We start from the raw sequence: 112,387 nt of genomic DNA, 5'->3' as shown, positions 1-112,387 counted from the left end.
CTGTCGAACCATGCGGAATCGACCATTGCGAACTGCCGCACGAAGGGCATGACGGCGGCATCGGCCGAGCTGGCCCGCGCGCCGAAAAGCTGGCCGGAGCCGGAAAGCCTTGCCTCCAGCTGCAACAGGAACTGCGCACCCGATTCGCGCGCACCGGCGCCTGAATCGTCGAACCTGGCGGGGTACTTGTAGCGGTCGAGCTGGGGCTTGAAGCTGTTGTCGCACGCAACCACCAGTGTGAGCATGTCGTCGAGCGTGCCCGCATCGGGCTCAAGCCAGCGCTCGGGGTCGCTCCGGCGCAGGGCCCACAGCATGATGTCGAGACTCTGCTCCAGCACCGCGCCTTCGGGCAGCACCAGCACGGGCACGGTGCCCTTGGGCGATGCGGCCAGCATCTCGGCAGGCTTGTTCTTCAAAACGACTTCGCGCAGTTCGCATGGTTCGCCGCTTGCGGCCAGCGCGAGGCGGGCGCGCATTGCGTAAGGGCAACGGCGAAAGCTGTAGAGGAGGGGAAGGCTCGTGGACTGCATCGAACCCGGGAGTCTATGCCGGCCTGCCGTGCTGAGCGGGGCAATGCGCGCAGCCGCCCCGCAGTGTTCAGCCCCTGCATTCTCCGCAGGTGCCGTGCAGCGTCAGCGCGGTGCGGCGCGTGTCGATGCCTTGCTTGCGCAGCTCGCGGCCCAGCCGGCTCATCACCTTGGGCAGCTCCGGGTCGGAAGGCAGGGCCAGCACCTTGTGGCACTGGTCGCATTCGAAGATGTTGCCCGAAGCGGCTTCCACGTGGCGCGAAAAGCGGTTGATGCGGTCCGCGCCCACGCGGCGGTCGCACAGGCCGGCTTCAACCAGCCGGTCGAGCACGCGGTAGATGGTGACGCGGTCGGGCGGCGCCCCGGTGGCAGTGGTGTAGGCGGCAACCACGTCGTCGTGCGTCAGGGGCTGCGAGGCGTGTTCAAGCAACTCCAGCACGGTTTGCGCAGCGCGGGTCACGCGCAGGCCGGTGCTGCGCAGCAGGGCTTCGCTGCCTGATGCCGCAGCGGCGGGGGAGGGCTTCGTCGGGTGTGGGCTCATGGGTTTGGCGTGGAACCGCCATTGTGTTGCATTCCGTGCGACCGCGCCCCGGACGGCCCGAATGCGCTAAGGTCTGGTTTTTGGCGTTTCTGAATACCTTCTACCGACCATGTCCCGCTCCCCGATCGAAATCGAAACCGCCCCCCATCCCACCGCCACGGTGATCGTGATGCACGGCCTTGGCGCCGATGGAAACGACTTCGTGCCGATTGCCAACGAACTCGACCTGTCGAGCGTGGGCCCCGTGCGCTTCGTTTTCCCGAACGCACCAGTCATTCCGGTGACCATCAACGGTGGCTACCAGATGCCCGCCTGGTACGACATTGCGGTGGCCGACTTGGCCGCGCGCGAAGACGAGGCGGGCCTTCGCCGCTCGCAGGCCGCCATCGAAGCGCTCATTGCCAACGAGAAGGCCCGCGGCATCGAGGCCGAGCGCATCGTGGTGGCCGGTTTCTCCCAAGGCTGCGCCATGGCGCTGATGACAGGCTTGCGGCATACGGAGCGGCTGGCGGGCATCGTCGGCCTCTCGGGCTACTTGCCCATTGCGGCAACCACTGCGGCGGAACGCCATGCGTCCAATCACCAGACCCCGGTTTTCCTGGCGCATGGCCGGCAAGACCCGGTGGTGCCGTTCGACAGGGCGCTGATGTCGCGCGACGCGCTCACCGCGCTGGGCTACACCGTGGAGTGGCATGAATACACGATGGCGCATTCGGTCTGCATGGACGAAATTGCCGACCTGAACCGGTTTCTCCTGCGCGTGCTCGCGGCTTAGCGGGGCGGCTCGCGCGTGCTCCAGTCTTGTGATCCGGCCAATCTGAAAGCGCAAGCACCATGGACTTTGCTACCAAAACAATAGCGGCGGCCAGCATAGCGGAAGCGCTGATTCCCTGCACGAGCAGTGCCCGCGCGGGCGTGCTACCTTCCAGCCCCTCAGAAGATCGACGGGTATAAGAATATGAGCAGCAGATTGCAGGAGAGGTTGGGTGCGCTCTCAACCGCAAGGTTGAAGGGGATGCGGCGCGGCATCGAGAAAGAAAGCCTGCGCGCCCTGCCGGACGGCAAACTCGCGCTCACGCCCCATCCCATCGCCCTCGGGTCGGCGCTCACCCATCCGCACATCACCACCGACTTCAGCGAATCTCAGCTCGAACTCATCACGGGCGTGCATGCCAATGTGGAGTCGGCGTTGGACGAGCTGACGCGTGTGCACCAGTTCACCTACCGCGTGCTCGATTCGCTCGGCGATGAGCGCCTGTGGGTGTCGAGCATGCCTTGCGGCCTGCCGACCGACGAGACCATTCCCATCGGGCGCTACGGTTCCTCCAACGTGGGGCGCGCCAAGAGCGTGTACCGCATGGGCCTGAGCCACCGCTACGGACGGCGCATGCAGACCATTTCGGGCATTCACTACAACTGGTCGCTGCCCGATGTGTCCAGCGAACAGTATTTCGCGCTCATTCGCAATTTCCGGCGACACGCCTTCCTGCTGCTGTACCTGTTCGGCGCTTCGCCGGCGCTGTGCTCGAGCTTTGTCGCGGGCCGCCCGCACGAGCTGCAGCCGCTGGGCGACGGCAGCATGTTCATGCCGTACGGCACCTCGCTGCGCATGGGGCGCCTGGGCTACCAGAGCGACGCGCAGGCCTCGCTGGCTGTGAGCTACAACAGCCTCGAAGGCTACGGCGCGTCGCTGCAGGACGCACTCACGCGGCCCTGGCCGGCGTACGAAGCCATCGGCATCCGCAACCTGGGCGGCGACTACAACCAGCTTGCCACCAGCCTGCTGCAGATCGAGAACGAGTTCTACGGCACCATCCGACCCAAGCGCGTCATCAACCCCGGCGAGCGGCCGCTGCATGCGCTGCGCGAACGGGGCGTCGAATATGTCGAGGTGCGGCTGATGGACCTGGACCCCTTCGAGCCGGTGGGCATCAATGCGCAGACCATGCGCTTCATCGACGTTTTCCTGCTGCAGTGCCTGCTGAGCGACAGTCCGGCCGACACCCCGCAGGAAATTGCCGAACTGGCGCACAACCAGCACCTCACCGCCGCGCGCGGACGTGAACCGGGCCTGCACCTGCTGCGCGGTGGGCGCGAGGTGGCGCTGGCCGACTGGGGCATCGAACTGGTGGAGCAATGCCTGCCCATTGCCACGGCGCTCGATGCCGCGAACGGCGGCACGCAGCATGTCGATGCCGTGCAAGCGGCGCTTTCCGCGCTGCAGAACCCCGACAGCCTGCCTTCGGCGCGGGTTCTGGCGGCAGTGGAGCAACGCCACGGCAACTCGTTCATCGGCTTCATTCGCGCCCAGTCCGAAGAGACCCGCACCGCTCTCCTGGCACTGCCGTTCCCGCCCGAGGAGCAGTCCGGGTTCGAGCGCATGACGGAGGAATCGATCCAGGAGCAAAAGCGCATCGAGGCTGCCGACACCATGCCCTTCGAGATCTACCGCGAGCAGTATGTGTCGCCGGCACGCCTGGGGCTCGGCCGCGGGCGGATGGCCGTTGCGGCCTGACCCGGCTCGCTGTCCTACGCGTCTCACCAAGGGGCAGCCCGCCTGACGACAGCTGCGGGCGCCCATGGCCTACAGGCATTGGCCTGCATGACTCACCGCCGGCACCGCCGCCGCGGAGACCATGGGTGGCATGCACCCCGCAAGCTACAGATTCGCGTTCCGGCCCGTGGCTCGGCCGGAGATTCCGGCATGACCTTCAAGGCCTATCTTGTCGAGGACAGCGCCCTCATCCGTGAAAACCTCGTCGGCTTCCTGCACGACGTGGCCGACGCGGACGTGGTGGCCTGCGCCAGCACCGAGGAAGAGGCGGTGCGCTGGCTGCGCCAGCATCGCAACGACTGGGACCTGACCATCGTCGATCTTTTCCTGGAGCGCGGCAACGGCCTGGGCGTGGTCAGGGCCTGCCGCGACCGTCTGGCCAGCCAGAAAGTCGTGGTGCTGAGCAACTACGCCACTTCCGACATGCGGCAGCGCTCCGCGCAACTGGGCGCCGATGCCTTCTTCGACAAGTCGGCCGAGCTCGACCAGCTGGTGGCCTACTGCGAAAAGCTGCGTCACGCGCGTGACTGAGCTCACGCGCGGGCGCTCGCGCCAGCGTGCTTTTCTGGGGTAAAACGCCACGCGGCCGCCGCTGCGGCCCATCGGCACACATCCATTCCCCACGGAAAACAAAGCAAAGAGAGCAAGAGATGACTCAAAGCACCATCGACTTCAAGGGCCGAATAGCCATCGTGACCGGCGCGGGCGGCGGGCTGGGCAGGCAACATGCGCTGGCCTTGGCGGCTCGCGGGGCCAAGGTGGTGGTCAACGACCTGGGCGGCGCGGCCGACGGTTCCGGCGGTTCGGTGAGCGCCGCGCAAGCGGTGGTCGACGAGATCAAGGCGGCCGGCGGCGAGGCCATGGCCAACGGCGCCTCGGTGACGGATTTCGACGCGGTACAGGCCATGGTGCAGCAGGCGGTCGATGCCTGGGGCCGCGTCGACATCCTGGTGAACAACGCAGGCATCTTGCGCGACAAGAGCTTTGCCAAGATGGACCTTGCCGATTTCAAGCTGGTGGTCGACGTGCACCTGATGGGCGCGGTGAACTGCACCAAGGCCGTCTGGGCGCTCATGAACGAGCAGAAATACGGCCGCATCGTGATGACCACTTCGTCTTCCGGGCTCTACGGCAACTTCGGCCAGAGCAACTACGGCGCCGCCAAGCTTGCGCTGGTGGGCCTCATGCAGACGCTGAGCATCGAAGGCGCGAAGAACGACATCCGCGTCAATTGCCTCGCGCCCACGGCCGCCACGCGGATGACCGAAGGCCTCATGCCGCAGGAAGTGCTCGATGCCCTCAAGCCCGAGGCGGTGGTGCCCGCCATGCTGGTGCTGGCCTCCACGGACGCGCCCAACCGCACCATTCTTTGCGCTGGCGCAGGCACCTTCGAGGCCGCGCACATCACTCTTACGCAGGGCGCCTGGCTGGGCATCGGCGCGGACGCGCCCGAGCAACTTGCCGCGCGGCTTGCCGAAGTGACCTCGCGCGAGGGAGAAGTCGTGCCACAGAGCGGTTCTGCCCAAGGCACCAACGAAGTGGGCAAGGCCATGGCCAACGCGAGCAAGGGTTGACGCGTGGCCCGTTCATGGTGCTTGACCTAGAGTGCACTCGAGCATTTCCAATGAATCCACCGGGGCTTCCGGTTCATTCATTCCAAGAGGAAATGCAGCCATGAACACGACGACAGACAACAAGGCGCTGGTGCAGCGCATTCACGCGGAGCTTGACGAGGGCAACGGCCAGCTCTTCATCGACAGCCTGGCCGACGACGCCAGCTGGACACTGGAGGGCACCACGCCATGGTCGCGCACCTACGCGGGCAAGGCGGCGATTCGCGAAGAGCTGATCAAGCCGCTGTTCGCGCAGTTTGCGGGGCCCTACCGGAGCAAGACCGAACGCATCATTGCAGAAGACGACCGCGTGGTGGTGCTGTTCCGCGGCGACGTGCCCACCAAGGCCGGCAAGCGCTACAACAACAGCTATTGCTACGTGTATCGACTCGAAGGAGGCAAGGTGAAGGAACTGACCGAGTACTTCGACACCGCACTGGTGCAGGACGCGCTCCAGGCGCCGTCCGCCACCGCCGCCCATGCCGGCTGAAAGCGGCCCGCCTTTTCACATCGGCGAGCTCGCCACGCGCACCGGCCGCACGGTGCACGCCATTCGATGGTACGAGGCCCAGGGCCTCGTGCCTGGCGTTGCGCGCGATGAAGGCGGCCGGCGCCTCTATGGCGAGCTGCACGTGGGCTGGCTCGACCTGATGGACCGGCTGCGCCGCACCGGCATGAGCATTGCCGAGATGCGGGAATACACCGCGCTTGCGCTGCAGGGCAAGACCACGCTGCCCCAGCGGCGCGACCTGCTGGCCGCGCACCGTGCCCGCGTGACCGAAACCATTGCCGAATGGAAGCGCGCCCTGTCGCTGGTCGACCGCAAGATCGACTTCTACGACGAGTGGATGCAGACGGGACACCGCCCGCCGTTGATTCCGGTAGAAACGCCCGGCACCAAGCCACCCGCGCACAAACCCCGCAAGCCGCGGTAGCTGCAATCTGCGCTTGCCGGGCTACTCCGCGATAAAGCCCGCGTCCTTGCGGATCGAGTCGCGGTCGCGGTGGTTGTTCAGGCGGCCCAGCGTGTTGTCGAGCAGGCGCTTGAGCTTCTCGGCCGCGCCCCTGAAGGCTTCGTCCAGGGTGTTGGCGTATTGCGTGACGGCCAGCGGCTGGTGGTGCGCAAGGCGTGCTTCCATCACGCAGCACTTGTTGCCGGCACCGGCCTTGTCATGGTTTTCGTCGCTCAGATGCACTTCGACGCGCGTGACATCTTCGACAAAGCGGTTCAGCTGCTGCTTGATCTCCGTATCGGCCCAGCGCTCCAGCGCGTCCTTGTTGTTGACACCGTTGCTCGTGTTGACCTGAATCTGCATGCCATGTTCCTGCTGATGGATGAACGAAGCCCTACTGTGCGCCTTAAACAGGCCGGGTGCGCGTAGGCGTGTTCCCCACCTTGGGGCAGGCATGGGATCAACTCTGGATATAGGTCGTGAGCTGCGCGATGGTCACTTCGTGGTCGGCAATGATGTCGTCCATCAGGTCCTGGATGGAGATCATTCCCACCACCTTGTCGCCGTCGACCACCGGCAGGTGTCGAAACTTGCGCTGGCTCATGAGCGCCATGCAGGCGCGCGTGCGGGTTTGCGGAGTGACGGTCATCACGTCGGGCGTCATGATCTCGGAGACCTTCATTTCCTTCGAGTTCTTGCCCTGCAGCGCCACCTTGCGGGTGTAGTCGCGCTCGGAGAGAAAGCCCACCAGTTTTTCGCCGTCCATCACCATGAGCGCGCCCACTTCAAAATGCGCCAGCGTGGCCAGCGCGTCGAACACGGTGGTGTCCGGCGAGGTGCGCCAAGCCGCGGAGTCGTGGCGCTTGAGCAGTTCGGAGACGGGTTTCATCGCGGTAACTCCATCAAAAGTTTCAATTCGACCGACGCGCCGTTGCGCCGCGTTCAGCCAAATGATAGGGGCGGAACAGGCCCCCGCGATGCAAAACATCTAATGGATTGCACGTGTCTCGCCGACACGTGCGCCAACGCAAACTAAGGTGTTGGTGCCAGCACGCGGCTGAGCGCCACCGGGTCGCCCAGCACGGACTTGACCAGGCCCTTCTCGTCGAAGTTGACCTGGTACTCCGACCAGCTGTCGCGCCAATAGCGCCAGGTGGGCGCATCGAGGCTGGGGTTTTCGCCGGCCACCGGATAGCCGACGGCCATCAGCACCTGCTCGCGCGTCATGCCGGGCATGACCTTCACGGCCAGAATGGCGTCGCGGACAGCGGGCGGAAAACCCGCCATCTTCTGCTTCGGGTCTTCGGCCACTACATAGCGCTTGGCAAAGTCGATCAGCGTGATGTTGCGGCTGTAGTCGTTCTTGATGCGCTGGGGCTTGCCGGCCAGGTCGAGGTTGAACCAGCGAAAGTCGTAGGCCGTGATGCGGGCCGGCGTACCCACGGCCACGATGCTCGTGCCTTGCTCGTCGTAGTTGATGTCGCTGATGGAGTTGCCATAGGTGCGCATGTTGCAGCACAGGTAGCCGCTGATCAGCGGGCCTTGCGGCGGTGAGGGACGCTGGGCATGGGCGACGGTTGCGGAACCGGCGGTGGCTGCCAGCAGTGCGGCAGCGGCAAGGCGCTTGAACATGGATTTCCCTCGAATGATTATTTGAAAGCGGCTGCAAGTGCAGCGCGCGGATTCTAGGGGCGCGGTGCGGCGCGGCGCAGGCAAAATGGGCACACGCAGCTATCGAAAGCGTAGCGCCGTGATCTGCCGCACATTCCCGGTCCACAATGCGCACCCGGCCCCAGGGCCGCCCCTTCCAGTAAGAGCGAAAGAAAGAGCATCCATCGATGGCGATCCAGTGGTTCCCCGGGCACATGTACACGACCCAGAAGGCCATCACCGAGCGGGTGAAGGACATCGACGTGGTCATCGAGCTGCTCGACGCGCGGCTGCCGGGCTCCAGCGCCAACCCGATGCTGGCCGAACTCACCGCCGGCCGGCCTTCGCTGAAGGTGCTCAACAAGCAGGACCTGGCCGACCCCGCGCGCACCGCGCTCTGGCTCGCGCACTACAACGGGCTGCCGGCCACGCGCGCCATTGCGCTCGATGCAAGCCAGACCACGCCGGCGCAGGCCATCGTGCGTGCCTGCCACGAGCTTTCGCCCAACCGCGGCGGCATGGCCAAGCCGATGCGCGTGCTGATCTGCGGCATTCCCAACGTGGGCAAGTCGACCCTCATCAACACGCTCACCGGCAGCCGCAAGGCCAAGACCGGCGACGAGGCCGGCATTACCAAGCTGGAGCAGCGCATCACGCTGGCCGACGACTTCTACCTGTGGGACACGCCCGGCATGCTGTGGCCGCGCATCGTGGTGCCCAAGAGCGGCTACAACCTGGCCGCCAGCGGGGCCGTGGGGCGCAATGCGTTCGACGAGGAAGAAGTGGCGCTGGAGCTGCTCAACTACCTGAAGGCGAACTATGCCGAGGGCATTGCCGCGCGCTTCAAGCTGGCCGAGCACGACGCCGCCGCCATTGCCGCCATGAAGGACGAAGAGGTGCTCGACGCCATCGGCCGCAAGCGCGGCGCTTTGTTGGGCAAGGGCCGCGTCAACCTGCAAAAGGCCGCGGAAATCGTCATGCACGAGTTTCGCGCCGGCAACCTGGGGCGCATCACGCTCGAGACGCCTGAAGAGTTCTTGCAATGGCTGGCCGAGGGCCAGCGCATCGATGCGGAACGTGCGGCCAAGAAAGCGGCACGCGGCAAGAAGCGCAAGCCGGGCGCCGAGCCTCCGGAAGGCCAGGCGCCCGAGCCGCACTGAACAGGCCGCGCTCAGCGCATCTGCAGGCGCGCGTCCTTCGGGTAGCTGATGGTGTAGTCGGCCGCCGCGCGCGCGGTCTTGCCGGCCTCCAGGTCGAAGCTCCACATTGCGAGGCCGGGCTGCTTGTTCCAGGCCAGCTCGCCCGGCTGCGGCGAGAACTGCGCGGCCACGCGCACCTGCTCGTCGACGGAAACCGGCGCCGCCTCGAGCACCTGCACCGCAACGGGCGTGCGGTGGCGGTTTTCGACCACATAGGCGCGCTGCACCTTGCGCTCGGCGCGCGAACCGACAAAGCCGCCCGTGCCTTGGCTGTCCTGTTCGGGCTCAGCCTGCACGCGCACGAGTTGGTCGCGGCCGAAGGACAGGGTGAGCTTTGCATCGCTGGGCGCGTTCCAGCGCCCATTGCCGACGAAGTTGCCGTCGCGATAAAGCTGCAGCGGGCCGGCCGGCCACACACCTGCAGGCTGCGGAAGTTCTGCGACCAGGAAGGCACTCGGGTCCACGCGCGGGCTGGTGCGCGCGGCAAGCTTTGCCGTGTCTTCGTGCTGGCCCAGCGCCAGCGTGACACGCTGGCCGTTGGAGGGGACGTCGATGCTTTGCGGCACGGCAAATTCGGTGGCAAAGCTGTTGTCGAATATGGCCACGTCGAAAAGCGGCTCCGCAGCTTCAGCCATTGCGCGCTTCCGGTCGAGCGATGCAGCGGGTGCCGGCGCTGCCATCATGGCAACGGCCGGGCTTGCGGGTGCACGCTGCGGCGGCTCGATGCCGATGCGCCACGCAGCTGGCGTGCGGCCGGCGGTTTCGCGGCGCGGCTGGCCGGTGGAAAGCACCAGCTTCACGCCTCGCCAGTCTTCGCCCGTGGCCTGGGCCACCAGCGCCTGCCGCTCGATGCGCACCTTGCGGGTGGTGGTGTCGAGCAGCGCGCGGTAGGTGGGCGTCCAGCCCGGGCCGTTGACCTGGTAGCTGAGCTTCACGTCGGTATCGGCACTGGCGGCCAGCGTAACGGTGACAGCCACCACTTGCCCGCCATCGCCCTGCGAGCGCTTGCGTTCGGCAAGCAGCGGGTTGAGCTGCCGGTCGATGTCGGTCTGCTTGCGCTGGATCTGGTGCTGCTTCAGCAGCGACTCCTGGCCGCTTCTGCGCATGGCCTCGGTCATTGCGGCAAGGTTGCGCGCATCCATGGGGGCACGGGCGCCTTGCGCCGGCTCGCCGCTGCCCGAGAGGCCCTTGAGATAGCCGGTGACCAGGCCGAGTGCATCGCTCTCGGCCTGCAGCGCGGCCTTCTGGTCCTCCAGGTCGCGAATGCGGCCGTCGAGCGCGCTGGTCGCGCAGCGCGCCGAGAGTTCGCGCGCCTCGCTGAGCACCGAGGTTTCGCCCAGGCGAACCGAAGCACCGGCCGACACCTGCAAGCTCTGCACGTCGAGCCCGGCGGGCAGGCAGGCAAAGGTGACCGACCGGCTGCCGGCCGCGACCCGCGCCACGCGCTCCACGGTCGCGCTGCCCGGGTAGACCTTGACTTGCGTGATGCGCGATGCGTCCGCGCCGCCGGCCGCGGTTGCCACGGCCTGCGCATACGCGCCGGTGCCGAGAACCAGCCAAGCTGCGGCAATGACGGTGGCGCGCAGGTCGGCACGGAAGAAGAAGGAGGAAGAAGAAGAGATTGCTTTCATCGGAGCCTCGGTAGTGGATCGTTCCTCCACTCATACGGCGGGGCTCGCAGACCGGGGTTAAGGCCGGTTGAAAAATTGCTGTCGCCAAGGCAACTGCCCAAACGCTTCGGGTCACCGGGGCGACGGTGCGGTGCGGAGCCGCTTCGTAGAGTGGCCGCTCCACCCCTTTCTTTTCCGAAAGACCGCCATGCTCGACACCATCCAGGCCATCAACAAGACCGCAGCCTTCAATCGCTGGGCCGGCTTCGAAGTCACCCGTGCTGCCGCCGGCGAAGCCGAGCTGCGCATGGAATGGCGCGAGGAGGACATGGGCCAGTACGCCGGGTTCTTGCACGCGGGGCTCATCGGCGCAATGCTCGACACGGCCTGCGGCTTTGCAGCCGCCACGGTGGCGGGGCGGGTGCTGGCGTCGCACTTTTCGGTGAACTGCCTCTCGCCCGCGCTGGGCCGGGCCTTCATTGCGCGCGGCAAGGTCGTGAAGGCCGGGCGCAAGCAGGTGTTTGCCACCGCCGAGCTCTACGGCCAGGGCGAGGGCGACAGCCTCAAGCTCGTGGCGACGGGGAGCGCCATTCTTGTTCCGGTGGAAGAGGCTGCGCCGCCAAAGTGATTTCTGTCTTGCCGCGGGTGCGCCGTGGCTTCAACCCGAACAGCGGACGCACCCAGTCGAGGCGGCGAATCACCCCGTCGGTGAGCACCCAGCAGCCGGCGATGGTCAGCGCCACCAGCAGCATCGGTTCCAGCACAGGCCCCAGGGCAAGAGGTGCAAGCAGCCCAATGCCCGCGATGATCAGCGTCTGGTGCAGCACGTACCACGGGTACACGGACTCGTTGGCCCAACGGAGCCAAGGCCAGGGCCTGTTCAGGTAGCGGTGGCCGTGCCCGAGGATGGTGGCAACCGCCAGCCAAAGGTAGAGCGTGCGCAGCGTGTCCATCAGCTCGCCCGAAGGCGGCCCCTTCATGCCGATGCGCAGCACGATGAAAGCGCCGATTGCCGCTGCAGCCAGCGCGAGTGAGAAGCGGCGCAAACGCGCCAGCTCGCGCCACACCGCGGTGTCCGCGCCCATCCAGTAGCCGTACAGAAACACCGTGAAGAAGACGCTGTGCAGGTAAAAGTCGCGAACCAGGTTGTGCGTCGGCGGAAAGTGCCGGGCCAGCAGCATCGTCCACACCAGCAATGGAAGCGCCGGCAGAAACAGCAGCTTCCAGCCCCGTAGCCCGTTGAAGCTGCGGCGCATCCATTGGCCCCCGCGCGAGCGCCACAGCGGCAGCGTGAGCGCGATGAGCGCCGTGTAGGCGAACAGGTACGGCAGGTACCAGAGGTGGTTCCAGGTAATGCCGAATTCCGCGCCGGCGAATGCCTGCTTGGGCCATGGGGCGCTCATCGACAGGTAGCGCAGCAGGAATGCGCCGAAGCCCGGTGCCACCAGCCCATTGGCCACGCCCTCGGCATAGGCCTGGTAAGGCACGACCACCGCCATGCCGAACGTCAGCGGCAGCATCAACCGGGCACCGCGGCTGCGCAGCAGACTCCAGGTGCCCTGGTTGCGGGTCAGGAAACCCAGCGACACGCCCGAGATGAGAAACACCAGGTCCATGCGCCAGAGGTTGAGTACGCGCATCGGCCACTGCAGCCATTCGGCCGCGTGCGGGCTCTTCAGGTGCCAGGGCCAGTCGGCCACGTAGTACATCGCCACGTGGTACAGGATGACCAGCAAAAAGGCCAAGGCGCGCAGCGCATCGATGTCGTGCCGTCGATCGGGCGGGGCGGAGGATGCAGCCATCGAAATTCCTCGAACAATGCAAGAGAGAAGCCGCGATGGTCGTGTCCAGCCGCCGCCTGCGGGTTGCCGAAGGGACGGATCGCCCCCTCTTTGTGACGAGCGGTGGCTGCCAGGGACGAAAAGCGCCCCTCCTGGCGTGCGGATCGCGAGAATCCCGGGCATGGGAGATTCCCGAAAGAACCTGTACGAGCGCTATGAGCCTATCCGCCGCCGGGTGGAAGTCGGCTTCTGGCTCGTCTTCATGGCGCTGCAGGCGGTGTTCAACACCACCGTGGCGCTGATCGATGCGCGCGATCGCGCGGTGCCGCGCGCACCCTGGGAAATCGTGACCTGGGAAGTGTCCAGCCACCTTGTGTTGCTGGCGCTGGTGCCGGCGGTGGTTGCCGTGCAGCGCCGGCTGTCGCCGCTGGTGCGCACTCATTTGCCGCGCTTTGTGGCCTGCCACCTGGCCGCCAGCGTCGTATTCAGCCTGGTGCATGTGGCCGCGATGTTCGCGCTGCGGGCGGTGGTCTATTCGGCCATGGGCGAGCGCTACGACTTCGCAGGCTGGACGGGGCGCTGGGGCTACGAATACCTGAAGGACGTTCGCGCCTACCTGTCGATGGTGTTCGGCATCTGGGTCTACGGCGTCTTCATGCTGCGGCTGCAGGGCGAGGCGCGTGTGCTCGACGCGCCCGAGGCAGCGCCCGCCGAACCCGATGCCCCCCGAGCGGAACCGTCCGCCCCGCCCGCCCGGCCCGAGCGCTTTCTGGTGCGCAAGCTGCGGCGCGAATTCCTGATTGCCGCCGGCGACATCGAGTGGCTGCAGGCCCAAGGCAACTACGTCGGCCTGCACGTCAACGGCCACGACTACCTGCTGCGCGCCACGCTCACCGACTTCTTGACCCAACTAGATCCCGCCAGCTTCGTGCGCGTGCACCGCAGCCATGCGGTCAACTTGGGGCGCATCAAGGAAATAGAGCCGCTGGACGGCGGCGACGCCCGGCTGCACATGCACGACGGCAGCACGGTGCCATGCAGCCGCCGCTACCGCGATGCACTGCGCGTGGGCACGAGTTGAAAAGGCAGTCCCCGGCTCGTGGTGTCCCGTTCCGGTGCGGTCTTTGCACTGAGAAGGCTCATTGACCTCCAGTTCGCACCATCAAAGAGCTTGCAGGCACCATTTTTGCTTCCTTGCGGCGCTGCCCCGGGCGATTCGGGTGCAATGCACCAATTCAAACCAAAAACTGCAAGAAGCTCCAATGGACGCACTCAAACAGGGCGCAGACGCGCTGTTCATCCTTCTCGGCGCCATCATGGTGTTTGCCATGCATGCCGGTTTCGCCTTTCTGGAACTGGGGACCGTGCGCAAGAAGAACCAGGTCAATGCACTGGTCAAGATCCTGGTCGACTTTTCGGTCTCGACCATCGTGTACTTCCTGGTGGGCTATGGCGTGGCCTACGGCACGCATTTCTTCGTGGGCGCGACCGAGCTTGCGGCCAAGAGCGGCTACGAACTGGTGAAGTTCTTCTTTCTGCTGACCTTTGCAGCGGCCATTCCGGCCATCATTTCGGGCGGCATTGCCGAGCGCGCCAAGTTCTGGCCCCAGCTCATTGCCACGGCCGTCATCGTCGGCCTTGTCTATCCGCTGTACGAGGGCATCGCGTGGAACAAGGCCTTCGGCATCCAGGGCTGGATTGCCTCGGCCACCGGCCACGAGTTTCATGACTTTGCCGGATCGGTGGTGGTGCACGCGGTAGGCGGCTGGCTGGCCTTACCGGCCGTGCTGCTGCTGGGCGCGCGCCGCAACCGCTACCGGGGCGACGGCTCGCTGAGCGCGCATCCGCCGTCGAACATTCCTTTTCTGGCGCTGGGCGCGTGGATCCTCTGTGCGGGCTGGTTCGGCTTCAACGTGATGAGCGCCCAGACCATCGACAAGATCTCGGGGTTGGTGGCCGTCAACTCGCTCATGGCCATGGTGGGCGGCACGCTGGTGGCGCTGGCCATGGGCAAGAACGACCCCGGCTTTGTGTACAACGGCCCGCTCGCCGGGCTGGTGGCCGTGTGCGCCGGTTCCGACCTGATGCACCCGCTGGGCGCGCTGGTGGTGGGCGGTGTGGCCGGCGCCATCTTCGTTTCGATGTTCACGCTCACGCAGAACAAATGGAAGATCGACGACGTGCTCGGCGTATGGCCGCTGCACGGCCTCTGCGGCACCTGGGGCGGCATCGCAGCCGGCATCTTCGGCGCGCAGGCACTGGGCGGTATTGGCGGCGTGAACGTGTGGGCACAGCTCATCGGCACCCTGATGGGCGTGGCGTGGGCCGCGCTTGCGGGGGCGGCGGTTTATGGCGCGCTCAAGGCCGCGATGGGGCTGCGGCTCACGCAGGAAGAGGAATACGACGGCGCGGACCTGTCGATTCACCACATTTCGGCTACGCCGGAGCGTGAGGTGAATTGGTAATGGGACCGGGCTGAAGCGCATTTTCGTTGAATACGCTTCAAATATGAAGCGTATTTCCCTAGAATGCGCTTCATGTGGATCTGGCAAGCCCAAAAATGGCCGCACTTCAACGTCGATGCGCGAGCCCTGCAGCCTGCGCTGTCGGCCGCGCGCCTGGCCCAGGGGCGCATGCTGGGCGTGGCGGGCAACCTTCAACTCGTCGACCTGAGCGAGCTCCAACTCGGCGAGTGGACGCAAGAAGCCATTTCTACCGCCCAGATCGAAGGCGAAACACTTCAAGTCAATTCGGTGCGTGCCTCGGCGGCGCGGCGGCTTGGCCTTGCGCCGGCCGACCGCGTGCCAAGGGATGCGCGCACGGAAGCCACGCTCGACATTGTTGAAGCAGCCGTTGCGCGTTGGGATGAGCCACTTTCAGAAGGGCGGCTTCTCGATTGGCACGCGGCGCTTTTCCCGAACGGACGAAGCGGCATCACACGCATCGTGATGGGTGGCTACCGTGTCCACGAAGACCCCATGCAGATCGTCACTCCCCGCATCGGCAAGCCGGACACGGTGCACTATGAAGCGCCTCCTTCACGCGATGTGCCGGCTCAGATGAAGGCGTTGCTCGAATGGTTCGAGGGCGGCCGGGAGCGGGCAGAAATGGACGGCATCGTGCGCAGCGCCATCGCGCATCTTTGGTTCGAAACCATTCACCCATTCGAAGACGGTAATGGCCGGATCGGCCGCGCTCTGAGCGACTTGGCGCTGGCGCAGGATCTGCGCAGCAACCAGCGTCTCTTCAGCATGTCTCAGCAGCTATGGCTCGACCGCGCGGGTTACTACAACCAATTGCAGGCCGCCAGTGCTCAAGAGAGCATGGATGTCACGCCGTGGGTGCGCTGGTTTGTCGGCTGTGTTGAAAAGGCGTGCCTCTCAACGCTGGCCCAGATACAGGCCGCGGGCGCCAAGGCTGGCTTCTGGGCACTTCTGGATGCTGCGCATCCGCAACTCACGCCGAGCCAGCGCAAGGTGTTGAACAAGCTCTATGACGCCGGGCCCGACGGATTTCTTGGTGGCATGAGCACGGAGAAATATGTGGCTATCGCAGGTGTGTCGCGCGCCACTGCCTATCGGGAGCTGACCGAAATGGTGGCATCGGGCTTGCTCGAAAGAACAGGGCAGGGCAAAGCAACCCGGTACGCACTTGTTCGCCCGATGTAGCTGGGCTAGCACAGGAGCAAAAAAGCGCCGCCTGTAGCAAACTCGCCCGACCCCTCCGCTTGAATATTCACACAGCCAATGACCCAAACGCCCCCCGCCCTCGAAGTCCTCCCCCGCGACATCTCCGCGTACCGAAAGGGCAACATCGGCATCGATTACGTACACCGCTTCGAATCGGGCAAGCCCGGGCCGCACGTGCTGATCAATGCGCTCACGCACGGCAACGAAATCTGCGGCATGACCGCCGCCACGCATCTGCTCGACACCAACGTGCGCCCGAAAATCGGCACGCTGACCGTGAGCTTTGCCAACGTGGATGCGTACGAGTCGTTCAACGAGGCGCTGCCCTTCGACAGCCGGCAACTGGTGCACAACCTCAACCGCATCTGGTCGCCCGAATGGCTCGACGGCACCGAAGACAGCCCCGAACTGCGCCGCGCCCGCGTGCTGCGCCCGGTGGTGAGCGCGGCCGACCACATTCTGGACATTCACTCCACCAGCCAGCCCGTCGTACCGTTCTGGGTGTATCCCGCCTACGACCGCAACGCCGAGGCGGCGCTGGCCATCGGCCGCCCTTCGGTGCACCTGGTCATGCCCGACGGTCTTGGCTCGGGCACGCCGCTGATCCAGCATGGCCGCCATGGACTGCCCGAAGGCAAGGGCGTTGCGCTGGTGGCCGAATGCGGCCAGCACTTCCTGCACTCCGCCTCAGAACTGGCCACCGCCATTTCGCTCGACTTTCTGGCGCACTTCGGCCTCATCGACAAAGACCCGGCTGTGCCCGCGCCCGGGCCGCAACGCCGCTTCGAGCTGCTTCAGACGCACATCATCAAGTCGGAAGAGTTTGCATTCGTGCGCCCGCTGATCGGCTTCGAGACCTTTGCCAAGGGCGAGCTGATTGCCACCAACGGCCCGGACGAGATTCGCGCGCCGTGCGACGACTGCACGATCTTCATGCCCGCGCAACGCGTGATCGTCGGGCGCGAGGCGGTTTATTTGACGAAGCCGATTTGAGATCGGCTACGCGACGGACGTTTTCGACTTCGGAATGGTTCTGCCGCGGCACTTGGGGAAGTTGGCGCAGCCCCAGAAACTGCCATCGTTCTTGGTCGACGGTTTTTCGACCATCTTGGTGCCGCAGCTTGCGCAAGTAGGCCGCCAATATTCGCCTTCGTAGGCCACGGCAAGCAATGCAGCTTGCTGCTCGGGCGTGCGCTGGGCGATCAATTCGAGCAGGGCGGCGCCATCTTGCGCATGGATGCCGTTCGCCTTGGCAAACGCCCTGGCGTCGGCAGAGAAAACCCCGCTCGTGACGTAAGTGCCGCTCTTCAGCTGATGTGAGGCCATTACGCCAAAGAATTCCCGCATCTCTTTTACCCCCACCACTTTGCCTTGCCAGTGCTTGCATTGAACGATGCGCGGCACGTCGCTGTGTTTGGACTGGAGCCAGATGTCGACGCCGCCGTCGGCACCGTGCGATTGGCTGCGTGTGGTGAAGCCGGCCTGCGCATAGAGCGCTTCGCACAGGGCCTCGAAGCGGCGCCATTCGATGGCTGCGAGTACGGCCGGGCTCCAGCGCTGCGCGTGCTGCGGCGCGGGTTCTGCGGGAGAGTGGCTTGGCTGGGGAGGCGTTGGCGCAAATACAGGCTCGCGTTTCGCGGCGCCAGAAGGTGGTGGTGTGGGCTGCGTCACCTTGGCAATAGTTGGCTGTTGTGCAGCGCGCTTCACCTCAGGGAGCGCCGCCTTGCGTGCGACGAAGTAATGCAGTGCCAGCAGCACCGCTCCGAGCGCCAGCGCTGCCCAGCCGGCCGGTCGAAGTGCGGGGCCGATGGTCCCGATGATCGAGCCCTGCATGAAGCTCGGTCCCACCAGCAGCAGGACGCCGACGATGATCACCGTCCATCCCTTGCCGGCCAGTTCTTTTCGTGCGCGCTCCCGGCGTCGCTCGGCTCTTGTTTGCTTGGCCATTGCCCACCCCTGCTTTTGTGTGGCGCGAGTTTATGAGGAGAGCGGAATTCAGGCCTCAGGGTGAGTACTCAAGCCGCAATGAATAGCGCCGGATCCACCATTGCCCGGTTCAGCATCACAGACCAGTGCAGATGCGGCCCCGTGACGCGACCGGTGGCACCCACGGCCGCAAGCTGCTCGCCGGTCTTCAGCACATCGCCCACCTTCACGTCGACGCGGCTCAGGTGGCAATACATCGTCAGCAGGCCGCCGCCGTGGTCGAGCCACACGGTGCCGCCATTGAAAAAGTAGTCGCCCGTATCGATCACCCGGCCCGGCAGCGGTGCCAGCACAGGCGTGCCGGTGCCGGCCGCGATGTCCATGCCACTGTGCGGATTGCGCGACTGGCCGTTGAACACGCGGCGCAGGCCGAACGAACTGGAGCGGCGGCCCGGCACGGGGACGCGCATCTGTAGCGAGGCGTCGGGCCGCAGATCGGTGAGGGTGGCCATCACTGTGGCAAGGTGCGCGCGTTCGCGCTCGTAGCGCGCCTCGTCTTCGGGCGAGAGGTCGACGGTGCGCGGCGGCACTGTCAGGCGCTGCTCGCGATACTGCTTGGGCTCCACGGTGTAGGCAATCTGCTTTTCAGCGCCGCTTTCGGGGCGCACAACAATGCTTGCGTCGCCTGGCGTGGCCGCAAGCGGAATGCCCACGAGCGCCGTCCGTTCGATGGCGTCGCCCAGCACAAGCAGCGGCACGTCGCCTGAAAAGGCGGTCGGCCGTTTGGCATTCGGGCCAAGCGACAGCCGCGCGACGCCGCCCGGCACCTGGGACGCGTGCGGCCACACCTCGGGGCGCTTGTGCTTGGGCTTTGCAGGGGGCGCAGCTGTGGCGTGCGTGGCAGGCAGCGCCAGCAGGCCCAGCGTGCCGAGCAATGCGTGGCGCCGATTCAAGAAATGGAGTTGGTTGCTGTGCATACGGAATCGAATAGATGAAATGTGTGCTGCGGCGCTAACCGAGCCAGGTGCCGGGCGCCAATCCGTCCAGCGTGTGCGGCCCGATGGAAGCGCGAATCAGGCGCAGGGTGGGCAGGCCCACTGCGGCGGTCATGCGCCGCACCTGCCGGTTGCGGCCTTCGCTGATCGCCAGCTCCAGCCATGCAGTGGGAATGCTCTTGCGTTCGCGGATGGGCGGTTGCCGCTCCCACACATCGGGCGGGGGATCGAGCAGGCGCGCACGGGCCGGACGCGTGAGGCCGTCGTTGAGTTGCACGCCTTGGCGCAACGCGGCAAGCGCCTCTTCAGTGGGCACGCCTTCCACTTGCACCCAATAGGTCTTCTCCATCTTGAAGCGCGGATCGGCGATGCGCGCCTGAAGCTGGCCGTCATCGGTGAGAAGCAGCAGGCCTTCGCTGTCGGCATCGAGGCGTCCGGCGACATAGACGCCCGGAACATCGATGAAGTCTTTCAGCCCGCGCCAGCGACCCTCTGGCGTGAACTGGCTGAGCACGCCGTAGGGCTTGTTAAAGCGAATAAGCACAGCCGGAGAACTTAAGCGTGACTGTTTGGCGTGAGCATATTTGCAGCACGCAAGGCTGCACCACAAACGCGAAATCGCGCCGAGAAGAAGGCAAGAACGATGCGGAAGTCCGCATGAACTTCTAATGGAGCGTTACGCAACAATGCCGCGCAAGCCGTCTCGGAACTTGCGAAAGCTGGGTGATTCATTTTGCTCGATATTCATCAGCGGCCCTATGTGATCTGCCCACGAGTGTTTGACTTGTCCCGGAAGCGGCCATCCGGCCTTTTTGATCGATGCTGAACCGCCAGGGTGCACAGCATCGGCAAGCAATTCCCAAGTGCCGCATACGCTGTCTTGCTGATACCGATCGAGGATTTCTTTTTTAGCCTTCGGGTAGGCTGTCAGCAAAGCGTGCCGGTCTCCAAGGAGCCAAGCTTCCATTTCTTCAACGGCCAGTCGAAACAAGACGTTGGGTGTAGGCTGACACTGGTGAAGGAGGGCCTCCAGTTCGTCGAGAAAAGCCTTGCAGTCGCGGCGATCACTGTCAAGTACCACTACCACTGCATCATAGCCGGGTGTTTTTCCGTAGCCAGTGAGCAATCGCGGCAATTGATTCAGTAAGGCTCGCTTAGCGGGGTCACCTTTGGCCGTTAACCCGGGGGGCAAACGACCAATGCCCTTATACGAATGCACTCGCCACGTGTGATGTGTGTCGTGATTTCCAATCAAAGAAGGAAGCAGCATCTCAATCAATTTAGCACCCGAGCTGTCTTCCACCAGCACTTCAATGTGCATGGCTTACCTCGCGTCCAAATAGTCGCTGTACCAAAGACCGCCGAGTGGTAGGCCTTCGTCCACGAGGTTCTGCACTAGCGCTAGATCAGATACACGACGGATAGTCGAAAAGCCGTCTGGACCCTTCTCAAGAATCCAGACCTCTTTGGGAGAGAGTGCGTCTACAAAATAGGGCTGATGCGTCGTCACGAAGATCTGCGGCGCATTTTTCTTCCCAGTCGCGTGGCTGCGCAGTTCGCTTGCTAACGAGTCGAGAAGACGGTGATACAGACCGTTTTCAGGCTCCTCGATACAGATGAAGGGCGGCGGTTCCGGATCTTCCATTAACAAAAGGTAAGCAAAAATCTTCAGCGTTCCGTCCGACATCTGTCCCGCATAGAACGGATCGGAAAAAGCTCCGTCGTTGAACTGCAATAAAACACGCTTGTCTTCGGTGACGATGGTCTTGATGCTCTGAATTCCAGGGATTTTGCTAGCAATACGCTCGAGGATCGATTTAAAACGGTCCTTGTGTTCGCGTTCCATGTGCTGCACCACGTTACCGATGTTGTCGCCGTGGATGTTGAGGTGCCGCTGTGCGCCCGCGGAGGGGATAGAGCGCGCCGCATCTGGATGGAAGTACGACAAATACCAACCCTTGAGGAAATCCCGAAAGCGCTTGATACGTGGGTGCTCTTTCAAAGTGCCAAGAGTGGCAATGCCAAGCTGTCTAAGATCAGTTAATTCGACCTCCTCCTGAGCGCGGTCTTCCTCACCGCTAGTCGTTTCTACGGCCTCCTCACCCGCCCATACCTTGCCCTTACCGTGGTCCAACCGAAGAAATGGGTAAGGCCTTCCATGTTTTGCCCCTTTGCGACGTTGCTTCAAAACTTCTGATTGCACGTACGGCCGACCGCTGCCGTCTAAATTAATGGCAAGCTCGTAGGAGATGGGGCGCTCTCCCTTGGCTTCGCGGTAGTAAATTTCGAACTGAATCGGCTCCAGAGTTCCCAGCGATCGCATTCGCTCGAAACCACCACGCTGCTTGTCGTCGCAGGCAGTCTCCACATCCGTCGAAAGGCAATCGGCAACAAAACCGAAGGCATCAAACAATGTGCTTTTTCCAACTCCGTTTTTGCCGATCACGACGGTAAATGGAGTTAAGGGGTCTCCTTGCTGCTGCGTAGACAACCTGCCGAGCGTCACGTCATGCAAGGCGCGGTAGTTTCGAACTCGAAACCCTTCGATTAGAGCCATATCTTCGTCCTCTTATTCGGTTTGTAGGAGCGGCCAGCTTGCGATGCTGAGCTGATGTTTCGTGAATTTGAAAACCCGAAAAAGTCGCATGCTTAGAAGAAACAACTGACTGGTCGCGGGCGAATTTGTTGCGACTCTCGTTGAAGTTTCATCAAGATCGAATACGGCTCATTGAGCCGTATGCAGCGCGACTAGATTCTTATTTGCTCCAACCATCCCTCATCCCGGCGGCCCGATTGAACACGAGAACGCCTGATGCACCCGCCTTCGCATCGAGCACGAAGTACCCGTGCCGCTCGAACTGAAATGCCGCGCCGTCTTCAGCCTTGGCCAATGACGGCTCGACGAACGCAGAGCAGGTTTCAAGGCTGGCCTTGTTCAGTTCGTCCATCAGCTCGCCGCTGCCCGGGTTGGCTGCCGCAAACAGCCGCTCATACAAGCGCACTTCGGCCTGCACCGCATCCGCCGCAGCCACCCAGGTGATGTTGCCCTTCACCTTGATGGCGTCGGCGCCGGGCGTGCCGCTCTTGGTGTCGGGCACCAGCGTGGCTTGCACTTCAATGAGCTTGCCGCTCGCGTCCTTGGTGCCGCCGGTGCATTCGATGACGTGGCCGTATTTGAGCCGCACCTTGTTGCCGGGGAACAGGCGGAAGAAGCCCTTGGGCTGCACTTCCTCGTAGTCGGTGCGCTCGATCCACACCTCGCGGCCCAGCTTGAACTCGCGCTTGCCCATTTCGGGGTGGTGCGGGTGCACGGGGGCGGAGCAGTCGTCCAGGAAGTCGTCGCCGCCCATGAGTTCGCCCCAGTTGGTAATAACCAGCTTCACAGGGTCGAGCACGGCCATGGCGCGCGGCGCGATAGGGTCGAGGGTGTCGCGCAGCGCCGCTTCCAGGCTGGCGTAGTCGATCCAGCCGCCGGACTTGGTGGTGCCGCTGCGTTCGCAGAACAGCCGCAGCGCCTCGGGCGTGTAGCCGCGGCGGCGCAGGCCCGCCAGGGTAGGCATGCGGGGGTCGTCCCAGCCGTCGACGTGCTTTTCTTCGACCAGTTGGCGCAGCTTGCGCTTGCTGGTGAGCACGTGGGTGACGTTGAGGCGCGCAAATTCATACTGGCGCGGATGCGGGCTGGCGATGAGGCCGCCTTCGGCAAGGCGGTCGAGCAGCCAGTCGTAGAAGGGGCGCTGGTCTTCGAACTCCAAGGTGCAGATGGAGTGGGTGATCTGCTCCAGCGCGTCTTCGATCGGGTGCGCAAAGGTGTACATCGGGTAGATGCACCATTTATCGCCGGTGTTGTGATGCGTTGCGCGCCGTATGCGGTACAGCGCGGGGTCGCGCATGTTGATGTTGGGGCTTGCCATGTCGATTTTGGCGCGCAGGACGGCGGCGCCGTCGGGCAACTGGCCGTCTCGCATGGCGCGGAAGCGGGCAAGGTTTTCTTCAAGGCTGCGGCTGCGGAAGGGGCTGTCGGTGCCGGGCGTGTTGAAGTCGCCGCGGTTGGCGCGAATTTCTTCTGCGCTTTGTTCGTCCACATAGGCCAGGCCGGCACCAATCAGGTATTCGGCGGCGCGGTACATGAAGTCGAAGTAGTCGCTCGCAAAATACTCGTGGGGCTGCAGGGTGCCGGGGGCGCTGGGGCGGTCTGCCAGGTAGGTTTCGTAGCCGAGCCACTTCACCGCATCGCGGATCGAATCGACGTATTCCTGCTCTTCCTTCTCGGGATTGGTGTCGTCGAAGCGCAGGTGGCACACGCCCCCGTATTCCTTGGCCAGCTCGAAATTGAGCCAGATGCTCTTGGCATGGCCGATGTGCAGGTAACCATTGGGCTCGGGCGGAAAACGCATGCGAACCTTGGCCGGATCGGCCATGCCCTGGGCATGATGGGCAGCATCGCCGGGCGAGCCACCCCACTTGCGGCCAGAATAGGCACCCTGCGCAAGGTCGTTTTCGATCACGTGGCGCAAGAAATTACTCGGTGCAGCGGCCGTTTTCGCGCTGTCTTTGTGGGTCGGGGAGGTCATTGCGGCATTCTAGAGTGCACCCCTTGCCAGTTACGTTTGGCAACGTTCTTCACATTACGGCGGGCAACCGCTTTGCATTTGGCGCGTTCAATACCTACATGGGCGGAAACGCCCCAACCAGGAGTTCAAAGATCATGAGCCTCACACGTTCAACCTTCTTCAAATGGGCCGCCGCGGGTGTCGTGGCAGCCGGCGCCTTGTTTGCGGCCACTTCGGCCAGTGCCCGCGGTGACGTGAGCTGGTCGGTGGGCGTGGGCCTTCCGGGCGTGTCCGTGGGCGTTGGCGCTCCGGCCTACTACCCGGCCCCGGTCTACGCCGCTCCGGCACCGGTGTACTACGCACCGCCGCCCCCGGTGTACTACCGTCCGCCGCCGCCGGTGTATTACCGCCCGGCCCCGGTGTACTACGCTCCCCCGGCGTATTACGCGCCGCGTGGCTACTACCGCGGCTATGGCCACGGCCATCGCCACTGGCGCTAAGCGGTAGCGCCTTCAAGGCGCGATTCGCCAAAAGTCAAAAAAAGCCGGCTCCCTGAAAGGGCCGGCTTTTTTATGCGCGCTTGACTATCGATTTCACATCGCACGAAAGAGGTGGCCGTAAAGGCGGCTGACGGGAATTTTCTCGGGCCGGCCTTTCAGGTCTAGGTGCAGCTTGCCGGCCTCGTCGCGGTGCACCGCTTCGATGGCCGCGCTGCGCACCACCACCGCGCGGTGTACCTGCCAGAAGATCTCGGGGTCGAGCTGCGTCAGCAGTTGCTTGAGCGGCGTGCGAATCAGGTACTCATGCGTAGCGGTCAGCACACGGATGTATTTGTCGGCCGCCTCGAAGTACAGCACCTGATCGATCGGAACCATGCGCACGGTGGCGCCGCCGGCTTCGCTGGCGGCAATCATCTTCAGCGGCGCGGTAGCGGCCTGCGCTGCCGATCCGCCATTGGCGGCACCCGCACCTGCGCCGGCCGCATTCAGCAGCTGGCGCCATTGCGCAAGGGTTCTTTCCAGTGCCTCGTCTGCCGCGGCCGGCTTTGCATGCTGCGGCTGAGAGGCCAACGCCTGCTGGAGCCGCAGCACGGTCTTGCGCAGGCGCTCGGGTTGCACGGGCTTGAGCACGTAGTCGATTGCCTGGGTCTCGAACGCGCGGGCGGCGTATTCGTCGTAGGCGGTCACAAAGACGAGCTGCGGCATGGGCGCTTCGTCGGTGGGCCAACGGTCGGCCAGTTCGGCCGCGGCACCCAGGCCGTCCAGGCCGGGCATGCGAATGTCGAAGAAAAGCACCTGCGGCAGCAGCTGCAGCGCCTCGCGCACGGCGCTGTGGCCGTCGCCCACGATGGCAGCCACCTGCAGTTCGGGCCACGCCGCGGCCAGTTCGGCCTTGAGGGCCTGAGCAAGCAGGGGCTCGTCTTCGGCGATGAGTGCGGTCGGGTTCATGCGTGTGGTGGCAACGGAAGGCTGAGTGTGGCGCAGGTGCCGCCCGCGGGCGCGGCGGCCAGGCTCATGCGGCCCTGGTCGCCATACACCGTGGCAAGCCGTTCGCGAACCTGTTCGAGCCCGAAGCCGCTGCCTCCGGATTGCGCGGGCTGGGTTGCACCGAGGCCGACGCCGGTGTCGCTCACTTCAATGACCAGCCGGCCTGCGTCCTGCCTTGCGCGCACTGCTATCTTGCCGCCCTCGACCTTGGGCTCCAGCCCGTGGCGAATGCTGTTTTCAACCAGTGGCTGCAACAACAACGGCGGCACCGGTGTGTCGCGCAAGTCGGCGGGCAGGTCTAGCGTGTAGTGCAGGCGCTCGCCCATGCGAACGGACATCAGCTCGAGGTAGTCGGCAAGCCGTTCGAATTCGGCCGACAGCGGATGCGAGAGCGCGCGCGAGCCGCTGAGCGTCATGCGCAGGTAGTTGTTCAGGCGGTCGAGCATGGCCACTGCGCGGGGCGGATCGATGGTGATCAGCACGCGCAGGTTGGCCAGCGTGTTGAACAGCATATGCGGTTCGAGTTGCGCCTCCAGCAGCTTGAGCCGCGCCTCGGTGGCGTTGCGCTGCGCCTGCTCGATCTGGCTGCGCATGTACTTGCTGCGCCCCAGGCTGTAGAAAAAGAAGCACATGCAGATGGTGGCCGTCACCGTGATGATGATGGTGGTGGCGAGCCTGCGCTCCTCGAAGCTGCTGAAGTTGAGCAAGGGCTGGTGGGTCCATGCGTCGCCGATCGCATTGCCCCCGAAAAAGCCGGCCAGCACACCGGCCGCAACCAGCAGATAGCCCCAGGGGCCGGTTGGCCAGAGAATTTCGCGGTGTCCGCTGATCAGCAGCCGGCCCACATCGATGAAGAGCCAGCTGATCAACCCGATCGACAGCGAATACACCATCTGCGCGCCCCAGTCCCCGTGCTGTGTGATGGCCAGCGCCGCCGCGATGAAGCAGCAGAAGGCCACCGTGATCAGCCCATGCCTGAGCATGCTGCGGATGTTCTCCGCGCGAAAACGGGGGAGCGCGCCAACACTCATCCGCGCTCTCCGGCGCGCAGGGCTTGCCGTTCGCGTTCTACCAGCCGGTCATAAAAACCGCCGCCGGGCGCAATGAACCAGATCACGGCGCCATGGATCAGCAGGCCCAGGCCCCAGCCCATGAGCGGATACACCGCCCAGCCATGGCCGCGCGACGCGGAGAGCGCCACCAGCCCAAGGTTGACCAGCACATAGACGAAGGCATGGATGTACCAGCCCATCTTGGCGCCGGCGCGGCGGCGCGCTCGCTTTTCGATGTCGGGGGCGGAAGGGTTCGCTTGTGTGTGGTTCACGACGGTTCTCCGATAAACAATGGTTCGAATGTCCTGATGCAGTCGATGAATCGGCTGGCGATCTTAGGCCGCGCGGGCTTCCGCGGCCATGGCGCCGGTGCGGATGGCCAGGCGCCAAAGCCGCACGGCCCGCGCCGCGAAAATGCCGCTGAAGGCGCCGTACAGCATGGGAATCCCCACCGCGAAGGCGGCCTGCTGGCGCAATTCTGGGCGCATGGCCAGGGCCACGCCCACCACGTACTTGGTGAAGAAAATACCCATCATCAGCACCAGCGGCACGGCGCTGCCCGCCACATGAAATTCGCGTGCGGCACGGTCGTAGCGCGTGGTGGAAGGCAGGGGCTGCTGGAGCACCAGCAGCACCAGCGCCGCCATCGCCACGGCCCAGCCGAGCAAGGCACCGGGCGAATCGCCAAAGGCCGAGACCACGCCGGCCAGCGAGAGGCCGGTCATGGCAATCGGCATCACCGTGATCTTGGCCAGGCTGACGCTGCCCCCCAGCAGTTGCTTGCACCCTAGCCACACGAGCAGCACGAAGACGGCAAAGACCCACTTGGGGGTGTGAAGAATGATTTGCAGCAGCATGGTGTTTCTCCGGTCAAAGATGATTCGATGGGCGGACTTTGCCGTCCCAGCCGCGCCCGCACCACGGCTGTGCGACGAAATGCAGGCCGGCGGCGCGGAACGCGGCCAACCGGCGCGAAACGTGGCGTTTTCCGAAGCTTTACCGGTGCTTTACGGTTCATAAGACAGGAGCGCTACGATCCAGCGCTCCACTAGCGGCCGTACTTGCGCACTGCCTCACCACACATGGAATCACCGAACTCCGAGCCTTCTTCCGGCGATTCGCCTGCTGTTCAACCGGTACACCCAGCCTCGTCTCCGCCGCCCCGGCCGCCTTCGCGCCGCCGGCTCTGGCTTGGCAGCCTCATTGCGCTGCTGTTGCTGCTGGCGCTGGGAGGCGGCGCCTGGTACCTCATCAACCGCAAGAGCAGCACCGCCGGCGGACCGGGCTTTGGCGGCGCCACCGTCACGGTCGGCAACGCGGTGGCGCGCGAGATCGAGCTGCCGGTGACCATCGACGCGCTCGGAACAGTTACGCCGCTGGCAACCATCACGCTCAGGGCGCAGGTGGGCGGTGTTCTTACCGAGGTGCTGTTCACCGAAGGGCAGACCGTTGCCAGGAACCAGCTGCTTGCGCGCATCGACCCCCGGCCCTACGAGCAGGCGCTGATGCAGGCGCGCGGCACGCGCCAGCGCGACGAGGCGCAACTGGAGGCGGCGCGCGTCACGCTCGCCCGCTACCGCACCTTGCTGACGCAAGATTCCATCGCCCGGCAAGACGTGGACACCCAGGCCGCGCTGGTCCGGCAGCTCGAAGGCACGGTCACCACCGACCTGGCCGCCGAGGCAGCCGCCAAGCTCAACCTCGACTACACCCGCATTACCGCGCCCGTGGCCGGCCGCATCGGCCTGCGGGCGGTGGATGCGGGCAATACCGTTACCGCCAACGCAACCACGGGCATCGCCGTCATCACGCAGATGAACCCGATCGACGTGCAGTTCTCGGTGCCGCAAGACCGCGTGCCCGACATCCAGGCGCAGCTTGCCAAGGGCGAGCCGCTGCAGGTTACCGCCTTCGACCGCACCCGCGCGGCAACGCTCGACGCGGGCACCTTTTCCACGCTCGACAACGTGGTGGACACCACCACCGGCACGGTCAAGGCCAAGGCCCGCTTCGGCAATGCGCAGACCACGCTGTTCCCGAGCCAGTTCGTCAACGTGCAGATGCTGCTGCGCAAGGTGCGCGCGGTGGTGGTGCCGGTCACGGCGGTGCGCACCGGGCCCAATGGCGACTACGTGTATGTCATCAACCAGGACCGCACCGTCTCGATGCGCCAGGTGAAGCGCGGCGAGGCGAATGTCGAAGTGGTGGCCATCACCTCGGGCCTGAAGGCCGGCGAGAACGTGGTGACCGAAGGCGGCGACCGCATCAAGGACGGCGCTGTCGTGCAGCTGCAGGGCGACAGGCCCGCGGCCGGCCCGCGCGGCGGCCCCTCGGGGCCCCGCGGCGGGGCATCGGGCCCGCGTGGAGAGCGCGGCGAGGGCGGTGGAGAGCGGCGGCGCCAGCGTCCGCCGCAATGACGAGCATCGGCAACAACACACGGAACAAGCGAGCGCGTTCGCGATGAGCCCCTCACGCCCTTTTATCGAACGGCCGGTGGCCACCGCGCTGCTGATGGTGGCCATTGTGCTGGCCGGCTTCGTGGGCCTGCGGCTGCTGCCGCTGGCCGCACTGCCTCAGGTCGACTACCCCACCATCCAGGTGCAGACCCTCTACCCGGGCGCCAGCCCCGAGGTCATGAGCCGCACCGTCACGGCGCCGCTGGAGCGCCAGTTCGGCCAGATGGCCGGGCTCAACCGCATGAGCTCAGTGAGCTCGGCAGGCGTGTCGATCGTCACGCTGCAGTTCGCGCTCGACCAGACGCTGGACGTGGCCGAGCAGCAGGTGCAGGCCGCCATCAATGCGGGCGGCTCGCTGCTGCCGGCCGACTTGCCCGCGCCGCCCGTGTACGCCAAGGTAAACCCGGCCGACGCGCCCATACTCACACTGGCGGTCAGCTCCCAGACCATGCCGCTCACCGAGGTGCAGAACCTCGTGAACACGCGGCTCGCGCAGAAGATCAGCCAGGTGAGCGGCGTGGGGCTGGTGTCGCTTTCGGGCGGGCAACGCCCTGCGGTGCGCATCCAGGCCGACACCAACGCGCTCGCATCGGTAGGCATTGGGCTGGACACGCTGCGCAGCGCCATTACCGCGGCCAACGCCAATAGCGCCAAGGGCAGCTTCGACGGACCGCGCAGGGCCTACACCATCAACGCCAACGACCAGCTCGTGACGGCGGACGACTACAAGAACCTCATCGTTGCCTGGAAGAACGGCGCGCCGGTGCGCATGACCGACGTGGCGCGCGTGGTCGACGGCGCCGAGAACACGCAGCTGGGTGCGTGGGCCGCATTGCGCGTGGGCGAGCGGGAACCGGTGCTGTACCCGGCCATCATCCTGAACGTGCAACGCCAGCCCGGCGCCAACGTGATCGGCACGGTCGATGCCATCAGAAAGCAACTGCCCGAACTCGAGGCCTCGTTGCCGGGCTCCCTGAAGGTAGAGGTGCTGAGCGACCGCACCACCGGCATTCGCGCTTCGGTCTCGCACGTGCAGTTGGAACTCGGGCTGGCCGTGGTGATGGTGGTGCTGGTGATCTTCTTCTTTCTGCACAGCGTGCGCGCAACCGTCATTGCGAGCCTTGCGGTGCCGATTTCGCTCATCGGCACCTGCGGGCTGATGTACCTGCTGGGCTACAGCCTCAACAACCTGAGCCTGATGGCGCTGACCATTGCCACCGGCTTCGTGGTGGACGACGCGATCGTGATGATCGAGAACATCGCGCGCTACCTCGAAGAGGGCGATCCGCCGTTCAAGGCCGCGCTCAAGGGCGCAACGCAAATCGGCTTCACCATCATTTCGCTCACGGTGTCGCTCATTGCGGTGCTGATTCCGCTCCTGTTCATGGGCGACGTGGTGGGCCGGCTGTTCCGCGAGTTCGCCGTCACGCTGGCCATCACCATCCTGATCTCCGCCGTGGTGTCGCTCACGCTGGTGCCGATGATGTCGGCGCGCTGGCTCAAGCCGCAGGCCGAGGAGGGCGGCCGCTTCGGTGCCAGCGTGCAGCGCTTCTTCGACCGCGTGATTTCTCGCTATGACGTGTGGCTGCAATGGGTGCTGCGCCACCAGCCGCTGACGCTTGTCGTGGCAGTGGCCACGCTGGCGCTCACGGTGCTGCTCTACATGGTGATTCCGAAGGGGCTCTTTCCCACGCAGGACACCGGCCAGCTGCAGGCGCGCATCGAAGCCGCGCAAGACGTGTCGTACACGCGCATGTCCGAGCTGCAGCAGCAAGCTGCCAACGCCATCCTCGCCGACCCGGAAGTGGCCAGCGTGAGTTCGGTGGTGGGCGTAGACGCCGCCAACAACACGGCGCTGAACACCGGCAGCATGCTCATCAACATGAAGGCCGACCGGGGCAACCAGGAAGACACCATGCAACGCTTGCGCGAGCGGGTGCGCTCGGTGGCTGGCGTTACGCTGTACCTGCAGCCCACGCAAGACCTGACCATCGACGCGGAAACCGGCCCGACCGAATTCCGCGTGTCGCTCGAAGGGGTGGACACCAACACGGTCGACACCTGGGCGCAAAAGCTGGTGGAGCGCCTGCGCTCCGAGCCGCTGGTGCGCAACCCCACCACCAACGCGGGCGCCAAGGGCCTGGCCGCCTATGTCGACATCGACCGCAACACGGCCTCGCGCCTCTCGGTCACAGCCAGTTCGGTGGACGACACGCTGTACAGCGCGTTCGGCCAGCGCATCGTCTCGACCATCTTCACCGAAACCAACCAGTACCGCGTGATCCTCGAAGCGCAGCGCGAAGCCCTCGCCTCGCCGCAGCTCTTGGGCAACCTGCAGTTGCGCACCGGCAGCGGCGCGCCGACCACGCTGTCGTCGATTGCCACGGTGCGCGAGCAGTCGGCGCCGCTGCAGGTCACGCACGTGGCGCAGTACCCTGCGGCCACGGTGGGCTTCGACACGGCCGAGAATGTGGCGCTCGGAAAGTCGGTGGCGGCCATTCGGGCGGCGGCCAAAGAAATCGGCATGCCGGCGAGCATGACCATGAGCTTCCTGGGTGCGGCGGGCGCCTATGAAAAGTCGCTCTCCAACCAGCTGTGGCTCATTCTTGCGGCGGTGGTGTGCGTGTACATCGTGCTGGGCGTGCTGTATGAGAGCTACATCCACCCGCTGACGATTCTCTCGACGCTTCCCTCGGCCGGCGTGGGCGCGCTGCTCGCCTTGATGGTTACGGGCAACGACCTGGGCGTGATCGGCATCATCGGCATCATCTTGCTGATCGGCATCGTGAAGAAGAACGCCATCATGATGATCGACTTTGCAATCGACGCCGAGCGGCGCGAGGGCAAGTCGCCCCGCGAGGCCATTCACCAAGCGGCGCTGCTGCGCTTCAGGCCCATCTTGATGACGACGCTGGCGGCGCTTTTTGCGGCGCTGCCGCTGATGTTCGGCTGGGGCGAGGGCGCCGAGCTGCGCCGGCCGCTGGGCCTGGCCATCTTCGGCGGCCTGGTGGTGAGCCAGGTGCTCACGCTCTTCACCACGCCGGTGGTGTACCTGGCCTTCGACCGCATGGGCCGGCGCTTCGGGCGCAAGCGGGAGGTTGTGGCCGAATGAACCTCTCCAGGCCTTTCGTCGAACGCCCGATTGCCACGGTCTTGTTGACCGTCGGCATCGCGCTGGCCGGGATTGCGGCGTTCTTCGTGCTGCCTGTGTCCCCGCTGCCGCAGGTCGACTTTCCGACCATCTCGGTAACCGCCAGCCTTGCGGGTGCGAGCCCGAGCACCATGGCGTCGAGCGTCGCAACGCCGCTGGAGCGGCGGCTGGGCGTGATTGCGGGCGTCAACGAACTCACATCGACCAGCTCGAACGGCTCGACCCGCATCAGCCTGCAGTTCGACCTGAAGCGCAACATCGACAGCGCCGCGCGCGAGGTGCAGGCGGCCATCAACGCGGCGCGGGCCGACCTGCCGGCCACGCTGCGCAGCAACCCCACCTACCGCAAGCGCAACCCGACGGCCGCACCCATTGCGATTCTTGCGCTCACCTCCAAGACCCGCACGCCGGGGCAGATCTACGAGGCTGTGTCCAATATCGTGAGCCAGAAGCTCTCGCAAGTAGAAGGCGTGGGCGAAGTGGAGATCGGCGGGGGCTCGCTGCCGGCCGTGCGGGTGGAGCTCGAGCCCTTCTCGCTCAACCGCTTCGGCATCAGCAGCGAAGACGTGCGAGCCGCCATCCAGGCCAACAACGCCAACCGGCCCAAGGGCGCCATCGAGAACGACGACCGCCGGCTGCAGATCTACACGCCGTCGCCGGGCCGCCACGCCGTGGAGTACCGCGACATGGTGATTGCCTGGCGCAACGGCGCCGCCGTGCGGCTGGGCGACGTGGCGCGGGTGATCGACAGCGTGGAGAACACGCGCACGCTGGGTCTCTTCAACGGCGAGCCCGCGGTGATCGTTCTGGTGACGCAGGAGCCCGGCGCCAACATCATCGAAACGGTGGATGGCGTGCGCGAACTGCTGCCCGAACTGCGCGCGCAGCTGCCGCAAGACATCGAGGTGCAGGTGGCGTCCGACCGCACCAACTCCATCCGCGCCTCGCTGCGCGAGATCGAGGCCACGCTCATGATCTCGATTGCGCTGGTGGTGCTGGTGGTCGGCCTGTTCTTGCGCAAGGCGCGCGCCACCATCATTCCGGCGGTGGCCACGGTGGTGTCTCTGCTCGGCACCTTCGGCGTGATGCACCTGCTGGGCTACAGCCTCAACAACCTGAGCCTGATGGCGCTGACGGTAGCGACCGGTTTCGTGGTGGACGATGCCATCGTGGTGCTCGAAAACACCAGCCGCCACATCGAGGCCGGCATGGGCCGCGTGGAGGCTGCGCTGCGCGGCGCGCGCGAGGTGGGCTTTACCGTGCTGTCGATCAGCCTCTCGCTGGTGGCGGTGTTCATTCCGCTGCTGTTCATGGACGGGCAGATCGGCCGGCTGTTCCGCGAGTTTGCGGTCACGCTGTCGGTGTCGGTGCTGATCTCGCTGGTCATATCGCTCACCACCACGCCCATGCTCTGTGCCATGCTGCTCAAGCCCGAGCAGCCCGATGCCAAGCCGCCGGGGCGCTTGGCGCGCATGTCCGAAGGCGTGTACCAGTGGAGCCTGCGCACCTATGCCCACAGCCTCGACTGGGCGCTTGCGAGCAAGGCCGTGGTCATGGTGGTGCTGCTCGCTGTGGTGGGGCTCAACGTTTATTTGTTCTCCGCCATTCCGAAGGGCTACTTCCCTGAACAGGACAACGGCCAGCTCAATGCGGGCCTGCGCGCCGACCAGAGCATTTCGTCCGTGGCGCTGAGCGAAAAGCTGCGCCAGGCGGTCGACATCATCCACAAGGACCCGGCCGTCGACACGGTGGTGGGCTTTGCGGGCGGCAGCCGCTCGGGCGGCGGTTTCATGTTCGTCAACCTCAAGCCGCTGTCGCAGCGCACCGAGAAGACCGCCGCGGTGGTCAACCGGCTGCGGCCGCAGCTCAACCAGCTGACCGGCCTGCGCGTGTTCCTGAGCCCGGTGCAAGACCTTCGCATGGGCGGGCGCTCGAGCAATTCGACCTACCAGTACACGCTGAAGGGCGACAACCTTGCCGACCTGCGCACCTGGACCGCGAAGCTCGCCGACCGGCTGCGGCAGGAAACCGCGCTCACCGACGTGGACAGCGACCAAGCCGACAACGGCGTCGAAACCTTTGTAGAGGTCGACCGCGAAAGTGCCGCACGGCTGGGCGTGACTTCGAGCGCGGTCGACAACGCGCTCTACAACGCCTACGGCCAGCGCTCGGTTGCCACCATCTACGACGAGCTCAACCAATATTCGGTGATCATGGAATGGGCGCCGCGCTACCAACGCGCGCCCGTGGTGCTGAAGGACCTGTATGTGCCTTCGACGCTTACCAGCAGCACCACCGCGAGCGGCGCCACCACCGTGAGTTCGCTGGCCAACACCACCGACGCAAGCACCGGCACGTCGACCACCACGTCGGCCAACCCGGGGCTGCGCACCGCTTCCACCGGCCAGGCGCTGGCGGCCAACACCACCCTCATGGTGCCGCTCTCGGCCATTGCCAAGGTCAGCGAGCGGGCGGTGCCAAGCTCCATCGACCACCAGGACACGGAGCTTGCGAGCACCGTGTCATTCAACCTGGGCGAGGGCGTACCGCTGCAAGAGGCGCGGCGCATCGTTGCGCAGGCCGAGGCGGACATTGCCATGCCCGTGAACGTGCGCGGCAGCTTTCAGGGCACGGCGCTGGCGGCGCAGCAATCGCAGGGCCAACAACTGGCGCTGATCGTGGCGGCCATCGTGGTCATCTACATCGTGCTGGGCGTGCTTTATGAAAGCCTGATTCACCCGATTACCGTGCTCACCACGTTGCCTTCCGCAGGCGTGGGCGCGGTGCTGGCGCTGCTGCTGTTCCGCATGGAGTTTTCGATCATTGCGCTGATCGGGCTCTTCCTCCTGATCGGCATCGTCAAGAAGAACGCGATCCTGATCATCGACTTTGCGCTCGAGGCCGAGCGCGCACGCGGCATCTCGGCTGTGGAAGCGGTGCGCGAGGCATGCCTGCTGCGCTTCCGGCCGATTCTGATGACCACGCTGGCCGCCGCACTTGGCGCGCTGCCGCTGGCCATCGGCTTCGGCCAGGGTTCCGAGCTGCGCCAGCCGCTGGGCGTGGCAATCATCGGCGGCCTGGTGGCGAGCCAGCTTCTCACGCTGCTGACAACGCCAGTGGTCTACGTGCTGCTCGACAAGCTGCGCCGCCGCTCCGGCAACGAGCGGCACCTGAGCCGAGCCGCAGGGTCACCGACATGAACAGAAGAATGAACGAACCTGCCATGAAACAACGACCACGCATTCGCTCGCATCTGCCCGGCAGGCTGTCCGCACTGGTGTTCGCCGCCATGGTGGCCGGCTGCGCCGTAGGCCCCGCCTACGAAGTACCCGCATCGGCCGCGCCTGCCGGCTGGAAAGAGCAGAAGACCGCCGAAGGCTGGCTGCCCGCCGCGCCGGCCGACGCCCTCGACCGCGGCGAATGGTGGAAGCTTTTCGGCGACGCCACGCTCGACGAGTTGGCCGCTCGGGTGCAGGTGTCGAACCAGAACATTGCCGCGGCCGTGGCCAACTACGCGCAGGCCCAGGCGCTGGTGCGCGGAGAACGCGCCGCGCTGTTCCCGACGGTGTCGCTCGACGGCAGCGGCAGGCGCAGCGGCAATGCCGGCAGCACCAGCAACGCAACCAGCACTTTTGCCGCAACGCTGGGTGTCGACTGGGCGCCCGACGTGTGGGGCCGGCTGCGCCAGGCCGTGAGCAGCGCGCAGGCCAATGCAGAGGCCAGCGAGGCCGATCTTGCTTCGGCGCGCCTTTCGGCCATTGGCGACCTGGCCACCAACTACTTTTCGCTGCGTGAAACCGATGCCGAGATCGTGCTGCTCGACCAGACCATCGAGGGCTACCAACGCGCCTTCGACATCACCAGCAACCGCTACAAGGCCGGCATTGCCGCGCAGACCGACGTGCTGCAGGCTCAGACCCAGCTCGTGAGCGCCCAGGCCGAGCGCGTGGGCCTGCAACGCACCCGCGCCACGCTGGAGCACGCGATTGCCATGCTCGTTGGCGTGGCACCTGCGGACTTCAGCCTGCCCGCTGCGCAGTGGACGCCCACGGTGCCCGGCATTCCGACCGGGGTGCCATCGACGCTGCTGCAGCGCCGGCCCGACATCGCGGCGGCCGAGCGCGCGGTGGCGGCCGCCAATGCGCAGATCGGCATTGCACGCTCGGCGTACTTTCCGAACTTCGGGCTCAGCGCCTCGGTGGGCGGCAACGCAAGCCGTGTGAAAGACCTGTTCAACGCGTCCAACACGCTCTGGGCGCTCGGCCTTTCGGTGGCGCAGGTGGTGTTCGATGCAGGCGCCATCGGTGCCAGCGTCGATTCGGCCAAGGCGGGACACGAAGCCAGCGTGGCGCGCTATCGGCAAACGGTGCTCACCGCCTTCCAGAACGTGGAAGACCAGTTGACCGCCGGCGCCGCGCTGGCGCAACAAGAAGGCCTGCGGCGCGAAGCCTCGGCCGCGGCCGACAAGACGGAGCAGCAGTTGCTCAACCGCTACCGCGCGGGCCAGGTCAGCTACACCGAAGTGGTCACTGCGCAGGCGGCCGCGTTGAATGCACGCCGCACGCTGGTGCAGCTGCTTGTAAATCGCCAGACCGCCGCGGTGGCGCTGATACAGGCGCTTGGCGGCGGTTGGCAGGCTAGGGCGACGTAATCAACGTGCCTTCAGTGCGCGTGACGGTCCGTCGCTCCGCCAAGGTAGTCCTTGTCGGTCACAAGCACCCAGAGCGCGAGCACCAGGATGGCCGCAGACACGAGCACCGCGTTGACCATCGCGTTCTCGACAGTGGCAAAGCCGAGCACCCACGGTGACACGGCCAGCCAGATGGCGAGCGCGCCTTCGGTCCATTCTTCCCAGGCACGCGGTACCAGGGTAGCCCCCAGCGCCACGGCGCCCAGTGCGACGCCCGTCGCTACCGTGCTCCACATTGCCAGCGTCACGTCCTGGAAACCCAGGACCCAGGGCGAGACGATCAGCCACACACCCAGAACGATGTTGACCGGGTCTTGCCAGTGTTTCACTTGCTTCATGGTCATTACCTCCTGTCGCAACCAAAGCGGCGACTGCTGTTTGACCGGGCGGTTTTTGCCGGGTTCCGCATTGCCGCGCTGCAGCATGCGATTGGTTGCCCGCACCTAAGTTTCTAGCCGCCGCGCGCGACCGGCGGCACCAGGTATGCGCCTGATTCGAACAGCTGCGCCTCCGCCTGGTCGATGCGCCGGATCACCGGCTTGCCCGCGCGGCTCGCGAGAAGTTCGACCAGTGCCTCGGTCACCGCCACGCCCGCCGCCACAGAGGGAAAGAACGAGGGGCTGTTGATCGTGAAGAGCAGCGTTTCGTCCGCCAGCAGAGAAAGCGGCGAAGCCACGCTGTCGGTAATGGCAACGATGCGGCAGCCCGCCGCCTTGGCCGCCTCTGCCACCTGCAGCGCCTCGCGCGAGTAGGGCATGAAGCTGGCCACCACCAGCGCATCGCCCTTGGCAAAGGCGCGTTGCTGCATTTCGAGCGAGCCGCCCTGGCCGTCGACCAGGTGCACGCTGGCGCGGAAAAGCCGGTACACATAGACGAACGAAAACGCGATCGGAAAGCAGGCCCTGAACCCTGCCGCATGCACCGCGGGCGCCTTCTCGATCAATGCGCAGGCCTTTTGCAGCGCCTGCTCGCTCTGCTGGTGCGTGGCTTCCAGGTTGCGGCGCTGCACTTCGAACATCTCGCCCGTGAGGCTCCTGTCCTGCGCGCGGCCGATGAGCTGCTTGGCACGCCCGCCGTAGGTTTCGGTGCCCAGGCCCATGTCGCCGGCGAAGGCTTCCTTCAGCTGCGGCCAGCCCGCGTAGCCCAGGTGCTGCGCAAAGCGCACCAGCGTGGCGGGCGTGCTCTGCGCGCGCGCGCCCACGTTGCGCATCGACGTGGTCACCACTTCGTTTGGATGGTCGAGCACATAGCGCGCCACCTGCTGCAAGGCGGGGCTCAGTTCGTTGAAACGCTGGCGGATCTGGTCTCTGGCGCCCATGGCGGTGTCTCTTTGGCAGCTGCTGTTGGAACGAATGTACCGGACATGGAACGACGGAACAGTTGACGGAACAAATGTTCCAAACAATAATTCATCGGAAACGTTAGTTCCAAACACGAATCCGCCATCTGCTGCCGCCCCGCCACCATGACGCACGTCTTTCACCGCCACCTTCGCCAGAGCCCGCCCGTTGCCGCAGGTTCAAAGGGCATGTTCATCCGCGACGCCGAAGGGCGCGAATACCTCGACGCGTCGGGCGGCGCGGCCGTGTCGTCGCTCGGCCATGCGCACCCCGAAGTGCTGGCCGCCATGCACGCGCAGCTCGACAAACTGGCCTACGCACACACCAGCTTCTTCACGAGCGAGGTGGCAGAGCAGTTGGCCGACGAGCTGATTTCATCGGCGCCCGAAGGCATGAGCCATGCGTACCTGGTGAGCGGCGGCTCCGAGGCGGTGGAGGCGGCACTCAAGATGGCGCGGCAGTACTTCGTCGAGATCGGCGAGCCGCAACGCACGCACTTCATTGCGCGCCGACAGAGCTACCACGGCAACACGCTGGGCGCGCTCGCGGTGGGCGGCAACGCATGGCGGCGCGAGCCGTTCGCGCCCATCCTGGTGCCGGCCACGCATGTGGCACCGTGCTACCCGTACCGCGAGCAGCGAGCCGATGAAAGCGCCGAGCAATACGGCGTGCGCCTCGCGGCAGAGCTCGAAGCCGCCATCGTTGCGCAGGGCACCGACCGCGTGATCGCCTTCGTGGCTGAAACAGTGGGCGGTGCAACTGCCGGCGTGCTCACCCCGGTGCCGGGCTACTTCAACGCGGTGCGCGCGGTGTGCGACAAGTACGGCGTGCTGCTGATCCTCGACGAGGTGATGTGCGGCATGGGCCGCACCGGAACACTGCATGCCTGCGAGCAGGAGGGCGTGGTGCCCGACCTCATGACCATTGCCAAGGGCCTGGGCGGCGGCTACCAGCCGGTTGGCGCGGTGCTGGCGCAGCGCAAGATCGTCGATGCCATGTCGAAGGGCAGCGGCTTCTTCCAGCACGGCCACACCTACCTTGGGCATCCGATGGCTTGCGCGGCGGCGCTCGCGGTGCAGCAGGTGATCAGGCGCGACGGCTTGGTCGCCAAGGTTCGCGAAGACGGCGCGGTTTTCGGCGCCATGCTGGCCGATGCGCTCGGCGGCCACCCACATGTCGGCGACATTCGCGGCCGCGGCTTCTTCTGGGGCATCGAGCTCGTGGCCGATCGCGCGAGCAAGGCGCCGTTCGATCCGGCCTTGAAGATCAATGCAGCCATCAAGAAAGAGGCCATGGCGCGCGGCCTGCTGTGCTACCCCTTTGGGGGCACGGTCGATGGCCGGCAGGGCGACCACGTACTGCTGGCACCGCCCTTCATTGCCACGCATGCACACCTGCAGGAAATCGCGACGCGCCTTGCGGCCTCCATCGACGCGGTGACCAGCACAGCCGTGCGCTGATTGCCGCTTTTCCCCTTTTTTTCAACCCGCCGTTCCAAGGAGCGCTCTCATGCCCAAGCTTCGTCTGCCGATTTCCTTTGGCGCTGCCGCTCTCGCGGCGGCCTTTGCCCTGTTGTTGCCGCACACCGCCGCGCAGGCCGAGGACAACATCGACACGCTCGCCAAGATCAAGGCCAGCGGCGCCATCACTTTCGGCTACCGCGAGTCGTCGTTCGGCTTTTCGTACCTCGACGGCAACCTGAAGCCGGTGGGCTACAGCATCGAGATCTGCAACCGCATCGTCGAGGCGGTGAAGAGCGAGCTGAAGCTGCCCTCCATCGAAGTCAAGTACCAGGCCGTGACCTCGGCCAACCGCATTCCGCTGGTGCAGAACGGCACGGTCGACATCGAGTGCGGCTCCACCACCAACCTGGTCGAGCGGCAGAAGCAGGTGGCGTTTTCGCCGGACATCTTTCGCTACAACGTGCGCATGCTGGTGAAGGCCGATTCGGGCATCAAGAGCATTGCCGACCTGCAGGGCAAGACCGTGGTCACCACCACCGGCACCACCTCGTTCCGCCTGCTGCGCGAGGCCGACAAGGGCCGCAACCTCGAGGTAAACAATCTGGGCGGCAAGGACCACAGCGATTCCTTCCTGCTGGTGGAGAGCGGCAGGGCGCAGGCCTTTGTGCTCGACGACATCCTGCTGGCGGGCCAGCTCGCGAATGCGCGCAACCCGAAGGACTTTGTCATTACCGGCGAAAGCCTGCGCACCGAGAACCAGTCGCTCATGTTCCGCAAGGACGACCCCGCCTTCAAGGCCCTGGTCGACCGCGTGGTGTCGGGCATGATGAAGTCGGGCGAAATGGAAAAGCTCTACAACAAGTGGTTCATGTCGCCCATTCCGCCCAAGGGCATCAACATCAACTATCCGCTCAACGCAGAGACGAAAGAGGCCTTCGCCAATCCGTCGTCCAAGGGCATCTGAGTACCACTCCCGCATGATCCGCATCGCCCTGATCCACGCGCTCTCGCACTCGGTTGCGCCCATCAACGCCGCCTTCGAGCGCGACTGGCCCGAGGCGGTGCGAATGAACCTGCTGGACGACAGCCTTTCGGCCGACCTGGCTCGCGGCGGCCAAGGCCTGGATGCGGCAATGGACGAGCGCTTTCAGCGGCTTGCGCAGTACGCGGTTGAGACTGGCGCGCAGGGCATTCTCTTCACCTGCTCGGCCTTCGGGCCGTGCATCGAGGCGGTGGCGCGGCGGCATGCGGGCATTCCGGTGCTCAAGCCCAACGAGGCGATGGTGGCCGAGGCCGCGCAGGGCGAAGGGCGCGGCCGGCTCGGCCTCATCGCAACCTTTGCAGCCACATTGGTTTCGATGCCGCCCGAGTTTCCGCCGGGCATCGATCTGGAGCCCGTGCTGGCCGCCGGCGCGCTCGATGCATTGAATGCCGGCGATGCGGCGCGCCACGACGCCTTGATTGCCGGGCACGCGGCAGCCCTGCGCGAGCGCGGCTGTACGCGCATTGCGCTGGCGCAGTTCAGCATGGCGCGTGCGCGTGCCGCCTGCGAGCAGGCCAGCGGCTTGCCGGTGTTGACCACGGTCGACAGCGCCGTGAGGGCGCTGCGGCTGCGCTTGGGCCACGGCTCCTGACAAAAGCCCGCAGCGGCACGGGGCCGCCTGAACCCGGCCTGACTCGATGCCTCGCCATAATTGGCGCTCTTTAAAGGAGTAAGCGTGGACATCGTTTTGCTGGTGAAGGCCGCTGTCATGGGCATCGTCGAGGGGCTGACGGAATTTCTGCCGATCTCGTCGACCGGGCATCTGATTCTTGCGGGCTCGCTGCTCGGCTTCGACGACGCCAAGGCCAAGGTGTTCGACATTGCCATCCAGACGGGCGCGATCTTCGCGGTAATCCTGGTGTACTGGCAAAAGATCCAATCCACCGTGGTGGCGCTGCCGCGCCAGCCCAAGGCAAGGCGCCTGGCCGTCAACGTGGTGGTCGGCTTTCTGCCCGCGGTGGTGCTGGGCCTCATCTTCGGCAAGATGATCAAGGCGCACCTCTTCACACCGGTGGTCGTGGCAAGCACTTTCATCATCGGCGGCTTCATCATTCTCTGGGCCGAGAAGCGGCCGCCTGGTTCGGTGCGCATCGAACACGTCGACGACATGACGACGTGGGACGCACTCAAGGTGGGCCTGGTTCAATGCTTTGCGATGATTCCGGGCACCAGCCGCAGCGGCTCCACCATCATCGGCGGCATGCTGCTGGGCCTGTCGCGCCAGGCGGCCACCGATTTTTCGTTTTTCCTTGCCATTCCAACGCTCATCGGCGCGGGGGCCTACAGTCTCTACAAGGAGCGCGCGCTGCTGTCGGCGGCCGACATTCCGCTGTTCTCGGTGGGGCTGGTGTTCTCGTTCCTGAGCGCATGGCTCTGCGTACGCTGGCTGCTGAAGTACATCAGCACGCACAACTTCATTCCGTTTGCGTGGTACCGCATTGCCTTTGGCATTGTGGTGCTGGCCACGGCGTGGACCGGCGTGGTGGTCTGGGCGGAATAACCCCGGAACTCGGCCCGAACCTCGGCTTCAGCGCCGAGCCTCAGCGCGAGAAGGAATCTTCGCCGGCTGCGCTGGCCGTTTCGGCCCGCGAGCCGAGCGCCAGCTTCTTGTAGATGCCCCTGGTGCGGCACTCCACCGCCAGCCGGGGCGTCGCAAGCGTTTCGGCAATGTCGCCGTAGCTGCGCCCTTGCACCACCAGCTCGAGCATCTTGCGTTCGCGCAGCGACAGTGCGGTGTCCGCCTCGGCGGGTGAATCGCCCACATGGCCGGCGTCCCAGGCCAGCACGCGACGGGCAATGGCCACGTCGATCGGCGCGCCGCCTTGCTCGATGCTGCGCAGCCCGATGCTGAGCTCCAGGTCGTCGCGCTCTTTCAGCAGATAGGCCACCGCACCGGCGCGCAACGCGGAAAAGACGGTTTCCTCGGTGCGCTTTGCAGAAACGGCGACGGCGGGCACCCGCGGGTGGTTTGCCTGCAGCCATTCGATGAATTCGACCCCGCTGCCGTCAGGCAAGCCGACGTCTACGAGCGCCATGCCGAAGCGCTGGCTCTCGAGCAATTGCATGGCCGTCTCGCCGTTTTCGGTCCAGGTGATTTGCGGCTCGTCGCATCCGAGCGTCGAAAGGATGTAGCGAAAACGTTCCTGCATCGACGGGTCGTTCTCGACCACGAGCGTCGGGCTCAGAGAGACGGCTTCGACGGCTTCCGTTTGGGAAGTTGACATTTGTGCCACATTTTGAAGCGGTGATCGGAGAACTGGGACGTTTTTACTTATTTTCGCCCATTGTTACCGATGATTGCAATTTGTATCTCCTCGTTTATTCCCGTCTTGACAGGCATGCGTAACGCGAGCTGAGTGGCGCCGGGCCGGGACTCCAGCCGGAGCTCCGCACCCAGCCTGCGGGCGCGGGCGTGCAAGCTGCGCAGGCCCGCGCCGGCGCCCTTGCCCGCATCCGCGACGACAAAGCCCTGGCCGTCGTCGCGCACCTCGAGCTGCAGTTCGGCGCCGGCGCAGGTTACGGTCACGTCCACGCGCCGGGCGCCGCTGTGCTTGAGCGTGTTCGTCAGCGCTTCCTGCAAAAAGCGCAGCAGGTCGAGGCTTTGCGAGGGCGGCAGTTCGAGCGCCTCGATGTTCGAAACCTGCCAGCGGCAGTCGATGCCGTTTGCATCGAGCAATTGCGAGGTTCGGTGCCGCAAGGGCGCCAGCAGTTCGCCGAAGGTGCGGGCGCCGTCGTGCCGGCCGGTGGCCTCGATGATGAGCCGCAAGTCGTCGCGCAGGCTCTTGAGCATTGCAAGCAGTGCGGAAGCCGAAAGCTCCCCGGGCCTGCGCTCCAGCGTGGCAATGCTGCCGACCAGCATGCCGCCCAGCCCGTCGTGCAGGTCGCTCGCCAGGTTGACCCGCTCGCCGATGCGCGCATGCGCGAGCTCCAGCGCGTGCTGCTGCGCGAGCGTTGCGGCCAGCTCGGCCTTGGCGGCGTTCACTTCCTCGATGAGCTCGGTGTTGAAGTTCTCGATGCGCTTCAGGCTGCTCACGAAGCGCCCTGCCTGGGTCAGCGCCATGCCCAGCAGCAAGCCATATGAGGACATGGTCGTGTAGTAGATGTTGCTGTCGATCACCTGGGTGAACACCAGCAGGTCGTGCGCGCCGGTTGCTGCCGAAACTGCCATGAAGGGGGCAAGCGAGCGCATCGGGCTGCCGCGATGCCGCACGGCGTGAACCAGCGAAGCGCTGTTCACCGCGATGATGGTGAGGCCGCCCACCAGCGTCCACAGGGCCCGGTGCGTGGGCAGGTTCTCGGCACCGGCAAGCCACAGGTCGAGCACCCCGGCCACTGCCACCAGCAGCGCAAGGCCCTCCAGGCGGGGCATCCGGCGCTCGCAGAAGCGCAGCGCAAAGATGACATACGACACGCTGAACAGAAGCAGCAGCGAAGTGTTCGACGCCTGCCAGCTGTGGTTGCCGGCAAAAGGCCAGGGGCTGGTCGCGATCTGGTTGTAGCCGAACAGGAGCCACAGCACCGACATGAGCGCGAACCAGCCATAGGCCGTTTCGCGCCTGCGCAAAAGCCACAGTGCGGCGAAGAAGGCCGAGACTGCGGCGCTCACCGCCAGGCCGAGCATCTGGAGATCGCGGCGCAGGAGGCGCTCGTGCTCGTAGTTCGCCTGTACCGCGGCGGGCGCGCCAAGGCTGACCGGGCCAAGGCCCGCCTGGTAGGCAGAGAGGCCCGAAACCCGTATCAGCAGCGTGTTGCGGCCCTCGCGCAGCAGCGGCGGCGCCAGCAGCCAGTAGCGCGGGCTGTTCCAGGCCCGGGTCAGCGGTTCGACGAGGCTTTCGTCGCGCGAGATGGGCGTGCCGTTGAGCGACACCGCGCCGGCCATGTTGAGGTAGTGCAGCAGCAAGCCCGTTTCGGCTGCGTGCGCAGGTTGGTCCCAGGTCAGCCGGTACCAGACCACGCCGTCGAAGCCGGGCCAGCGGGCGGCCCAGCTGTCGGGGAGGGCGACGGGCGTCCAGCCGTCGGCCGGAGGTGCGGCCTCGTTCCAGCCGGTGCCGCGTACCGCTTCTACGTGGATTTCAGGGGAAGACTGCGCCACGGCGCTCGCGGCCGCAAAGAGAAGCACGCATGCGCCGATCAGCTTGCAAAACCATGTCTTCAGGCCCGGGAAGCGGCGGCCTCGGCATGCAAACGGACGGCCAGCCTGCAGCGCAGCTTCTTGGTGAGGCATTTCATTTACCAATTTTCGGGGATGGCCTAGTAGAGACCGAAAACACACACTTTGTCTCTACTGTTTTGTTTGCTTTCAAGAAAGAAGAAGCCATGGCATTCCCGACCCACGCCGCCGTCCAAGAGGTGCAGCGCAAAGAGCCGACCAGAAAACGGCTGACGCGGGGAGCGCTAGGGCATCTTCCTGCTCTTGCGTTGCTATTTGCCGGAAGCGCCTTCGCGGCAGGATTTGTCGATGGCACTGCGGGCAATCCCGGCGCCGCAGTCATCAACGGGACCGCGGGAGCCGGCGGCGCTGCAGCCGGCGTCTCGGGCGACGGAGCCACCGCGCTCGGTGCGGGGGGCGATGGCGGCGAAGGGACAGCCGGCGGCATCGGCGGCGCGGGTGGGGCGGGGGCCAGCGCAACCGCCAACGGTGCAACGGCCGTCGGAGGTGGCGGGACGGGCGCGTCCGGCGCTGCGGGGGGAACGGGCGGCGCAGGGGGGCGTGGCGCCCAAGCCTCGGCGGGCGGCGCGATTGCACTCGGCGCGGGAGGCGCGGGCACCGATAGCTGCTGCAGCAATACCGGCCCGGCGGGCGGCGGCGGCGCGCAGGCTTCGGGCACTTCGGCAATTGCCATCGGGAGCGCCTCGGGTGCTAGCCGGGGCGCTGTGGCATCCGGCAGCGGCAGCACTGCCATCGGGGGTGCCAACGACGGAGCGTCGGGCGCGGCAGCATTGGCCGCGGGCAGCGTGGCAATGGGTTCCGGCAGCCGGGTCGCGAGTGGCGCGAACGGCAGCGTCGCAATTGGCGCGAATTCTGTTGCCACGGTGGCCAACACGGTGTCCTTCGGAACCGCAGGACAAACGCGCGGGCTGGTCAACGTGAGCGCCGGAGCGGTGACCGCCGCAAGCACCGATGCAGTCAACGGCGGCCAGCTGTACACCGTGCAGCAAACGGCCAACACGGCGGTCTCCGCAGCGTCGGCCGCACAAGGCACAGCCGACTCCGCGCTTGGCCTGGCGCAGAACTCGGCGCAATACGGCGCGGGCGGCACTTCGCTGCAACTGAATGCGAATGGCGGCGCCGGCACCACCATCAGCAACGTCGGTGCGGGCCAGGTGGCAACCGATGCCGCCAATGTGGGCCAGGTGCAGCAGGCCCAGCAGACCGCCATCACCACGGCAAACAACTTCACCGTTCAGCAGGTCACGGCATTGCAGGCCTTGATGAACCAGGCATTGTCCAGCGGTGTCTGCGCAGTGGGAGCGGGCGGGGCCGTAGCCTGTGGGCCGGGGGCGGGCGCGAGCGGTGCCGGCAGCACGTCGATGGGCACCAATGCACAGGCCAACGGCCAGGACACCGTGGCCGTCGGCAATGGCGCACAAGCCAGCCATGCGGGTTCGGTCGCCATTGGTGCCGGCGCCAGGGCACTGGCAGACCCCACCACCGCCGTGGGCAACAACGCGGTGGCCACCGGCAACAACGCCGTTGCGCTGGGTGCCAACACGCTGGCATCGGGCAACAACGCAGTGGCGCTGGGCCAGGGTTCGGTGGCCGACCGTGACAACACCGTGTCGGTGGGCAACGCCGCCACCGGCCAACTGCGCGGCATTGCGAACGTCGCGCCCGGCCTGCTGGGCACTGACGCAGTCAACGTCAACCAGTTGCAGCAGGCGGTGAGCAACGCGACCAGCCAGGCCAACGCCTTTGCAGCACAGGGCGTTGCAGCCGCCCTGGCCATGCCTTCGATGCCGACCTTGGCCGTCGGCAAGAAGTGGATGGGGGCTGCCATGGGCAACTACGCCGGTGCCTCGGCCGTCGGCTTCGCTTTCGGCTATCAGGTCAGCGACAACTTCAACCTGGGGCTCGGTGTTTCCACCGCGACCAGCAGCGGCAGCAGCAACCGCGTTGCCGCTCGCGTGCAGGCGGGCTACGCCTGGTAAGCCGTTGAGAGAAGAAAGAGCGAGGTGCCGGTCAGTGCAGCAGGCCGTGCCTGCGCCCCTGGTAGACGGCCTCGGTGCGAGACGTGACGGCCAGCTTGCGGTAGATGTTCTTGGTGTGGCATTCCACCGTCAGCCTGGAGATGGAAAGCGACTCGGCCATGTCGCGATTGCTGAGTCCTTGTGCCACCAGCTCCAGAATCTTTTGCTCCCGCGGTGTCAGCGCCACGGGCAGCGGAGCCGGCGCATCGGCTGCCATCACCGGCGTAGCCATCTGCATTGCCAGCCAGGCGAGGATGTGGCGTGCAATGGCCGGATCGATCGGCGCGCCCCCTTGCTCGATGCTGCGCAGCGCAATGCTGAGTTCGAGGTCGTCGCGCTCTTTCAGCAGGTAGCCGATGGCGCCGGCACGCAGCGCCGCAAAAATGGTTTCTTCGGTGCGCCAGGCTGAAATCACCACGGCGGGCACCTTGGGGTGCGCCGCCTGCATCCAGCCGATGAGTTCGACCCCGCTGCCGTCCGGCAGGCCGATGTCGACCAGTGCAACGCCAAAGCTGCGCGTCCCCAGCAGCTCCTTGGCCGAGGCAATGCTGTCCGCCCAGGCGATCTGCGGCCCGTCGTAGCCGAGCATGGCCAGCACGCGGCTCAGGCGTTCGCGCATTGCGGCATCGTCTTCTACAACCAGCGAAGGGCTCAGGGAGACCGCTTCGATCATTGCCGGCTGGGAGGAAGACATGGGGCTCCAATCAGTCCAGCAGGTTGCGCAGCGCCGCTTCGACTGCCGCGGCGGTGGCCAGCGGCTTTTCCATGGGGAACAGGTGCGTGCCGTCGAGCATGGCAATACGGCCCTTGGTCACCTTCTGGGTCATGGCCATGCCCACCTGCTTCATTTCGGCCGACTGGCGCCCGCCGATGAAGGCCACCTTGCACTTGAGCGGATGGCGGCGCAGCAGTGCGCCCAGGTTGTGGGGCAAGGTGTTGTAGATGGCCGTTTCAACATTGCGGTCGAAGCTCAGCTCGCGCGTGTCTTCGCTGTCGAAGGTGCCGTGGTCGATGTAGTCGTGCAGCACCTGCTCGTTCCACCTGGCAAAGGCCTTCTTGCTGCGGAAGTGCTCGAACACGGCTTCGCGGTGCTCCCACTTGTTCTTGCGCCTGCGGCTGATGGCGCCGGGCGACACGGTCTTCATCAGCGGCGTGCGCTTGACCAGGCTCAGCGTGTTCGCGCGCCAGCCGCCCAGAATCGGCGAGTCGAGCAACACCACGCCGCGGGCGAGCGCCGGGTGCAGCGCCGCGCACATCAGGCTCAAGAATCCGCCGAGCGAATGGCCGACCAGAAACACCGGGCCGCCTGCGCGGTCGGCGTGCTGCTTGGCAAAGTCGGCCAGCTGCTGCACCAGGTGCGGCCAGTTGTCGGTCACGGGGTACTTCGGGTCGTGCCCGAACTTCTCGATGGCGTCGACCTCGAAGCCGCGGTTGCGCAGGCTGTCGAGAACGACGCGGTAGGTGCTCGCCGGAAAGCTGTTGCCGTGCGAGAAGACGACGGGCGGCATCACCATGGCTGTTGCTGCTGCCGGGCTCAGATGAGCTTTTCGTCGGGCGTGGAAATCTTGCGCAGCGGGCTGTGCCGCGTGGCCGGCATCTTCAGCGGGTGCTGGGTGGCGGAGTCGTCCCACACCGGGTCTTCAATGCTGTCGAACACCTCGCGCAGCTTCTGGCCCCAGCTGTTGTGCATCATGCGGTAGTAGGGGTTGTCGGCATCGATGCAGATCACGCGGTCGGTTTCGAACTTGTTGGCTTCGTACACCACCAGGTCGAGCGGCAGGCCCACCGAGAGGTTCGACTTCATGGTCGAGTCCATCGACACCAGCGCGCACTTGGCGGCCTCGTCGAGCGGGGTTTCGGGCGTGAGCACGCGGTCGAGCACCGGCTTGCCGTATTTCGATTCGCCCACCTGGAAGTAGGGCGTCTCGGTGGTGGCCTCGATGAAGTTGCCCGCCGAATACACCAGGAAGAGGCGCATGCCTTCGCCCTTGACCTGCCCGCCGAAGATGAACGACACGTTGAAGTCGAGCCCCGCATGCTTGAGCGCCTCTGCGTCGCGGTCGTACACGTGGCGCACGGCCGAGCCGAGCACGCGCGCGGCGTCGAACATGCTCTTGGCGTTCCAGATGGTGATGGGGTCGCCCTGCGAGCCGTCTTCACGGGTTTCGCGCAGCTCTTCTATCTGCAAGATTTCGCGCACCGACTGCGAGATGCTCAGGTTGCCCGAAGACAGCAGCACCATGACGCGGTCGCCGGGCTGCTCGTAGACGATCATCTTGCGGAAGGTGCTGATGTGGTCCACCCCCGCGTTGGTGCGCGAGTCGGAAAGAAACACCAGTCCGGCGTTGAGTTTGATGCCTACGCAATAAGTCATTTTTTCATCTCGCACGAAGGATGCCCGCTCACATGGCGCTGCGTTCGCGCGTGTTCAGTTTTTGTAAGGCATAGAGCGCGTCGAGCGCCTCCCGTGGCGTCATCGCATCGGGGTCGAGCGCGGCCAGGGCGGATTCTACGGCGCTGGCCAAGGGCGTTTCGGCCGCCGGCGGAGGTGCGAACAGGTCGACCTGCGCGCGCGTCTGGGCATGTTGCGATTCCAGCGCCTCGAGCGCCTGGCGTGCATGGTTGACCACGGCCGAGGGCATGCCCGCGAGCCGCGCCACCTGAATGCCGTAGCTCTTGCTGGCCGGGCCCGGCTGCATTTCGTGCAAGAACACGATGTCGCGCCCCGCCTCGGTGGCGCTCACGTGCATGTTCACGGCGCAGTGGTGCGTGGCCGGAAACTCGGTCAGCTCGAAGTAGTGCGTGGCAAAGAGCGTGAAGGCCTTGCTGCGGTCGTGCAACTGGGCCGCAATGCCGGCCGCCAGCGCCAGGCCGTCGAAGGTGCTGGTGCCGCGGCCGATTTCGTCCATGAGCACCAGCGACTGCGCGGTGGCGCTGTGCAGGATTTGCGCTGCCTCGGTCATCTCGAGCATGAAGGTCGACTGCGCATTGGCCAAGTCGTCCGCCGCGCCGATGCGGGTGTGAATCGCGTCGATGGGCCCCAGCCGGCAGGCCGCCGCCGGCACGTGGGAGCCAATGGAGGCCAGCAGCACGATGATGGCCACCTGCCGCATGTAGGTCGACTTACCGCCCATGTTGGGGCCGGTGATGATCTGCATGCGCTGCTGCGGCCCAAGCAGGGTGTCATTGGCGATGAAGCCGCCCGACGATTTTTCGGCCAGCCGCGCTTCCACCACGGGGTGGCGGCCCTGCTGAATCTCGATGCACGGGTGCGACACGAAACTTGGCGCGCGCCAGTGCAGCGTGTGCGAGCGCTCGGCCAGCGCGCACAGCGCGTCGAGCATGGCAATGCCGCCGGCCAGCTGTGTGAGGGCGTGCACCGAGGGCTGCAGCGCATCGAGCAGTTGCTCGTACAGCCACTTTTCGCGGGCGAGGGCCCGGTCTTGCGCGCTCAGCGCCTTGTCTTCGAAGGCCTTGAGCTCGGGCGTGATGAAGCGCTCGGCGTTCTTCAGCGTCTGGCGGCGGCGGTAGTTGTCGGGCACCTTCGAGAGCGCGCTTTGCGTGACCTCGATGTAGAAGCCATGCACACGGTTGAACTGCACCCGCAGGTTGCTGATGCCGGTGCGCTCGCGCTCGCTCACTTCGAGCTTCAGCAGAAAGTCGTCGCAGTTCTCGCTGATGGCGCGCAGCTCGTCGAGCTCTGCGTCGTGCCCGGTGGCAATCACGCCGCCGTCGCGCACCAATGCCGAGGGGTCGGGCTTGATGGCGCTTGCCAGCAGGTCTGCGCAGCCGGGCGGCGGTGCAAGGCGCTCGGCAATCTGGTCGAGCAGCGCGGCCGAGCCGGGCAGAAGCGGAGCCAACTGCTCCGCCTTGGCCAGTGCAAGCCGCAGTGCCAGCAGTTCGCGCGGGCGCACCTGGCGCAGGGCAATGCGCGCTGCAATGCGCTCCACGTCGCTCGTGTTCTTGAGCTGCTCGCGCAGCGTGCGCCAGGGCGCCGCCGTGCCGCCCAGCACTGTGGACTGCAGCGCGCCGATGGCTTCGAGCCGCGCCTGCGCCTCGCTGCGGTCACGCCGCGGCGAGAGCAGCCAGCGCTTCAGCAAGCGGCTGCCCATGCCCGTCATGCAGGTGTCGAGCAGCGAGAACATGGTGGGCGAATCTTCGCCGCGCAGCGTTTGCACCAGCTCCAGGTTGCGCCGGGTCGTGGGCGGCAGTTCGATCAGGTCGCCGTCGCGCTCCACCGAAAGGCGCTGCACGTGCGAAAGCGCGCGGCCCTGCGTGTGCTCGGCATAGCCCAGCAGCGCGGCGGCGGCGGCATGCGCGTTGGCGAGCGATTCGGCGTTCCACGCGGCCAGGCTCTTGCTGCCCATTTGCTCGCTGAGCTTGCGTTCGCCCAGGCCGCCGTCGAACTGCCAGGCCGGGCGAATCGAAAGCGTGAAAGGCGTGGCCGCGCGTGCGGCCTTCAGGCGTTGCTCGAAAGCCGGCGTTACCTCGGCGCTGTAGAGCAGCTCGCTTGGGGCGATGCGTGCAATCCAGGTTTCGAGCGCATCGGCCGGGCACTCGGCCAGCCGCAGCTCGGCGCCCGTGACGCTGAGCCAGGCCAAGCCGCAAAAGTTGCGCGTGCCCGCATGCACCGCCAGCAGCAGCGATTCGCTCTTGTCGTTGAGCAGTTCCGAATCGGTCAGCGTGCCGGGCGTAACCACCCGCACCACCTTGCGCTCGACTGGGCCCTTGCTCGCGCCGACTTCGCCCACCTGCTCGCAAATGGCTACCGATTCGCCCAGCTTGATGAGCCGCGCGAGATAAGTATCGACCGCATGAAAGGGCACGCCGCACATCACCACCGGCTGGCCCGCCGACTGGCCGCGCTGCGTAAGGGTGATGTCGAGCAGGCGCGCGGCCTTTTCGGCGTCGGCCCAGAACAGCTCGTAAAAATCGCCCATCCGGTAGAACAGCAGGGTGTCCGGATGGTTGGCCTTGAGGCCCAGGTACTGCGCCATCATGGGCGTGTGGCCTGAGAAATCGCTGGTCGAGGGGGAGGGTTGGGCAGTCGTCGTTTTCACTCGGGCGATTATCGGGGACGGTACGCTGGCTCAGCCGACGACAAGCTTGACCGGCTTGCCGATGCGGCTGAGCATTTCAACCAGTGTGTCGATGGTGAACTTGGCTGTCTTCTTGTTCACGACGTCGGAAACCCGAGGGCGCGAAACCATGAGGATTTCAGCTGCTTCGGCCTGCTTCAGGTGATGCTCGGCGATCCAGCTGGACAACTCGTCCATGAGCTGCTGCTTCAGCAGCCGTGTGTCGTTGATCTGCTTTTGCGATGCGGCCTGCAGGCGTTTGGCCTCGGCAGGGGGAAAACCCAGTTCGAGGAAGAGATTGGCGCTCGGCTGAGTTACGTGGCGAATTTCCGTGTCGGTCTTCATGTCAGTTCTTCCTTGCCTTGATGACTGCGCGATAGCGTGCCTCTGCAATGGCCTTGTCCTGCTGACTGGTCGCCTGTGTTTTCTTCTGGAAGCAGTGCAGGACATAGACTGCTTCTTCAAACTTGGCCACGTACATCACTCGATAGATGCCGCTCGGATCCTTGAGCCTGATTTCCCGCGTGCCGGCACCCACATCATTGAATTGCTTCCAGTCCGTTGGGTCCAGCCCGGCTTGGACCTTGCTCAATTCGAAACCGGCTGCACGGCGCGGTTCGACGGGGAAGGCCAGTAAATCCACATAAGAAGAGCCAACCCAGCGGATTTCTTTCTCACCCATCAATGCGCCTGTCTGTATAAGATTTTATACGCGAAAGCCAGGTGCGAATTGACGCGATGGCTCCCTCCCAGCTGTGCATTGTCGGGACGGCCCGGGTGCTTTCGCGCCGCATGGCACCATCTCGATTCGATTACTGTGAACTATGGGGAATATCCATGCTGATCAACTGCGTGGCCTACGAAAACGGCGCCAAGCTCGCCGATATCCCGGTCGAGGACATCAGCGAATACATCACCCGCGCCGGCTGCTTTGTGTGGGTGGCGCTGAGCGACGCCACGCCCGAAGAGCTTGCCCAGATGCAGGACGAGTTCAAGCTGCACCCGTTGGCGGTTGAAGACGCCCACCACGGCCACCAGCGCCCCAAGGTCGAGGAATACGGCGACTCGCTCTTCGTGGTGATGCACCTGGTGGAGCCCTCTACCGAAGGCACGCACACGTTGAATGTGGGCGAGGTCGACGTCTTCGTTGGCAAGAACTACGTGCTCTCGGTGCGCAACCGCAGCCAGCAGGGCTTTCTGGGTGTGCGCGAGCGCTGCGAGCGCGAGCCCGACTTGCTGCGCAACGGCGCGGGCTTTGTGCTGTATGCGCTGATGGATGCGGTGGTCGACCGCTACTTCCCGGTGATCGATGCGCTCGAGGTAGAGCTCGAATCCATCGAGCAGCAGATATTTACGCAGGGCGGCGCGGCGCGCGACAAGATCAAGCAGCTGTACGACCTGAAGCGGCGCAGCATGGTCCTGAAGCGGGCGGTGGCTCCGCTGACCGAGGCGGCAGGCAAGCTGCACGGCGGGCGGGTGCCGCAGATCTGCGTGAGCTCGCAGGAATACTTTCGCGACGTGGCCGACCACCTCGGCCGCATCAACGGCTCGATCGACGCGATGCGCGACACCATTGGCACCGCCATTTCGGTGAACCTGTCGATGGTCACCATCGAAGAGAGCGAAGTGACCAAGCGGCTTGCCGCCTGGGCCAGCATTTTTGCGGTGTGCACCGCGTTCGCAGGCATCTGGGGCATGAACTTCGAACACATGCCGGAGCTGAAACTTCGCTACGGCTATGCGGCCGCGCTGGCGTTGATGGGCGGTACCTGCAGCTACCTTTACTACCGCTTCAGGCGCGCTGGCTGGCTCTGAATTTCTTTCTCCCTCCCCTTCCGGGGGAGGGCCGGGATGGGGATAGGCGGCGTGTCGGGAGCAGCGAACGCTTGATACGCCGCTTGCCCCCATCCCAACCTTCCCCCGGGAGGGGAAGGAGCAATGCAGATTACTCGTCGTGCGTGTCGTGCGTGGCCACGGCGCCGCGGCGCCAGTAGCCTGACGCGCGAACCCACTTCGGATTGGCGCCTCGCTCGCCCACCAGGTGCGCACGCAGGGCCTTCGCAATGGCCGACTCGCACCCCACCCAGGCATGAAAGTCGCCCGCCGGCAGCTTCATGGCTTTGAGCGTATCGAGCAGCACCGGGCTCAGCCCCGGCTCAGCGCCCTTGCGGTGCACCCATTGCAACGTGAGCTCAGCCTGCGTCTCGAACGGAACCTGGTCCGCCTCGCTGTCGACCTCGGCCAGCACCACCACGCGCGCACCGGCCGGTAGCTCAGCCAGGCGCCGTGCAATGGCGGGCAGGGCGGTGTCGTCGCCGATCAGCAGGTGCCAGTCGAAATCGGTCGGCACGATGAACGAGCCGCGCGGCCCGCCCACGCCGAGCACGTCGCCGGGCTTGGCCTGCTCGGCCCATTGGGTGGCGGGGCCGGCCTCGTGGAGCGCAAAGTCGAGCTCCAGCGTGTTGGCCTGTGCGTCATACCGGCGCGGCGTGTAGTCGCGCATGGTCGGCCGGCCGCCTGCGGGCCACACCGGGCCTTCTGGCCCCACGGTGGGCAGCGTGAGCTTGCCGGTTGCGGCATCGGGAAAAAAGATCTTCGCGTGGTCGTCGAAGCCAAGGCTCGTAAAGCCCGCAAGGTCATCGCCGGTGAGCGTGACGCGGATCAGGTGCGGCGTAATGCGCTGCACCGTTTTTACGGTGAGCCGGCGAAAGCGAAGCTCGTGCCGCACGCGGCGCGGCGTGCGGTCGGGCGGGGAAGAAGTAGCGGGAGATGTGTCGGTCGAAAAGTCGGTCATTGCAGAAAAAGCTTTCTAGATGCGTTCGAGTTGCTGGGCGGCGCTGTCGAGCACCGCGGCGAAATCGTGGGCTTGTTGTTCTGTGAGGGGCGGGCCCGAAAGGCGCATTTGCATGGCGAGCTTCAGGTTTTCGATGGCGCGCGTTACCTGCGGCGGGCGCCCGCCGCGCGGGCCGGCGCCATCGACGCCGCCAGACATGCGGGCCATCATCGCGTCGGCCGTGTCGCTGTTGGCGGCCAGAAACTCCTGGCCGCTGGCCGTGATGCTGTAACGCTTGCGCCCGCCGGTGTCGGCGGTTTCCACGCTCAGGTAGCCCATTTCTTCGAGCAGCGTGAGCGTGGGGTACACCACGCCAGGGCTTGGGGCATAGCTGCCGCCCAGGCGGTCTTCAATGGCCTTGATGAGCTCGTAGCCGTGGGCCGGCTTGTCGGCAATGAGCCGTAGCAGCACAAAACGCAGGCCGCCATGGCCGAACACCCGCCCGCCGCCGCGCCCGCCGCGGCCACCGGAAAGGCCGTCTTCGTGCTCGCCACGGGGCATGTGGCAGTGGTGGTGATGGTGGTGGCCGAAGTGGGTGTGTCGCATATCGATGTCCTATCGAAGTATGTCGAAATTATTTTCGATATATCTAAAAAAGTCAAACGACTGCGCCTGCCGCATCGTCGTGCGGCACCGTTCAAGGCTCGTTCAGGGAGAAGGGGAGAGAAGAAGGCGCTGGCCGAAGCCAGGCAAAACGGGGCGGCAGGACGCCACCCGTCAAAGGACGATCAGCCGACGATCAGGCGATCATCGATTCCAGATCAGACGCCAGCTCGCGAGGCGCTGGCATGTCTTGCATCACGTCTTCAGAAATGCCAATGGCATCCGCCGACTGGGCCGGCCACATGTGCTGCGAGTCGCCAATGCGCAGACCTTCGCGCTCCAGTGCAACCCGCCAGACCGCAAGGTGCAGCACGTTGGCCAGCGGGTCGACCTGCTCGGACTCCATCGGATTGGCAAAGCAAGAGAGGGCGCTGATGAACTCGGGCGCAAACTCCCAGCGGGCCGCCAGCCGCGCGCCCACTTCGCCGTAATGAAAGCCGAACTTCTGCCGCTCGACCTCGAGCCGGCCCATCATGTCGAACGGATGCACCGCGTTGAGCTTGGCCATTTGCTCCTTCATGGCGCCGGCCATGATCAGGTGGCCGATGGCGTGCATGCTGCCTACCGTGAAGGCAAGGCTCTGGTCCACGCTGCGGGTTTTGCCGGCCAGGTAGCGGGCCACCGCTGCCACGCGCAGGCTGTGCGACCAGAAAGCCGGCAGATTCACCCCCTCGACCTTGCGGAACGTGCCCGTGAGGCCAGAGCTCACCACCAGCGAGCGGATCGACGAGAAACCCAGCAGCTGGATCGCGTCTTGAATCGAGAGAATTTTGCGGCGCAGCCCGAAATACGGGGAATTGGCCATGCGCAGCACCCGGGCCGTCAGCACCTGGTCGAGCTCGACCTTGCGTGCAATCACGGAAATAGAGGCGTCCTCGTTGCGCAGGAGCTCGATCAAGTCGAACACCACCTTGGGCACCGTGGGAAGCAAATGGCTTTCGGCAAACAGTTCGTCCAGGGTCATGGCGATCTCAGGCTGTAGTTTTCGCTGCCCGGAATTGTGCTGCAACTATAGTGTTACATGTTGATGTCTTAAGGGATCGGGCCAACTCCCAGAGTCCGAATGCAGACTTCCAGCAACACAGGTGCCATTGTGCGGAGCCTCCCCCGCAATGCCATACCCTTTTTGAGTGATGCGCCGGCCTCCCCGCGCTGCTAAAAGTGCGAATTCGTCAAAAAAGCGAGGGAGCGGGCGCATGGCAGCACACCGGTTCGTCAATTTGCGCGCGGACGGAAGCCCCGTTCACCTCTTCGATGACAAGAAGAAAAAGATCCGCGAAGTCATCTGGGGCGACTTCCTCAAGGTCAAGAAAGACTTGGGCGACGGCTGGCTGGAAATCGACTGGGCCGCACGCTCGCCCACCAAGCGGCGCACCCTCTACATCCGCAAAGAAGACACAGTTGCCCGCCGGCCGCTTGAAATCATCTTTGTCGACGTGGGCCAGGGCGACGGCGCCGTGCTCATCTCGCCCGAAACGGGCAGTGATGAACGCATCGTCGTCATCGACGCCGGAGAGGGCGGCAACATGCGCGCCTTTCTTGCCGCCAGGTTCCAGACCTACCGCGGCTTCGACTTTGCCGCCGCAGTAATGACGCACCCCGACAGCGACCATTACCTGGGCTTCAAGGACATCTTTGCCGACCCCGGCATCGGCTTTGGCACCGTGTATCACAACGGCCTTGTCGAGCGGCCCGTGAGCGGCACCTGGGAAAAGCTCGGCGGCAAGCCCGTGAAGGAAAACGGCGCATCGGTTGCCTACATTGGCGACCTTGCCACCGACTACGCCACCATCAAGACCATCTTCGGAAACGTGGGCCCCACCCACCTCTTTCCGCAAGTCATGAAGGCCGCGCTAGGCAACCCGAAGATCCAGGACATCTGCATGCTGTCAGCCCAGCACGCGACGATAGAAGACGACACCGCCTGGATGCCCGGCTTTGCCCCGTCGGACGACCGCGGCTACACCATTCGCGTGCTTGCGCCTATTGTTGAAGAAGGGCCCGACGGCACTCCCGCGCTGCGGCAACTGGGCTCGTACAACGAAACCAAGAATGGCCACTCCGTCATCTTGCGGCTGCAGTACGGCAAGTTCAGCGTGCTGTTCGGCGGCGATTTGAACGAAGGCGCCGAAAAATTCTTGCTGCAGCACTACACCGGCATCGCAGATAACAAGTTTCCGAAACCAGGCACCCCCGCCTACGACGACATGGTGACCAAGGCGCGGGATACCTTCAGGTCAGACATCATGAAGTCTTGCCACCATGGCTCCGAAAAGGTGACCGATGCGTTTCTGGACGCCGTGAACCCGGCCGCCTTCATCATTTCGTCGGGCGACGAAGAGGGCCACATTCACCCCAGGCCCGACCTGCTCGGCCGGCTGGGCCGCTTCGGCCGCGGCGGCGCGCCGGTCCTTCTTTCGACCGAACTCCAGCGCTCTTCGCGGGCGATGGAGAACAAGGACTCTGTCGACGCGCTGCTGGCCGGCATCGACAAGCTGGCCGCTGGAACGCTCTCGCAAGACAAGGTTGCCGAAGCCGACTGGGATCACTTCAGTCTGCCGTTTGACCGTGCCCGTGAGATGCTCGATGGCCTCCTCGACTGGCGCGCAGTCTCACCTTGGGACTTCCGCAAGGGACTCGGCTACCAATTGCGCGGTCAGGACGACTACCAGGACGTGTTTCAACTGCGTCGATTCGCCATGGGGAAGCACAAGGACTGGAAGCCGTACGTTGCTCACATCCTTGGCTTCGACCACAAGCTGATCGAGGATTACTACTCGAAGCTGGAAGAGTTGGAGGATAAGAAGGCCATCGCGCAGACCGTACAGGCCGAACTGGGCGGTTCAGTCGATGACTTGAGCAAGATTGAGGGCATCCTTCTGTTAAAGCAGAAGGATGCTGACAAGAAGCAGCAACTCCTTGACGCCTTCGACTTCCGTGAGCAGGACAAGGACCAAACTGAAAAGCTGGTCGAGGGGATCAACTCGCGCGTTGCAGAACTGAACGCGCGCCGCTATTCGCTCAACCAGGCCCGCCGCAAGATCGTTGCGTCGCTGGAGGAGGACCAAATTCTTTTCAAGCCTGATCAGGCGGAGAAGTTGTTCATCGAAGTAGGCATCCTTTTCTCCGGACAGATCAAGAAAGACTTCAGCCAGCTCATCGCCTTCAACCGCACCATCACGGAAGAGAGGCGCGGATATTTGCAAGAGGAGCGCTCTGAGGTAGAGGCTGAGCTGAAGACAGTGGCAGACGAGCTTGATGACCTCGGCAAACGTCGGTCGGGCGTGCTAGGTTTCCTGAGCAGCACCGACGTGTTCGCCAAGTACAAGCAAGTCACTGACGATCTCGTCACGCTGCGCGCTGACATTGCGGCATTTGAGAAGCAGCGGGGCTTCTTGCGCCGACTGCAGGAGCTACGCGCAGAGATTCGTGCGCTAACAGAAGCCTGTGTGCATCTGCAGTCGAAGATTGAGTCAAATGTTGAATCGCAGAATACGGATAAGGCCAGTCTGTTCTCAGTGATTCGCGTGTACTTCAGCGAGATCGTCGAAGAAGTCCTGGCCCACAAGGCATTGCTCAGTGTCTCTTCGAACGCGAATGGTCACCTTGAGTTTCGGGCCGAGATTCTCGACGAAAAGGGCAAGGCGACGAGTGCCGATCTGGGGCATACGTATCGGAAGCTGCTTTGCATAGCCTTTGATCTGGCTGTGCTACGTGCTCACCTTCAGGACAGGTTTCCTCACTTCGTTTATCACGACGGCGTGTTCGAGTCGCTGGATGACCGCAAGAAGGCCAACCTTCTCAAGGTCATCCGTGAGTATTCCGAGCTTGGCGTACAGTCAGTCATCACGCTGATCGATTCCGACATGCCGCCTCGCGTTGAGGCAAAGGTGCCCGTGTTTGCCCCCGACGAGATCGTGCTGACCCTACACGATGAGGGTGATGAGGGCCGTCTCTTCCGCATGAAGGCTTGGTAGCCAACGATCGCGGAAAGCTCGCCATCCCGACGTCTGCATTAGTGCAATTCTGTTGAAACGCACTGGCGCTTCTGCAGCGATGCTCGGAGGACGTCTGACCCACTCGACAGTGGGAGTTCGCGGCTTCGACCGTGGCTCGCCACGACCGCAGCGAGCAAGAATCGTCCCAATGCACACGTCTGAGCAATCGATACTGAGCTGGCAGACAATCTCAACTGGGCGGTCGCGAACGGCGGCTGTGCTTGCATGCAGACACTCGGACGGCCAGCGGCGACTGGCAGCAAGCACTTTGAAGCGTGCGTACGCGAAGGACAGCTGTGCAGCCATGGCGGTCTATCGTGCGTCTGCAATTGACATCCGCTTCTTGCTAATGAACTGCCCTTCAACGCGGCTGCTCCGACTGCCAGCGGGAAGAAAAGCTGGCCACAAAAGCCGGGGCGATTCAGTTCGCCCTGTGCTGTTAGCCTTACATGGTCGGCAGGGCCTCTGCCACGCCAACTCCGGCGATCGTGCCCAATTTTAGAAGTGAACTCATTATGACCAGCCTGCTGTACAACGCCTCCGTTCCCGTCATGCAGCAGATGCTGCGCGCCATGTCCGACGTGCTCAAAAAGGCCGAAGACCACGCGACGCAAAAAAATATCGATCCAAATGCGCTGCTGCAGGCGCGGCTGTTTCCTGACATGTTTCCGCTAGTACGTCAGGTACAGATCGCCGCAGACTTCTCCAAGGGCATTGCCTCCCGCCTGGCTGGTGCCGAGGTGCCGTCCTGGCCCGACACTGAGGTCAGCTTCGCCGACCTGCAAGCGTTGATCGCCAAAGCTTTGGCCCATATCGGCTCCTTCAAGTCTGAGCAATTTGATTCAAGCGAGAGCCGCGAGATCGTATTGCGCCCCGGCACCCCCAAGGAAAAGAAGCTGACCGCAGGCGCATATCTTCTTCACTATGGACTGCCGCAGTTTTTCTTCCACGTGACCACCACCTATGCCATCTTGCGCCACAACGGTATTGAGATCGGTAAGCGCGACTACATGGGGGCCTACTAACCCAAAACAGACAGGAGTTCAGCCACTCTGGCCACTGCCGCTCGATAGCAACTAGAGCCTCCGCGTTCGACGTTGGTCTTGCTGATGGCGGCTATGCAGCGGAAGCGGACTATCGTCGCTCAAGGCTAGACTTCCGCCTTCGGCCAGGAGCAGACCTTCGTCGCTGCCTCACAACGAAGCCATCGGGAGCGCGTGCGCACTGACCATGGGGGTAGTCACAATTGGCCAGTAGCGGAAGTTCGCTGCTGCAGTCCAACGTAAACCAGATGCCCAATTGGATGACCCGAATCGCCACCTTCCTACTCGTCCTCTTCCTATGTGGGCGAGTCCCGGCCGAAGAGCTGACATTTGGCCGGTTCATCATGTCTTGGCCAGACGGGTTCTCCCATGTTGAGGGCACCAGCCCGGCAATCTACAGGGGCCCTGCGGGTGAGCGCGTCCGAATAGTCACGGTGCCTACTCGGCGTAATCGAACTGCGGAAGAGGCGCATGACGAGGTCCGAAAAATTGTTGGACAGACGACGCGAGAGTTTCGTGACCTCGAACGAGAGTTCGGGCGGGCGCTCTGGCCCCTGAGAACCACTGTATCGTCCGCGGGCGATGTCCATATCTCGAGCGCAATGCAAAGCGACTCCAACAACATTCCGAGCTATGTCTTGAACTACGCAGTCGTTTCACCGCAAAGCGATTTCAGTCTCATCATGGTTGCTGGTGACGGCGACGCGTTTGAAGCCTTTGGGCGATTCAAAGCAGCTCTTGCATCTGCAAGATGGCGATAGGCAATTCTCGGCCAAGACCGGACGTTCATCGCGGCGTGATGGTTCATTCGGTATCGTCTCTATAGCGATACAGGCAACGTTGTAGGAACTAGGAGGGGAAAATGGCCGCCCATGAATGCACGATGTATCCCGACGATCAGACGTGGGAGGTGATCTATGACGCAATGGATGAGGAGCGGGCGCCACCTTGGCCGGAGATGACACTTCACCTTCAGCCACAGGACACTACCTTGGCGGGCTGGCGACTGCTCTTGGAGCTTGTCGATGAAGCCGTGCACGATCGCCGAACAGTCTTTGCACCAAAGAAGGAGTTAGGTCCTGAACTCTGGAGCCAAGTGCTCACGTTGCCGGCTTCTATAGCAGGGCTAAAGCACGTCGAAAAACTCGACCTATACGGCAGCAACCTTCTTCGGCTCCCGCCGGAGATTGGCGAGATGGAAAGTCTCACGCATTTCGTTCCCTATACCTCATATGGGCTCCACTGGTTCCCGTATGAAATCACTAGGTGCAAAGCCTTACGGTCGAGCACGGTGAGCACCAGAGCGCTGTATGGCAACTACAAATATCGGCAACCCTTTCCGTCGCTGGCGCAAGTAGTCGCGGAGCTTGTCCCGAAGCGTTGCGGTGTGTGCGACGGGCCGATCGATCCCGAAAGCGCAGAGCAAGTGTGGATCTCCCTCGGGGTAGCGGCCGACGTGCTGCCGCTGCTCGTTAACGCCTGTTCCATCGGGTGCGTGGAGAACCTCCCTCCGGCTGCTCAGGGCTACGTGCAAGGGCCGCATAAAGGAGGTCTCTGTGCGACAACCTGCGCCGGATTGACGCAACCGCAATCAAGTGTTCGCAGGTGACGCGTCAGAATCGCTTTTGACCGGAACCGGCCAAAACCGGTCGCTCACGCATCGACCTGAAATCGTCCGGGAGCAGATGCTTTGCACAAATTAAAGGCCCTTCATGAACGATCCAGCACGCATTCCGCAGGCGATCTTTGATGCCGTCTTGCCACTTCTGGAGCCGGAGTGGATCGAACTGATTGTTGACTACAGCGTAGACGAAACCCAAAGCGACATGGCGGCGAGCTATTCAGTCCAAAAGGACGGGCACCTCGAAGAGGTTGCAATCTTGCTTCCGCAGGTCGTAGATGGATTATTTCGAGCCCTGAGGGACAGTCTTCCAGATCGGGCGACGCAAGCATTCTCGACCTGCCGTTACCGTGTTACGCGAAGCGGCGCCTTCGAAACCGAGTATTCCTACAGCAAAGTCGACTGGGATGGCTTGTTGGCGCGCTCCGGATGGAACTTCCCGGATATCACGACCAAGCGAGCACAGTGAATGTGCGCTGACCCGACGTACGGCTACAGTCGGCCATGACCAGTCCTCGCGGTCCGCGCCCGAATTCGCTCCACACCAGACATTCACAGAGGCCGTTTAGATGAGCACTTCGAACCCGTGGCCGTTCGAGGATCCGCCCAATGTCATGTGCTTTACCGTGAAGTCCATTGTTCAGGCGACAAAGCCTTTGCTCATGGTGTCTCGCGATGTCGAAGACGCAGGTTGGTCGTTTCTCACAGGGGAGTCGCTCGACATGTCGGAGGCGCTTCTGGTCACGCTGCGAAGCATGGTGGAACGAGATCAAACAGTGCTCGAGCTCGCTGATTTGCCTCCAGGATGGACTGCAGTTCGCTCTTCGCCGCAGGCTAGTTGGACTCGTGCTGAGGACAAGATTTCCAACGAGCCCGCCTAGGACTCAAGCCGGCCAAAAGCGGAAGTTGGCACAGACGTCCGATTCCAAGACAATCATCTGCTACACGTCAATCAGGGCCGACCTTGAAAATCCTCCATTGCTTTTCGATAGCCTGTGTCGTCGTCGCGCTCGGCCTGTTCGCTGCCGGCGTATCCGGGGTCGCCGTCTTTATGCTCGGATTGTCGACCGTCATTGAGCTCGTTGGCTCAGCAGTTGTTGGGAAACAGACGAACGACTCTGAACGGTGAACTGCGGCACGCGGCCAAAAGCGGACGGTCGGTGACCGTCTTCACAGAGAGTTGACACAGAGGCTTTTGAAACCTACAGAGCTGCCCAATGACGTCTGAGCGTTGCGTGTAGGAACGGCTGTTTATTGGGGCGCCGCATAACATCCAGTGCTTTCACATCCACGTCGGAGGGGCATTCTAATGAACAGACTTATTCAGACCATTGCGGTGGCTGCCTGCGCGGTGGCCCGCCGTGAAGCGGTTGTCTTTGCCGCCGGTGCGGCGGCGGCGTGCATGCTCTCTCTGGCTCCTTCATCCACGCTGGCTCAGCAACTTAAGATCGGCTACGTGGACTTCGAGCGCGCGATGCTCCTGTCGCTCCCCGCCAGGGCTATGCAGGACAAGCTGGCTGCCGAAATCCGCCCTCGACAGAAGCAACTGGATGAGTTGGAAGCTCACCTCAAGGCCGTGGAGGACCAACTGGATAAGGATGGACCCACGCTGTCCGAACACGATATCGGTCGCAGGCGGCGCGAACTTCTCGATCAGGAACGCGACCTCAGGCGAAAGCTCTTTGAGTTCAATGAAGAGGTGGCTCAGCGCCGCAACGAGCAGAAGTCCGAGCTATGGGATCTGACACACCGTGCGATCCGGCAGATCTTCAAGCAGGAAAAGTACGACCTGATACTGCAGGATGCCGTTATGGCTGCGCCAACGGTGGACATCACTAACGAGGTGATCAAAGCGCTCGCGACTGCTGCCCCTGCGGCGCAGTGACAGGCACTCACGACGAACATCACTCATTTTGAGAGAACTTTGTGAGCTTGACGATTGATAACAGGCTCTTTATCAGCGGGCTGGTGCCGACAGCTCGATGAGTGGCTGCTTGGGGCCCAAAACGGTAGTTTGTGGCAGCGCAAAGCAGTCACTGAGTTCTGAGAATCAACAGCTTGTAGTCGCATGCGATCCACTCCTGTGGATCGGGAGCAACTCGTCGTCTACCGCACGAACAGAACAGCAGCAAGCGGAAACACGATCCAAGCAACGAGCGGCAAGGTTGCCACGATCAAGAAGAGCGTTGAGTACGGTTTCGTCATCCACAGCTGTACTAGCGCAAATAGCGCGAACAATACATGGAGGAGCGGAAGAATGGCGGCACCGCCGAGTGGGGAATTCCTCAGCCCAAAAGGGAGGCTCAGTACTCCAAACGCAAGCACGTACCAGCCTGACCACGCTATCGCAATGAGCAGCCAAATAGTTCCGCCAAGCCGAGCAAGAAATAGCTCAGTTGGGGTGCGTTGACTTTCTTGCTGAACCCTTTTCAGCTTCGGCGCTGAATCTGTCGGCGCCCACGAGCTGCCCGGACCAAATTCGGCGCCGCAACCGATGCAACTCATAGATGCCGGCGCGACTTTCGATGAGCAGTTGGGGCAGTAGGGCATGAAAATCGCCTAATCGCGCGGTGTGGTTGGGTGCATCCCAGCCGATGGAAGAATTCTGCTCTCACACTTGACGGACTGCTTCGGGCCCGACTTCAGTCGCACACCCGTTTCAAAGAGGCCAGAGCCGATATGCGGTCCGGTCGAAATCGGCCGATCATCGACAGACGGATATCGAACAGTGCGCCGGGGACAAAAGACTACGAAAGTGGCGCCGGTTGACCACATTCTTCTCCCCATCCCGCTGGGCCTTCTGCAAAGTTCACCTCAAGTTCGACGTGCCGATTGATCGCACGCCCCGTTTCCGTAGCGTTGCTCTTGATCGGTTCTGTGTCAGAGCCATTCCTGATCTCGATGTGCTCAATGGAAGCAGACGAAGCAAGCATGAATGCCCGAACGGCCAATGCACGACCTAATGCAAGATTTTCCGGGTTGTGCTCGCCCTTCGCGGCGTGCGCGTACAGCCACAAGTAAGCGACCCTGGCGCCCTTGACTTTGCAAACTAGTCTCTCCAATTCGACGATGGCGTTTGGCTCTAGTAGCGAACTGTTTTCGTCGAATCTGACATTGGTAGTCATACGTGCCGGCGATGTCGCAAAAGCTACGGAATACGCACACGTAATCCACAGCATCAGCGACGATCTAATCGCGGTAAGTGGGATGTCGGAGAAGTTCATCCGTTCGAACTATCTGAGAATTGTGAGTGTCTGTTTCTGGCCGGATGCGGCCCGTGCATCGACACTACACCGACTCCAGATAGCAGCTCAGAATTTGGGCCTTCCGATAAAGGTCAGGCCCGGATACATCCTCCTGAGGTTCGTCGAACTCGACCCAGTAGTAGTTCTCTGGCCCCTTCGCCGTCTTAGTCGGCTCCGCTTCACTACAGACCGTACCCAAGAAGGTGGCCTTCCAGCCGCCGCTGGCAGCTACATAGACGCGAGCATAAAGGTCGAAGGATTTCATCAAAATCTACTGATTCGGCAGCCGGATCAACCGTCGTCAATGTCTGGAAATGACTGCATTCTGCCCTTAGGGACTATGCACCGGAGCACGACTGGCTCACGTGGCGTCATGCTTCAACGAGGCCAGAATCGCTTTCAGGCGCTGCGTCTGCTTACGCTCGTAGTCAGGTTCAATCGCTCGTATGTCCGCATCGGCAACGAAGTGATAAAGAAGGTGAATGACATTGGCGGCTGCAGCTTCCGCTTCTGAATACGGCCGTAGCGCTGCCAAGGCGTCCTCGCCAGCCAGTTCCCCGGAGGTGATGCGCGCCGCGAGGTGTTCTAGCGCTTGAACATCGGACAATCGCATGTGGCTTCCATGACTTCGACCAGTGGTTGAACGGCGGCTATTGGCCGATTGTTGCCGGACCACTGGTCAGTGCGCACGCGCTTCAACGCCCGCGCCCGGCTGCGGTCGGCAGACCCTGCGGTCGTCAATTGTTTTTCGCCGCTCGCCGGCGAGATAGCCAAACGGCAGCCAGCAGCAGCAGGAACGACGCCGGAAGGGCAAGGACGGCGACATAGGTGCCGCCGAGGGTGGCGACCATCAACGCAAATGCGAGGTTGTACGAGCCGACGAGACATTCCCCCAGCGCATAGGGGTTGGGTTTGCAACCAGAAATCAGCCAAATCGACACTTGGCCAATCACCGCGACGGCAGTCGGGCCAAGCACGAGCGCGGCGGCTGCAATGGTCAACGTTCTTGGTGAAAGCATCCCACGCCTCGATGTGTTTTGTATCCCATCCACGGACCTGCATCGTATGACCGCTCCTGGCCGAAGGCGGAAGTCTAGCCTTGAGCGGCGATAGTCCGCTTCCGCTGCACAGCAGCCTTCACGGATATTCAACAGAGGAGTGTGGTCGAGGCGCATGCGTGGTCGAGGCGCATGCGTGGCCGTGATCGCTGGCCAGGACTAATCCCTCAATCAGCCAGTTAGAGCAATCCAACCGTCAATCGCTACGCAGACTTGTTTTTCTTGGTGGGTTTATCCAGCGCTTTGAAAAACTCCGAGGGCTGCACGCCCAGGGCGTCGATGATTTTCATCATGTTCACTATGGCCAGGTTGCGTTCGCCGCGTTCCACGCCACCCATGTAGCTCCGGTCGATTCCGCACTCGTCGGCGAACGACTCTTGTGAAAAATTCATCGCCTTACGACGGTTTCGCACGGCTTGGCCAAAAGCCACCAGCGCGGGGTGTCTTTCTTCTGGTGGGGGTGGTACTCGCGCCATCTCTCAATGCTCGTTCCAGAAGGTCCAAAACTCCACGGTTCATAAGGTGACGGTCTTTAAAACCGCGGTCTAAAAGTATCTTTCTGAGCTACGATCTGCTCTGCGCGGCGACCGACCGACCGACGCGATACCAATAAGAGGCAGGGGAACGGAGATGAAGTGCGGAAAGTTTTCTCGAGCGCGGCTCGAGCCGAGAGACGTTGCCATGGAGCGGAGTGACGGCAAGCCCGAGCGGCTCGTCCGCCTCTGTCTAGACGAGCCTTTGAACAGGGCCTTCATGGCCTGCAAAGCCTTCGCCGAGTTAACGGACTGTCATGACCACTGCATAGCTTCCTGCCGCAGGTTGTCACTCGATGAGTTGGGCTTTCTTGTCGCACATGTCTCAGGCCTATCGGCCACGGAGAAGATCGCGTGTGGCGAGCGCGCCGTGGCAAAGATTGCCGACGAGTTCGCGGTGTACTTCTCTGGCCATGACCATCGTGGCTCCAGTGAAGTTCGCACGAGACAGCTCGGCGTAGAAAAGGCGCGGTGCGAAGAGGCTCCCCGTCAATCTATGTGGACGCTCGGCTGCTGGCTCTGGTCTTTGCGAGTCCCCAAGGAAAGCACCGCAACCGCCTCCAGCCGCACGCTCAAGTTGATGGCGATAGGCGGCAAACTGATCCGCCGCAGCATGACGGGTGCCGAGGACGCGGAGCCACTGATCGCCGCATTTGCGCAGGGGGTGGTGCTCGGGTTCTACCGGCTTGCACAGAGCGATATTCCCAGCGAGCTGGAGGGCGTGGGTTTCTGGCGGCATTGCGAGTTGGCCATCGTCCACCAAGCTGGCGTGGCCGGCGGCCGGCGGATTCGCGCGCAGGATGATCGAAACCCGAGCCGGTAAGTTGTCAGCAGTGCAGCGCCGCTCGCAGGGCGCTATACCCCAGTCGCTCCCGCAGGCGACCCCCTCCATCGAAAGCAGGCCTCCCGCGCCTCGTCAACCAGCGCCTATAGCGCCTCAGGCGCGGCGCCGCTCCCACCAAGATCTACTAGGACACCAGCTATGTCCACCCTGCTGTCAAACTGGCACAGCATGACGAGCTAGGCCGTACCGAACGTCAGCAAGCAGTCTTAAGCAGCCACCGACCGGTGCCCTTCGCCCTACCTCTGCGGCATATCCCTAACCGAATACCCCAAACTAACAGTCGCATCCTCCGGAATCCCAGGCATCGTCGCATTCCACGCCGCCCAGTCCTCGCGCATCGCAGCCAGCCTCTCCGGCTCCTTCTTCCTCAGGTTCGCGCGCTCGCGCTCATCGGCCGGAATGTTGAACAGGTATTCATTCCCGTCCACCTTCAGGTACTTCCAGTCCCCGTCGCGCATGGCTTCCTGCCCGCGATGGTTCATGCGCCAGTGCAACGGACGACGGAAGCTGTGTTTGGCATCGCGCAGCACTGGCATCAGCGACACGCCATCGAGCGGATAGGCCGCATCGGCCTTTACGCCGGCCGCGTCGAGCATGGTGGCTGACCAGTCCATGGTCATGCACAGTTGCTTGCTCTCGCCGCCCTTGGCAATCACGGCGGGCCAGTGCGCGATCCATGGCACGCGAATGCCGCCTTCGGTCAGGTCCATCTTGCCGCCGACCAGGGGCCAGTTGTCTGAAAAACGTTCGCCGCCGTTGTCGCTGGTAAACACGACCAGGGTGTTGTCGGCCATGCCGTGCTTTTGCAGCGCAGCCATGATGCAGCCGATGCCTTCGTCCATGTGATGGATCATTCGGCGGTACACGTGAATGTTGCCGCCGGCCAGGTCGAAGAGGTTGTCTTTGACGGTGGGCGCTTTGTCTGCGTCGTCGCGGGTTTCCCACGGCCAGTGGGGGGCGGTGTAGTGCAGGCTCAAGAAGAAAGGGGCTTGTTCTCCTTCTTCTTTTTGCTGTTGCTTCTGTTTGGCGGCCATGCGTTCGACGTAGTCGACTGCGCGTTTCGAAAGAATGTCGGTCAGGTAGCCGTCTTCTTTCTTGTCTTCTTCGCCAAACCACAGGTCGTGCTGGCCGGTGGAGTCGCAGTGCGTAAAGTAGTCGACGCCGCCCGACATGGGGCCGAAGAATTCGTCGTACCCCGATCGCAGCGGGCCAAAGTGGGGCGGGTAGCCGAGGTGCCATTTGCCGATGAGGGCGGTCTGGTAGCCGCCGGCTTTCAGCAATGACGGCAGGGTGGGGTGGTCGGTGGGCAGGCCGAGGGTGGTGCTGCCGCGGCTGCTGCTCCTGATTGGCTCTTCGGCCGCGCCGCGCAGGCGGTATTGGTAGCGCGCGGTAATCATGGCAAAGCGGGTGGGCGAGCATACGGGCGAGTTCGAGTAGCCCTGGGTGAGCTTCAAGCCGTTGGCGGCCAAGCCGTCTAGCACGGGCGACACGGGGCCAAAAGCGGCGTCGCGGCCGCCGTAGCAGCCAAGGTCGGCATAGCCGAGGTCGTCGGCCACTATGAAGATGATGTTGGGTCTTTTCATGTGCTTGTCTGTCTGTCGGTCTGTCCGAAGCGAGGCGGTTGGTCAGGGCTGGTAGCCAGACTTTTGAACGACGGGCGCCCACTGCGCCTTGTAGGCCTTGAGCATGGCGGCGGTCTGCGCCTGGGTGCTCACCACGGGGGTCATGCCCGAGTCCTTGAACTTGCGCTGGGTGTCCGGGTCTTGCATCACTTCGCGGATCATGTTGGACAGGCGTTCGACCTTGTCCTTGGGCATGGTGGCGGGCGCAAAGAAGGTGTTCCAGCCGGCGGCGGCCAAGTCGAGGCCGGCTTCCTTGAAGGTGGGAATGTCGGGCGCAAAGGGCGAGCGCTTGTTGCCGGAAAGCGCGAGGATGCGCAGCTTGCCCGCGCTGTGCTGCGGCAGCACCACGTCTTCGGTGTCGACCGAAATCGGCACCTGGCCGCCGATGAGGTCGTTCAGCAGCGGGGCCGAGCCGCGGTAGCCGATGATCTGCGTTTGCACCTTGGCCTTCTCGCCGACCATCAGGCCAAAGAAGTGCGGCAGGCTGCCGGTGGCGGGCACGCCCACGTTGGCCTGGTTGGGGTTGGCGCGCATCCAGGCGAGCAAATGGTTCAGTTCGCGCACCGGCAGGTGGGGCGAAACAGACAGCGCAAAGTCGTAGGCGTTGACGTGCGACACGGGCACGAAGTCGCGGTCGGGGTCGTAGTTGTTGTCCTTGAAGACGAGCGGCGCCACCACCATCACGGCGGGGTTGGCAAGCATCAGCACGTTCTGGTTGGCGGGGGTGTTCTTGACCTGTTGGGCTGCAAGGCGGCCGCCGGCGCCGGGTTTGTTGTCGACAACCACCGGCACGCCCAGGCGGGTTGCCAGCTTGTCGCCGACGATGCGCGCCACGCGGTCGGTGGCACCGCCCGGCGCGTAGCCGACCACGATGCGCAGCGGGCTGTCGAGCGTCTGGGCGCTTGCCTGGGTGGACACGGCAGCCATGGAGGCCATGAAGCCGGCTGCGGCAAGCAGCGCGGCAAGGCGGCGGGTAATGGGGGTGTTGTTCAGCATGTGGGTTCCTCCTCGTTCAGTCAGTTGTTTGTCGAATCAGTCGTTGGCCTGAAAATTCACGGCCTTCATGATGCCTGCCCAGCGTGCCGTGTCTTCGCGCATGGTCTTCAGTAGCGCCTCGCTGTTGTCGGCCACGGGGTACATGCCGTTTTGCAGCAGCTGCTGGCGCACTTCGCGCGTGTTGATGGCGCGGGTGATTTCGGCGCGCAGCTTGTCGACGATGGGCTGCGGCGTTTTAAGGGGCGCGTAATAGGCAAACCAGGCAGTGGCCACCACGTCCTTGTAGCCGCTCTCCACAAAGCAGGGCAGGTTGGGCATCAGCGGAGAACGCTTTTCGCCGCTGGTGGCCAGCACCTTCACGCGGCCCGAGGGCACCATCTGCTGGGCGCCGCCAACGGTGTCGAAGTAAACGGGCACCGAGCCGCCCATCACGTCTTGCCGCGCAGGGGTAGAGCCGCGGTAAGGCACATGAACCATCTTGAGCCCGGCCGCGCGGTTGAGCATTTCGCCCAAGAAGTGCGAAGGCGTTCCGGCGCCGTAAGAGGCAAAGCTCAGCTTGTCGCCCTGCGCCTTGGCCCAGGCGATGAACTCGGCCAGCGTATTGGCGGGCACGTCCTTGTGCACGACCAGCGCCAGCTCGAAGCGCGCCGCGTTGACGATGGGCACAAAGTCTTTGATCGGGTCGTACGAAAGCTGCCTGTAGGCGCTCGGAAACATGGTCATCATGCTGGCGGTGCCCAGCAGCAGGGTGCGGCCGTCGGGTGGCGCGGTTTTTACCGCTTCCACGGCAATGCGGCCCGCCGCGCCCGAGCGGTTGTCCACGATGAGAGGGCCGAGCGTGTCGCGCACCTGCTCTGCAATGGCTCGCGTCAGCACGTCTTGCGTGCCGCCGGCGGGCACGCCAATCAGCACCTTGATGGGCTGGCCGGGCGTGAAGGCCTGTGCGTTGGCCAATGGTGCAAGCGGAGCCAGCGCAAGGCCGCCCAGGGCGGCAACGATCTGGCGGCGGTCGAAATCAGGGCGGGGCATGTCGATGTCTCCGGTTCTCGTTCGGTGGCGCCGCTCGGCCCAGGTGCCGCGGCTGCGAACGACTTTAGAGACGCTACATTCGATTGATCTAATCAACCATCCCCCGGACTAACCCCCAATGACCGCGCCGCGCCGCCCGCTGGACGATTTGCTGCTGTACCGGCTGTCGCGCCTGCTGTCGGTGGCGGGCAGCATGGTCATCCGGCTGTGCGAGGGGCGCTTTGGCATTACGCGGCGCGAATGGCGGCTGGTTGCGGTGCTGGCAAGCCGCGGCGAGCTGAGCTCGTCCGAGCTGGCCGAGCATGCGCAGCTCGACCGGGCCCGCACCTCCAAGTCAGTGGGGTCGCTGGTTTCCAAGCAACTGGTGTCGCGCGTGGTGCGGCCGGGCGACCGGCGGCAGGTGCGGCTGGCCCTTACGGAAAGCGGGCAGGCGCTGTATGAAGAGCTTTTTCCGCTGGTCACGCAAATCAACGGCGAGCTGATGGGCGCGTTGGGCGAAGACGATGCGGCGCGGTTCGACGAGTGCCTGCGCCGCCTGCACACGCGCGCCGAGCGCATGGTCGAAGAAGCGGTGCTGCCCAAGGCAGACCGCGGCCGCCGTGGCGCGGGTGGCGCCGCTTCACCCCTGAAACCCCGCAAGCCCGAATGACCTCAGCCGCTGGAGAAACCACGCCGAACGAGCGGCAGCAAATGGTCGACGCGCTGCGCGGCTTTGCGCTGCTGGGTATTCTGGTGGTCAACATTGCAAGCTTTGCATCGACCTACTACGGCCTGGGCGTTCCCGATCCAATGGCCGTTTCTCTGGCCGACCGCAGCGCCTCGTTTGTGCGGGCCTTTCTGTTCGAGACCAAGTTCTACCTGCTGTTCTCGTTTCTGTTCGGCTACAGCTTCACGCTGCAAATGCGTGCGGCAGAACGAGACGGCAAGCCCTTTGTGCCGCGCATGGTGCGGCGCCTCGTGGGGCTGTGGGTCATCGGCGTGCTGCATGCCGTGGTGCTTTACTACGGCGACATTCTCACCACGTATGCGGTGCTGGGCGCCGTGCTGCTCTTGCTGCGGCGGCGCGGAGATGTGTTCATGGCCTGCGCAGCCATGGCGCTGGTGCTGGCAGTTTCGCTGGTGTGGGCCGGCGTCGGCCACATGTATTCGCAGATGGACATGCAAATGGCAACCCAGGCGGCCTACGCCGAGGCCGAGGCCGCGCTGGCCGCCTACCGCGCAACGCCCGCCTTGGTGGTGATGCAGCACCTGCGCGACCTTTCCCAGGTGTGGTGGGTCACCGGGCTGGTGCAGGCCCCGGCGGCGCTGGCCATGTTCTTTGCAGGGTTCATTGCGGGGCGGCGCGGGCTGCTCGCGCATGTAGAGGGGCACGGCAAGCTGCTGCGCAAGGTGGTGGTGTGGGGCTTGGCCATCGGCTTGCCGGGTGCGCTGGCGTACGGCCTTCCGGCCCTGCGGCTCGACGACGCGGTGCGCGAGCTCAGCGGCCTTGCAGTCACGCTGCTGACGGCGCCATTCCTCACTGCCGCCTACGCGGCCGGCATGCTGCTGGTGTTCCAGACCGGGCCCGGCCGCGTGCTGGCGCGGTGGCTGGCGCCGGCAGGCCGCATGGCGCTGTCGAACTACCTGCTGCAGTCGCTGGCGTGCGCGTGGATTTTTCTGGCCTACGGGCTGCGATGGATCGGAACCGTCGGGCCGCTGGCCAGCTTCGCAATTGCGCTGGCCATCTTTGCGGGCAACCTGGTGTTCAGCCGTTGGTGGATGCACCACTTCACCTATGGGCCGGTGGAGTGGCTGCTGCGGGCGTTTACCAACCTGCAGCTGCCGCCGCTGCTACGCCGCCGCAAGCATGCCGCAGGTCAGCGTGGCGACGGCACCGCGTGAAGTTGCGTTTCTTGCTGGTGTTGCCTGTCTTGCCTGCCGTCGCTTTCTATGCGCATGCGGGGCAAGAACTGCGGGTATTCGCGCTGCATGAAGTCGATGAGCCCTTCACGCACCTTGCAGCGTAGATCGAAGGCAAGGCTTGAATTGCCGGCGGTGCAAAGCACGCGAATCTGCATGGTGCGCTCGGTGGCGTCGGTTACCTGAAGGTTGAAAAACCGGCCGTCCCACTCTGGCGCCGACTTCACGATGCGCTCGACCTCTTCGCGCAGCGGCGGCAGCGGCATGCCGTAGTCTGCGTAGACGAAAACCGCGCCCAGCAGCTGCGACGAGCTGCGCGTCCAGTTCTGGAACGGCTTTTCTATGAAGTAACTCAGCGGCAAGATCAAACGCCGGTCGTCCCAGATCTTCACCACCACAAAGGTGCCGGTAATCTCTTCGACGCGGCCCCATTCGCCCTCGACGACCAGCACGTCGTCGATGCGTATGGGCTGGGCCAGCGCAATCTGCAGCCCGGCAATCAGGTTGCTGAACACCGGCTTGGCCGCCAGGCCGGCCACGATGCCGATCACCCCCGCCGATGCCAGCAGGCTGGCACCCACCTGCCGCGCATCGGGAAAGGTCATGAGCATCATCGCGCCGCCGGCCACCAGCACCATGGTCATGGCCGTGCGCGCGAGCACGCGGGTTTGCGTGAGCACCCGCCGCGCCTGCAGGTTGTCTGCCACGTCGTACGGGTGCTGCGCCAATACGCCGTCCGCAAAGCCGCTGATGGCCTTGACCGTGAGCCAGGTGGTGGCGGCAATCAGCAGCAGGCCGTTCAAGTGCCGTACGTTGCTGATGAACCGAAGATCGCTCGGCGCCGCCTGAAACACCAGCAGCAGCGCCACAAGAGGCAGCACCACACGGGCCACGGGCCTGCAGTTGATCACCATTGAATGCAGCGCGGGCGCCGGGCGGGTGATTCGCATAAGCACAAGGCCGCCGATGCGGTGGGCAAGCAGTGCGAGCGGAACGGCAACAAGGGCTGCGAGCCAGGTGCCGAACCAGGGGTGGGCAAGCATCTCTTGGGTCATTGAGCGGTGGTCGTGGCTTGTGTCTCCAGGGGTTGAAGAATTCGCGCCGCGTCGTCGCGCAGCTGCGTAGCGAGTGCCGTGGCCAGGTCGAGACGGCGCAGCAGCCAGGGGCTGATGTCGTTGTCGAAAGGATCTGGCAGGGGAATCGGGCCGCCCACGGTGGTGGAGCCGGGGCTTTCGGGCAACGTGGGACCGGTGGTGGGTGCGCTGCCGATGGCTGTCTCGATGCGCTGCGCAGTGCGCGCGAGCGGGCCTTCGATTTCGCCCGGAGTGAGCCGGTCGCGCCGCAGCACGAGCATCGATTTTACGGCGCTCAGTTGTGCGAGCAACTGGTAGCTGTGTGCCTGCAGGTGCTCCAGCGGCTCGAGCGGCGGCTGCACCGCCCGCGGCTCTGAGAGCGAACGCTGCGTGGCCTGCACCAGCGCCGAAAGGCTGTCGTAGGCCTCGCGGCGCGCAAGCCGCCATTCGAGCTCGGGGCTGCTGTCGACCGCCTGCAGTTGGCCCAGGCCAAGCGCCAAGCGTGCATGGCGCGCCTGCGCGGTGAGCGTGCGCGCCACCAGCGCCGGAATCTGCCCGCGCTCCCATGAGGGCAGCACGTAGCAAAAGCCCCAGGCCACCGCGGCGCCGATGAGCGTGTCGGCAATGCGCTCGAACAGCGCAAAGATGGGCGCTGCGCCGGTGTTGAGCATGTGCGCCTGCAGCAAGCCGAGCACCGTGGCCGCCACTGCAGTGATGAGGTAGCGCCGCACCGCAAAGCTGTGCGCAATGGCCTGCGACACGGTAACCACGGCCAGCAGCAGCAGCGGCGACGGATGCGCGGAGAGCAGCCCCACCGCCAGCACGCAGCCCAGCAGCGTGCCCGCCACGCGGCTGTTGCGCCGCTCCAGCGTTTGCGAAAGGCTGCCGCGCAGCACCACCACAATGGTCAGCAAGATCCAGTAGTCGTGCGAGCCCCAGGGCAGCGACACCGCAATGGCATAGCCCGTTGCAATGGCCAGCGCTGCGCGAATGGCATGCCGCAGCGGCGGTGCGTCCCAGCTCCACAGCGTAAGAAAGGGCCGCAGCGACCAGTCGGTCGGGCTCACGAACATCTGCCAGTTGGCACGCACCACGGCCAGGTTGGGCTCCGCGTCGCCGCGTGCCATGGCCGAAAGGCGCAGCACCTCGTCGTTGATGTGGCCGATGCGGCTTGCCAGGCCGCGCGCGAGCATCGCGGCGTTGGGGCCGGGCATGCCGTGGCTTGCCAGGTGTTCTTCGGCAGGAAGGCGAATCGATGCAAGGCGCGGCCGGCGGTCAGCCACCGGCTCGGGTGTGCGGGCCATCAACAGCGAATCGGCCAGGGCGGTGGTTTCGTCGGCCAGCTCTTCGAGCACGCGGCGCATTTCAATGAGCGCCTCCGCATGCGCGGGGTGGCTCTTGAGCGCGTCCAGGTCGAGCTCGCTCGCAAGCAGCTGGTCGCGCATTTCGAGCACGATCACCAGCATGGCGGCCAGCCGCTGCCGGCGCGGCGTACGCGGCGACTCGAGCACGATGTCGCGCGTGGCCTGCAGCTGGTCGGCCAGTGCGGCCTGCTCGCGCAGCAACCGGCCAAGCAAGGGTGCGGGGGTTTCGCGAATGTCGCTGGTGTCGTCGCGCGGCGTGAACTGGGTGGCCTCGGTGCGCATCAGCGCGGCCAGCGAATACAGCACGTCCGACACCGACTGCACGCGATAGCGGGCGTTGAGCGCATGGTTGGCCAGCGTGGCCCAGATCACGTACAGGCCCGCGCCCAGGCCGAAGTGCCAGGTGCGCTGCAATGCCTCGGCCATGCCGCTCGGCGCAGGCGTGGCCATCGAGAAAATCATCGAGAACATCACCGCAATGGCAATGGGAATGCCGCGCTTGCCCCACGCCATGGCCAGGAAGGCGATGAAGGTGGCTGGCACCAGCACCAGGCCAAGGCGAATGGGCGCCGTGTGCAGCAGCTGCACCAGAAAGAAGAGCGGCAGGCCGATCAGCGGGGCCGGCAGCATTTGAAAGAACTTGCCGCGGCGCGGGCCGGGCAGGTCGGGCGGGGCCGTGACGATCACGCCCACTGCGGCTGCCGAGGCCGCTATGGTGCCCAGCCAAAAATGCGCGCCGGCCGAGATGACCAGCAGGCCGAGCGCAACGCTGAAGCCGTTGGCGACGTATTGGCTCAGCGCAACACGCAGCGCCGCACGAAACCTGAGGGCAGCACCGGGCCCCTGCATCACTTGCCGGAAGCGTCGCCTTCGGAAGGGCTGCCGTCGGCAGGCGCGTCGCGGCGAATGCGCGTGAGCTTGCGCGACACCGGTGCTGCCGGCGCGGCTGCAGGAGCGGGCGCGTCGCCGTCGAGCGATGCGGCGGGCAGGTCGGGCACCGTGCTGCGCGCGTACAGGTCGACCGATTCGTCGGCATTGGGCCGCGCTGCGGCAGAGACGGCGCGCACGCGGTCGCTGGCGCGCATCTTGTCGTCGATGCCGGCAAACTTGGAGTATTTGGCAAGCAGCGGCACCAGTTGGCCGTAGATGCGCGGGGCGCCGGCCAGGCATTCGCGCTGTTCCAGAAAGTCGGGCTCACCCGTGAAGTTGCCAATCAGGCCGCCGGCCTCGGTCACCAGCAGCGAACCCGCGGCCACGTCCCAGGGGTTGAGGCCGGTTTCAAAGAAGGCTTCGGTAAAGCCGGCTGCCACGTAGGCCAGGTCGAGCGCGGCCGCGCCCGGGCGGCGCAGGCCCGCCATGCGCGGCATCATGTCGGCCATGATGGCCAGGTACTGCTTGAAGTTGTCGCCCGTGCGAAACGGAAAGCCGGTCGAAACAAGGCATTCGCTGAGCTTGGTGCGCTTCGAGACGCGAATGCGGCGCTCGTTCATGTAGGCGCCGCGGCCCTTGGTGGCGGTGAACAGGTCGTTGCGGCTCGGGTCGTAAATGACCGCCTGCTCGATCTTGCCGCGCACCGACAGCGCAATGGAAACGCAGTAGACCGGAAAGCCGTGGATGAAGTTGGTGGTGCCGTCGAGCGGATCGATGATCCAGACGTAGTCGGAATCTTTTGCACCATGCTCGGTGCCCGATTCTTCGGCCAGGATGCCGTGCCCCGGGTATGCGCCAAGCAGCGTTTCAATAATGGCTTGCTCGCTGGCGTGGTCGACTTCGGTGACGAAGTCGTTGACCTGCTTTTGCGAAATGCGCACGGCCTCGACGTCGAGGGCGGCGCGGTTGATGATGGCGCCGGCGGCGCGTGCGGCCTTGACGGCCACATTGAGCATGGGATGCAGGTTGGGGGACGACATTCTGGATTGTGAGAAGAACGGTGGAGGAGGTCCCCTGGAGGCGACCCTGCGGCCCGGCGATGCGGGCGGCGAGAATCGGTCATTTTACCGGCTCCGCCCGTTTCGTGCCTCCAAACCCTCCATGCGCACCCGTTTTATCCTGATCCAGACCAGCCACGCAGGCAATGTGGGCGCCGCCGCCCGCGCCATGAAGACCATGGGTTTCGACGACCTGGTGCTGGTAACGCCCCGGTGGGCCAACGTGCTGCGGCGGGAAGAAACCATCCAGCGGGCAAGTGGCGCGCTCGACGTGCTGAACAACGCCCGCATCGTCGAAACGCTGGACGAGGCGCTCGACGGCGTAACCCACCTGTGCGCCACCGCCATGGTGCCGCGCGACTTCGGCCCGCCCACGCGCACCCCGCGTGAGCACCTGGAGCCGCTGGCAAAGCAGGGCGACCAGCATGTGGCCTTTCTCTTCGGCTCCGAGCGTTTCGGCATGCGCAACGAAGACGTCTACCGCTGCAACGTGGCGCTGAGCATTCCGACCGACCCCAAGTTCGGCTCTCTCAACCTGGGCGCCGCCATCCAGGTGATTGCCTATGAATGGCGCCTTGCCTTGGGCGGCTACGCGGTGCGCGACGCCACGGCGCCGGTGCAGGCGGCCGATGCGAAGGCGGTGGCCGGCATGCTCGACCACTGGGAGCGTTCGCTGGTGGACATCGGCTTTCTGGACCCCGAGGCGCCAAAGAAGCTGATGCCCCGGCTGCAGCAGCTTTTCAACCGTGCCCAGCCCACGCCCGAAGAGATCCACATCCTGCGCGGCATCGCCAAGGCCATGGCCGACGCGGCCAACGGCCCGCGCAAGGGCTAAAACCCCATCGCGCGTGCGCGAAGACGGCCGGCCTTAGACTGCGCGGCCCCTATCGATATAACGACAACAAAGGCAGCGATGTTCTCTCGTGTGCGCGCCGACATCCGGTGCATCCTCGAACGCGACCCGGCCGCGCGCAGCGCCTGGGAAGTGATCACGGTCTACCCCGGCTTTCATGCCGTGGTGCTGCATCGCTGGGCGCACGCTTGTTGGACGCACGGTTTCAAGTGGCCGGCCCGCTTCATCGCGCACGTGGCGCGCTGGCTCACGGGCATCGAGATTCATCCGGCCGCCAAGATCGGCGAGCGGGTGTTCTTCGACCATGCCATGGGCGTGGTGGTGGGCGAGACCGCCGAAATCGGCGACGGCTGCACCATCTACCAGGGCGTGACGTTGGGCGGCACCTCGCTGTACAAGGGCACCAAGCGCCACCCGACGCTGGGCCGCAACGTGGTGGTGAGCGCGGGAGCCAAGGTGCTGGGCGGGTTTGTCGTTGGAGACGGCGCCAAGATCGGCAGCAACGCGGTGGTCATCAAGCCGGTGCCTGCGGGCGCAACGGCGGTGGGCATTCCGGCACGCATCATTCCGTCGAAGGCCGGTGAGAGCGCCGATGTGGCCGCGCCGCAAAAGTTTTCTGCCTACGGCATCACGCAGGACGACGACCCCCTGAGCCAGGCCATGCGCGGGCTGATCGACAACGCCGCGGGGCAAGAGCACCAGATCGCGCTGCTGTGGCAGGCCATCGAAAAGCTGTCTGCGCATCCCGGTACCAAGGACTGCGTTCCGTGTGATGCGGCGCTTGACGAGAGCTTCGAGGCGGAGAAGCTGACCCAACTGATCGGCAAGTAGCCTCAGCCGGAACGCTTCGCGGCAGGGGTGTTGTGCAGCGACCCATGCACATGCCCTGCGTGCTGCCCAAAGGGCTCTGCCGCGGTCGAGGCGGTGTCCAGCTCTTGCAGGATGCCGCAGTTCTGCGCCGACTCAGGTCCGCAGCATTGCTGGCGCAGGGCCTTCAACTGCTTCTCCAGCAGCTTGAGTTCAGAAATGCGGGCGGCCACGTGGCCGATGTGGTCGTCCAGCAGCTGGTTGACCCGGCCGCAGTCTTCGTCCGGCGCATCGCGAAACCGCAGCAGGCTTCGGATTTCTTCGAGCGTCATGTCCAGCGAACGGCAGCGGCGAATAAAGCCCAGCCTCTGCGCATGCTCGTCGTCGTAGATGCGGTAGTTGCCTTCGGTGCGCGCGGGCTCGGGCAGAAGCTGCTCGCGCTCGTAGTACCGGATGGTTTCCACCGGCGTGTTCGCGACCTTGGCCAGTTCTCCGATTTTCATGATGCGGCAAGAACGAAGTGAAGGAATTTGCCGTTTGACTCTACACCTGCTTCAGGGTTTCCAATTGCCTTCATGACGAAGCAGAATGCCCTGAAACCCCTGGCGCCGCACGCCCATGCCCCTGTCGAAACGGCCTGCTGCGGCAACTCCGCCTGCGGATCGACAACTGCTGCCCCCACGGCTGCTGTCGATACCGCCGATGTTCCGAAGGGCGCATTGCTCTTTCGCATTCCCACGATGGATTGCGCTGTGGAAGAGTCCGAGATCCGCCGCGCACTCGAGCCCGTTCGCGGCATCAGCGGGCTGCGGTTTCGGCTCGGCGAACGCACCATGGCCATCACGGCCGATGGCGCTGCGTTGCCCGATGCGCTGGCAGCCATTCGAAAGGCGGGTTTCAAGCCGGAGCCGCTGAACGACATGGCGGGCGGGCAGCCTGCTGCCATTGGCGCAGGGCGCGCCACCGGCCTCATGACGCCGGAGCTCTTGCGGCTGGTTGCCGCGTTGGTGCTGGCCATTGCGGCCGAAACCATTTCTTTTCTTGCACCGGAGGGTGCCGCGTTCACTGCGGTGGAAATGGCGCTTGCGCTGGGTGCCATCGGCCTGGCCGGTCTCGACACCTACAAGAAAGGCTTTGCTGCACTGGTGCGCGGGCGGCTCAACATCAACGCCTTGATGGCAGTGGCCGTGACGGGCGCCTTTTTGATCGGCCAATGGCCCGAGGCCGCCATGGTGATGGCGCTCTACGCCATTGCCGAAATGATCGAGGCACGCGCCGTCGACCGTGCGCGCAATGCCATCCAGGGCTTGCTCGCACTGGCGCCCGAGCAAGCCGAGGTGCGGCAGCCCGACGGCAGCTGGAAGACGGCAAAGGCCGACTCCGTGGCGCTTGGGGCCACTGTTCGCATTCGCCCCGGCGAGCGCGTGCCGCTGGACGGCGTCGTTACCGAAGGCACGAGCGCCATCGACCAGGCGCCCGTCACCGGCGAGAGCATTCCGGTCGACAAGTCGGTCGGTGACGCCGTGTTCGCGGGCACCATCAACCAGACGGCCGCGCTCGAATTTCGGGTGACGGCCGTGGCGGCCAACACCACGCTGGCCCGCATCATTCATGCGGTTGAAGAGGCGCAAGGTTCGCGCGCCCCCACGCAGCGCTTCGTCGACAAGTTTGCGGCGGTCTACACGCCTGCGGTTTTCGTGCTGGCCATTGCGGTGGCGCTGCTCACGCCCTGGCTCATGGGCTGGGGCTGGATGCAGGCCGTCTACAAGGCGTTGGTGCTGCTGGTTATTGCGTGCCCTTGCGCACTCGTCATCTCGACGCCGGTGACCGTGGTGAGCGCGCTGGCCTCGGCCGCGCGGCGCGGCATCCTGATCAAGGGCGGCACCTACCTCGAAGAGGCGCGCAAGCTCAAGGCGGTGGCGCTCGACAAGACGGGCACCATCACCGAAGGCAAGCCGCGGCTGGTCGAGTCGAGCCTGCTTGGAGCCGCGGCTGACAAGGATGCGATCTTCGCGGTTGCTTCAAGCATTGCAGGCCGCTCGGACCACCCGGTCTCCAAGGCCATTGCCGAGGGCCTGAAGCTCCAACCGCTGGAGGTTGGCGATTTCACGGCCCTGCCCGGACGCGGCGTGCAGGCCACGCACGAGGGCCGGGGCTACGTGCTTGGCAACCACCGGCTGATGGAGGAGCGGGGGCTGTGCAGCCCGGCGCTCGAAGCCGAACTGAAGCGCCATGAAGAAGCAGGGCGCACGGTCACGCTTCTGGCTTCTGGCAATGAGGTACTCGCGTTGTTTGCGGTGGCCGACACCATCAAGCCCTCTTCGCGAGCTGCAATGGCAGAGCTGCGCGCGCTTGGCGTTACGCCCGTGATGCTGACCGGCGACAACGCCGCCACGGCCAGTGCCATCGGCGCGCATGCGGGCATCGAAGACGTGCGCGGCAACCTGCTGCCCGAAGAAAAGCTCGAAGCCGTCAAGGCGCTCCAGCAGCGTCACGGCATGGCCGGCATGGTGGGCGACGGCATCAACGATGCGCCCGCGCTCGCGCAGGCGAACATCGGTTTTGCAATGGGCGGCGCCGGCACCGACACGGCCATGGAGGCCGCGGACGTGGTCATCATGAACGACGACCTGCGGCGCCTGCCCGAAACCATTCGCCTCTCGCGCCGCGCACATTCGGTGCTTTGGCAGAACATCACGCTTGCGCTGGGCATCAAGGGCGTGTTCTTCGTGCTTGCGGTGTTCGGCAGCGCGACCATGTGGATGGCGGTGTTTGCCGACATGGGCGCGAGCCTGCTGGTGGTGGCCAACGGGTTGCGGCTGATGCGCATGCCGAAGACGAGCGACGGCGGCTGACGCAGCCAGCTGCAGGTGGCCGAAGCTCTGGTCTCACCAGCGCGCGGCCCATTTCTCAAGCGGCAGGCGCGTCGCGTTGCACACGTAGCTCACGGCGTGGTACCAGCCCGCAAGCATCATCAGCTCGATGAGTTGCGGCGGGCTCCAGTGGGCGCCCAGAGCCTCCCAGAGCGCATCGTCCACATGGCTGGTGTCGTGCAGCTGGTCGACCAGCTGAACCAGCAGGCGGTCCCGGGGTGCGAGCAGTTCGAGGTCTGCGGTGGCCGAGGCCATCACGCGCCGGTCGGTGGCGCTGAAACCCGCGGCATCGCCAAAAGCGGCAATGTGTACACCCCATTCGTACTCTGCGCCGCAGCGTGCGCACGTGCGCGTGATCACCACCTCGCGGTCGTGCAGGTCGATTGCCGCTTTGCGGCCAAGGAGATACCGGCCGAGGCCCAGCGTGCGCTCTGCCAGTTCGGGGTTGATGGCCAGCACGCGGAACAGCGCCAGAACTTCTGCTCTTCCGGGCGGGTTCATTCGCGCCAGCAGGTCGGCAATCGGCTCGGGGTAGGGCGCTTCGAGCGGTTGGATGCGGGGCGCGCTGTTGTCTGTTGTCGCGAGGGTCGTCATGGTCGAATCCTTCGTAGAATGCGGGTCAAATCGCTACGAAAAGCGTAGCGATGTTTGCAGTCTATCGCTACGGAATGCGTAGCGCAAGAGAAGTCCGGGACCTGATTTTTTGAGACGCCATTCATGAGCAAACCCGAATCTGCGCAAGAGCCAACGGCCGCTACCGCATCGCGCCGCCCGGTAATGCGGCTGCTGGAGCAATTGGGGCGCAAGGGCACGCTGCGCATCTTGTGGGAGCTGCGCGACGGCATGCCGCAAAGCTTCAGGGCCTTGCGTGTGAGCACGGGGGACATGTCGCCCTCGGTGCTGAACGACCGGCTCAAGGAACTGCGCGCGGGCGGAATCGTCGTGCTGGCCGATGCGGGCTACCTGCTGACCGAATCGGGCGGTGAGCTCGTGAAGCGGCTCAAGCCGCTCAACCAATGGGCCGACCGCTGGTTCGAGGCGCCCGAACAAAACTAACATCGCGTATTCCCCTTCACCCGCGCTCCGGTCCATGTCCGCCACCTCTCTCCTGCTGCAACTCATCGTCATCCTGAGCACCGCGCGCATCTGCGGCTGGGTGCTCCGCCATGTGGGCCAGCCGAGCGTGGTGGGAGAAATGGCGGCCGGCCTGATGCTCGGGCCGGTGGTCATGGGGGCGCTGTTCCCCTCGTTGCATGCGCAGCTTTTCTCCAAGAGCCACCTCGAAGGGCTCTCGTCGCTTTCGACAGTGGGCCTGGTGCTCTTCATGTTCGTGGTGGGGCTCGAACTGCGCGCAAGCCAAGGCGTGCGCGCGCAATTGAAGGCGGCGGGCTACGTGGGTGCGCTCAGCGTGGCCGTCCCAATGGTGCTCGGCCTTGCAATCTCTCCGGCATTGCATCCGGCGCTGGCGCCTGCGGGCGTGGGCTTCTGGCCTTTTGCGCTCTTCATGGCAGCGGCGCTTTCGATCACCGCCTTTCCCGTCATGGCGCGCATCCTGAAAGACCGCGGCCTCACGCGCACGCCGTTCGGCCAGCTTTCGCTGAGCGCGGCGGCCGTGGTCGATGTGTTCGCGTGGATCTTGCTGACGCTGGTGGTGGCGCTTGCCGGCGCGGGCGACGGCTACACGGGCCTTCTCAAGACCACCGCCGGCGTGGTCGTGCTGGTGGCCGTGCTGTTCTTCGGCATGAAGCCGGCTTTTGCATGGCTGCTGCGCACGCGCGCCCCCAACGGCGAGCCGTCGACCACCATGATGGCTTCGCTCATGATCGGCCTCTTGGTCTGCGCGCTGGCGACTGAGTGGCTGCATCTGCATGCCGTGTTCGGCGCCTTCCTGTTCGGCGCCTGCCTGCCGCGCGACGACCGTTTGCTGAGTTCGCTCACGCAGCGTATCGAGCCGATTTCCATCGTGGTGCTGATGCCGCTGTTCTTCGCCCTGGCGGGGCTTGGTACCACCGCCAACGCTTTCTCTGGAGCGAGCGTGGGCGCCATGCTGCTGATCGTCGGGGTGGCCACTCTCGGCAAGTTGGCCGGCGGTGCCATTGGCGCGCGCATGGCCGGCTACGGTTGGCGCGACAGCCTGGCGACTGGCTCGCTCATGAATGCACGCGGGCTCATGGAACTCATCGTGATGAAGATCGGCCTGGACGCCGGCCTGATCGGCCCCGAACTCTTCACCATGCTGCTGGTGATGGCGCTGGTGACCACCGCAATGACGGGGCCGCTCATCAACCTGGTGATGGGCCGCACCAAGGCGCCCGCCGCCACGCTGGACGAAACGCCGGCTCGCGCAAAGCCCTAGTGGGCAGCTGTTGCGGCCGGCCGCTTGCTCAAGGCCATGACCGGTTCTCGAGCACGTAGCCGCTGCCGCGCACGGTGTGCAGCAGCTTCAGGTCGAAAGGATCGTCGATCTTGCTGCGAAGCCTGCGAATGGCTACTTCGACCACATTGGTGTCGCTGTCGAGCGTGGTGTCCCACACCTCTTCGGCAAGGGTGCTGCGCGTCACGATCTGTCCGCTTTGGCGCAGCAGCACGGCCAGCAGCGTGAACTCCTTTGCCGTGAGATCGATGCGCTGGTGGTTGCGAACGCACTTGCGGCTTGCGAGGTCGAGCTCCAGGTCGGCGAGCCGGTAGGTGGTGGCGTCATTCGGCTTGCCCCGTTGCAGCAGGGCTCGCACCCGCGCCAGCAGTTCGGGCAGAGTGAAGGGTTTGACGAGGTATTCGTCGGCACCCTGGCGCAGGCCGTTCACACGGTCTTCGACCCTGTCTCGCACGGTGAGCACCAGCACGGGCACTGTGCTGGTGCGCCGTATGGCGCGCAGCACGGCAAAGCCGTCGGCGCCCGGAAGCACGGCATCGAGAAGGATCAAGCCGTAGTCGTGCTCCGCGGAAAGGTAGCGGCCCTTGGCACCATCGCGCGCAACGTCGACTGCATACCCGTTCTCCTCCAGGCCCTTCTTCAGCTGGTCTCCCAACTGGGGCTCGCCTTCAATGACCAGAATTCGCATCGGCGGATGTTAGCCAGGGGGGTGGGTGGTGGAACGGGTGCGATCTTGTCGTCTGAATGAAGGACAAGGCGCCTGCCGCGTGTGGTGCATTGCGCCACGGGCCTGCAAACCGAAGGGGCAATGCAGGAGGTGTGCCACATGCCGCCGATATACTTTTGAGACGATGCGCCGCTGGCTCCAGATCTTCCTGCTGTTCCTGCTTCCGTTCCAGTTCAGCTGGGCTGCGTCGGCTGCGTATTGCCAGCATGAGCGCGATCTGCAGCCCCGCCATTGGGGCCATCACGAGCATGAGCCGGATGCGAACAGCCACGGCAGCGCACGTGCCGACGACACGCAGAAGAGCCCGGCCACGCAACCGAACGTCGTGCTCGGAGATTGCGCGGCCTGCCACCTGGGCCACGCGCAGCATCTGCCTTCCGCGGCGGAGCAGGGGCAAGGCCTGCCTGCGTTTGCACGCACATTTCGTGTCATGCGAACGGAGCACTTTGTCTCGCACATTTCTGAAGTGCCCGTGCGCCCTGCAAGACATCTCGCCGCCTGATTCGGCGAGAGAACAACCTGCACCCCTGATACACCGCATCAGCTGAGCTCTCGCCGGATTCCCCGCCCGTTGTTTTGCAACCCAGGAGAATTCGATGCGCACGCTCTTCGTGCCGCTGGCCGTTTTGGCCTTGGCGGCGCCCCCGGCATTTTCACAATCCGATGCCGGTTCCAATCCTTTGCCGCAGTTGCCGTTGCGGCAGATCACTGCACGCACGGTGGAGCCCGCGGGTCCGCTGGACCTGCGCAGTGCCCTTGCGCTCGCACAGCGCTTCAACCCCGGGCTTTCGTCAGCCACGCGCGAGCATGAGGCCACCGATGCGGCCGTGCTGCAGGCCGGCGCCTGGCCCAACCCCGTGCTCGAGGCGCAGGTGGAAGACCTGCGCCGGGACAACCGCACCACCACGCTGCTGCTGAGCCAGCCCATCGAGTTGGGCGGCAAGCGCGCAGCCCGCGTGACGGCGGCCGAACGCGCGCGCGACCAAGCCGCCTCGGCATTGCTTGCGCGGCGCGCCGAGTTGCGCGCATCGGCGATCACCCTGTTCTTCGAAGTGCTGGTTGCGCAGGAGCGCCTGCGCCTGGCGCGGGACTCTGCGGGCCTTGCAGGGGCGGCAACCCGGGCGGCTGCCCACCGCGTGGCCGCCGGCAAGGCCGCGCCGCTCGAAGAGACTCGCTCGCGCGTGGCCGAGGCCGGCATCCAGGTCGAACTGCAGCAGGCAGAGGGCGCATTGCGCTCTGCGCGCCGCCAGCTCACCGCGTTGTGGGGCAACCCGGAGCCGCGCTTCACGCAAGCGGAGGGGGCTGTCGATCGGCTACCGCCGGTCGAGCCGGCACAAGACGTGGAGAAGCGGCTTGCCGCAGCGCCCGCGCTCCGCCAGGCACGGCTCGAAGTCGAGCGGCGCCAGGCGCTTTCGCAACTGGAGCAGGCCCGGCGCGTGCCCGACATCACCGTATCGCTCGGTGCCAAGCGTGTGCCCGCCGACGAGGGCATGGGCAGCACCGGCGGCCGCAACCAGGTGGTGGTGGGTGTGTCGGTGCCACTGCCGATTTTCGACACCAACCGCGGCAACGTGGCCGAGGCACTGAGCCGCGAAGACAAGGCGCGCGACGACCTTGCCGCGGCCGAGTTGCAACTGGGCGCCGATGCAGCCCAAGCAGCGGAGCGCCTGCGTTCGGCACGCGCCACGGCGCAGACGCTGCAGCGCGATGCATTGCCCGGGGCCGAGGCCGCCTCCAAGGCTGCTGGCAAGGGCTTCGAGCTCGGCAAGTTCAGCTTTCTTGAGGCGCTGGATGCGCAGCGCACGCTCTTCCAGGTGCGCAACCAGTACCTGCTGGCCGTGGCCGACGCGCACCGCGCAGCCAGCGAACTCGACAAGCTGCTGGGCACCGAAGGCGACGAAAACCCGCGCGCGGCCGACGTTGCGCGCTGACAAGGAATTGACATCATGAACACGGAAGAACGAAACACGCCCGCCGGGCGCATCGGCAAGAAGCAGTGGATGGCGATCGTGGCGGTGCTGGTCCTCGGCATTGCCGCGGGTGCGTTGATCTTGCGCACCGCGCCCGCCAAGCCCGAGGCCGGCGGACATTCGGAAGCGTCCGAGCATGCCGAAGGCGGGCACCATGAGGAAGAAGGCAAGGCGGAGGAAAAGGACCACGATCATGAGCACGGACATGGTCACGCTTCGGGCAACGCCGGCAAGGAACAGGCAAAGGGCGAGCACAAGGAAGGCGAAGAAAAAATCGCTTTCACCGACGAGCAGGTCAAGGCCGCCGGTGTGGCCGTCGAGAGCGCCGGCCCCGCGCGCATCAAGTCATCGGTGCAACTGCCGGGCGAGATCAAGTTCAACGAAGACCGGACCGCCCATGTGGTGCCGCGCGTGGCGGGCGTGGTCGAAAGCGTATCGGCCAACCTTGGGCAGGAAGTGAAGCGCGGCCAGGTGCTGGCGGTGCTCTCCAGCCCGATGCTCTCGGAACAGCGCAGCGAGTTGCAGACGGCGCAGCGCCGGCTCGAGCTGGCCCGCACCACCTACCAGCGCGAGAAGAAGCTGTGGGAAGAAAAGATCTCTGCCCAGCAAGACTACCTGCAGGCGGAGCAGGCCATGCAGGAGGCGCAGATTGCCGTGGCCAACGCCAACCAGAAGCTGCTGGCGCTAGGCGCCACGCCGGCCTCGTCGGCTCTTGGCCGCTACGAGCTGCGCGCACCGTTCGACGGCATGGTGGTCGAAAAGCACATCTCGCTCGGCGAGGCGGTGAAGGAAGACGCCAGCGTGTTCACCATCTCCGATCTTTCGACTGTGTGGGCCGAGATCAGCGTGGCTGCCAACCACCTGAACCTGGTGCGCATCGGCGAGCCGGCGACCATTCGTTCGAGCGCCTTCGAGCAGTCGGCCAGCGGCACGGTGTCGTATGTGGGCTCGCTCATCGGCGCACAGACGCGCACGGCCACGGCCCGCGTCACGCTGACCAATCCGCAGCGCGTGTGGAGGCCGGGGCTTTTCGTGAATGTGGAGCTGGTTTCGTCCGAGGCGGACGCTCCCGTGACGGTAGCGGCCGACGCGGTGCAGACGGTGGAAGAAAAGCCCACCGTCTTCCTCAAGGTGCCCGGCGGCTTCATGCCGCAGCACGTGCAGACCGGCCGCAGCGACGGCCAGCGGATCGAGATCGTGGGCGGCCTGAAGCCCGGCGCCGCCTATGCCGCCAGCGGCAGCTTCGTCGTCAAGTCGCAGCAGGGCAAGAGCTCTGCCACGCACACGCACTGAGGAACGCCGCATGTTCGAACGAGTCATCCGGTTTTCCATCGAACAGCGCTGGCTGGTGTTGCTGGCCGTGCTCGGCATGGCCGCGCTCGGCGTCTTCAGCTACCAGAAGCTGCCCATCGACGCGGTGCCCGACATCACCAACGTGCAGGTGCAGATCAACACCGCTGCGCCCGGCTATTCGCCGCTCGAGGCCGAGCAGCGCGTGACCTACCCCATAGAGACGGTGATGGCCGGCCTGCCGGGCCTGCAGCAGACCCGCTCGCTTTCGCGCTACGGCCTTTCGCAGGTGACGGTGATCTTCGAAGACGGCACCGACATCTACTTTGCGCGCCAGCTGGTGAACGAGCGCATCCAGTCGGCGCGCGAGAGCATGCCGGCCGGCATCTCGCCGGTGATCGGGCCGATCTCTACCGGGCTGGGCGAAATCTACCTCTGGACAGTGGAAGCGGACGAGGGCGCGAAGAAGGCCGACGGCACGCCCTACACGCCGACCGACCTGCGCGAGATCCAGGACTGGATCATCAAGCCGCAGCTGCGCAACGTGAAGGGCGTGACCGAGATCAACTCCATCGGCGGCTATGCCAAGGAGTTCCAGGTGGCGCCCGATCCCGCCAAGCTGCTGGCGCACGGCCTCACCATGACCGAGCTGGTCACCGCGCTGGAGCGCAACAACGCCAACGTCGGCGCGGGCTACATCGAGAAGCGCGGCGAGCAGTACCTCATTCGCGCGCCGGGGCAGGTGAAGTCGGCCGAAGACATCGGCAACGTGATCCTGGGCAACGCCAACGGCATTCCGCTGCGCGTGCGGGACGTGGCCGAAGTGGGCATCGGCCGGGAGCTGCGCACCGGCGCGGCCACCGACAACGGCCGCGAGGTGGTGCTGGGCACGGTGTTCATGCTGATCGGCGAGAACAGCCGCACCGTGTCGCAGGCGGTCGACAAGAAGATGCAGGAGATCAATCGCACGCTGCCCGCGGGTGTGAAGGCGGTGACGGTGTACGACCGCACCGTGCTGGTCGACAAGGCCATTGCCACGGTGAAGAAGAACCTCTTCGAAGGCGCGGTGCTGGTCATTGCGGTGCTGTTCCTGTTTCTCGGCAACATGCGCGCGGCGCTGATCACGGCGCTGGTCATCCCGCTGTCGATGCTCTTCACCTTCACCGGCATGGTGAACCAGAAGATCAGCGCCAACCTCATGAGCCTGGGGGCGCTGGACTTCGGCATCATCATCGACGGGGCGGTGGTGATCGTGGAAAACTGCGTGCGGCGCCTCGCGCATGCACAGGCCAAGCTCGCGCGGCCGCTCACACGCAGCGAGCGCTTCCATGAAGTGTTTGCGGCATCGCAAGAAGCCAGACGCCCGCTGCTGTTCGGCCAGCTGATCATCATGATCGTGTACCTGCCGATCTTTGCGCTCACGGGTGTCGAGGGCAAGCTGTTCCACCCGATGGCTTTCACCGTGGTGATTGCACTGCTGGGCGCGATGATCCTGTCGATCACCTTCATTCCGGCAGCCGTGGCGCTCTTCATCGGCAACAGGGTGAGCGAGAAAGAGAACCGCCTGATGCAGTGGGCCAGGCGCGGCTACGAGCCGCTGCTGGCGCGCGTGATGACGGCCAAGCCGCTGGTCATCACCATGGCTTGTGTCGCCGTGGTGCTTTCGGGCTTGCTGGCCATGCGGCTGGGCACGGAGTTTGTGCCGAGCCTGGGCGAGGGCGACTTTGCGGTGCAGGCGCTGCGTATACCGGGCACCAGCCTCACGCAGTCGGTCGAGATGCAAAGGCAGATCGAACGCACGCTGAAAGAAAAGTTTCCGGAAATCGAGCGCGTGTTTGCGCGCACCGGCACGGCGGAGATTGCGTCGGACCCGATGCCGCCGAACGTCTCGGACGGGTACGTCATGCTCAAGCCCGAGAGCGAGTGGCCGGCGCCTCAAGGTGCATCTCGCCGCACGCGCGCCGAACTGCTTGCCGCCGTGCAGGAAGAGGTTGAAAAGCTGCCGGGCAACAACTACGAGTTCTCACAGCCGATCCAGTTGCGCTTCAACGAACTGATCTCGGGTGTGCGCAGCGACGTGGCCGTAAAGATCTTCGGCGACGACATGGCGGTGCTGGACAAGACGGCGGCCGAGGTGTCGGAAACGTTGAGCAAGATCTCAGGTGCCGCAGAAGTGAAGGTCGAGCAGACCACCGGCCTGCCGATGCTCACCGTGAACATCGACCGCAGCAAGACGGCGCGCTACGGACTCAACGTGGGCGACGTGCAAGAGGCGATTTCCATTGCGGTGGGCGGCCGCGAGGCGGGCACGCTGTTCGAGGGCGACCGGCGCTTCGACATCCTCGTGCGCCTGCCCGAGAACCTGCGCACAGATCTGGAGGCGATCAAACGCTTGCCGATCGCGCTGCCCAAGGGCAATGGCGCCGAGGCGCAGCAGCGCACCAGCTTCATTCCGTTGGGCGAGGTGGCCGCGCTGGATCTTGCGCCCGGCCCGAACCAAGTCAGCCGAGAAGACGGCAAGCGCCGCATCGTGGTGAGCGCGAACGTGCGCGGCCGCGACCTCGGCTCGTTCGTGGCCGAAGCCGAGGAAGCCATGCGCAAGGTGAGCATTCCACCCGGCTACTGGACCGCCTGGGGCGGTCAATACGAAAACCTGGCCTCGGCCACCGAGCGGCTGCAGGTGGTGGTGCCGGTGTCGCTGCTGCTGGTGTTCACGTTGCTGTTCGCGATGTTCGGCAACCTGAAGGACGGTCTGCTGGTGTTCACCGGCATTCCGTTCGCACTCACGGGCGGCATCGTGGCGCTGTGGCTGCGCGGCATACCGCTGTCGATCTCGGCGGCGGTGGGTTTCATCGCGCTCTCCGGCGTGGCGGTGCTCAACGGGCTGGTGATGATTTCGTTCATTCGCAACCTGCGCGAGGGCGGGTTGCCGCTCGATGCGGCAATTCGCGAAGGTGCGCTCACGCGGTTGCGGCCGGTGCTGATGACCGCCCTGGTCGCTTCGCTGGGTTTCGTGCCAATGGCCATTGCCACGGGCACCGGCGCCGAGGTGCAGCGGCCGCTGGCAACGGTGGTGATCGGCGGCATCCTGTCGTCTACCGCGCTGACGCTGCTGGTGCTGCCCTTGCTCTATCGCTGGGCGCACCGGCGCGACGAGGAAGACGGGCGCGAAGCCCGGCTTCTCAGTTCCTGATCGCCGACTTGGGCCTGAAGGCCTTGCAGACCGAATCGTCGGTTTCGAGGTACGGCCCGCCAATCAGGTCGATGCAGTACGGCACCGCCGCGAAGATGCCCGGCACGACCTGCTTCCCGTCGGTATCCTTCAGCCCTTCGAGCGTTTCCGCAATCGACTTCGGCTGCCCCGGCAGGTTGATGATCAGGCTCTTGTCGCGAATGACCGCCACCTGGCGCGAAAGGATGGCGGTGGGCACGAAGCGCAGGCTGATCTGGCGCATCTGCTCGCCGAAGCCGGGCATTTCCTTGTGGGCCACGGCCAGGGTGGCCTCGGGCGTTACGTCGCGCAGGGCCGGGCCGGTGCCGCCGGTGGTCAGCACCAGCGAGCAGCCGGCGTCTACCAGCTCGATGAGCGTGGCGCTGATGAGCGCCGCTTCGTCGGGAATGAGCCGGGATTCGAAATCGATGGGGTTCTTGAGCGCACGGCCCAGCCAATCCTTGAGCGAGGGCAGGCCCTTGTCTTCGTAGGTGCCGCTGGAGGCACGGTCGCTGATGGAGACGATGCCGATGCGGATGGAGTCAGGTGTGCTCATGGTGTTGCTCCTTCCCCTTTCGGGGGAAGGTTGGGATGGGGGCAGCCAGGGTGCCCGATGGATGCGCCGCTTGCCCCCACCCCGGCCCTCCCCCGGGAGGGGAGGGAGAAAGGCAAGTGGCTCACGCGTTGTCTTCCCGGTCTTGCGCAGCAGCAGCCGCAGCATGGTCCGCGCCGCCGTGCACCGACAACTCCGCGCGCACCAGCTGAAAGATCTCGCGATAAGCCTTGCCCTGGCGGGGCGCCTCACCGGCGGGACCGGTCTTCATGTCCTTGCGGGCCTGGCGCACCAAGGCGCGCAGCTGCTGCGAATCGGTGCCGGGGTGCGTTTCGATCCAGCCGCCCAGCGCGTCATCGTCGGCAATCAGCCGGTCGCGCCAGCGTTCGGCCTCGTGCAGGGCGGCGGCTTCGGCCGCGGGCACGGTGTTCTGCTCGGCCAGGGCCTGTTTCACGGCTTCCAGCGCCTCGGGTTCGAGCTTGCGCATCAGCTTGCCGATGAACTGCATCTGGCGGCGCTTGCCCTCGAAATTGGTAATGCGCTTGGCCTCGGCCACGGCGTCGATCAGCTTTTCGTCCAGCGGCAGCGCGTCGAACAGGCCGGCGCGCAGGCCGAGCAGTTCGGTGCCCAGCTTTTGCAGTTCGTCGCTTTCGCGCTTCAGGTCGGTACGGCTGGCTTCGTCGGTGCCCTTGAGCTCGCGCTTGAGCTCCAGGTCGAGCTCGCTGCCTTCGGCAACGAACTGGCCACGGACGAAATAGCCTTTTTTGGGTTTGCGGGACATGGGGTGGATTCTGGGCCGCCCCGTGCGGCGTTGCAACGCGTGCAATGCAGAGGGGCGAGCCGGGGGAAACGGAAAATAGGGGGCGCAAGTATCATAGCCACCACATGACGACATCTTCCTCGCGCGCCGATTCCGGCTTCGCCTACAGCCGCTCCTTCTTCGAAAACCTGGTCGACACGGCCCTGGCCCACGCCAAAAAGCTCGGTGCAACCGATGCCGGCGCCGAGGCCTCCGAGGGCTGCGGCCTCAGCGTCTCGGTTCGCAAGGGCGAACTCGAAAACGTCGAGCGCAACCGCGACAAGTCGCTGGGCATCACGGTCTACGTGGGCCACCGCCGCGGCAACGCCAGTACCTCCGACTTTTCCGAGGCCGCCATCGCCCAGACCGTGCAGGCTGCCTACGACATTGCCCGCTTCACGGCTGAAGACCCCGTGAGCGGTCTTCCCGACGAGGAAGACATTGCCAAGGTCCACCCCGAACTCGACCTGTTCCACCCCTGGGACGTGACGAGCGAGCAGGCCGCCAAGCTGGCGCTGGAATGCGAAGCCGCGGCGCTTTCGACCGACAAGCGCATCACCAACAGCGAAGGCGCGGGCGTTTCGGCCCAGCAGAGCCACTTCTTCAGCGCCCACACGCACGGTTTTCGCGGCGGCTATGCCAGTTCGCGGCATTCGATTTCGGTTGCACCCATCGCCGGCAAGGGCGACGACATGCAGCGTGACTCCTGGTACAGCTCCATGCGCTCGGCCGACGAACTGGCCAGCCCGCAGGCCGTGGGCCGCTACGCCGCCGAACGGGCGCTGAGCCGGCTCAAGTCGCGCAAGATCAAGACCACCGAATGCCCGGTGCTGTTCGAGTCGCCGCTGGCCGTCGGCCTGTTGGGCGGGCTGGTGCAGGCCGTGAGCGGCGGGGCGCTGTACCGCAAGAGCACCTTCCTCCTGGATTCGCTCGGCAAGCCGGTGCTGCCCAAGCACGTGGACGTGGCGGAAGACCCGCATGTGATGCGCGGCAAGGGCAGCTCGCCGTTCGACGACGAAGGCGTGATCACCCGTGCGCGCAAGGTGGTGGATGCCGGCCGGCTCGAAGGCTACTTTCTGTCGACCTATTCGGCACGCAAGCTCGGCATGAAGACCACCGGCAACGCCGGCGGCTCGCACAACCTGACGCTGAGCTCGCGCCTCACCAAATCCGGCGACGACCTCGACGCCATGCTGGCCAAGCTCGGCACCGGCCTGTTCGTGATCGAGCTGATGGGCCAGGGCGTGAACTACGTGACCGGCGACTATTCGCGCGGTGCCAGCGGCTTCTGGGTCGAGAAGGGGCGCATCGCCTTTCCGGTGCAGGAGATCACCATTGCGGGCAACCTGAAGGACATGCTGATGGGCATCGAGGCCATCGGCGCCGATGCCTACACCTTCGGCGCGAAGACCACGGGCTCGGTGCTGATCAACCGCATGAAGGTGGCCGGCAGCTGAGGCTGGCCACCTTCTGCGATCAGACGATCCGGACCGAAAGGTTCGGCAGGCCGTCGATGTGGATCTCGATCACGTCGCCGCGCACCACCGGGCCCACATTCTCCGGCGTGCCCGAATAGATGATGTCGCCGGGCATCAGCTCGAAGGCCTGCGACAGGCGACTGATCTGCTCGGCCACCGACCAGATCATGTGCTTGAGCGTGGCGTTCTGCTTGGTCTGGCCATTCACCTTGAGCCAGATTGCCCCGTCGGTGTAGTGGCCGACCTTGGCCACCGGATGAATCGGGCCAATGGGTGCCGACTTGTCGAAGCTCTTGCCGATTTCCCAGGGCTTTTTCTGGTCGCCCATTTCGCGCTGCAGGTCGCGGCGGGTCATGTCCAGGCCCAGTGAATAGCCGTAGACGAGGCCCAGCGCGTCTGCTGGCGCGATGTCGCGGCCGCCCTTGCCGAGCGCCACGACCAGCTCGACCTCGTAGTGGTAATTTTTGGTGAGCGTGGGGTAGGGGTGATCGGCCACCGTGCCGGGCGTGACGACCTGGATCGCGTCCGTGGGTTTCTGAAAGAAGAACGGCGGCTCGCGGGTGGGGTCTGACCCCATTTCGCGCGCATGAGCCGCGTAGTTGCGGCCGATGCAGTAGATGCGGCGTACCGGAAACGCCTGCTCGCTGCCGACGATTGGAACCGTGGTCTGCGCCACCGCAAAAGGCGTTTGCGGCGCGCGCGATGCACCGGCCGGAATGGCGCAGCCGGCCACTGCGCCGGCAGCAATGGCTGCGGAGCCGGCCAGCAGGCCGCGTCGTGAACTGGACATGATCTTTGTCTCCTGAATCCTTGAATGGGCGATGAAAGCCGGCCGCGGCCAGCCGGGCCATTCTGGAGCGCACTGCCGCCGCGTTCTTGCACGCATCTACGCAAAAACAGGACGCAAGCAACACCGGCCATTCACCTTGCGGTGGCCGGGCGTGGGCTTACCATCGCGCCATGTCGGCCCTTCAATCCAGCCTTCGCCTCTACGGCATGCAGGAGCGCGCGAACCATCTCGACTTCGACATTCGTTTCGAAGGCGCGCGGGACGTGCTGGCGCGGCCGCACCGGCACGAGTATTTCCAGATCCAGGTCAGCATCCACGGCGGGTCGCAGCAGATCGTTGGCGGCGCGGTGCGCCCGTTTACCGCGGGGCACCTGAGCTTTGTGCTGCCGTACCGCGTGCATGTGGTGCCGCATCCGCCCGGCGCCCGCTATGCCATCGTGAACTTCGACCAGGGTTTTCTCTGGCCCGAGCTGGCGGTCGAGGCGCTCGACCTCGAGGGGGTGCCGGTTTCGCGCCAGCCCGAGCTCGCGCCCTTCCTGTTCCAGGAGTACATGGACTTTCATTTCGGCGATACCGATTTCGCGCGCATTCTCGGGTGGCTCGAAGAGCTTGCCGTGCTCAACCGTGAGCGGCGCTTCGGCAGCGTGGGCGCGATCCGCGGCATTCTGCTGCAGTTGATGGGCCTGGCCTGCAGCCGGCACGAGGCGCAGTTGCTCACGCAGGCCGCGCTGCAGAGCGGCCGCAGCACAGGCGGAGATGCGCTGCAACGCGTGATGCGCTATGTGCGCGAGCACCTGGGCGAGGAGATGTCGCTCAACGATGCCGCCGCGGCGGCCATGCTGTCGCCGAACTATCTTGCGCACCTGCTCAAGAAGCAGACGCACCGCACCTTTACCGAACTGGTGACCGAGCGCCGCCTGGAGCGCGCGAAGGAACTGCTGCTGACCTCGAACGCCCGCATCGCCGACATCGCGCGGCAGTGCGGCTTCGGCGATGCGGTTTACTTCAGCCGCCGGTTCAGGCTGCGCAACGGCGTGACGCCCAGGCAGTTCCGCAGCCAGGCCGATGCCGGGCTGGCCAAGGCTGCAGGGCCCGACAGGCAAGCAAGCCACCCCCGAGAGATGCCATGAGCAGACACCACGCCGCGCGAAAGCCGGAACTCGAACATGAACTGATGCGCGATCCGCGGCTCGGATTCGAGCCGGCGGGCGGGAGCTCCGTGCGCTGCCTGCAGCACGGCGTGCCCTGGCCGTTCGACTGCTGGCACTACCACGACGAGTACGAACTGCAGATCATCAACCGCAGCAGCGGCGATGCCTATGTCGGCAACCACATCGGACGCTTCGAGCCCGGCTACGTTGCGCTTGTGGGCGGGCGCCTGCCGCACACCTGGATTTCGGACGGCGTACCGCCCGAGGGCATTGCCGACCGCAGCATGGTCATACATTTTCGCGACGAGCCGCTGCGCAAGGGCGTGGGCTTGTTCCCCGAGCTGGAAGCGGTGCTGCCGATGCTCGACCGCGCGAAGCTCGGCGTCGAGTTCTTCGGTATCGGCGAGCGTGTGCGGGAGCGCTTTGCGCGTGTTCAGGCGCAGGAGGGCCTGGCCCGGCTGTCGGAGTTCATCGGCCTGCTGCACGAGCTCGCCAACTGGGAAGACTATCGCCAGATTTCGAGTGCCGCCGGCCCGCTGGGCGAAGACCCGAGCGCCAACTCGCGCATGCGCCGCGTGCTCGACTACCTCGATCAGCACCTCACTGAAGACCTCTCGCTGCCGGCCGTGTGCGCGGTGGCCAACATGGCCGAAAGCAGCTTTTCGCGCTACTTTCACAAGCACATGGGCAGCACGTTCACCGACTTCGTCACCCGCCTGCGCATTTCGAAAGCCTGCGAGATGCTGCAAGTGTCCGACCGGCTGGTGAGCGACATCTGCTATGAGGTGGGTTTTTCGAACCTCGCCAATTTCAACCGGCGTTTTCTTCAGCTCAAGGGCATGACACCCTCGGCCTACCGGCAGCAGGCGCAAGACCGGTTCGGACTTCGTACGGCGCAGAACACGCCGGTTGCCGCCGCGGCTTGAATCGGCATCGAGGCCCGGCTCGGCGCGTCAGGTGCCGCGCTGCGAGGCAAACAGCTCCGGTACCGCGTCGAGGAAGTGAAATGTCTTGGGCGTTTTCATATTGAAGCTCCGGCCTCCGTCATCCTCGTCATGGATATTCGAGTTGCCCGAATCCAATTGATCGGCCATCCAGTCGAGAAACGTTGCCAGCGAACTGCCCACGACGAACTTCTCGTTTTCGTCTCGGCCGAAATTGATGACCTGCCCGAACGTTCCGCTTTCCCCCGGGTCGAGGTCGACGCCGAGATGATTGCCTGCGGAGTCGTACGCGAACGGAATCCAGTACTTGTTTGCGTAGACCTCCTTGATGGCGCCAGGCGTTGCCGATTTGGAGAGCGCGCCTGCGGTCTTCATCTCCTCGGCCGAACTCTGGTCGACCATCGAGTTCCAGCGGGCCCAATGCCTTTTCGCGTCGGCAAGGGGCAAGAACATCAGGCCGTAGAAGGGGCCGGTGTCGGCTTCCCCTTTTTGCCCGTCGTGGGCGCTATAAAGATCTTTCAGGCTTTGTGGAAACGCCCTTCCCACGAGACTTTCGAATTCCGAAACGGCGGCTTCGGGGCATCCTTGCGCCAGATCCGCGTACACCTCCGGGAGATTTACCTCCAGCCACTTTTCAAGTCGCTCCATTGGGTTTTTCATTGCATTTTTCCTCTCCGTTGCCAGCGCCGTTGACGGGCGGTTTCGAGCGCGTGCTCGTCCGGAAAAAACTGTAGCAGCGAAGAGCGAGCGAGACACGGGGCCATTCGCGAGGAAGTCCGGCCTTGCGTGACGGATGACCGTTCATGACGGTTCGCGGCAATGGACATCCTGGTCAAGTACCTGCACACGCAGGGTGCTGAAAAACTAAGATGTGCTTCCCATGATCGCAAATCTCGAACCCCGGTCGCGCCCGCGCATCTACTTGGCGGGGCCCGACGTCTTTCGCCCCGACGCGCGGGACCACTTCGTGCGGCTTGCGGCGGCCTGCGAGGCGCTGGGACTTGCGGCGCTGCTGCCGGCCGACGGCAACGAGGAGCTGAGCGCCGAAGCTCCTGAAAAGCGCATCTACGAGGCCAACATGCTGCGCCTTCGCGGTGCCGATGGAGTGGTGGCCAATCTGGCGTGCTTTCGTGGCCTGGAGCCCGATTCGGGCACGGTCTTCGAGGTCGGCGCCGCGGTGGCGCTCGGCATTCCCGTCGTGGCCTATGGCGTTCCGGAAGGCAGCTATGCGGACCGCGCCAGGTCCGCCTTGCCATGCGCGATCGACCCGGCCGGCGTGCTGCGCGAAAACGGCAGCGGCATTGCGGTCGAGGATTTCGGACAGCCGCTGAACCTCATGCTGGCCTGCTCGATCCACATTGCGCCGACGCCAGAGGCGGCGTTGTCGAAGATGGCGGAACTGCTCGCCTGATACGACCCTGACCCCCGGCAAAACCCCGAGCCGGCTGGTCATAAAAATATCAGTCAACCGGTCTGCGTGTACGCGGCGCCGGGCATCGGCTGCATACGCTTCGTCCCTCCTGCTTCTGCCGTCCACACGCCGGCAAGTTGCCGGCAATCCACAACAAGCCACTAGGAGACGAACGATGTCGACTCGAACCACACGCCGCATCACGGCCGGCGCCATGCTGCTGGCAGCGCTGGCCACCTGGGGCCAGGCGCAGGCCCGGGTCTGCAAGGAAGACGTGCGCGTGCTGTCGCAGCCCCGCGACGGCCTGACCCTGCTCGAAAAGTACAAGGACGAGTTCAAGAGCCTGAGCGGCGCCTCCTTCAGCATCGACAACCTCAACGAGAACGACCGCCGCACCAAGACGCGCGCCGACGCTTCCACTGTCGGCAAGTACAACGTGTACTACGTCGACGAGGCCAATGTGCCGCTGTTCGCCCAGTCGAAATGGATTGCGCCGCTAGCGAAGTACTACCCGGCCGACTACGACTACGCGGACTTCGACCCCGGCCGGCAGAAGGTGGCCACCTTCGGCGGCGAGGCCTGGTTCGCGCCGCTCACCGGCGGCGGCGACCTGCTGGTGTACCGCAAGGACCTGCTCGAAAAGGCCGGCGTCAAGCCGCCGGCCACGCTGGAGGAATTTGTCGCCGCCGCGAAGAAGCTCAACGACCCCGCCAACGGGATCTACGGCGTGGCCTTGCGCGGCCAGCGCGGCTCGGGCGCCAACGTATGGCGCTGGATGCCGTTCTTCCGCGGCAACGGCGGCCAGTGGTTCGACGGCGACAAGCCGGTGTTCAACTCGCCTGCGGCGGTGAAGGCCACGCAGACTTATCTCGAACTGTTCAAGTATTCCGCGCCGGGCACGAAGACCGGCGGATGGGACGAGTCCACGGGCGCATTCCTGGCTGGCAAGGTGGCGATGCTGATCGAATCGACACCGCTGGCGGGCAACGCGCTCGACCCGAAAATGTCCACCGTGATCGGCAAGGTGGCCTACCTGCCGCCGCCTTCGCCGCTGACCGGCGGAGGCTACGGCCACGGGCTGGCCATCGGCACCAAGGCCAACAAGACCGAAGAGGCGAAAAAATGCGCGGGCCTGTTCATCGCCTGGGCCACCTCCAAGAAGAACGAGCAGCGTCGCCTTGCCGAAGGCCAGTTCGGCGAACTGAACCGCACCAGCGTGCTCGGCAGTCCCGAGTTCGCCAAGCGCTACGGCGCCGACCTGGGCAAGGCGCTGGCTGACACCGGCAAGCTCACGGCGGTGAACTTCTGGCAAGACCCGGCTTGGCCCGACCTGGGCGACCGCTGGGGAATCATTCTCGAAGAGCTGATCACCGGCTCGCGCAGCGACATCAAGGGCGGGCTGGACGAACTCGACGCCTACGCCAGGCAGCTGATCGCGCGACGCAAGAAGTGAAGAAGACAAGGCGCAACAAGACAAGGCTCCCGGCCGTCTTCATCGGGCCGGGGCTGCTGGTGCTGGCGGTTCTGGCGCTGGTGCCCACGCTGTTTGCCATCGTCATCTCGCTGCAGGACCGTGAGCTGGGGCAGGCCGATTCGAGCTGGGTGTGGTTGTCGAACTATGTCCAGCTGTTTTCCGACCGGCGCTTCCTGAACTCGGTGGGGGTGTCGCTGACGTGGGAAGTGCTGACCGTCAGCGCCACCATGGGCCTGGCCGTGCTGCTGGGCGTGCTGCTCTTCCAATGCGCGACACCGCGCTGGCGCAACGTGCTGTCGATGCTGTTCATCGTGCCGGTGCTGCTGCCGCGCGTGTCGGCCGCCTTCGTATGGAAGTTTGCCTTCCATCCGTTGTTCGGCCTGTTGACCTGGCCGTACAAGGCCATTACCGGCGAGCCGCTGGACCTGCTTGCCAGCCCGGTGACGGCGCTGCTGACCGTGGCCTTCGTGGACGTGTGGCAGTGGGGGCTGTTCTTTGCCGTCATCGTGCTCAAGCTGCTCGAAACGCTGCCGCCGCAACCTTTCGAAGCCGCGCGCATGGACCATGCGAAGACGTGGGAGGTCTACGCCTACGTGGCGTTGCCGATGCTGAAGGCGCCGCTCATCAGCCTGACCTTCGTGAAGATGGTCGAGTCGCTGCGCGCGTTCGACCTGATCTACGTGATGACGCGCGGCGGGCCCGGCATTTCCACAGAAACGCTGGACATGTACGCCTTTTCGCAGGGCTTCATCGAGTCGGGCCGCATTTCGTACGCGTCGAGCATGGCGGTGCTGATGATGGTCGCCTCGACCGTGGCATTCACCTACATCTGGAAATGGACGCGACCCTCGTGAGCAAGAAAAAGCCGTTCTCCCTTGGCACGCTGCTCGCGCGCCTGGTGCTGGTGGGCGCGGGGCTCTCCGCGCTGGTGCCGGTGCTGTGGACGTTCATCAACTCGTTCAAGAACCGGGTGGACATCGTCTCGGCGGTGCCCAAGTTCGTCTTCACGCCGACACTCGAAAACTACCTCTACGTGCTCGGCCGCGATTCCGTGGCCAGCGGGTTGGTCAACTCGCTGGTGGTGGTCGGCTCGGCTGTGGTCATTGGCGCGGTGCTGGGGCTGCCTGCCGCCTATGCGCTGGCGCGCTATCCGCTGCGCTGGGCCAACGACATCCAGTTCTTCGTCTTGTCGATGCGGTTCCTGCCGCCGGTGGCTGTCGCCATTCCGCTGATGGTGATCTGGCTGCAGCTGGAGCTCTACGACACCCGCATTGCGCTCATCGTGACCTACACGCTGCTCACGCTCTCCACCGTGATCTGGCTGGCGATTCCCGCTTTCAAGGCGGTGCCCAAGGAGGTGGAGGAGGCCGGCCGGGTCGACGGCTACGGGCCTTACGCCATCTTCTTTCGCGTGTCGCTGCCGATTGCCGCTCGCTCGCTGATCGGCGCCATCGCCTTCGGCTTTGTGCTGGTGTGGAACGAGTTTCTCATCGCGCTGATGCTCACCACCTCGGACGCGAAGACGCTGCCCATCGTCGCCTCTGAGCTCAGCCAGCTGGGGCGAGACGTGCCGTGGGGCATTCTGAATGCCTCCGTCATCCTGCTGTCGCTGCCGCCGCTGTTGATGGTCGGGGTGCTCAGCGGCTTTCTCAACGCCGCGTTCAAGCGCAAAAGGGACGGCGCATGAGCCGGGCCGATCAACTTTCCGGAAGGCAGACCATGTCCGCGATCAGCTGCAACAACATCATCAAGCGCTACGGCGACACGCAGGTCGTGCACCAGTTCGACCTGGAAGTGTCGGACAACGAGTTCGTCGTGTTCCTCGGGCCTTCGGGCTGCGGCAAGTCGACCATCCTGCGCATGCTGGCGGGGCTGGAAGAAATCAGCGACGGCGACCTGCTGATCGGCGGACGGCGCGTGAACGACCTGCCGCCGCAGGAGCGCGGCATTGCCATGGTGTTCCAGAACTACGCGCTTTATCCGCACATGACGGTGCGCGACAACATTGCCTTCGGCCTCAAGCGCCTGAAGGTGCCCAGGGCCGAGATCGACAGCCGCATCAAGGAGGTGTCCGACACGCTCGGGCTGGAGCGCTACCTGCAGCGCAAGCCGGCGGAACTTTCGGGCGGCCAGCAGCAACGCGTGGCGATTGCGCGCGCCATGATCAAGACGCCCAAGGTCTTCCTGTTCGACGAGCCGCTGTCCAACCTCGATGCCAAGCTGCGCAACCACATGCGCATCGAGATCGCCCGGCTGCACCAGGCGCTGAAGACCACCACCGTGTACGTGACGCATGACCAGCACGAGGCGATGACGCTGGCCGACCGCATCGTGCTGCTGCGCGACGGAAGCATCGAGCAGGTGGGCTCGCCCAAGGAGATTTTCGAACGGCCGCGCTCCGCCTTCGTGGCCGGCTTCATCGGCACACCGCCGATGAACCTCGTCGAGATGTCGGTCAGGGACCTTGGCGGGCGATGCGAGCTGAGCGGCCGGGGCGGCAGCGTGCAGGTGGACGCGCGCCGGTTCGCGCTCGAAGGCCGCGAGCGCGTGACCTTGGGCGTGCGCCCCGCGCACTTGCAGGTCGACACGAACGATGGGCGCAACGGCTGCTTCTCGGGCGAGGTGCAGCTCATCGAATATCTCGGCAACGAAGTGCTGGTGAGCTTTGGTGCGGATGGCAGCGAAATTTCCGCCCTGATGCCCTCGGCGCAAGGGCCGCGGCTGCGCGAGCGCGTCAGCTTCGTGCCCGACCCGCTGCAACTGCACCTGTTCGACGTTGAAACCGGCGCCTCGCTGCTGCGCGCCGACACGCCCTTGCACTGAAAACCCCCTCAAGCACACCCTTAGCGAAAGATCGACATGAGAGCACTTGTTCTGGAAAAGGCGCACGAACTCACGCTGCGCGACGTCGAGGTTCCCCTGCACGTGGGGCCCCGCGACGTGAAGATCCGCATGCACACGGTGGGCGTTTGCGGCAGCGATGTTCACTACTACCAGCATGGCGGCATCGGCCCCTATACCGTCGACGAGCCGATGATCCTCGGCCACGAAGCTTCCGGCGTGGTGGCCGAAGTGGGGGCCGAGGTCACGCACCTGAAGCCCGGCGACCGGGTGTGCATGGAGCCCGGCATTCCGCAGATGGATTCGCGCGCAACGCGCGAAGGCATCTACAACCTCGATCCGGCCGTGCGCTTCTGGGCCACGCCGCCCATCCACGGTTGCCTCACGCCGTTCGTCGTGCATCCGGCTGCATTCACCTTTCGCCTGCCGGACAACGTGAGCTTTGGCGAAGGCGCCATCGTCGAGCCGCTGGCCATCGGCCTGCAGGCTGCTAAGAAGGCAGCGCTCAAGCCTGGCGACGTGGCGGTTGTCGTGGGTGCCGGCACGATCGGCGCCATGACGGCGCTGGCCGCGCTCGCGGGCGGTGCGGCGCGCGTGATCCTTGCCGACCTGGTTGCTGAAAAGCTGGCGCTGTTTGCTGGCAATCCCGCGGTGACCACGGTCAACGTGCGTGACACCAACCTTGCGGAAACCGTGAAGACACTCACCGACGGCTGGGGCGCCAACGTGGTGTTCGAGGCCAGCGGCAGCACGCGCGCCTTCGACGGCATCTTCGACCTGCTGTGCCCCGGCGGGTGCCTGGTGCTGGTGGGCATTCCGCCCGCCAAGGTGGCCTTCGACATCGTCGCTATTCAGGCGAAGGAAGTGCGCATCGAATCCGTTTTTCGCTACGCCAACATCTTTCCGCGCGCGCTCGCGCTGATCGCCTCGGGGCAGGTGAACGTGAAGCCGTTCATCTCGCGCACCTTCGCTTTCGAAGACGGCATCAAGGCCTTCGAAGAGGCCGCGGCTGGCAAGGCGACCGACGTGAAGATCCAGATCGAGTTTCCCGAGCCGGCAGCGGCCTGAGCCTGCGGCGGCCGCAAGGAAGGCGCCAATGCGGTGGCGGCCCGGCTACTTCGCCGCAACCTTCTCCGGCGGCGCCAGCAGATGCTCCAGCATGCGACGCGCGTTGAGCGGCAGGTCTTCCGACGAGCGCACGCAGGCCATCAGCGTGCGCTCGGCCCATGCATCGCTCAGGCCGGCGCGCGCGATCTTCATCGACCGGGCGCAGCGCACGGCCGCCGTCTGCGGCACGATGCCCACGCCGATGCCGTGCTCGACCATGCCGCACACCGCCTCGAAGTTGCGCACGCGCACGCGATAGGCCAGTTGCTTGCCCATGGCGCGGGCATGCTGCGTGACAAGCCGCTGCAGCGCGCTGTCCTCGGTCAGGCCGACGAATTCGCTATCGGCCACCTCGGCCAGGTGCACGCGGCGCCGTCCGGCCAGCGCATGCCCGCGTGGCATCACGAGCACGAGGTCGTCGCGGCGGAAGGGATGGCACTCGAGGCCTTCGGTGCTGACCGCGTCCGACACGATGCCGATGTCGCAGAGGCCCGCGCGCAGCGCCTCCACAGAATCGGGGCTCGGCCGCTCTTCCAGGTCGACCGAGATGCGCGGATGCTGCGCGAGAAAGCGGCTCAACACCTCGGGCAGGTGTTCGTTCAGCGCCGAGGTGCCGCACATGAACCGCACGTGGCCCTTGAGGCCCTGGCCGTATTCGCCGAGCTCGCCGCGCATGCGCTCCATCTGCTGCAGCACGACGCGCGCATGGTGCAGCAGCGTGCGGCCCGCCTCGGTGGGGCGCACGCCCTGCGCGTGCCGTGTGAGCAGCGGGCTGCCGAGCGCGTCTTCCATGCCGCGCACGCGTTGGCTCGCCGAGGCCAGCGTCATGTGCGAACGCTGTGCGCCGGCGGTGAGGCTGCCGGCCTCCACAACGTGGAGGAAGAGCCGAAGGTCTGTGAGGTCGAATCGCATGGTGAGCCCGCAAGGTAGCACGGAAGCCTCAGTCTGTGCCTGAGGCCGGCTGCGCCAAAGCCGCATTTGCAGGCAGAGGCCGGGCCGGCAGACTGGGCATCGATGGACATATCGAATCAACTGGCCGGCCACTGGCTCGCTGCCGCCGCCGTGTTTTTGCTGGCCGGCACGGTCAAGGGGGTGATCGGGCTCGGCCTGCCGACGGTGGCGATGGCGCTGCTCGCGCTCTGGATGCCACCGGCCCAGGCGGCCGCGTTGCTGATCGTGCCGTCGCTGGTTACCAATATTTGGCAGACCGGGCCTCGCGCGACTTTCAAGCCGGTGCTGCGCCGCATCGCCGGCATGCAGGCCGGCATCGTGGCGGGCACCCTCGGCGGCGCGCTGTGGCTGGGCGTGCCCGGGGGCGCGTGGGCGTCGGTAGCGCTCGGGGTGGCGCTGGTGGCCTATGCGCTCTGGGGGCTCACGGGTCGGCAGCTGCATGTGCCGCCGGGGCGTGAGCGCTGGCTCGGCCCTGCCGTGGGCGCTGCGACAGGGCTGGTCACCGCGGTGACCGGCGTGTTCGCGATGCCGGCCGTGCCTTATATGCAGGCCCTGGGTTTCCAGCGCGATGCGCTCATCCAGGCGATGGGCATTTCATTCACCACGTCGACCGTGGTGCTCGCCATCGGGCTGGCGTGCAACGGGGAATATCCGGTGTCGGCGCTCGGCGGCTCCATTGCGATGCTGCTGCCGGCCATCGGTGGCATGGTGCTGGGCACGTGGCTGCGCAAGCGGCTGCCGGTGGCGGTGTTCCGGCGCTGCTTCCTGGCCGGGCTGGCGCTGCTGGGGCTTTATATGGTGGTGCGCGCGCTGGGGTGACGCCGCTGCCGCGGCGCTGCGGCAGCGGGGTTTCAGGCCGCGAGCAGGGCTTCGCGGACGCGCGCGATGGCTTGGCGGTAGGGCAGCGTGAAGTTCTCGATGCTGTCGCCTCGTGCCAGCCAGCTGAACGAGAACACCAGGCCGTCTTCTTCGGGGCTGCCCATGGCCACGTGGTCGAAGGTTTCGGGCAGCGGCTTTTCGGCGTGCATCAGGAACAGGTGCCACAACTGCGGGTGGCGCAGGGTGTTGCCTTCGATGCCGGCCTCGCAATCGCGGGTCAGGGTGCCGAGCGGCTGCAGCTCGCCCACGTGGTCGATGCCCGATTCTTCGAGCAGTTCGCGGCGCACCGCCACCTCGGGCGACTCGCCCGGCTCGATGGTGCCCTTGGGCAACTGCATGTTCCCGTCGCCGGGATGGCGGAACACCAGCAGCCTGCCCCGTGCATCGACGAGGCAGGCGCAGGCTTTCAGTATGGTGGTGGCGCAGCCGCCGTCGCTCATCAGGCGCTCGCGAGGGCCGCCTTGACCGCGGCGCTCACCTGGCCCATGTCGGCCTTGCCGGCGAGACGGGTCTTGACCGCGCCCATCACCTTGCCCATGTCGCCGGGGCCCTTGGCGCCCAGTTCAGCGACGATGGCCCTCACTTCGGCAGTCACTTCGTCGGCGCTCATGCGCTGCGGCAGGTACACCTCGAGCACCTTGATCTCGGCCGATTCCTTGTCGGCCAGGTCGGCGCGGCCGCCGGTGGTGAAGGCGGCGATCGAGTCCTTGCGCTGCTTGACCATCTTGTCGACGATGGCAACGATCATGGCGTCGTCGAGCTCCACGCGCTCGTCCACTTCCTTTTGCTTCAGGGCGGCCATCAGCAGGCGGATGGTGCCAAGGCGCTCCGAGTCCTTGGCGCGCATCGCGGTCTTCATGTCTTCGGTGATCTGTTCCTTGAGGCTCATGCTCGGGGCTCCTGGTTCGGAAAAAACAAAAGCCGCGGCAGGTTTCCCTGGCGCGGCTGAGGCAGCAATCGGGTCGCTGGGCCGACTTGCGTCAAAGGCCGGCGACCCTGTTGCCAACGGGCATCAATACAGCTTCTTGGGGAGCTGCATGCTGCGCACGCGCTTGTAGTGGCGCTTGACGGCAGCTGCCTTCTTGCGCTTGCGCTCGGCGGTCGGCTTTTCGTAGAACTCGCGGGCACGCAGGTCGGTCAGCAGGCCGAGCTTTTCGATGGTGCGCTTGAAGCGGCGCAGGGCGACGTCGAAAGGCTCGTTTTCTTTAACGCGGATGGTGGTCATTGATGAATCGTTGAACTGAATTTGGCTCGGGGAGATCGAGGCCCCAAGCCGGGGTTCCTCAACTGAAAATTTTTGCGGCCGTTGAGGGAAGGCCAAAGTTAGCCCGCGATTATAGCGCGGTTGCGCACGCATGTGCGCTCGCCCAGGCCCATTGAAAGTTGTATCCGCCCAACCATCCGGTCACATCGACCACTTCGCCGATGAAATAAAGGCCTGGCTGCTTGGATTCCATCGTCTGGGAAGACAAATCGCGGGTGTCGACCCCGCCCGCCGTGACCTCGGCCTTCTTGTAGCCCTCGGTGCCGCTGGGGGTGATCTGCCAGCGGGCAATGCGCTCGGCCAGGGCCGCCAGCGCCTTGTCGGCGGCCTCGTTGACCGGGCGCTGCAGGGCCGGGTCTTGCCCCACCCAGGCGTCGGCCAGCCGGGAGGGCACGAGCGTGGCCAGTTCGTTGGCAATGCGCTTCTTCGAGCGGAGCTTGGCTTCGCCCAGGGCTTCGGCCACGTTCACACCCGGCGCAAAGTCGAGCGTCAGCGGGGTTCCGGGCTTCCAGTAGCTCGAAATCTGCAGCACGGCCGGGCCCGAGAGGCCGCGGTGCGTGAACAGCAGGTCTTCGAGGAACGCCATCTTTTCTTTCTTGGCGCCGGTCTCGATGCGTACCGGCAACGCCAGGCCGGCCAGTTCGGCATACGGCGCCCACGCTTCGCCGCCAAAGGTCAGCGGCACCAGTGCCGGGCGGGGCGTGACCACGCGCAGACCGAACTGCTCAGCCAGTCGATAGCCGAAATCGCTGGCGCCGATCTGCGGAATCGAGAGGCCGCCGGTGGCGACCACCAGCTTGGGCGTTTCGATCAGACCCTTGCTGCTATCTATTTGGTAGCTGCCCGACCCCGCCGTGCCGTCTTCAGCCGCCGAAAACGCGATCTTCCCAAGCTTGCAAGGCTGCCAGCGAGTGACGTCGCCCGCCTCGCACTCGGCCAGCAGCATGTCGACGATCTGCTGCGAAGAGCCGTCGCAGAACAGCTGCCCCTTGTGCTTCTCGTGAAAGGCAATGCCGTGCTTCTGCACCAGCTCGATGAACTGTTGCGGGGCATAGCGCGAGAGCGCCGAGCGGCAGAAATTGGGGTTGTCGCCAATGAAGTGGCGCTGCGGCGCGCGCACGTCGAGGTCGCGGTTGGTGAAGTTGGCGCGGCCGCCGCCCGAGATGCGGATCTTCTCGCCGACCTTCTCGCTGTGGTCGACCAGCAGCACCTTGAGCCCGCGCTGGCCCGCCAGCCCGGCGCAGAACAGCCCGGCCGCACCGGCGCCGACCACGACGACATCGAACTGGAAAGGAGCGCTCAAACCGGTAACGAGGAAATTCAGGGGCCATCGGCCGCAAGAAGCGGCGGCGCGTTGTACTTCAGGTGCCCGACGTAGCGCAGCGGCTGCGTCGCGGCAATCGAGGGCACATCGCCTTCGCGCATGTGCAGCAGGTCGGCCGGGCTCACCCAGCGCGGGTCGGCGTCGGTAATCGGCATGCCGGCCTGCCGGTAGGCCTCGAGCACGAACTGAGAGCAGAAGAACTGGTCGTCCCGGCTTGCACCCAGCTGCACCATGGCCATGCCGCTGATGCAGTAGTGGCTCACGGCCGAAGGAATCAGCGGCAGTTCGCACAGGCGCCGGTTCAGCACGAACGGCGCGTTCAGCAGCACGCCGGTGGTGTTGTAGCGGGTGCCGACCTGCGAGTTGGCCCAGGCGCGGAGCTTTGCCACGCCTGCGGCGTCGAGCCCGGGCACGCGAAAGGCGACGACCATCTGTTCCTCGTCCACCACGTCGGCCACCGGCCGTGCACGCACACCGGTGCCCACGGCTTCGGCGATCAGGCCGTCGCCCAGGTACAGCACCGCGTGGCTCACCGGCGAGAAGGTGCCCAGGCGAATGCCGAAGGAGTTGACCGTGGCGATCGAGGTCAGCAGGATGTCGCCCGGCTGCAGCGCATCGGCGGCGATGAGCTTGCCCCCGTTGCCGGGCGCTATGACCGAGCTTTGCACGCGCAGGCGCAAGCTGGAGTCCTTGGAGGGGAGCTCGACCCGCGTGGCGCAGGCCGTGAGCAGCAGCGCGGCGGTGGCCGCGGCCATGAGAAGGGCGGTACGCATCATCCCTTCCACACGAACGGGAACTTCAGCTGCTTGAAGAAGCCGTTGGGCACGTAGTCGCCGAGCACGCCGTACTTTTCGGGCCAGAGCTTGGTGCTCTTCACCGCGGTGCCGAAGATGTAGTCAAGAAAGGCGTAGTGCGCCGAATAGTTCTTGTCGAGCGCCTCCACGTCCTGGCTGTGGTGCCAGTGATGGAAGTTGGGCGTCACGATGATGTAGCGCAGGGGGCCGAGCCGAACGCTCACGTTACAGTGGTTGAACACCGCCTGGAAGCCCACCACCACGATGTACGCGTCGATCACTTCCTTCGAAAAGCCGAACACGTAGATCGGCGCGAGCACCAGCGTGCGCGTGATCAGCAGCTCGAGAATGTGCTGGCGCGAGCCCGCCATCCAGTCCATGCTTTTCACGCTGTGGTGCACCGCATGCAGGCGCCACAGCACCGGCACCTCGTGATAGGCGCGGTGGGTCCAGTACTGCACCAGGTCGGCCACCAGGATGATCAGCAGCAGCCCGGCCCAGAACGGCAGGTTGCCCACCCAGCCGCGAATGCCGTCGTTGGCCGCCCAGCCGAAGAACTTGTGCACCATCAGGTTGGTGGCCAGCAGCACGAAGCCCACGATCATGTGGTTGACCACAAAGTGGTGGAAGTCGGTTTGCCACTCGGCACGGAACACCGGCTGGTCCTTGCGCAGCGCGAACAGCTTCTCGATGAAGATGAAGATCAGCGACGAGCCCAGCAGGTCGAGAATGAACCAATCGAGGCCGATGTACGGCGTGTTGTCGGCAAAGTCGTTCACCGGCACCTTGTGCCCGCCCAGCAGCGCCGCCGCGGCCACCAGCAAAAACGCGGCCGAAGAGAGCCAGCGAGAGCGGTTGAAGATGATGTTCACCAGCGCCATTCCGCCCGAAACCACCATGGCCGCCAGCAGGATGAAGCGCATCACGTCGACGTTGTAGCTCCTGCGCAACTCCGGCGTGGTGAGGTACTGCGGAAAGTGGAACGCCAGCACTCCCAGGAAGCAAAGGATGCCCAGGCTCAGGGCGATGGTTCCGGTCACCAGGCCGCGGCCACGGCGAAGTTCTCCGTGACTTTCTGTGAACTCACTCAGTTTTTCGAGCATTTTTCCCTCTCATTTTCTTTTGCAGATGCAAGAATCTGTAAATAACGCATGGAATTATCGGCGGCATATGCGAACGCGTGCCGCTGAAGGCTGGAGAAGCCGAATCAAGAACGACGGATTGTGCGAGGAAGAGGGAGCAACATGGAACAACTTTATCCGGCGGGTCCCGCTGGCACCGGCAGTGAAATCGCAAAAGCTTCGCCGGCCTATCGAAGGCACGCGTGGCTCGCGATGTTTGCGCTCATGGCTTTTGTCGCGAGCTACCTGCTGTTTTCGGGATGGCTTGCATGGAAAGCCTATCAGTCCGTCCGGGCTTCGGTCTATGGTTCGGGCGGCGACGGACTCTGGCTGATGGCCGTAGGCCTGAGCGCGGCCTTCCTCGCCGTGTTCATGTTGAAAGCCCTGGTGTTCGTTCGGCGCGGGGAGATGGGGGGGCTGGTCGAAATCAAAGCGGCCGAGCATCCCGCTCTTTTCGCGTTTCTTCATCGGCTCGCAGACGAAGCCCGGGCCCCCCGGCCTGCGAGGGTGTATGTGTCGTCCCGCGTCAACGCGGCGGTTTTCTACGATCTCTCGCTGCTCAACTTCTTTCTGCCCTCCAAGAAGAACCTGGAGATCGGCCTTCCCCTGGTCAACGTACTGACCATCTCCGAATTCAAGGCCGTTCTGGCGCACGAGTTCGGGCACTTCGCGCAGCGCAGCATGGCTGTCGGACGTTGGGTTTACCTGGCCCAGCAGATCGCCGCGCATATCGTTGCCAAGCGAGACCGGCTCGACCGTTTTCTTGAAGGTCTCTCGCGTTCCGACATACGCATCGCGTGGGTTGGATGGGCGCTCTCGCTGCTGATCTGGTCCATCCGTTCGATCATGGACAGCCTGTTTCGCGTCGTCGTCCTGGCCGACCGTGCGTTGTCCAGGGAAATGGAGTTCCAGGCCGACCGGGTTTCGGTGAGCCTGACAGGCAGCGACGCGCTGATCGATGCGCTTTACAAAATGCAGGCCGCCGATTCAGCCTGGGACCGCACCCTCGATTTCGCCAACCGGCAATTGCACAATGGCACCGCAGTTCCCGACCTGTACGACATCCAGTCGCAGATCCTACAGAAGCTGCGCGTGATCTTTGACGATCCCGGCTATGGCATTCCGCCGGCCGCTCCGGCGGTTGGCCCGCAGGCACATCGGATCTTCAAGCGCGACAAGGTTTCGGTCTCGCGCATGTGGTCCACCCACCCTGCCAGCCATGAGCGCGAAGAGAACGCAAAGAAGATCTATCTCACGGCGGAAATGCGGCAAAGCCCCGCCTGGGACCTGTTCCAAGACGCCCAATCCTTTCGCGAGCGCATTTGCGCGGGACTGATCAGCCACATGGTTCCACCGCCGGCCACCGGCACGCGAGAAGCCGCAGCGCAGGCACTGGACGCCGAATACGACCGGGAGTCCTACAAGCGGCGATACCGCGGCGTGTACCTGGCACGAGGTGTCACTCGCACGCAGCACACTGCCGAGCAGCTGTTCGACCGCATGAGTGCATCGGATGCCGTGGCTTCGTTCCCGGAGCTCTATCCGGAGTCGCTGTCGAACATGCTCGAGCGCCTTGATGCGTTGCTGCACGAGCGTGCCGCGCTTGTGGCTGTTCAGGACGGCGTGGCCCGAAGCGAGGGCCCGCGCCTGGAGCATCGGGGCAAGGCCATCAAGAAGCGTGATCTGCCCGGTGCTGTCGAGGAAGTCTCGCGGGATATTGCGGAAGTCGAGCGCTCGCTTGCGGCGCATGACCGTCGCTGCCGCTCTGCGCTGCATGCGTTGGCGGCCGTCAAGGGCGCCGACTGGGAAACCGCCTGGCTCGAACAGTTGCGGCTCCTGCACTATGCGGAACACGCTGAAGCCAATCTTGCCGATCTGCAGGCCACGCTCGCCAACACCCTGGCAATGACCACTGCAAAGCGCAAGGTCAGCGAAGAAGGGGCCGTGCGCATTCTTGCCGACGCCGGTGCGGTTTTCAGCGCCATGGCCGAAATCGGCCAGGCCGCCTCCGGCATCCAGACCGGCTCTTATGCGTTGGCCCTGCTGGGCCGCGACAGCTGGCTGTCGGCAGTGGGCAAGTTCGAATTTGGATACCCCACGCGCGAAAACCTCGGCGAATGGATCAAGCACGTCGACAGCTGGCTGAATCCGATGCTCCGCGCATTGAATCGCCTGC

107 protein-coding genes (2 of these 107 running past the window's edge) are annotated in these 112,387 nt (G+C 64.8%); 52 read left to right on the top strand and 55 right to left on the bottom strand.

The genetic code is table 11. The features are described 5' to 3' along the window. On the bottom strand, positions 1-530 hold the 5' portion of the coding sequence (locus tag QHG62_RS18515; RefSeq protein WP_281146997.1) for a glutathione S-transferase. It extends 127 nt beyond the left edge of the window; 530 of the gene's 657 nt are visible here — the first part of the coding sequence; the start codon lies at positions 528-530; the stop codon falls past the left edge of the window. 67 nt (positions 531-597) lie between these two features. Continuing rightward, entirely contained in the window at positions 598-1,068 is a 471-nt protein-coding gene (locus QHG62_RS18510; RefSeq protein ID WP_281146996.1) for a Fur family transcriptional regulator, read from the bottom strand. A 109-nt stretch (positions 1,069-1,177) separates the two neighbouring features. Between QHG62_RS18510 and QHG62_RS18505 the strand changes: the two genes are divergently transcribed. From QHG62_RS18505 to QHG62_RS18480, 6 genes are all read left to right on the top strand, one after another. After that, the gene (locus tag QHG62_RS18505; protein WP_281146995.1) at positions 1,178-1,843 is read left to right on the top strand and encodes an alpha/beta hydrolase; all 666 of its coding nucleotides are present in this window, start codon (positions 1,178-1,180) and stop codon (positions 1,841-1,843) included. 183 nt (positions 1,844-2,026) lie between these two features. Continuing rightward, positions 2,027-3,583 carry a glutamate--cysteine ligase gene (gshA, locus tag QHG62_RS18500; RefSeq protein WP_281146994.1) on the top strand — a complete coding sequence of 519 codons (1,557 nt, stop codon included), beginning with the start codon at positions 2,027-2,029 and terminating at the stop codon, positions 3,581-3,583. Positions 3,584-3,772: 189 nt separating this feature from the next. Continuing rightward, on the top strand, positions 3,773-4,153 hold the full coding sequence (locus tag QHG62_RS18495) for a response regulator transcription factor (RefSeq protein ID WP_281146993.1): 381 nt from the start codon (positions 3,773-3,775) through the stop codon (positions 4,151-4,153). 119 nt (positions 4,154-4,272) lie between these two features. Next, the gene (locus QHG62_RS18490) at positions 4,273-5,196 is read left to right on the top strand and encodes an SDR family NAD(P)-dependent oxidoreductase (RefSeq protein WP_281146992.1); all 924 of its coding nucleotides are present in this window, start codon (positions 4,273-4,275) and stop codon (positions 5,194-5,196) included. 100 nt (positions 5,197-5,296) lie between these two features. Next, on the top strand, positions 5,297-5,725 hold the full coding sequence (locus QHG62_RS18485; RefSeq protein ID WP_281146991.1) for a nuclear transport factor 2 family protein: 429 nt from the start codon (positions 5,297-5,299) through the stop codon (positions 5,723-5,725). Further along, positions 5,715-6,170, top strand: a complete 456-nt coding sequence (locus tag QHG62_RS18480; protein WP_281146990.1) for a MerR family transcriptional regulator — start codon at positions 5,715-5,717, stop codon at positions 6,168-6,170. The genes QHG62_RS18485 and QHG62_RS18480 overlap by 11 nt, the downstream gene beginning before the upstream one ends. 21 nt (positions 6,171-6,191) lie before the next feature. On the opposite strand, the gene QHG62_RS18475 is transcribed toward QHG62_RS18480, so the two are convergent. The 3 genes from QHG62_RS18475 to QHG62_RS18465 form a co-directional block, all read right to left on the bottom strand. Then, complete coding sequence (locus QHG62_RS18475; RefSeq protein WP_281146989.1) at positions 6,192-6,551, bottom strand: HPF/RaiA family ribosome-associated protein; 360 nt, start codon at positions 6,549-6,551, stop codon at positions 6,192-6,194. 97 nt (positions 6,552-6,648) lie between these two features. Next, positions 6,649-7,077 carry a CBS domain-containing protein gene (locus tag QHG62_RS18470; protein WP_281146988.1) on the bottom strand — a complete coding sequence of 143 codons (429 nt, stop codon included), beginning with the start codon at positions 7,075-7,077 and terminating at the stop codon, positions 6,649-6,651. A 143-nt stretch (positions 7,078-7,220) separates the two neighbouring features. Then, positions 7,221-7,820: a cell envelope protein SmpA gene (locus QHG62_RS18465; protein ID WP_281146987.1), complete on the bottom strand. Its 600-nt coding sequence runs from the start codon at positions 7,818-7,820 to the stop codon at positions 7,221-7,223. A gap of 206 nt (positions 7,821-8,026) precedes the next feature. On the opposite strand from QHG62_RS18465, the gene ylqF reads away from it, so the two are divergent. Beyond that, positions 8,027-8,998, top strand: coding sequence for a ribosome biogenesis GTPase YlqF (gene ylqF, locus QHG62_RS18460; RefSeq protein ID WP_281146986.1), 972 nt, complete (start codon positions 8,027-8,029; stop codon positions 8,996-8,998). An 11-nt stretch (positions 8,999-9,009) separates the two neighbouring features. Here ylqF and QHG62_RS18455 read toward each other — a convergent pair whose 3' ends face one another. Then, a complete protein-coding gene (locus QHG62_RS18455; RefSeq protein WP_281146985.1) occupies positions 9,010-10,668 on the bottom strand; it encodes a DUF4139 domain-containing protein in 1,659 nt (552 codons plus the stop codon). Positions 10,669-10,855: 187 nt separating this feature from the next. Between QHG62_RS18455 and QHG62_RS18450 the strand changes: the two genes are divergently transcribed. Then, the gene (locus tag QHG62_RS18450; protein WP_281146984.1) at positions 10,856-11,275 is read left to right on the top strand and encodes a PaaI family thioesterase; all 420 of its coding nucleotides are present in this window, start codon (positions 10,856-10,858) and stop codon (positions 11,273-11,275) included. On the opposite strand, the gene QHG62_RS18445 is transcribed toward QHG62_RS18450, so the two are convergent. Beyond that, positions 11,211-12,449 carry an acyltransferase family protein gene (locus tag QHG62_RS18445; RefSeq protein WP_281146983.1) on the bottom strand — a complete coding sequence of 413 codons (1,239 nt, stop codon included), beginning with the start codon at positions 12,447-12,449 and terminating at the stop codon, positions 11,211-11,213. The genes QHG62_RS18450 and QHG62_RS18445 overlap by 65 nt on opposite strands. A gap of 160 nt (positions 12,450-12,609) precedes the next feature. Between QHG62_RS18445 and QHG62_RS18440 the strand changes: the two genes are divergently transcribed. The 4 genes from QHG62_RS18440 (at position 12,610) to QHG62_RS18425 (ending at position 17,110) form a co-directional block, all read left to right on the top strand. Then, a complete protein-coding gene (locus QHG62_RS18440) occupies positions 12,610-13,509 on the top strand; it encodes a LytTR family DNA-binding domain-containing protein (RefSeq protein ID WP_281146982.1) in 900 nt (299 codons plus the stop codon). A gap of 181 nt (positions 13,510-13,690) precedes the next feature. Then, a complete protein-coding gene (locus QHG62_RS18435) occupies positions 13,691-14,893 on the top strand; it encodes an ammonium transporter (protein WP_281146981.1) in 1,203 nt (400 codons plus the stop codon). A 63-nt stretch (positions 14,894-14,956) separates the two neighbouring features. Next, complete coding sequence (locus tag QHG62_RS18430; RefSeq protein ID WP_281146980.1) at positions 14,957-16,096, top strand: Fic family protein; 1,140 nt, start codon at positions 14,957-14,959, stop codon at positions 16,094-16,096. 78 nt (positions 16,097-16,174) lie between these two features. Continuing rightward, on the top strand, positions 16,175-17,110 hold the full coding sequence (locus QHG62_RS18425) for a succinylglutamate desuccinylase/aspartoacylase domain-containing protein (RefSeq protein ID WP_281146979.1): 936 nt from the start codon (positions 16,175-16,177) through the stop codon (positions 17,108-17,110). A 6-nt stretch (positions 17,111-17,116) separates the two neighbouring features. On the opposite strand, the gene QHG62_RS18420 is transcribed toward QHG62_RS18425, so the two are convergent. The 6 genes from QHG62_RS18420 to QHG62_RS18395 form a co-directional block, all read right to left on the bottom strand. Next, on the bottom strand, positions 17,117-18,064 hold the full coding sequence (locus QHG62_RS18420) for a restriction endonuclease (protein WP_281146978.1): 948 nt from the start codon (positions 18,062-18,064) through the stop codon (positions 17,117-17,119). A gap of 68 nt (positions 18,065-18,132) precedes the next feature. Then, complete coding sequence (locus QHG62_RS18415; protein WP_281146977.1) at positions 18,133-19,020, bottom strand: M23 family metallopeptidase; 888 nt, start codon at positions 19,018-19,020, stop codon at positions 18,133-18,135. A 34-nt stretch (positions 19,021-19,054) separates the two neighbouring features. Then, positions 19,055-19,582, bottom strand: a complete 528-nt coding sequence (locus tag QHG62_RS18410) for an rRNA large subunit pseudouridine synthase E (RefSeq protein WP_281146976.1) — start codon at positions 19,580-19,582, stop codon at positions 19,055-19,057. Between the two features lie 132 nt (positions 19,583-19,714). Further along, entirely contained in the window at positions 19,715-20,359 is a 645-nt protein-coding gene (locus QHG62_RS18405; protein WP_281146975.1) for a DUF4276 family protein, read from the bottom strand. A gap of 3 nt (positions 20,360-20,362) precedes the next feature. After that, on the bottom strand, positions 20,363-21,595 hold the full coding sequence (locus tag QHG62_RS18400; protein WP_281146974.1) for an AAA family ATPase: 1,233 nt from the start codon (positions 21,593-21,595) through the stop codon (positions 20,363-20,365). A gap of 199 nt (positions 21,596-21,794) precedes the next feature. Next, positions 21,795-23,609 carry a glutamine--tRNA ligase/YqeY domain fusion protein gene (locus tag QHG62_RS18395; protein WP_281146973.1) on the bottom strand — a complete coding sequence of 605 codons (1,815 nt, stop codon included), beginning with the start codon at positions 23,607-23,609 and terminating at the stop codon, positions 21,795-21,797. A gap of 134 nt (positions 23,610-23,743) precedes the next feature. Between QHG62_RS18395 and QHG62_RS18390 the strand changes: the two genes are divergently transcribed. Continuing rightward, entirely contained in the window at positions 23,744-24,088 is a 345-nt protein-coding gene (locus QHG62_RS18390; protein WP_157614836.1) for a hypothetical protein, read from the top strand. A gap of 93 nt (positions 24,089-24,181) precedes the next feature. Here QHG62_RS18390 and QHG62_RS18385 read toward each other — a convergent pair whose 3' ends face one another. From QHG62_RS18385 to QHG62_RS18370, 4 genes are all read right to left on the bottom strand, one after another. Further along, positions 24,182-25,036, bottom strand: a complete 855-nt coding sequence (locus QHG62_RS18385; protein WP_281146972.1) for a LytR/AlgR family response regulator transcription factor — start codon at positions 25,034-25,036, stop codon at positions 24,182-24,184. Beyond that, on the bottom strand, positions 25,033-26,106 hold the full coding sequence (locus tag QHG62_RS18380; RefSeq protein WP_281146971.1) for a sensor histidine kinase: 1,074 nt from the start codon (positions 26,104-26,106) through the stop codon (positions 25,033-25,035). The genes QHG62_RS18385 and QHG62_RS18380 overlap by 4 nt, the downstream gene beginning before the upstream one ends. After that, on the bottom strand, positions 26,103-26,399 hold the full coding sequence (locus QHG62_RS18375; RefSeq protein ID WP_281146970.1) for a 2TM domain-containing protein: 297 nt from the start codon (positions 26,397-26,399) through the stop codon (positions 26,103-26,105). Before QHG62_RS18375 ends, QHG62_RS18380 begins: the two co-directional genes overlap by 4 nt. Before the next feature lie 63 nt (positions 26,400-26,462). Further along, complete coding sequence (locus tag QHG62_RS18370; protein WP_281146969.1) at positions 26,463-26,984, bottom strand: DUF6622 family protein; 522 nt, start codon at positions 26,982-26,984, stop codon at positions 26,463-26,465. A 225-nt stretch (positions 26,985-27,209) separates the two neighbouring features. Between QHG62_RS18370 and QHG62_RS18365 the strand changes: the two genes are divergently transcribed. The 4 genes from QHG62_RS18365 to QHG62_RS18350 are packed head-to-tail and all read left to right on the top strand — an operon-like array spanning position 27,210 to position 36,385. Then, positions 27,210-28,544, top strand: a complete 1,335-nt coding sequence (locus QHG62_RS18365; protein ID WP_281146968.1) for an efflux RND transporter periplasmic adaptor subunit — start codon at positions 27,210-27,212, stop codon at positions 28,542-28,544. A gap of 43 nt (positions 28,545-28,587) precedes the next feature. Next, the gene (locus QHG62_RS18360) at positions 28,588-31,695 is read left to right on the top strand and encodes an efflux RND transporter permease subunit (protein ID WP_281146967.1); all 3,108 of its coding nucleotides are present in this window, start codon (positions 28,588-28,590) and stop codon (positions 31,693-31,695) included. Next, on the top strand, positions 31,692-34,934 hold the full coding sequence (locus tag QHG62_RS18355) for an efflux RND transporter permease subunit (protein WP_281146966.1): 3,243 nt from the start codon (positions 31,692-31,694) through the stop codon (positions 34,932-34,934). The genes QHG62_RS18360 and QHG62_RS18355 overlap by 4 nt, the downstream gene beginning before the upstream one ends. Positions 34,935-34,942: 8 nt before the next feature. Further along, complete coding sequence (locus QHG62_RS18350; RefSeq protein ID WP_281146965.1) at positions 34,943-36,385, top strand: efflux transporter outer membrane subunit; 1,443 nt, start codon at positions 34,943-34,945, stop codon at positions 36,383-36,385. Positions 36,386-36,396: 11 nt separating this feature from the next. Here the strand turns inward: QHG62_RS18350 and QHG62_RS18345 are convergent, their stop codons facing one another. Together QHG62_RS18345 and QHG62_RS18340 are read right to left on the bottom strand one after the other, a co-directional pair. Beyond that, positions 36,397-36,762, bottom strand: coding sequence for an SPW repeat protein (locus tag QHG62_RS18345; RefSeq protein ID WP_281146964.1), 366 nt, complete (start codon positions 36,760-36,762; stop codon positions 36,397-36,399). A 113-nt stretch (positions 36,763-36,875) separates the two neighbouring features. Continuing rightward, positions 36,876-37,742 (bottom strand): MurR/RpiR family transcriptional regulator, encoded by an 867-nt coding sequence (locus tag QHG62_RS18340; RefSeq protein WP_281146963.1) that lies wholly within the window; start codon positions 37,740-37,742, stop codon positions 36,876-36,878. A gap of 147 nt (positions 37,743-37,889) precedes the next feature. Between QHG62_RS18340 and QHG62_RS18335 the strand changes: the two genes are divergently transcribed. The 4 genes from QHG62_RS18335 (at position 37,890) to QHG62_RS18320 (ending at position 41,770) form a co-directional block, all read left to right on the top strand. After that, positions 37,890-39,224 (top strand): aspartate aminotransferase family protein, encoded by a 1,335-nt coding sequence (locus QHG62_RS18335; protein ID WP_281146962.1) that lies wholly within the window; start codon positions 37,890-37,892, stop codon positions 39,222-39,224. 49 nt (positions 39,225-39,273) lie between these two features. After that, positions 39,274-40,191 (top strand): transporter substrate-binding domain-containing protein, encoded by a 918-nt coding sequence (locus QHG62_RS18330; protein ID WP_281146961.1) that lies wholly within the window; start codon positions 39,274-39,276, stop codon positions 40,189-40,191. Positions 40,192-40,204: 13 nt separating this feature from the next. After that, positions 40,205-40,861 (top strand): aspartate/glutamate racemase family protein, encoded by a 657-nt coding sequence (locus QHG62_RS18325; RefSeq protein WP_281146960.1) that lies wholly within the window; start codon positions 40,205-40,207, stop codon positions 40,859-40,861. Positions 40,862-40,945: 84 nt separating this feature from the next. Next, the gene (locus QHG62_RS18320) at positions 40,946-41,770 is read left to right on the top strand and encodes an undecaprenyl-diphosphate phosphatase (RefSeq protein ID WP_281146959.1); all 825 of its coding nucleotides are present in this window, start codon (positions 40,946-40,948) and stop codon (positions 41,768-41,770) included. Between the two features lie 40 nt (positions 41,771-41,810). Here the strand turns inward: QHG62_RS18320 and QHG62_RS18315 are convergent, their stop codons facing one another. Beyond that, entirely contained in the window at positions 41,811-42,494 is a 684-nt protein-coding gene (locus tag QHG62_RS18315) for a response regulator transcription factor (protein ID WP_281146958.1), read from the bottom strand. Positions 42,495-42,541: 47 nt separating this feature from the next. Beyond that, positions 42,542-44,494 (bottom strand): sensor histidine kinase, encoded by a 1,953-nt coding sequence (locus QHG62_RS18310; RefSeq protein ID WP_281146956.1) that lies wholly within the window; start codon positions 44,492-44,494, stop codon positions 42,542-42,544. Positions 44,495-44,586: 92 nt separating this feature from the next. On the opposite strand from QHG62_RS18310, the gene QHG62_RS18305 reads away from it, so the two are divergent. Beyond that, a complete protein-coding gene (locus QHG62_RS18305; protein WP_281146955.1) occupies positions 44,587-46,419 on the top strand; it encodes a YadA family autotransporter adhesin in 1,833 nt (610 codons plus the stop codon). Positions 46,420-46,450: 31 nt separating this feature from the next. Here QHG62_RS18305 and QHG62_RS18300 read toward each other — a convergent pair whose 3' ends face one another. Genes QHG62_RS18300 through QHG62_RS18275 form a run of 6 tightly spaced genes read right to left on the bottom strand, consistent with a single transcriptional unit; the run spans position 46,451 to position 52,218 of the window. Beyond that, the gene (locus tag QHG62_RS18300; RefSeq protein WP_281146954.1) at positions 46,451-47,152 is read right to left on the bottom strand and encodes a response regulator transcription factor; all 702 of its coding nucleotides are present in this window, start codon (positions 47,150-47,152) and stop codon (positions 46,451-46,453) included. Between the two features lie 10 nt (positions 47,153-47,162). Then, positions 47,163-47,972: an alpha/beta hydrolase gene (locus QHG62_RS18295; protein WP_281146953.1), complete on the bottom strand. Its 810-nt coding sequence runs from the start codon at positions 47,970-47,972 to the stop codon at positions 47,163-47,165. Positions 47,973-47,992: 20 nt separating this feature from the next. Beyond that, complete coding sequence (locus tag QHG62_RS18290) at positions 47,993-48,832, bottom strand: proteasome-type protease (RefSeq protein ID WP_157614818.1); 840 nt, start codon at positions 48,830-48,832, stop codon at positions 47,993-47,995. Positions 48,833-48,860: 28 nt separating this feature from the next. Then, positions 48,861-51,518: a DNA mismatch repair protein MutS gene (gene mutS, locus QHG62_RS18285; protein WP_432445540.1), complete on the bottom strand. Its 2,658-nt coding sequence runs from the start codon at positions 51,516-51,518 to the stop codon at positions 48,861-48,863. Between the two features lie 30 nt (positions 51,519-51,548). Next, a complete protein-coding gene (locus tag QHG62_RS18280; protein WP_281146952.1) occupies positions 51,549-51,881 on the bottom strand; it encodes a helix-turn-helix domain-containing protein in 333 nt (110 codons plus the stop codon). Position 51,882: 1 nt separating this feature from the next. Then, entirely contained in the window at positions 51,883-52,218 is a 336-nt protein-coding gene (locus QHG62_RS18275; RefSeq protein WP_432445539.1) for a type II toxin-antitoxin system RelE/ParE family toxin, read from the bottom strand. Positions 52,219-52,373: 155 nt separating this feature from the next. Here QHG62_RS18275 and corA point away from each other — a divergent pair, with 155 nt between their 5' ends. Further along, a complete protein-coding gene (gene corA / locus QHG62_RS18270; RefSeq protein ID WP_281146950.1) occupies positions 52,374-53,351 on the top strand; it encodes a magnesium/cobalt transporter CorA in 978 nt (325 codons plus the stop codon). 130 nt (positions 53,352-53,481) lie between these two features. On the opposite strand, the gene QHG62_RS18265 is transcribed toward corA, so the two are convergent. From QHG62_RS18265 to QHG62_RS18255, 3 genes are all read right to left on the bottom strand, one after another. Beyond that, the gene (locus tag QHG62_RS18265) at positions 53,482-54,330 is read right to left on the bottom strand and encodes a siderophore-interacting protein (protein ID WP_281146949.1); all 849 of its coding nucleotides are present in this window, start codon (positions 54,328-54,330) and stop codon (positions 53,482-53,484) included. Between the two features lie 15 nt (positions 54,331-54,345). Further along, positions 54,346-54,915, bottom strand: coding sequence for a PadR family transcriptional regulator (locus tag QHG62_RS18260; protein ID WP_281146948.1), 570 nt, complete (start codon positions 54,913-54,915; stop codon positions 54,346-54,348). 193 nt (positions 54,916-55,108) lie between these two features. Continuing rightward, complete coding sequence (locus QHG62_RS18255; protein ID WP_281146947.1) at positions 55,109-55,936, bottom strand: HDOD domain-containing protein; 828 nt, start codon at positions 55,934-55,936, stop codon at positions 55,109-55,111. A 232-nt stretch (positions 55,937-56,168) separates the two neighbouring features. Between QHG62_RS18255 and QHG62_RS18250 the strand changes: the two genes are divergently transcribed. The 6 genes from QHG62_RS18250 to QHG62_RS18225 all read left to right on the top strand — a co-directional run bounded on the left by QHG62_RS18250 (position 56,169) and on the right by QHG62_RS18225 (position 63,519). After that, the gene (locus tag QHG62_RS18250; RefSeq protein WP_281146946.1) at positions 56,169-58,949 is read left to right on the top strand and encodes a DUF2326 domain-containing protein; all 2,781 of its coding nucleotides are present in this window, start codon (positions 56,169-56,171) and stop codon (positions 58,947-58,949) included. A 536-nt stretch (positions 58,950-59,485) separates the two neighbouring features. Further along, a complete protein-coding gene (locus QHG62_RS18245; RefSeq protein WP_281146945.1) occupies positions 59,486-59,995 on the top strand; it encodes a DUF1993 domain-containing protein in 510 nt (169 codons plus the stop codon). 880 nt (positions 59,996-60,875) lie between these two features. Further along, positions 60,876-61,622 (top strand): hypothetical protein, encoded by a 747-nt coding sequence (locus QHG62_RS18240; RefSeq protein WP_281146944.1) that lies wholly within the window; start codon positions 60,876-60,878, stop codon positions 61,620-61,622. Positions 61,623-61,725: 103 nt separating this feature from the next. Continuing rightward, a complete protein-coding gene (locus QHG62_RS18235; RefSeq protein ID WP_281146943.1) occupies positions 61,726-62,103 on the top strand; it encodes a hypothetical protein in 378 nt (125 codons plus the stop codon). 100 nt (positions 62,104-62,203) lie between these two features. Beyond that, positions 62,204-62,515 (top strand): hypothetical protein, encoded by a 312-nt coding sequence (locus tag QHG62_RS18230; protein WP_281146942.1) that lies wholly within the window; start codon positions 62,204-62,206, stop codon positions 62,513-62,515. A gap of 428 nt (positions 62,516-62,943) precedes the next feature. Then, complete coding sequence (locus tag QHG62_RS18225) at positions 62,944-63,519, top strand: OmpH family outer membrane protein (protein WP_281146941.1); 576 nt, start codon at positions 62,944-62,946, stop codon at positions 63,517-63,519. Positions 63,520-64,381: 862 nt separating this feature from the next. On the opposite strand, the gene QHG62_RS18220 is transcribed toward QHG62_RS18225, so the two are convergent. From QHG62_RS18220 to QHG62_RS18200, 5 genes are all read right to left on the bottom strand, one after another. Next, the gene (locus QHG62_RS18220; RefSeq protein WP_281146940.1) at positions 64,382-64,858 is read right to left on the bottom strand and encodes an OmpA family protein; all 477 of its coding nucleotides are present in this window, start codon (positions 64,856-64,858) and stop codon (positions 64,382-64,384) included. Positions 64,859-64,922: 64 nt separating this feature from the next. Beyond that, positions 64,923-65,144, bottom strand: coding sequence for a hypothetical protein (locus tag QHG62_RS18215; RefSeq protein WP_281146939.1), 222 nt, complete (start codon positions 65,142-65,144; stop codon positions 64,923-64,925). A 96-nt stretch (positions 65,145-65,240) separates the two neighbouring features. Beyond that, positions 65,241-65,492 (bottom strand): hypothetical protein, encoded by a 252-nt coding sequence (locus QHG62_RS18210; protein WP_281146938.1) that lies wholly within the window; start codon positions 65,490-65,492, stop codon positions 65,241-65,243. A 124-nt stretch (positions 65,493-65,616) separates the two neighbouring features. Next, complete coding sequence (locus QHG62_RS18205; RefSeq protein ID WP_281146937.1) at positions 65,617-65,880, bottom strand: hypothetical protein; 264 nt, start codon at positions 65,878-65,880, stop codon at positions 65,617-65,619. Between the two features lie 260 nt (positions 65,881-66,140). Then, the gene (locus tag QHG62_RS18200; protein WP_281146936.1) at positions 66,141-66,368 is read right to left on the bottom strand and encodes a helix-turn-helix domain-containing protein; all 228 of its coding nucleotides are present in this window, start codon (positions 66,366-66,368) and stop codon (positions 66,141-66,143) included. A gap of 250 nt (positions 66,369-66,618) precedes the next feature. Here QHG62_RS18200 and QHG62_RS18195 point away from each other — a divergent pair, with 250 nt between their 5' ends. Next, a complete protein-coding gene (locus QHG62_RS18195) occupies positions 66,619-67,293 on the top strand; it encodes a hypothetical protein (protein ID WP_281146935.1) in 675 nt (224 codons plus the stop codon). Positions 67,294-67,550: 257 nt separating this feature from the next. On the opposite strand, the gene QHG62_RS18190 is transcribed toward QHG62_RS18195, so the two are convergent. Genes QHG62_RS18190 through QHG62_RS18180 form a run of 3 tightly spaced genes read right to left on the bottom strand, consistent with a single transcriptional unit; the run spans position 67,551 to position 70,961 of the window. After that, on the bottom strand, positions 67,551-68,897 hold the full coding sequence (locus QHG62_RS18190) for a sulfatase family protein (RefSeq protein WP_281146934.1): 1,347 nt from the start codon (positions 68,895-68,897) through the stop codon (positions 67,551-67,553). 42 nt (positions 68,898-68,939) lie between these two features. Next, entirely contained in the window at positions 68,940-69,932 is a 993-nt protein-coding gene (locus tag QHG62_RS18185; protein WP_432445538.1) for a Bug family tripartite tricarboxylate transporter substrate binding protein, read from the bottom strand. A gap of 36 nt (positions 69,933-69,968) precedes the next feature. After that, positions 69,969-70,961: a Bug family tripartite tricarboxylate transporter substrate binding protein gene (locus tag QHG62_RS18180; protein WP_281146933.1), complete on the bottom strand. Its 993-nt coding sequence runs from the start codon at positions 70,959-70,961 to the stop codon at positions 69,969-69,971. Positions 70,962-71,079: 118 nt separating this feature from the next. On the opposite strand from QHG62_RS18180, the gene QHG62_RS18175 reads away from it, so the two are divergent. Both QHG62_RS18175 and QHG62_RS18170 read left to right on the top strand, forming a co-directional pair. Then, positions 71,080-71,610 (top strand): MarR family winged helix-turn-helix transcriptional regulator, encoded by a 531-nt coding sequence (locus QHG62_RS18175; RefSeq protein WP_281146932.1) that lies wholly within the window; start codon positions 71,080-71,082, stop codon positions 71,608-71,610. Then, complete coding sequence (locus QHG62_RS18170; RefSeq protein WP_281146931.1) at positions 71,607-72,842, top strand: DUF418 domain-containing protein; 1,236 nt, start codon at positions 71,607-71,609, stop codon at positions 72,840-72,842. The genes QHG62_RS18175 and QHG62_RS18170 overlap by 4 nt, the downstream gene beginning before the upstream one ends. On the opposite strand, the gene QHG62_RS18165 is transcribed toward QHG62_RS18170, so the two are convergent. The 3 genes from QHG62_RS18165 to QHG62_RS18155 are packed head-to-tail and all read right to left on the bottom strand — an operon-like array spanning position 72,818 to position 77,207. Further along, complete coding sequence (locus tag QHG62_RS18165) at positions 72,818-73,915, bottom strand: mechanosensitive ion channel family protein (RefSeq protein ID WP_281146930.1); 1,098 nt, start codon at positions 73,913-73,915, stop codon at positions 72,818-72,820. The genes QHG62_RS18170 and QHG62_RS18165 overlap by 25 nt on opposite strands. Beyond that, positions 73,912-76,146 (bottom strand): FUSC family protein, encoded by a 2,235-nt coding sequence (locus tag QHG62_RS18160; protein WP_281151703.1) that lies wholly within the window; start codon positions 76,144-76,146, stop codon positions 73,912-73,914. Before QHG62_RS18160 ends, QHG62_RS18165 begins: the two co-directional genes overlap by 4 nt. Further along, positions 76,146-77,207, bottom strand: coding sequence for an inositol monophosphatase family protein (locus QHG62_RS18155; RefSeq protein ID WP_281146929.1), 1,062 nt, complete (start codon positions 77,205-77,207; stop codon positions 76,146-76,148). Before QHG62_RS18155 ends, QHG62_RS18160 begins: the two co-directional genes overlap by 1 nt. A 121-nt stretch (positions 77,208-77,328) precedes the next feature. Here QHG62_RS18155 and QHG62_RS18150 point away from each other — a divergent pair, with 121 nt between their 5' ends. Then, positions 77,329-78,060, top strand: coding sequence for an RNA methyltransferase (locus QHG62_RS18150; protein WP_281146928.1), 732 nt, complete (start codon positions 77,329-77,331; stop codon positions 78,058-78,060). Between the two features lie 57 nt (positions 78,061-78,117). After that, a complete protein-coding gene (cysE, locus tag QHG62_RS18145) occupies positions 78,118-78,909 on the top strand; it encodes a serine O-acetyltransferase (protein WP_281151701.1) in 792 nt (263 codons plus the stop codon). Positions 78,910-78,911: 2 nt separating this feature from the next. Here cysE and cadR read toward each other — a convergent pair whose 3' ends face one another. Then, positions 78,912-79,388: a Cd(II)/Pb(II)-responsive transcriptional regulator gene (cadR, locus tag QHG62_RS18140; protein ID WP_281146927.1), complete on the bottom strand. Its 477-nt coding sequence runs from the start codon at positions 79,386-79,388 to the stop codon at positions 78,912-78,914. 72 nt (positions 79,389-79,460) lie between these two features. Here cadR and QHG62_RS18135 point away from each other — a divergent pair, with 72 nt between their 5' ends. Beyond that, entirely contained in the window at positions 79,461-81,740 is a 2,280-nt protein-coding gene (locus QHG62_RS18135; RefSeq protein ID WP_281146926.1) for a heavy metal translocating P-type ATPase, read from the top strand. A 33-nt stretch (positions 81,741-81,773) separates the two neighbouring features. Here the strand turns inward: QHG62_RS18135 and QHG62_RS18130 are convergent, their stop codons facing one another. After that, positions 81,774-82,352 (bottom strand): carboxymuconolactone decarboxylase family protein, encoded by a 579-nt coding sequence (locus tag QHG62_RS18130; protein WP_281146925.1) that lies wholly within the window; start codon positions 82,350-82,352, stop codon positions 81,774-81,776. A 123-nt stretch (positions 82,353-82,475) separates the two neighbouring features. Between QHG62_RS18130 and QHG62_RS18125 the strand changes: the two genes are divergently transcribed. Further along, positions 82,476-82,814, top strand: coding sequence for a winged helix-turn-helix transcriptional regulator (locus tag QHG62_RS18125; protein ID WP_281146924.1), 339 nt, complete (start codon positions 82,476-82,478; stop codon positions 82,812-82,814). 34 nt (positions 82,815-82,848) lie between these two features. Beyond that, positions 82,849-84,114 carry a cation:proton antiporter gene (locus QHG62_RS18120; protein ID WP_281146923.1) on the top strand — a complete coding sequence of 422 codons (1,266 nt, stop codon included), beginning with the start codon at positions 82,849-82,851 and terminating at the stop codon, positions 84,112-84,114. 28 nt (positions 84,115-84,142) lie between these two features. Here the strand turns inward: QHG62_RS18120 and QHG62_RS18115 are convergent, their stop codons facing one another. After that, positions 84,143-84,820, bottom strand: a complete 678-nt coding sequence (locus QHG62_RS18115; protein WP_281146922.1) for a heavy metal response regulator transcription factor — start codon at positions 84,818-84,820, stop codon at positions 84,143-84,145. 163 nt (positions 84,821-84,983) lie between these two features. Between QHG62_RS18115 and QHG62_RS18110 the strand changes: the two genes are divergently transcribed. The 4 genes from QHG62_RS18110 to QHG62_RS18095 all read left to right on the top strand — a co-directional run bounded on the left by QHG62_RS18110 (position 84,984) and on the right by QHG62_RS18095 (position 91,312). Further along, positions 84,984-85,361: a hypothetical protein gene (locus tag QHG62_RS18110; protein ID WP_281146921.1), complete on the top strand. Its 378-nt coding sequence runs from the start codon at positions 84,984-84,986 to the stop codon at positions 85,359-85,361. A gap of 94 nt (positions 85,362-85,455) precedes the next feature. Further along, positions 85,456-86,790 carry a TolC family protein gene (locus QHG62_RS18105; protein WP_281146920.1) on the top strand — a complete coding sequence of 445 codons (1,335 nt, stop codon included), beginning with the start codon at positions 85,456-85,458 and terminating at the stop codon, positions 86,788-86,790. A 15-nt stretch (positions 86,791-86,805) separates the two neighbouring features. Further along, positions 86,806-88,122 (top strand): efflux RND transporter periplasmic adaptor subunit, encoded by a 1,317-nt coding sequence (locus QHG62_RS18100; protein ID WP_281146919.1) that lies wholly within the window; start codon positions 86,806-86,808, stop codon positions 88,120-88,122. A 10-nt stretch (positions 88,123-88,132) separates the two neighbouring features. After that, complete coding sequence (locus tag QHG62_RS18095) at positions 88,133-91,312, top strand: efflux RND transporter permease subunit (RefSeq protein ID WP_281146918.1); 3,180 nt, start codon at positions 88,133-88,135, stop codon at positions 91,310-91,312. Here QHG62_RS18095 and mog read toward each other — a convergent pair. Together mog and yjgA are read right to left on the bottom strand one after the other, a co-directional pair. Further along, entirely contained in the window at positions 91,302-91,886 is a 585-nt protein-coding gene (gene mog / locus QHG62_RS18090) for a molybdopterin adenylyltransferase (protein ID WP_281146917.1), read from the bottom strand. The genes QHG62_RS18095 and mog overlap by 11 nt on opposite strands. Before the next feature lie 121 nt (positions 91,887-92,007). Further along, entirely contained in the window at positions 92,008-92,664 is a 657-nt protein-coding gene (yjgA, locus tag QHG62_RS18085) for a ribosome biogenesis factor YjgA (protein ID WP_281146916.1), read from the bottom strand. A gap of 104 nt (positions 92,665-92,768) precedes the next feature. Between yjgA and pmbA the strand changes: the two genes are divergently transcribed. Continuing rightward, positions 92,769-94,139 carry a metalloprotease PmbA gene (pmbA, locus tag QHG62_RS18080; protein ID WP_281146915.1) on the top strand — a complete coding sequence of 457 codons (1,371 nt, stop codon included), beginning with the start codon at positions 92,769-92,771 and terminating at the stop codon, positions 94,137-94,139. A gap of 19 nt (positions 94,140-94,158) precedes the next feature. Here pmbA and QHG62_RS18075 read toward each other — a convergent pair whose 3' ends face one another. Further along, a complete protein-coding gene (locus QHG62_RS18075) occupies positions 94,159-94,950 on the bottom strand; it encodes a fumarylacetoacetate hydrolase family protein (protein WP_281146914.1) in 792 nt (263 codons plus the stop codon). Positions 94,951-95,156: 206 nt separating this feature from the next. Here QHG62_RS18075 and QHG62_RS18070 point away from each other — a divergent pair, with 206 nt between their 5' ends. After that, complete coding sequence (locus tag QHG62_RS18070; RefSeq protein WP_281151699.1) at positions 95,157-96,080, top strand: helix-turn-helix transcriptional regulator; 924 nt, start codon at positions 95,157-95,159, stop codon at positions 96,078-96,080. Further along, a complete protein-coding gene (locus tag QHG62_RS18065; protein WP_281146913.1) occupies positions 96,077-97,027 on the top strand; it encodes an AraC family transcriptional regulator in 951 nt (316 codons plus the stop codon). The genes QHG62_RS18070 and QHG62_RS18065 overlap by 4 nt, the downstream gene beginning before the upstream one ends. A gap of 27 nt (positions 97,028-97,054) precedes the next feature. Here the strand turns inward: QHG62_RS18065 and QHG62_RS18060 are convergent, their stop codons facing one another. Next, positions 97,055-97,705 (bottom strand): SMI1/KNR4 family protein, encoded by a 651-nt coding sequence (locus QHG62_RS18060; RefSeq protein WP_281146912.1) that lies wholly within the window; start codon positions 97,703-97,705, stop codon positions 97,055-97,057. 220 nt (positions 97,706-97,925) lie between these two features. On the opposite strand from QHG62_RS18060, the gene QHG62_RS18055 reads away from it, so the two are divergent. From QHG62_RS18055 to QHG62_RS18030, 6 genes are all read left to right on the top strand, one after another. Beyond that, positions 97,926-98,456 (top strand): nucleoside 2-deoxyribosyltransferase, encoded by a 531-nt coding sequence (locus QHG62_RS18055; protein WP_281146911.1) that lies wholly within the window; start codon positions 97,926-97,928, stop codon positions 98,454-98,456. A 175-nt stretch (positions 98,457-98,631) separates the two neighbouring features. Next, on the top strand, positions 98,632-99,909 hold the full coding sequence (locus QHG62_RS18050) for an ABC transporter substrate-binding protein (protein WP_281146910.1): 1,278 nt from the start codon (positions 98,632-98,634) through the stop codon (positions 99,907-99,909). Further along, on the top strand, positions 99,906-100,784 hold the full coding sequence (locus QHG62_RS18045; RefSeq protein WP_281146909.1) for a carbohydrate ABC transporter permease: 879 nt from the start codon (positions 99,906-99,908) through the stop codon (positions 100,782-100,784). Before QHG62_RS18050 ends, QHG62_RS18045 begins: the two co-directional genes overlap by 4 nt. Continuing rightward, complete coding sequence (locus QHG62_RS18040) at positions 100,766-101,617, top strand: carbohydrate ABC transporter permease (RefSeq protein WP_281146908.1); 852 nt, start codon at positions 100,766-100,768, stop codon at positions 101,615-101,617. The genes QHG62_RS18045 and QHG62_RS18040 overlap by 19 nt, the downstream gene beginning before the upstream one ends. A 32-nt stretch (positions 101,618-101,649) precedes the next feature. Further along, complete coding sequence (locus QHG62_RS18035) at positions 101,650-102,753, top strand: ABC transporter ATP-binding protein (RefSeq protein WP_281146907.1); 1,104 nt, start codon at positions 101,650-101,652, stop codon at positions 102,751-102,753. 36 nt (positions 102,754-102,789) lie between these two features. Further along, a complete protein-coding gene (locus QHG62_RS18030) occupies positions 102,790-103,839 on the top strand; it encodes an NAD(P)-dependent alcohol dehydrogenase (protein ID WP_258508045.1) in 1,050 nt (349 codons plus the stop codon). A 45-nt stretch (positions 103,840-103,884) separates the two neighbouring features. Here the strand turns inward: QHG62_RS18030 and QHG62_RS18025 are convergent, their stop codons facing one another. Further along, on the bottom strand, positions 103,885-104,790 hold the full coding sequence (locus tag QHG62_RS18025; RefSeq protein ID WP_281146906.1) for a LysR family transcriptional regulator: 906 nt from the start codon (positions 104,788-104,790) through the stop codon (positions 103,885-103,887). A 102-nt stretch (positions 104,791-104,892) separates the two neighbouring features. On the opposite strand from QHG62_RS18025, the gene QHG62_RS18020 reads away from it, so the two are divergent. Then, positions 104,893-105,648, top strand: a complete 756-nt coding sequence (locus tag QHG62_RS18020) for a sulfite exporter TauE/SafE family protein (protein WP_281146905.1) — start codon at positions 104,893-104,895, stop codon at positions 105,646-105,648. A gap of 32 nt (positions 105,649-105,680) precedes the next feature. On the opposite strand, the gene QHG62_RS18015 is transcribed toward QHG62_RS18020, so the two are convergent. From QHG62_RS18015 to QHG62_RS17990, 6 genes are all read right to left on the bottom strand, one after another. Further along, the gene (locus QHG62_RS18015) at positions 105,681-106,148 is read right to left on the bottom strand and encodes an NUDIX domain-containing protein (protein ID WP_281146904.1); all 468 of its coding nucleotides are present in this window, start codon (positions 106,146-106,148) and stop codon (positions 105,681-105,683) included. Beyond that, a complete protein-coding gene (locus QHG62_RS18010) occupies positions 106,148-106,597 on the bottom strand; it encodes a GatB/YqeY domain-containing protein (RefSeq protein ID WP_281146903.1) in 450 nt (149 codons plus the stop codon). The genes QHG62_RS18015 and QHG62_RS18010 overlap by 1 nt, the downstream gene beginning before the upstream one ends. Positions 106,598-106,720: 123 nt before the next feature. Then, positions 106,721-106,933 carry a 30S ribosomal protein S21 gene (rpsU, locus tag QHG62_RS18005; protein ID WP_007833691.1) on the bottom strand — a complete coding sequence of 71 codons (213 nt, stop codon included), beginning with the start codon at positions 106,931-106,933 and terminating at the stop codon, positions 106,721-106,723. Positions 106,934-107,042: 109 nt separating this feature from the next. Then, complete coding sequence (locus tag QHG62_RS18000) at positions 107,043-108,275, bottom strand: NAD(P)/FAD-dependent oxidoreductase (protein ID WP_281146899.1); 1,233 nt, start codon at positions 108,273-108,275, stop codon at positions 107,043-107,045. A 17-nt stretch (positions 108,276-108,292) separates the two neighbouring features. After that, positions 108,293-109,072, bottom strand: a complete 780-nt coding sequence (locus QHG62_RS17995; RefSeq protein WP_432445537.1) for a YaeF family permuted papain-like enzyme — start codon at positions 109,070-109,072, stop codon at positions 108,293-108,295. Further along, positions 109,069-110,193: a sterol desaturase family protein gene (locus QHG62_RS17990; protein WP_281146897.1), complete on the bottom strand. Its 1,125-nt coding sequence runs from the start codon at positions 110,191-110,193 to the stop codon at positions 109,069-109,071. Before QHG62_RS17990 ends, QHG62_RS17995 begins: the two co-directional genes overlap by 4 nt. Before the next feature lie 141 nt (positions 110,194-110,334). On the opposite strand from QHG62_RS17990, the gene QHG62_RS17985 reads away from it, so the two are divergent. Beyond that, positions 110,335-112,387, top strand: partial view of a M48 family metallopeptidase gene (locus QHG62_RS17985; protein WP_281146896.1) — the 5' portion only. 1,778 nt of this gene lie beyond the right edge of the window; only the first 2,053 of its 3,831 coding nucleotides appear in the window; its start codon is at positions 110,335-110,337; its stop codon lies off the right edge, out of view.

This window comes from Variovorax paradoxus (assembly GCF_029919115.1).
Classification (GTDB): domain Bacteria; phylum Pseudomonadota; class Gammaproteobacteria; order Burkholderiales; family Burkholderiaceae_C; genus Variovorax; species Variovorax paradoxus_O.
Note: the sequence above shows the minus strand (reverse complement) of the source record. Positions and strands in the feature narration are given on the sequence as shown.

Coding starts and splice junctions, on each gene's coding strand:
- QHG62_RS18510 (WP_281146996.1), bottom strand. CDS start 1,068: ATGAGCCCACACCCGACGAAGCCCTCCCCCGCCGCTGCGGCATCAGGC.
- QHG62_RS18505 (WP_281146995.1), top strand. CDS start 1,178: ATGTCCCGCTCCCCGATCGAAATCGAAACCGCCCCCCATCCCACCGCC.
- gshA (WP_281146994.1), top strand. CDS start 2,027: ATGAGCAGCAGATTGCAGGAGAGGTTGGGTGCGCTCTCAACCGCAAGG.
- QHG62_RS18495 (WP_281146993.1), top strand. CDS start 3,773: ATGACCTTCAAGGCCTATCTTGTCGAGGACAGCGCCCTCATCCGTGAA.
- QHG62_RS18490 (WP_281146992.1), top strand. CDS start 4,273: ATGACTCAAAGCACCATCGACTTCAAGGGCCGAATAGCCATCGTGACC.
- QHG62_RS18485 (WP_281146991.1), top strand. CDS start 5,297: ATGAACACGACGACAGACAACAAGGCGCTGGTGCAGCGCATTCACGCG.
- QHG62_RS18480 (WP_281146990.1), top strand. CDS start 5,715: ATGCCGGCTGAAAGCGGCCCGCCTTTTCACATCGGCGAGCTCGCCACG.
- QHG62_RS18475 (WP_281146989.1), bottom strand. CDS start 6,551: ATGCAGATTCAGGTCAACACGAGCAACGGTGTCAACAACAAGGACGCG.
- QHG62_RS18470 (WP_281146988.1), bottom strand. CDS start 7,077: ATGAAACCCGTCTCCGAACTGCTCAAGCGCCACGACTCCGCGGCTTGG.
- QHG62_RS18465 (WP_281146987.1), bottom strand. CDS start 7,820: ATGTTCAAGCGCCTTGCCGCTGCCGCACTGCTGGCAGCCACCGCCGGT.
- ylqF (WP_281146986.1), top strand. CDS start 8,027: ATGGCGATCCAGTGGTTCCCCGGGCACATGTACACGACCCAGAAGGCC.
- QHG62_RS18455 (WP_281146985.1), bottom strand. CDS start 10,668: ATGAAAGCAATCTCTTCTTCTTCCTCCTTCTTCTTCCGTGCCGACCTG.
- QHG62_RS18450 (WP_281146984.1), top strand. CDS start 10,856: ATGCTCGACACCATCCAGGCCATCAACAAGACCGCAGCCTTCAATCGC.
- QHG62_RS18445 (WP_281146983.1), bottom strand. CDS start 12,449: ATGGCTGCATCCTCCGCCCCGCCCGATCGACGGCACGACATCGATGCG.
- QHG62_RS18440 (WP_281146982.1), top strand. CDS start 12,610: ATGGGAGATTCCCGAAAGAACCTGTACGAGCGCTATGAGCCTATCCGC.
- QHG62_RS18435 (WP_281146981.1), top strand. CDS start 13,691: ATGGACGCACTCAAACAGGGCGCAGACGCGCTGTTCATCCTTCTCGGC.
- QHG62_RS18430 (WP_281146980.1), top strand. CDS start 14,957: ATGCGCTTCATGTGGATCTGGCAAGCCCAAAAATGGCCGCACTTCAAC.
- QHG62_RS18425 (WP_281146979.1), top strand. CDS start 16,175: ATGACCCAAACGCCCCCCGCCCTCGAAGTCCTCCCCCGCGACATCTCC.
- QHG62_RS18420 (WP_281146978.1), bottom strand. CDS start 18,064: ATGGCCAAGCAAACAAGAGCCGAGCGACGCCGGGAGCGCGCACGAAAA.
- QHG62_RS18415 (WP_281146977.1), bottom strand. CDS start 19,020: ATGCACAGCAACCAACTCCATTTCTTGAATCGGCGCCACGCATTGCTC.
- QHG62_RS18405 (WP_281146975.1), bottom strand. CDS start 20,359: ATGCACATTGAAGTGCTGGTGGAAGACAGCTCGGGTGCTAAATTGATT.
- QHG62_RS18400 (WP_281146974.1), bottom strand. CDS start 21,595: ATGGCTCTAATCGAAGGGTTTCGAGTTCGAAACTACCGCGCCTTGCAT.
- QHG62_RS18395 (WP_281146973.1), bottom strand. CDS start 23,609: ATGACCTCCCCGACCCACAAAGACAGCGCGAAAACGGCCGCTGCACCG.
- QHG62_RS18390 (WP_157614836.1), top strand. CDS start 23,744: ATGAGCCTCACACGTTCAACCTTCTTCAAATGGGCCGCCGCGGGTGTC.
- QHG62_RS18385 (WP_281146972.1), bottom strand. CDS start 25,036: ATGAACCCGACCGCACTCATCGCCGAAGACGAGCCCCTGCTTGCTCAG.
- QHG62_RS18380 (WP_281146971.1), bottom strand. CDS start 26,106: ATGAGTGTTGGCGCGCTCCCCCGTTTTCGCGCGGAGAACATCCGCAGC.
- QHG62_RS18370 (WP_281146969.1), bottom strand. CDS start 26,984: ATGCTGCTGCAAATCATTCTTCACACCCCCAAGTGGGTCTTTGCCGTC.
- QHG62_RS18365 (WP_281146968.1), top strand. CDS start 27,210: ATGGAATCACCGAACTCCGAGCCTTCTTCCGGCGATTCGCCTGCTGTT.
- QHG62_RS18360 (WP_281146967.1), top strand. CDS start 28,588: ATGAGCCCCTCACGCCCTTTTATCGAACGGCCGGTGGCCACCGCGCTG.
- QHG62_RS18355 (WP_281146966.1), top strand. CDS start 31,692: ATGAACCTCTCCAGGCCTTTCGTCGAACGCCCGATTGCCACGGTCTTG.
- QHG62_RS18350 (WP_281146965.1), top strand. CDS start 34,943: ATGAACGAACCTGCCATGAAACAACGACCACGCATTCGCTCGCATCTG.
- QHG62_RS18345 (WP_281146964.1), bottom strand. CDS start 36,762: ATGAAGCAAGTGAAACACTGGCAAGACCCGGTCAACATCGTTCTGGGT.
- QHG62_RS18340 (WP_281146963.1), bottom strand. CDS start 37,742: ATGGGCGCCAGAGACCAGATCCGCCAGCGTTTCAACGAACTGAGCCCC.
- QHG62_RS18335 (WP_281146962.1), top strand. CDS start 37,890: ATGACGCACGTCTTTCACCGCCACCTTCGCCAGAGCCCGCCCGTTGCC.
- QHG62_RS18330 (WP_281146961.1), top strand. CDS start 39,274: ATGCCCAAGCTTCGTCTGCCGATTTCCTTTGGCGCTGCCGCTCTCGCG.
- QHG62_RS18325 (WP_281146960.1), top strand. CDS start 40,205: ATGATCCGCATCGCCCTGATCCACGCGCTCTCGCACTCGGTTGCGCCC.
- QHG62_RS18315 (WP_281146958.1), bottom strand. CDS start 42,494: ATGTCAACTTCCCAAACGGAAGCCGTCGAAGCCGTCTCTCTGAGCCCG.
- QHG62_RS18310 (WP_281146956.1), bottom strand. CDS start 44,494: ATGCCTCACCAAGAAGCTGCGCTGCAGGCTGGCCGTCCGTTTGCATGC.
- QHG62_RS18305 (WP_281146955.1), top strand. CDS start 44,587: ATGGCATTCCCGACCCACGCCGCCGTCCAAGAGGTGCAGCGCAAAGAG.
- QHG62_RS18300 (WP_281146954.1), bottom strand. CDS start 47,152: ATGTCTTCCTCCCAGCCGGCAATGATCGAAGCGGTCTCCCTGAGCCCT.
- QHG62_RS18295 (WP_281146953.1), bottom strand. CDS start 47,972: ATGGTGATGCCGCCCGTCGTCTTCTCGCACGGCAACAGCTTTCCGGCG.
- QHG62_RS18290 (WP_157614818.1), bottom strand. CDS start 48,832: ATGACTTATTGCGTAGGCATCAAACTCAACGCCGGACTGGTGTTTCTT.
- QHG62_RS18280 (WP_281146952.1), bottom strand. CDS start 51,881: ATGAAGACCGACACGGAAATTCGCCACGTAACTCAGCCGAGCGCCAAT.
- QHG62_RS18275 (WP_432445539.1), bottom strand. CDS start 52,218: ATGGGTGAGAAAGAAATCCGCTGGGTTGGCTCTTCTTATGTGGATTTA.
- corA (WP_281146950.1), top strand. CDS start 52,374: ATGCTGATCAACTGCGTGGCCTACGAAAACGGCGCCAAGCTCGCCGAT.
- QHG62_RS18265 (WP_281146949.1), bottom strand. CDS start 54,330: ATGACCGACTTTTCGACCGACACATCTCCCGCTACTTCTTCCCCGCCC.
- QHG62_RS18260 (WP_281146948.1), bottom strand. CDS start 54,915: ATGCGACACACCCACTTCGGCCACCACCATCACCACCACTGCCACATG.
- QHG62_RS18255 (WP_281146947.1), bottom strand. CDS start 55,936: ATGACCCTGGACGAACTGTTTGCCGAAAGCCATTTGCTTCCCACGGTG.
- QHG62_RS18250 (WP_281146946.1), top strand. CDS start 56,169: ATGGCAGCACACCGGTTCGTCAATTTGCGCGCGGACGGAAGCCCCGTT.
- QHG62_RS18245 (WP_281146945.1), top strand. CDS start 59,486: ATGACCAGCCTGCTGTACAACGCCTCCGTTCCCGTCATGCAGCAGATG.
- QHG62_RS18240 (WP_281146944.1), top strand. CDS start 60,876: ATGGCCGCCCATGAATGCACGATGTATCCCGACGATCAGACGTGGGAG.
- QHG62_RS18235 (WP_281146943.1), top strand. CDS start 61,726: ATGAACGATCCAGCACGCATTCCGCAGGCGATCTTTGATGCCGTCTTG.
- QHG62_RS18230 (WP_281146942.1), top strand. CDS start 62,204: ATGAGCACTTCGAACCCGTGGCCGTTCGAGGATCCGCCCAATGTCATG.
- QHG62_RS18225 (WP_281146941.1), top strand. CDS start 62,944: ATGAACAGACTTATTCAGACCATTGCGGTGGCTGCCTGCGCGGTGGCC.
- QHG62_RS18220 (WP_281146940.1), bottom strand. CDS start 64,858: ATGAACTTCTCCGACATCCCACTTACCGCGATTAGATCGTCGCTGATG.
- QHG62_RS18215 (WP_281146939.1), bottom strand. CDS start 65,144: ATGAAATCCTTCGACCTTTATGCTCGCGTCTATGTAGCTGCCAGCGGC.
- QHG62_RS18210 (WP_281146938.1), bottom strand. CDS start 65,492: ATGCGATTGTCCGATGTTCAAGCGCTAGAACACCTCGCGGCGCGCATC.
- QHG62_RS18195 (WP_281146935.1), top strand. CDS start 66,619: ATGGAGCGGAGTGACGGCAAGCCCGAGCGGCTCGTCCGCCTCTGTCTA.
- QHG62_RS18190 (WP_281146934.1), bottom strand. CDS start 68,897: ATGAAAAGACCCAACATCATCTTCATAGTGGCCGACGACCTCGGCTAT.
- QHG62_RS18185 (WP_432445538.1), bottom strand. CDS start 69,932: ATGCTGAACAACACCCCCATTACCCGCCGCCTTGCCGCGCTGCTTGCC.
- QHG62_RS18180 (WP_281146933.1), bottom strand. CDS start 70,961: ATGCCCCGCCCTGATTTCGACCGCCGCCAGATCGTTGCCGCCCTGGGC.
- QHG62_RS18175 (WP_281146932.1), top strand. CDS start 71,080: ATGACCGCGCCGCGCCGCCCGCTGGACGATTTGCTGCTGTACCGGCTG.
- QHG62_RS18170 (WP_281146931.1), top strand. CDS start 71,607: ATGACCTCAGCCGCTGGAGAAACCACGCCGAACGAGCGGCAGCAAATG.
- QHG62_RS18165 (WP_281146930.1), bottom strand. CDS start 73,915: ATGACCCAAGAGATGCTTGCCCACCCCTGGTTCGGCACCTGGCTCGCA.
- QHG62_RS18160 (WP_281151703.1), bottom strand. CDS start 76,146: ATGCAGGGGCCCGGTGCTGCCCTCAGGTTTCGTGCGGCGCTGCGTGTT.
- QHG62_RS18155 (WP_281146929.1), bottom strand. CDS start 77,207: ATGTCGTCCCCCAACCTGCATCCCATGCTCAATGTGGCCGTCAAGGCC.
- QHG62_RS18150 (WP_281146928.1), top strand. CDS start 77,329: ATGCGCACCCGTTTTATCCTGATCCAGACCAGCCACGCAGGCAATGTG.
- cadR (WP_281146927.1), bottom strand. CDS start 79,388: ATGAAAATCGGAGAACTGGCCAAGGTCGCGAACACGCCGGTGGAAACC.
- QHG62_RS18135 (WP_281146926.1), top strand. CDS start 79,461: ATGACGAAGCAGAATGCCCTGAAACCCCTGGCGCCGCACGCCCATGCC.
- QHG62_RS18130 (WP_281146925.1), bottom strand. CDS start 82,352: ATGACGACCCTCGCGACAACAGACAACAGCGCGCCCCGCATCCAACCG.
- QHG62_RS18125 (WP_281146924.1), top strand. CDS start 82,476: ATGAGCAAACCCGAATCTGCGCAAGAGCCAACGGCCGCTACCGCATCG.
- QHG62_RS18120 (WP_281146923.1), top strand. CDS start 82,849: ATGTCCGCCACCTCTCTCCTGCTGCAACTCATCGTCATCCTGAGCACC.
- QHG62_RS18115 (WP_281146922.1), bottom strand. CDS start 84,820: ATGCGAATTCTGGTCATTGAAGGCGAGCCCCAGTTGGGAGACCAGCTG.
- QHG62_RS18110 (WP_281146921.1), top strand. CDS start 84,984: ATGCGCCGCTGGCTCCAGATCTTCCTGCTGTTCCTGCTTCCGTTCCAG.
- QHG62_RS18105 (WP_281146920.1), top strand. CDS start 85,456: ATGCGCACGCTCTTCGTGCCGCTGGCCGTTTTGGCCTTGGCGGCGCCC.
- QHG62_RS18100 (WP_281146919.1), top strand. CDS start 86,806: ATGAACACGGAAGAACGAAACACGCCCGCCGGGCGCATCGGCAAGAAG.
- QHG62_RS18095 (WP_281146918.1), top strand. CDS start 88,133: ATGTTCGAACGAGTCATCCGGTTTTCCATCGAACAGCGCTGGCTGGTG.
- mog (WP_281146917.1), bottom strand. CDS start 91,886: ATGAGCACACCTGACTCCATCCGCATCGGCATCGTCTCCATCAGCGAC.
- yjgA (WP_281146916.1), bottom strand. CDS start 92,664: ATGTCCCGCAAACCCAAAAAAGGCTATTTCGTCCGTGGCCAGTTCGTT.
- pmbA (WP_281146915.1), top strand. CDS start 92,769: ATGACGACATCTTCCTCGCGCGCCGATTCCGGCTTCGCCTACAGCCGC.
- QHG62_RS18075 (WP_281146914.1), bottom strand. CDS start 94,950: ATGTCCAGTTCACGACGCGGCCTGCTGGCCGGCTCCGCAGCCATTGCT.
- QHG62_RS18070 (WP_281151699.1), top strand. CDS start 95,157: ATGCAGGAGCGCGCGAACCATCTCGACTTCGACATTCGTTTCGAAGGC.
- QHG62_RS18065 (WP_281146913.1), top strand. CDS start 96,077: ATGAGCAGACACCACGCCGCGCGAAAGCCGGAACTCGAACATGAACTG.
- QHG62_RS18060 (WP_281146912.1), bottom strand. CDS start 97,705: ATGAAAAACCCAATGGAGCGACTTGAAAAGTGGCTGGAGGTAAATCTC.
- QHG62_RS18055 (WP_281146911.1), top strand. CDS start 97,926: ATGATCGCAAATCTCGAACCCCGGTCGCGCCCGCGCATCTACTTGGCG.
- QHG62_RS18050 (WP_281146910.1), top strand. CDS start 98,632: ATGTCGACTCGAACCACACGCCGCATCACGGCCGGCGCCATGCTGCTG.
- QHG62_RS18040 (WP_281146908.1), top strand. CDS start 100,766: ATGGACGCGACCCTCGTGAGCAAGAAAAAGCCGTTCTCCCTTGGCACG.
- QHG62_RS18035 (WP_281146907.1), top strand. CDS start 101,650: ATGTCCGCGATCAGCTGCAACAACATCATCAAGCGCTACGGCGACACG.
- QHG62_RS18030 (WP_258508045.1), top strand. CDS start 102,790: ATGAGAGCACTTGTTCTGGAAAAGGCGCACGAACTCACGCTGCGCGAC.
- QHG62_RS18025 (WP_281146906.1), bottom strand. CDS start 104,790: ATGCGATTCGACCTCACAGACCTTCGGCTCTTCCTCCACGTTGTGGAG.
- QHG62_RS18020 (WP_281146905.1), top strand. CDS start 104,893: ATGGACATATCGAATCAACTGGCCGGCCACTGGCTCGCTGCCGCCGCC.
- QHG62_RS18015 (WP_281146904.1), bottom strand. CDS start 106,148: ATGAGCGACGGCGGCTGCGCCACCACCATACTGAAAGCCTGCGCCTGC.
- QHG62_RS18010 (WP_281146903.1), bottom strand. CDS start 106,597: ATGAGCCTCAAGGAACAGATCACCGAAGACATGAAGACCGCGATGCGC.
- rpsU (WP_007833691.1), bottom strand. CDS start 106,933: ATGACCACCATCCGCGTTAAAGAAAACGAGCCTTTCGACGTCGCCCTG.
- QHG62_RS17995 (WP_432445537.1), bottom strand. CDS start 109,072: ATGATGCGTACCGCCCTTCTCATGGCCGCGGCCACCGCCGCGCTGCTG.
- QHG62_RS17990 (WP_281146897.1), bottom strand. CDS start 110,193: ATGCTCGAAAAACTGAGTGAGTTCACAGAAAGTCACGGAGAACTTCGC.